The sequence below is a fragment of the Rhizobium aureum genome (assembly GCF_030182495.1).
GTDB classification, from domain to species: domain Bacteria; phylum Pseudomonadota; class Alphaproteobacteria; order Rhizobiales; family Rhizobiaceae; genus Rhizobium; species Rhizobium tropici_C.
Window position 1 is genome coordinate 461,374 of record NZ_JAQJCI010000001.1, and the last position, 114,596, is coordinate 575,969.

At 59.9% G+C, this 114,596-nt stretch carries 112 protein-coding genes and 4 pseudogenes (2 of these 116 only partly in view); 63 read left to right on the forward strand and 53 right to left on the reverse strand.

Annotated features, from left to right (window positions below):
• A protein-coding gene (locus tag PH552_RS02185) for an MFS transporter (RefSeq protein WP_285165434.1) crosses the window boundary here: on the forward strand, positions 1-55 show its final stretch. It extends 1,259 nt beyond the left edge of the window; 55 of the gene's 1,314 nt are visible here — the last part of the coding sequence; the start codon falls outside the window, past its left edge; it ends in the stop codon at positions 53-55.
• Between the two features lie 153 nt (positions 56-208).
• Positions 209-700 (forward strand): MarR family winged helix-turn-helix transcriptional regulator, encoded by a 492-nt coding sequence (locus PH552_RS02190; protein ID WP_183764596.1) that lies wholly within the window; start codon positions 209-211, stop codon positions 698-700.
• Between the two features lie 102 nt (positions 701-802).
• Here PH552_RS02190 and PH552_RS02195 read toward each other — a convergent pair whose 3' ends face one another.
• A complete protein-coding gene (locus PH552_RS02195; protein WP_285165435.1) occupies positions 803-1,879 on the reverse strand; it encodes an ABC transporter substrate-binding protein in 1,077 nt (358 codons plus the stop codon).
• Between the two features lie 592 nt (positions 1,880-2,471).
• On the opposite strand from PH552_RS02195, the gene PH552_RS02200 reads away from it, so the two are divergent.
• The 5 genes from PH552_RS02200 to PH552_RS02220 are packed head-to-tail and all read left to right on the forward strand — an operon-like array spanning position 2,472 to position 6,307.
• Complete coding sequence (locus PH552_RS02200; protein ID WP_112342072.1) at positions 2,472-3,383, forward strand: ABC transporter permease; 912 nt, start codon at positions 2,472-2,474, stop codon at positions 3,381-3,383.
• Positions 3,384-3,391: 8 nt separating this feature from the next.
• Positions 3,392-4,171, forward strand: coding sequence for an ABC transporter permease (locus PH552_RS02205; RefSeq protein ID WP_112342071.1), 780 nt, complete (start codon positions 3,392-3,394; stop codon positions 4,169-4,171).
• Entirely contained in the window at positions 4,158-5,201 is a 1,044-nt protein-coding gene (locus PH552_RS02210) for an ABC transporter ATP-binding protein (protein ID WP_112342070.1), read from the forward strand. Before PH552_RS02205 ends, PH552_RS02210 begins: the two co-directional genes overlap by 14 nt.
• A 1-nt stretch (position 5,202) precedes the next feature.
• On the forward strand, positions 5,203-5,829 hold the full coding sequence (locus tag PH552_RS02215) for a cysteine hydrolase family protein (RefSeq protein ID WP_183764587.1): 627 nt from the start codon (positions 5,203-5,205) through the stop codon (positions 5,827-5,829).
• 4 nt (positions 5,830-5,833) lie between these two features.
• The gene (locus PH552_RS02220; RefSeq protein ID WP_183764584.1) at positions 5,834-6,307 is read left to right on the forward strand and encodes a MarR family winged helix-turn-helix transcriptional regulator; all 474 of its coding nucleotides are present in this window, start codon (positions 5,834-5,836) and stop codon (positions 6,305-6,307) included.
• Between the two features lie 41 nt (positions 6,308-6,348).
• Here PH552_RS02220 and PH552_RS02225 read toward each other — a convergent pair whose 3' ends face one another.
• On the reverse strand, positions 6,349-7,740 hold the full coding sequence (locus PH552_RS02225; RefSeq protein ID WP_285165436.1) for a GntP family permease: 1,392 nt from the start codon (positions 7,738-7,740) through the stop codon (positions 6,349-6,351).
• A 148-nt stretch (positions 7,741-7,888) separates the two neighbouring features.
• On the opposite strand from PH552_RS02225, the gene PH552_RS02230 reads away from it, so the two are divergent.
• The gene (locus tag PH552_RS02230) at positions 7,889-8,185 is read left to right on the forward strand and encodes a helix-turn-helix domain-containing protein (protein ID WP_183764579.1); all 297 of its coding nucleotides are present in this window, start codon (positions 7,889-7,891) and stop codon (positions 8,183-8,185) included.
• A 358-nt stretch (positions 8,186-8,543) separates the two neighbouring features.
• Here PH552_RS02230 and PH552_RS02235 read toward each other — a convergent pair whose 3' ends face one another.
• Together PH552_RS02235 and PH552_RS02240 are read right to left on the reverse strand one after the other, a co-directional pair.
• A complete protein-coding gene (locus tag PH552_RS02235; protein WP_183764576.1) occupies positions 8,544-9,461 on the reverse strand; it encodes an NADP-dependent oxidoreductase in 918 nt (305 codons plus the stop codon).
• 5 nt (positions 9,462-9,466) lie between these two features.
• Complete coding sequence (locus tag PH552_RS02240; protein WP_183764573.1) at positions 9,467-9,913, reverse strand: ester cyclase; 447 nt, start codon at positions 9,911-9,913, stop codon at positions 9,467-9,469.
• 89 nt (positions 9,914-10,002) lie between these two features.
• Here PH552_RS02240 and PH552_RS02245 point away from each other — a divergent pair, with 89 nt between their 5' ends.
• The 4 genes and pseudogenes from PH552_RS02245 to PH552_RS02260 all read left to right on the forward strand — a co-directional run.
• Positions 10,003-10,938, forward strand: a complete 936-nt coding sequence (locus tag PH552_RS02245) for a LysR family transcriptional regulator (protein WP_183764570.1) — start codon at positions 10,003-10,005, stop codon at positions 10,936-10,938.
• Between the two features lie 69 nt (positions 10,939-11,007).
• A complete protein-coding gene (locus PH552_RS02250; RefSeq protein WP_183764568.1) occupies positions 11,008-11,733 on the forward strand; it encodes an SDR family oxidoreductase in 726 nt (241 codons plus the stop codon).
• Between the two features lie 12 nt (positions 11,734-11,745).
• A complete protein-coding gene (locus tag PH552_RS02255; RefSeq protein WP_183764565.1) occupies positions 11,746-12,651 on the forward strand; it encodes an SDR family NAD(P)-dependent oxidoreductase in 906 nt (301 codons plus the stop codon).
• Between the two features lie 50 nt (positions 12,652-12,701).
• Positions 12,702-13,871 (forward strand): annotated as a pseudogene (locus PH552_RS02260) (copper amine oxidase); the annotation flags it as partial.
• Positions 13,872-14,082: 211 nt separating this feature from the next.
• Here PH552_RS02260 and PH552_RS02265 read toward each other — a convergent pair.
• The 17 genes and pseudogenes from PH552_RS02265 to PH552_RS02345 all read right to left on the reverse strand — a co-directional run bounded on the left by PH552_RS02265 (position 14,083) and on the right by PH552_RS02345 (position 28,797).
• Entirely contained in the window at positions 14,083-15,075 is a 993-nt protein-coding gene (locus PH552_RS02265; protein ID WP_183764563.1) for a dihydroxyacetone kinase subunit DhaK, read from the reverse strand.
• Between the two features lie 59 nt (positions 15,076-15,134).
• Positions 15,135-15,545 (reverse strand): hypothetical protein, encoded by a 411-nt coding sequence (locus PH552_RS02270; protein WP_112342046.1) that lies wholly within the window; start codon positions 15,543-15,545, stop codon positions 15,135-15,137.
• Position 15,546: 1 nt separating this feature from the next.
• Positions 15,547-17,127: a putative PEP-binding protein gene (locus PH552_RS02275; protein ID WP_113248651.1), complete on the reverse strand. Its 1,581-nt coding sequence runs from the start codon at positions 17,125-17,127 to the stop codon at positions 15,547-15,549.
• A complete protein-coding gene (locus tag PH552_RS02280) occupies positions 17,111-17,455 on the reverse strand; it encodes an HPr family phosphocarrier protein (RefSeq protein ID WP_112342044.1) in 345 nt (114 codons plus the stop codon). The genes PH552_RS02275 and PH552_RS02280 overlap by 17 nt, the downstream gene beginning before the upstream one ends.
• Positions 17,455-17,853, reverse strand: coding sequence for a dihydroxyacetone kinase phosphoryl donor subunit DhaM (gene dhaM, locus PH552_RS02285; protein WP_112342043.1), 399 nt, complete (start codon positions 17,851-17,853; stop codon positions 17,455-17,457). The genes PH552_RS02280 and dhaM overlap by 1 nt, the downstream gene beginning before the upstream one ends.
• Positions 17,850-18,464, reverse strand: a complete 615-nt coding sequence (dhaL, locus tag PH552_RS02290; RefSeq protein WP_113248652.1) for a dihydroxyacetone kinase subunit DhaL — start codon at positions 18,462-18,464, stop codon at positions 17,850-17,852. The genes dhaM and dhaL overlap by 4 nt, the downstream gene beginning before the upstream one ends.
• Before the next feature lie 22 nt (positions 18,465-18,486).
• Positions 18,487-20,127 carry a dihydroxyacetone kinase subunit DhaK gene (locus PH552_RS02295; protein WP_285165437.1) on the reverse strand — a complete coding sequence of 547 codons (1,641 nt, stop codon included), beginning with the start codon at positions 20,125-20,127 and terminating at the stop codon, positions 18,487-18,489.
• A gap of 30 nt (positions 20,128-20,157) precedes the next feature.
• Complete coding sequence (locus PH552_RS02300) at positions 20,158-21,183, reverse strand: ABC transporter ATP-binding protein (protein WP_285165438.1); 1,026 nt, start codon at positions 21,181-21,183, stop codon at positions 20,158-20,160.
• Complete coding sequence (locus tag PH552_RS02305) at positions 21,176-22,273, reverse strand: ABC transporter ATP-binding protein (RefSeq protein ID WP_113248654.1); 1,098 nt, start codon at positions 22,271-22,273, stop codon at positions 21,176-21,178. Before PH552_RS02305 ends, PH552_RS02300 begins: the two co-directional genes overlap by 8 nt.
• 3 nt (positions 22,274-22,276) lie before the next feature.
• Complete coding sequence (locus PH552_RS02310; RefSeq protein WP_112342038.1) at positions 22,277-22,489, reverse strand: hypothetical protein; 213 nt, start codon at positions 22,487-22,489, stop codon at positions 22,277-22,279.
• Positions 22,486-23,439, reverse strand: a complete 954-nt coding sequence (locus PH552_RS02315; RefSeq protein WP_112342037.1) for a carbohydrate ABC transporter permease — start codon at positions 23,437-23,439, stop codon at positions 22,486-22,488. The genes PH552_RS02310 and PH552_RS02315 overlap by 4 nt, the downstream gene beginning before the upstream one ends.
• Positions 23,436-24,404 (reverse strand): carbohydrate ABC transporter permease, encoded by a 969-nt coding sequence (locus PH552_RS02320; protein WP_285165439.1) that lies wholly within the window; start codon positions 24,402-24,404, stop codon positions 23,436-23,438. Before PH552_RS02320 ends, PH552_RS02315 begins: the two co-directional genes overlap by 4 nt.
• A gap of 101 nt (positions 24,405-24,505) precedes the next feature.
• A complete protein-coding gene (locus tag PH552_RS02325) occupies positions 24,506-25,831 on the reverse strand; it encodes an ABC transporter substrate-binding protein (protein WP_112342035.1) in 1,326 nt (441 codons plus the stop codon).
• A 365-nt stretch (positions 25,832-26,196) separates the two neighbouring features.
• The gene (locus PH552_RS02330; protein WP_285165440.1) at positions 26,197-27,027 is read right to left on the reverse strand and encodes a DMT family transporter; all 831 of its coding nucleotides are present in this window, start codon (positions 27,025-27,027) and stop codon (positions 26,197-26,199) included.
• Complete coding sequence (locus tag PH552_RS02335) at positions 27,024-27,608, reverse strand: TetR/AcrR family transcriptional regulator (protein WP_112342034.1); 585 nt, start codon at positions 27,606-27,608, stop codon at positions 27,024-27,026. Before PH552_RS02335 ends, PH552_RS02330 begins: the two co-directional genes overlap by 4 nt.
• A 265-nt stretch (positions 27,609-27,873) precedes the next feature.
• Positions 27,874-28,128, reverse strand: a pseudogene (locus PH552_RS02340) (PIN domain-containing protein); the annotation flags it as partial.
• Positions 28,129-28,146: 18 nt separating this feature from the next.
• Entirely contained in the window at positions 28,147-28,797 is a 651-nt protein-coding gene (locus PH552_RS02345) for a TetR/AcrR family transcriptional regulator (RefSeq protein WP_285165441.1), read from the reverse strand.
• Positions 28,798-28,990: 193 nt separating this feature from the next.
• On the opposite strand from PH552_RS02345, the gene PH552_RS02350 reads away from it, so the two are divergent.
• Complete coding sequence (locus tag PH552_RS02350) at positions 28,991-30,214, forward strand: multidrug effflux MFS transporter (protein WP_112342032.1); 1,224 nt, start codon at positions 28,991-28,993, stop codon at positions 30,212-30,214.
• Between the two features lie 119 nt (positions 30,215-30,333).
• On the opposite strand, the gene PH552_RS02355 is transcribed toward PH552_RS02350, so the two are convergent.
• The gene (locus PH552_RS02355; protein ID WP_113248658.1) at positions 30,334-31,287 is read right to left on the reverse strand and encodes an aldo/keto reductase; all 954 of its coding nucleotides are present in this window, start codon (positions 31,285-31,287) and stop codon (positions 30,334-30,336) included.
• A gap of 170 nt (positions 31,288-31,457) precedes the next feature.
• Here PH552_RS02355 and PH552_RS02360 point away from each other — a divergent pair, with 170 nt between their 5' ends.
• From PH552_RS02360 to PH552_RS02380, 5 genes are all read left to right on the forward strand, one after another.
• On the forward strand, positions 31,458-32,357 hold the full coding sequence (locus tag PH552_RS02360) for an AraC family transcriptional regulator (RefSeq protein WP_285165442.1): 900 nt from the start codon (positions 31,458-31,460) through the stop codon (positions 32,355-32,357).
• A gap of 585 nt (positions 32,358-32,942) precedes the next feature.
• Positions 32,943-33,749 carry an AraC family transcriptional regulator gene (locus PH552_RS02365; RefSeq protein WP_113248661.1) on the forward strand — a complete coding sequence of 269 codons (807 nt, stop codon included), beginning with the start codon at positions 32,943-32,945 and terminating at the stop codon, positions 33,747-33,749.
• A 45-nt stretch (positions 33,750-33,794) separates the two neighbouring features.
• Entirely contained in the window at positions 33,795-34,169 is a 375-nt protein-coding gene (locus PH552_RS02370) for a VOC family protein (protein WP_113248662.1), read from the forward strand.
• A 151-nt stretch (positions 34,170-34,320) separates the two neighbouring features.
• Entirely contained in the window at positions 34,321-35,076 is a 756-nt protein-coding gene (locus tag PH552_RS02375; protein ID WP_183764545.1) for a helix-turn-helix transcriptional regulator, read from the forward strand.
• 108 nt (positions 35,077-35,184) lie between these two features.
• Positions 35,185-35,934: a haloacid dehalogenase type II gene (locus tag PH552_RS02380; protein WP_183764542.1), complete on the forward strand. Its 750-nt coding sequence runs from the start codon at positions 35,185-35,187 to the stop codon at positions 35,932-35,934.
• A 38-nt stretch (positions 35,935-35,972) separates the two neighbouring features.
• Here PH552_RS02380 and PH552_RS02385 read toward each other — a convergent pair whose 3' ends face one another.
• From PH552_RS02385 to PH552_RS02445, 13 genes are all read right to left on the reverse strand, one after another.
• Positions 35,973-36,434 carry a MarR family winged helix-turn-helix transcriptional regulator gene (locus PH552_RS02385; protein ID WP_183764539.1) on the reverse strand — a complete coding sequence of 154 codons (462 nt, stop codon included), beginning with the start codon at positions 36,432-36,434 and terminating at the stop codon, positions 35,973-35,975.
• A gap of 109 nt (positions 36,435-36,543) precedes the next feature.
• Positions 36,544-37,260 carry an SDR family oxidoreductase gene (locus PH552_RS02390; protein WP_183764513.1) on the reverse strand — a complete coding sequence of 239 codons (717 nt, stop codon included), beginning with the start codon at positions 37,258-37,260 and terminating at the stop codon, positions 36,544-36,546.
• A gap of 68 nt (positions 37,261-37,328) precedes the next feature.
• Positions 37,329-37,703: a hypothetical protein gene (locus tag PH552_RS02395; protein ID WP_183764510.1), complete on the reverse strand. Its 375-nt coding sequence runs from the start codon at positions 37,701-37,703 to the stop codon at positions 37,329-37,331.
• Between the two features lie 27 nt (positions 37,704-37,730).
• Positions 37,731-38,612 carry an NmrA family NAD(P)-binding protein gene (locus PH552_RS02400; RefSeq protein WP_183764507.1) on the reverse strand — a complete coding sequence of 294 codons (882 nt, stop codon included), beginning with the start codon at positions 38,610-38,612 and terminating at the stop codon, positions 37,731-37,733.
• Between the two features lie 600 nt (positions 38,613-39,212).
• The gene (gene atzF / locus PH552_RS02405) at positions 39,213-41,012 is read right to left on the reverse strand and encodes an allophanate hydrolase (RefSeq protein ID WP_285165443.1); all 1,800 of its coding nucleotides are present in this window, start codon (positions 41,010-41,012) and stop codon (positions 39,213-39,215) included.
• Positions 41,009-41,362, reverse strand: coding sequence for a cupin domain-containing protein (locus tag PH552_RS02410; protein ID WP_113248669.1), 354 nt, complete (start codon positions 41,360-41,362; stop codon positions 41,009-41,011). The genes atzF and PH552_RS02410 overlap by 4 nt, the downstream gene beginning before the upstream one ends.
• A complete protein-coding gene (locus PH552_RS02415) occupies positions 41,355-42,023 on the reverse strand; it encodes a cysteine hydrolase family protein (protein ID WP_183764505.1) in 669 nt (222 codons plus the stop codon). Before PH552_RS02415 ends, PH552_RS02410 begins: the two co-directional genes overlap by 8 nt.
• Positions 42,020-43,573 (reverse strand): ABC transporter ATP-binding protein, encoded by a 1,554-nt coding sequence (locus tag PH552_RS02420; protein WP_183764502.1) that lies wholly within the window; start codon positions 43,571-43,573, stop codon positions 42,020-42,022. The genes PH552_RS02415 and PH552_RS02420 overlap by 4 nt, the downstream gene beginning before the upstream one ends.
• A gap of 1 nt (position 43,574) precedes the next feature.
• Positions 43,575-44,630, reverse strand: coding sequence for a cyanuric acid amidohydrolase (gene atzD, locus PH552_RS02425; RefSeq protein ID WP_113248672.1), 1,056 nt, complete (start codon positions 44,628-44,630; stop codon positions 43,575-43,577).
• Positions 44,630-45,343, reverse strand: coding sequence for a biuret amidohydrolase (gene biuH / locus PH552_RS02430; RefSeq protein ID WP_113248673.1), 714 nt, complete (start codon positions 45,341-45,343; stop codon positions 44,630-44,632). The genes atzD and biuH overlap by 1 nt, the downstream gene beginning before the upstream one ends.
• Before the next feature lie 11 nt (positions 45,344-45,354).
• The gene (locus tag PH552_RS02435; RefSeq protein WP_183764660.1) at positions 45,355-46,281 is read right to left on the reverse strand and encodes an ABC transporter permease; all 927 of its coding nucleotides are present in this window, start codon (positions 46,279-46,281) and stop codon (positions 45,355-45,357) included.
• A complete protein-coding gene (locus PH552_RS02440) occupies positions 46,281-47,411 on the reverse strand; it encodes an ABC transporter permease (protein WP_113248674.1) in 1,131 nt (376 codons plus the stop codon). The genes PH552_RS02435 and PH552_RS02440 overlap by 1 nt, the downstream gene beginning before the upstream one ends.
• Before the next feature lie 19 nt (positions 47,412-47,430).
• On the reverse strand, positions 47,431-48,558 hold the full coding sequence (locus PH552_RS02445) for a BMP family ABC transporter substrate-binding protein (protein WP_183764499.1): 1,128 nt from the start codon (positions 48,556-48,558) through the stop codon (positions 47,431-47,433).
• Positions 48,559-48,895: 337 nt separating this feature from the next.
• Between PH552_RS02445 and PH552_RS02450 the strand changes: the two genes are divergently transcribed.
• On the forward strand, positions 48,896-49,567 hold the full coding sequence (locus tag PH552_RS02450; RefSeq protein ID WP_183764480.1) for a GntR family transcriptional regulator: 672 nt from the start codon (positions 48,896-48,898) through the stop codon (positions 49,565-49,567).
• 171 nt (positions 49,568-49,738) lie between these two features.
• Here the strand turns inward: PH552_RS02450 and PH552_RS02455 are convergent, their stop codons facing one another.
• The gene (locus tag PH552_RS02455) at positions 49,739-52,843 is read right to left on the reverse strand and encodes an efflux RND transporter permease subunit (RefSeq protein WP_183764477.1); all 3,105 of its coding nucleotides are present in this window, start codon (positions 52,841-52,843) and stop codon (positions 49,739-49,741) included.
• Positions 52,844-52,846: 3 nt separating this feature from the next.
• A complete protein-coding gene (locus PH552_RS02460; RefSeq protein WP_183764474.1) occupies positions 52,847-54,049 on the reverse strand; it encodes an efflux RND transporter periplasmic adaptor subunit in 1,203 nt (400 codons plus the stop codon).
• 698 nt (positions 54,050-54,747) lie between these two features.
• On the opposite strand from PH552_RS02460, the gene PH552_RS02465 reads away from it, so the two are divergent.
• The 7 genes and pseudogenes from PH552_RS02465 to PH552_RS02495 form a co-directional block, all read left to right on the forward strand.
• Positions 54,748-55,551 (forward strand): MetQ/NlpA family ABC transporter substrate-binding protein, encoded by an 804-nt coding sequence (locus PH552_RS02465; protein WP_113248679.1) that lies wholly within the window; start codon positions 54,748-54,750, stop codon positions 55,549-55,551.
• Entirely contained in the window at positions 55,539-56,690 is a 1,152-nt protein-coding gene (locus tag PH552_RS02470) for a methionine ABC transporter ATP-binding protein (protein ID WP_285165444.1), read from the forward strand. The genes PH552_RS02465 and PH552_RS02470 overlap by 13 nt, the downstream gene beginning before the upstream one ends.
• Positions 56,671-57,324, forward strand: a complete 654-nt coding sequence (locus PH552_RS02475; protein WP_112342008.1) for a methionine ABC transporter permease — start codon at positions 56,671-56,673, stop codon at positions 57,322-57,324. Before PH552_RS02470 ends, PH552_RS02475 begins: the two co-directional genes overlap by 20 nt.
• A 19-nt stretch (positions 57,325-57,343) precedes the next feature.
• Positions 57,344-58,588, forward strand: a complete 1,245-nt coding sequence (locus PH552_RS02480; protein WP_285165445.1) for an SfnB family sulfur acquisition oxidoreductase — start codon at positions 57,344-57,346, stop codon at positions 58,586-58,588.
• A 7-nt stretch (positions 58,589-58,595) separates the two neighbouring features.
• The gene (locus PH552_RS02485; RefSeq protein ID WP_113248682.1) at positions 58,596-59,825 is read left to right on the forward strand and encodes an SfnB family sulfur acquisition oxidoreductase; all 1,230 of its coding nucleotides are present in this window, start codon (positions 58,596-58,598) and stop codon (positions 59,823-59,825) included.
• Positions 59,826-59,850: 25 nt separating this feature from the next.
• On the forward strand, positions 59,851-61,206 hold the full coding sequence (locus tag PH552_RS02490; RefSeq protein WP_285165446.1) for an LLM class flavin-dependent oxidoreductase: 1,356 nt from the start codon (positions 59,851-59,853) through the stop codon (positions 61,204-61,206).
• Between the two features lie 74 nt (positions 61,207-61,280).
• Positions 61,281-61,429: pseudogene (locus PH552_RS02495) on the forward strand (IS630 family transposase); the annotation flags it as partial.
• A 127-nt stretch (positions 61,430-61,556) separates the two neighbouring features.
• Here PH552_RS02495 and PH552_RS02500 read toward each other — a convergent pair.
• Positions 61,557-61,922, reverse strand: coding sequence for an ethanolamine utilization protein (locus PH552_RS02500; RefSeq protein WP_113248684.1), 366 nt, complete (start codon positions 61,920-61,922; stop codon positions 61,557-61,559).
• 175 nt (positions 61,923-62,097) lie between these two features.
• On the opposite strand from PH552_RS02500, the pseudogene PH552_RS02505 reads away from it, so the two are divergent.
• The 4 genes and pseudogenes from PH552_RS02505 to PH552_RS02520 form a co-directional block, all read left to right on the forward strand.
• A pseudogene (locus tag PH552_RS02505) lies at positions 62,098-62,338 on the forward strand (DDE-type integrase/transposase/recombinase); the annotation flags it as partial.
• 636 nt (positions 62,339-62,974) lie between these two features.
• Positions 62,975-64,288 carry an HlyD family secretion protein gene (locus PH552_RS02510; protein WP_285165447.1) on the forward strand — a complete coding sequence of 438 codons (1,314 nt, stop codon included), beginning with the start codon at positions 62,975-62,977 and terminating at the stop codon, positions 64,286-64,288.
• Positions 64,289-64,358: 70 nt separating this feature from the next.
• The gene (locus tag PH552_RS02515) at positions 64,359-66,323 is read left to right on the forward strand and encodes a glycosyltransferase family 2 protein (RefSeq protein WP_285165448.1); all 1,965 of its coding nucleotides are present in this window, start codon (positions 64,359-64,361) and stop codon (positions 66,321-66,323) included.
• A gap of 37 nt (positions 66,324-66,360) precedes the next feature.
• Positions 66,361-67,617, forward strand: a complete 1,257-nt coding sequence (locus tag PH552_RS02520) for a YyaL domain-containing protein (protein ID WP_183764451.1) — start codon at positions 66,361-66,363, stop codon at positions 67,615-67,617.
• 76 nt (positions 67,618-67,693) lie between these two features.
• Here PH552_RS02520 and PH552_RS02525 read toward each other — a convergent pair whose 3' ends face one another.
• The 8 genes from PH552_RS02525 to PH552_RS02560 form a co-directional block, all read right to left on the reverse strand.
• A complete protein-coding gene (locus PH552_RS02525; protein ID WP_113248687.1) occupies positions 67,694-67,912 on the reverse strand; it encodes a hypothetical protein in 219 nt (72 codons plus the stop codon).
• Positions 67,913-67,941: 29 nt separating this feature from the next.
• On the reverse strand, positions 67,942-69,876 hold the full coding sequence (locus PH552_RS02530; protein ID WP_113248688.1) for a tetratricopeptide repeat protein: 1,935 nt from the start codon (positions 69,874-69,876) through the stop codon (positions 67,942-67,944).
• A 305-nt stretch (positions 69,877-70,181) separates the two neighbouring features.
• A complete protein-coding gene (locus PH552_RS02535; protein ID WP_285165449.1) occupies positions 70,182-72,026 on the reverse strand; it encodes a bifunctional diguanylate cyclase/phosphodiesterase in 1,845 nt (614 codons plus the stop codon).
• Between the two features lie 338 nt (positions 72,027-72,364).
• A complete protein-coding gene (locus PH552_RS02540) occupies positions 72,365-73,879 on the reverse strand; it encodes an ABC transporter substrate-binding protein (RefSeq protein WP_285165450.1) in 1,515 nt (504 codons plus the stop codon).
• Positions 73,880-73,898: 19 nt separating this feature from the next.
• Positions 73,899-75,599, reverse strand: a complete 1,701-nt coding sequence (locus tag PH552_RS02545) for a dipeptide ABC transporter ATP-binding protein (protein WP_113248690.1) — start codon at positions 75,597-75,599, stop codon at positions 73,899-73,901.
• Positions 75,596-76,447: an ABC transporter permease gene (locus PH552_RS02550; RefSeq protein WP_113248691.1), complete on the reverse strand. Its 852-nt coding sequence runs from the start codon at positions 76,445-76,447 to the stop codon at positions 75,596-75,598. Before PH552_RS02550 ends, PH552_RS02545 begins: the two co-directional genes overlap by 4 nt.
• The gene (locus PH552_RS02555) at positions 76,444-77,382 is read right to left on the reverse strand and encodes an ABC transporter permease (RefSeq protein WP_183764443.1); all 939 of its coding nucleotides are present in this window, start codon (positions 77,380-77,382) and stop codon (positions 76,444-76,446) included. The genes PH552_RS02550 and PH552_RS02555 overlap by 4 nt, the downstream gene beginning before the upstream one ends.
• 51 nt (positions 77,383-77,433) lie before the next feature.
• Positions 77,434-78,324, reverse strand: a complete 891-nt coding sequence (locus PH552_RS02560; RefSeq protein ID WP_113248693.1) for a proline iminopeptidase-family hydrolase — start codon at positions 78,322-78,324, stop codon at positions 77,434-77,436.
• Between the two features lie 128 nt (positions 78,325-78,452).
• On the opposite strand from PH552_RS02560, the gene PH552_RS02565 reads away from it, so the two are divergent.
• The 4 genes from PH552_RS02565 (at position 78,453) to PH552_RS02580 (ending at position 80,973) form a co-directional block, all read left to right on the forward strand.
• A complete protein-coding gene (locus PH552_RS02565; protein WP_169645283.1) occupies positions 78,453-79,235 on the forward strand; it encodes a LuxR family transcriptional regulator in 783 nt (260 codons plus the stop codon).
• 54 nt (positions 79,236-79,289) lie between these two features.
• On the forward strand, positions 79,290-80,204 hold the full coding sequence (locus tag PH552_RS02570) for a proline iminopeptidase-family hydrolase (protein WP_183764440.1): 915 nt from the start codon (positions 79,290-79,292) through the stop codon (positions 80,202-80,204).
• 170 nt (positions 80,205-80,374) lie between these two features.
• Positions 80,375-80,683: a type II toxin-antitoxin system RelB/DinJ family antitoxin gene (locus PH552_RS02575; RefSeq protein WP_113248696.1), complete on the forward strand. Its 309-nt coding sequence runs from the start codon at positions 80,375-80,377 to the stop codon at positions 80,681-80,683.
• A complete protein-coding gene (locus PH552_RS02580) occupies positions 80,680-80,973 on the forward strand; it encodes a type II toxin-antitoxin system RelE/ParE family toxin (RefSeq protein WP_285165451.1) in 294 nt (97 codons plus the stop codon). Before PH552_RS02575 ends, PH552_RS02580 begins: the two co-directional genes overlap by 4 nt.
• Before the next feature lie 278 nt (positions 80,974-81,251).
• Here the strand turns inward: PH552_RS02580 and PH552_RS02585 are convergent, their stop codons facing one another.
• The 5 genes from PH552_RS02585 to PH552_RS02605 all read right to left on the reverse strand — a co-directional run bounded on the left by PH552_RS02585 (position 81,252) and on the right by PH552_RS02605 (position 86,211).
• Positions 81,252-82,205 (reverse strand): sulfonate ABC transporter substrate-binding protein, encoded by a 954-nt coding sequence (locus PH552_RS02585; protein WP_285165452.1) that lies wholly within the window; start codon positions 82,203-82,205, stop codon positions 81,252-81,254.
• A gap of 766 nt (positions 82,206-82,971) precedes the next feature.
• Complete coding sequence (locus tag PH552_RS02590) at positions 82,972-83,682, reverse strand: transporter substrate-binding domain-containing protein (protein WP_113248699.1); 711 nt, start codon at positions 83,680-83,682, stop codon at positions 82,972-82,974.
• 60 nt (positions 83,683-83,742) lie between these two features.
• Positions 83,743-84,507 carry a 4-hydroxy-2-oxoheptanedioate aldolase gene (hpaI, locus tag PH552_RS02595; protein ID WP_113248700.1) on the reverse strand — a complete coding sequence of 255 codons (765 nt, stop codon included), beginning with the start codon at positions 84,505-84,507 and terminating at the stop codon, positions 83,743-83,745.
• Between the two features lie 7 nt (positions 84,508-84,514).
• Positions 84,515-85,297: a 2-oxo-hept-4-ene-1,7-dioate hydratase gene (hpaH, locus tag PH552_RS02600; RefSeq protein WP_113248701.1), complete on the reverse strand. Its 783-nt coding sequence runs from the start codon at positions 85,295-85,297 to the stop codon at positions 84,515-84,517.
• A gap of 20 nt (positions 85,298-85,317) precedes the next feature.
• On the reverse strand, positions 85,318-86,211 hold the full coding sequence (locus tag PH552_RS02605; RefSeq protein ID WP_113248702.1) for a dioxygenase family protein: 894 nt from the start codon (positions 86,209-86,211) through the stop codon (positions 85,318-85,320).
• Between the two features lie 252 nt (positions 86,212-86,463).
• Between PH552_RS02605 and PH552_RS02610 the strand changes: the two genes are divergently transcribed.
• The 11 genes from PH552_RS02610 (at position 86,464) to PH552_RS02660 (ending at position 94,108) form a co-directional block, all read left to right on the forward strand.
• Complete coding sequence (locus PH552_RS02610; RefSeq protein WP_113248703.1) at positions 86,464-87,201, forward strand: GntR family transcriptional regulator; 738 nt, start codon at positions 86,464-86,466, stop codon at positions 87,199-87,201.
• Positions 87,201-88,022, forward strand: a complete 822-nt coding sequence (locus tag PH552_RS02615; RefSeq protein WP_113248704.1) for a sugar phosphate isomerase/epimerase family protein — start codon at positions 87,201-87,203, stop codon at positions 88,020-88,022. Before PH552_RS02610 ends, PH552_RS02615 begins: the two co-directional genes overlap by 1 nt.
• Before the next feature lie 49 nt (positions 88,023-88,071).
• A complete protein-coding gene (locus tag PH552_RS02620; protein WP_113248705.1) occupies positions 88,072-88,740 on the forward strand; it encodes an amino acid ABC transporter permease in 669 nt (222 codons plus the stop codon).
• 9 nt (positions 88,741-88,749) lie between these two features.
• Positions 88,750-89,400 (forward strand): amino acid ABC transporter permease, encoded by a 651-nt coding sequence (locus PH552_RS02625; RefSeq protein WP_069610596.1) that lies wholly within the window; start codon positions 88,750-88,752, stop codon positions 89,398-89,400.
• Between the two features lie 44 nt (positions 89,401-89,444).
• On the forward strand, positions 89,445-90,269 hold the full coding sequence (locus PH552_RS02630; RefSeq protein WP_113248706.1) for a transporter substrate-binding domain-containing protein: 825 nt from the start codon (positions 89,445-89,447) through the stop codon (positions 90,267-90,269).
• A 19-nt stretch (positions 90,270-90,288) separates the two neighbouring features.
• Entirely contained in the window at positions 90,289-91,050 is a 762-nt protein-coding gene (locus tag PH552_RS02635) for an amino acid ABC transporter ATP-binding protein (RefSeq protein ID WP_113248707.1), read from the forward strand.
• 12 nt (positions 91,051-91,062) lie between these two features.
• The gene (locus PH552_RS02640) at positions 91,063-91,923 is read left to right on the forward strand and encodes a shikimate dehydrogenase (RefSeq protein ID WP_113248708.1); all 861 of its coding nucleotides are present in this window, start codon (positions 91,063-91,065) and stop codon (positions 91,921-91,923) included.
• A 16-nt stretch (positions 91,924-91,939) separates the two neighbouring features.
• Positions 91,940-92,308: a 5-carboxymethyl-2-hydroxymuconate Delta-isomerase gene (locus tag PH552_RS02645; protein WP_069610592.1), complete on the forward strand. Its 369-nt coding sequence runs from the start codon at positions 91,940-91,942 to the stop codon at positions 92,306-92,308.
• Positions 92,309-92,338: 30 nt separating this feature from the next.
• Positions 92,339-92,788 (forward strand): type II 3-dehydroquinate dehydratase, encoded by a 450-nt coding sequence (aroQ, locus tag PH552_RS02650; protein ID WP_112341957.1) that lies wholly within the window; start codon positions 92,339-92,341, stop codon positions 92,786-92,788.
• A 5-nt stretch (positions 92,789-92,793) separates the two neighbouring features.
• Entirely contained in the window at positions 92,794-93,828 is a 1,035-nt protein-coding gene (locus PH552_RS02655) for a Gfo/Idh/MocA family protein (protein ID WP_113248709.1), read from the forward strand.
• An 88-nt stretch (positions 93,829-93,916) separates the two neighbouring features.
• The gene (locus PH552_RS02660) at positions 93,917-94,108 is read left to right on the forward strand and encodes a hypothetical protein (RefSeq protein ID WP_162736914.1); all 192 of its coding nucleotides are present in this window, start codon (positions 93,917-93,919) and stop codon (positions 94,106-94,108) included.
• A 242-nt stretch (positions 94,109-94,350) separates the two neighbouring features.
• Here the strand turns inward: PH552_RS02660 and PH552_RS02665 are convergent, their stop codons facing one another.
• A complete protein-coding gene (locus PH552_RS02665) occupies positions 94,351-95,976 on the reverse strand; it encodes a XylR N-terminal domain-containing protein (protein WP_162736915.1) in 1,626 nt (541 codons plus the stop codon).
• 328 nt (positions 95,977-96,304) lie between these two features.
• Between PH552_RS02665 and PH552_RS02670 the strand changes: the two genes are divergently transcribed.
• The 10 genes from PH552_RS02670 (at position 96,305) to PH552_RS02715 (ending at position 105,641) form a co-directional block, all read left to right on the forward strand.
• Entirely contained in the window at positions 96,305-97,123 is an 819-nt protein-coding gene (locus PH552_RS02670; RefSeq protein ID WP_112341950.1) for an SDR family NAD(P)-dependent oxidoreductase, read from the forward strand.
• Positions 97,124-97,191: 68 nt separating this feature from the next.
• Positions 97,192-98,493: an ABC transporter substrate-binding protein gene (locus PH552_RS02675; protein ID WP_285165453.1), complete on the forward strand. Its 1,302-nt coding sequence runs from the start codon at positions 97,192-97,194 to the stop codon at positions 98,491-98,493.
• A gap of 132 nt (positions 98,494-98,625) precedes the next feature.
• Positions 98,626-99,354, forward strand: coding sequence for an ABC transporter ATP-binding protein (locus tag PH552_RS02680; RefSeq protein WP_113248713.1), 729 nt, complete (start codon positions 98,626-98,628; stop codon positions 99,352-99,354).
• A complete protein-coding gene (locus tag PH552_RS02685) occupies positions 99,351-100,079 on the forward strand; it encodes an ABC transporter ATP-binding protein (protein WP_113248714.1) in 729 nt (242 codons plus the stop codon). The genes PH552_RS02680 and PH552_RS02685 overlap by 4 nt, the downstream gene beginning before the upstream one ends.
• The gene (locus PH552_RS02690) at positions 100,066-100,923 is read left to right on the forward strand and encodes a branched-chain amino acid ABC transporter permease (RefSeq protein ID WP_113248715.1); all 858 of its coding nucleotides are present in this window, start codon (positions 100,066-100,068) and stop codon (positions 100,921-100,923) included. Before PH552_RS02685 ends, PH552_RS02690 begins: the two co-directional genes overlap by 14 nt.
• A 4-nt stretch (positions 100,924-100,927) precedes the next feature.
• Positions 100,928-101,965, forward strand: a complete 1,038-nt coding sequence (locus PH552_RS02695; RefSeq protein WP_285165454.1) for a branched-chain amino acid ABC transporter permease — start codon at positions 100,928-100,930, stop codon at positions 101,963-101,965.
• Positions 101,962-102,975: a zinc-dependent alcohol dehydrogenase gene (locus tag PH552_RS02700; protein ID WP_113248716.1), complete on the forward strand. Its 1,014-nt coding sequence runs from the start codon at positions 101,962-101,964 to the stop codon at positions 102,973-102,975. Before PH552_RS02695 ends, PH552_RS02700 begins: the two co-directional genes overlap by 4 nt.
• Before the next feature lie 23 nt (positions 102,976-102,998).
• The gene (locus tag PH552_RS02705) at positions 102,999-103,778 is read left to right on the forward strand and encodes an alpha/beta fold hydrolase (protein WP_285165455.1); all 780 of its coding nucleotides are present in this window, start codon (positions 102,999-103,001) and stop codon (positions 103,776-103,778) included.
• 43 nt (positions 103,779-103,821) lie between these two features.
• The gene (locus tag PH552_RS02710; RefSeq protein WP_285165456.1) at positions 103,822-105,048 is read left to right on the forward strand and encodes an acyl-CoA dehydrogenase family protein; all 1,227 of its coding nucleotides are present in this window, start codon (positions 103,822-103,824) and stop codon (positions 105,046-105,048) included.
• Positions 105,048-105,641, forward strand: coding sequence for a flavin reductase family protein (locus tag PH552_RS02715; protein ID WP_113248719.1), 594 nt, complete (start codon positions 105,048-105,050; stop codon positions 105,639-105,641). Before PH552_RS02710 ends, PH552_RS02715 begins: the two co-directional genes overlap by 1 nt.
• A 16-nt stretch (positions 105,642-105,657) precedes the next feature.
• Here PH552_RS02715 and PH552_RS02720 read toward each other — a convergent pair whose 3' ends face one another.
• On the reverse strand, positions 105,658-106,608 hold the full coding sequence (locus PH552_RS02720; RefSeq protein WP_113248720.1) for a LysR family transcriptional regulator: 951 nt from the start codon (positions 106,606-106,608) through the stop codon (positions 105,658-105,660).
• A 79-nt stretch (positions 106,609-106,687) separates the two neighbouring features.
• Between PH552_RS02720 and PH552_RS02725 the strand changes: the two genes are divergently transcribed.
• The 8 genes from PH552_RS02725 to PH552_RS02760 all read left to right on the forward strand — a co-directional run.
• Positions 106,688-107,569 (forward strand): dioxygenase family protein, encoded by an 882-nt coding sequence (locus PH552_RS02725; protein ID WP_285165457.1) that lies wholly within the window; start codon positions 106,688-106,690, stop codon positions 107,567-107,569.
• Positions 107,566-108,627: a maleylacetate reductase gene (locus PH552_RS02730; RefSeq protein ID WP_145645273.1), complete on the forward strand. Its 1,062-nt coding sequence runs from the start codon at positions 107,566-107,568 to the stop codon at positions 108,625-108,627. The genes PH552_RS02725 and PH552_RS02730 overlap by 4 nt, the downstream gene beginning before the upstream one ends.
• Before the next feature lie 35 nt (positions 108,628-108,662).
• Positions 108,663-109,946: an ABC transporter substrate-binding protein gene (locus PH552_RS02735; RefSeq protein WP_145645270.1), complete on the forward strand. Its 1,284-nt coding sequence runs from the start codon at positions 108,663-108,665 to the stop codon at positions 109,944-109,946.
• Positions 109,947-110,025: 79 nt separating this feature from the next.
• Positions 110,026-110,745, forward strand: coding sequence for an ABC transporter ATP-binding protein (locus tag PH552_RS02740; RefSeq protein ID WP_145645268.1), 720 nt, complete (start codon positions 110,026-110,028; stop codon positions 110,743-110,745).
• Positions 110,745-111,455: an ABC transporter ATP-binding protein gene (locus PH552_RS02745; RefSeq protein ID WP_113396026.1), complete on the forward strand. Its 711-nt coding sequence runs from the start codon at positions 110,745-110,747 to the stop codon at positions 111,453-111,455. The genes PH552_RS02740 and PH552_RS02745 overlap by 1 nt, the downstream gene beginning before the upstream one ends.
• The gene (locus tag PH552_RS02750; protein ID WP_145645266.1) at positions 111,452-112,315 is read left to right on the forward strand and encodes a branched-chain amino acid ABC transporter permease; all 864 of its coding nucleotides are present in this window, start codon (positions 111,452-111,454) and stop codon (positions 112,313-112,315) included. Before PH552_RS02745 ends, PH552_RS02750 begins: the two co-directional genes overlap by 4 nt.
• Before the next feature lies 1 nt (position 112,316).
• Positions 112,317-113,435, forward strand: a complete 1,119-nt coding sequence (locus tag PH552_RS02755; RefSeq protein WP_145645264.1) for a branched-chain amino acid ABC transporter permease — start codon at positions 112,317-112,319, stop codon at positions 113,433-113,435.
• Positions 113,428-114,596, forward strand: the 5' portion of a protein-coding gene (locus PH552_RS02760) for an FAD-dependent oxidoreductase (protein ID WP_145645262.1). Its footprint extends 586 nt past the window's final position; 1,169 of the gene's 1,755 nt are visible here — the first part of the coding sequence; the start codon lies at positions 113,428-113,430; the stop codon falls past the right edge of the window. Before PH552_RS02755 ends, PH552_RS02760 begins: the two co-directional genes overlap by 8 nt.

Genomic DNA, 114,596 nt, shown 5'->3' on the forward strand with positions numbered 1-114,596 from the left:
CGCTGTCTGCGTGGCGTTCATCAATGCAGAATCCAGGAACATGGTTCTAGAATAGGAAAACAACCAACTGCGGCGGGCATCATGCCCGCCGCAATGCATTGCGCGGCAAGAATCGCCTGTCTGCCTCCATTATATTACAATCCATGCGGCTTGCGGTTGGCTGCATTTTGAAGGATTAGAAGCATCAATAGAAGCGAGCGCCAAGAGCATGGCAGACAATAACGACATCACGAAAACAGACACACAGGCTGGCTATCAGGTAACCGAGCAGGTGGGACATCTGCTGCGCAAGGCCTATCAGCGCCACTTGGCAATTTTCCAGGACAACGCCGTTGACCCTTCGCTGACCTCAGTCCAGTTTGTGACGCTCTGCGCGCTCCGCGACAACGGCCCGATTTCGCAGGGCGAACTCGTCAAGGCGACCGCCGTCGATCAGGCGACGATCCGTGGCATCATCGATCGCCTCAAATCGAAGAACATGATCGAGATCTCGCGGGATGCCCATGATGGGCGGAAGGTGATCGTTTCTCTCACGCCGGCGGGCGAGGCGATCCTCGAGCAAATGTATCCGCGCGCCCGTTCCATTACCGAGAAGACCATGGGGCCACTCAATCCGGCCGAGCAGGTTGCTTTGCTCTATCTGTTGCGAAAGATTGCCGATGTCGATCCGGAGACGGGGGAGGCTGCAGATCTCGGCTGAGCTGCCCGCGCTTGACGCGCATTGTGCTGGGCTTTGCCCGCTATTCCACGTCGCAATCAAACGAGCTACCCGGCGCCTGACGGTACCGGGTAGCTTCTTGCATTAGCTGGCGTAGAACGCCTTCACTTCCTGCCACAGATTGTTGAAGCTTTCGCGGCGGTCGTCCGGGAGGGCGGATTGGATCGCCATGGTCTTCAGGTATTCGGGCTTGTGGATCTGGCGGTTCAAGTCGTCGGTCGGCAGCTTTTCCATGGCGGCGCCATTGGCCGAGGCGGGAGCGCCGATCTTGGTTGCCCATTCGACATAGAAGTCCGGGTCGATCATGTAGTTGATGAAGGTTGCCGCGGCTTGTGGATCCGGAGCTGAAGCCGGGATGGAGAGGCTGTCAAGCCAGCCGATGCCGCCTTCCTTCGGAACAACGAAATCGACGGGGAGGTGGCTGTTGCGCTTCGAGCGGACCGTCGCACCGGACCAGTAGACAGACAGGTCGAATTCCTTCGCAGCGAAGGACTTGTTCCACTGGTCTTCGCTCGACCAGAGAAGCTTGACGTTCTGCTTGAAGGCCTTGAGCTTTTCGCCGACGGCGGCGAGATCGGTCGGGTTGTTGATGTCCTGGCCGGAGAGCAGCGCGCCGATGGCGACGGCCGTCACGGCGTCATCGAACAGAGCCACCTTACCCTTATGCTCGGGCGCGCCGAGTGCGGCATAGCTGTCCGGTTTCGGCGAGCCCTCGGCGATCGCGAGTGAGGTGATGCCCCAGACCCAGGCGACGCCGTTGGTCTTGCCGTCGAGCTGCAGGTTGGCATGGTTCCTCAGTTCCGGAGAAAGGCCGGCAGAATTCGGGATCTTCGAAAAATCGAGCGGCGTCAGCAGGCCTTCGCCTGCGGCCTGCTGCGAGCGGGCGCTGTTGATCAGCACCACGTCGTATGCGCCCGGATTGGTGCGCAGCTTCGTCAGCATTTCCGGCTCGGAGCTGAAGTAGTCGTGAACGACTTCAATCCCGGTCTTTTCCTTGAAGGCCTTCAGCGCCCAGGCTTCGTCCGTGCCGTAGCCCTGCCAGTTGAGAACGGTGATCTTGCCGGCGGCGTGCGCCGCGCGCGGCGAAAGTGACAGTCCGGTTGTGGCGGCAACCGCTGCAGTGCCCATTAGGCCGAGGGTTTGTCTGCGGGTGAAGTTCATTTCTGTTACCCCTTGTCGATAGTTTTTTGGATTTTTTGTCTGCGGCTGCGCAAGCGACTGCGGCGATGCCTCCCCGCATCCTTCGAACATCCGCAACGAACTATAACTCACGATATTTCCGCCGCAGCGGTCCTAGGGGCCTCTGCGAAAACGTTCGTGTACAAATAACGTGTTCCTAGTTTTGTTTCTTGTCAAGCGCCGCTTTCTGGCGCCTTCCGCGCTTTTTGCGTCGATATACCGACATCCTCGCATATTCAGCGTATTCAGCGACGAGAGGCTAGCCGCCTGCGCCGTGCTAACTTTGGCTATTTGGCAAGGAAAACAGTGTGTAAGCGCCACGCGAAAAAGTGCGCTTGACAACAAGCGGGACTGCTGAAATCATTTGTACACAAAACAAGAAAGAATAACTCGAGGGTGAGCATATGAAGCAAGCTGGGACAATAATGCGAGCAGCCGCTTAGCGGGTAATGCGTGCCTGTATTGGCGCGAAAGGCCTGTGCTGCGGCATGACGCGGCCGGCAAATGACCTTCAATTTGGATTTGACCGCTGCAGCGACGTAAAGGCCGCTGCGGATCGCGGAGGGACGGCTGGATGGCCACACTTAACGCTCAAGAACCCTCAGCGGCTGCGCTGAACACAACACAATCGCGACGGCTTCCGTCGTGGGTGACGACAGGTGCGCTGCTTTTGCCGACCTATGGCTGGCTGACGCTGGCGGTATTCATTCCGCTGCTGGCGATGTTCACTTTCTCCTTCATGACGGCGACGCCGCTCGGCAACAAGCCGATCATCTTTACGCTGAAGCAGTATCGCGCCTTCATCGATCAGCCCTATCTGGTCGGCGTCGGGATCAGCTCGCTACTGATCGGGTTCTGGACGACGTTCTTTTGCGCCGTGCTCGGCTTCTTTGCTGCTCTCGCACTTGCCCGCGCAACGATCGGCAGGACGAAGGAGGTGCTGCTGATCCTCATCCTTCTGCCGTTCTGGACGAACGGTCTGGTGCGCGTCTTCTCCTGGACCATGGTGCTGCGCGAAGGCGGGTTCCTCGACTACATATTGCACATGATCGCGCCGGAGGCCGGTTCGATCGGCTTCCTCTACACGCGCCCGGCGATCGTGGTCGGTCTGGTGCACGGCTATCTGCCCTATATGATCCTGACCTGTTACATTGCGCTTTCGACCATCGATGACGCGATCATCGAGGCAGCCTTCAGTCTCGGCGCCCGCTGGTGGGTCGTGCTCTACAAGATCCTTCTTCCGATGGCTGCGCCCGGCCTGATCTCCGGTGCCGTCCTCACTTTCGTTCCCGTCATCGGTTCGTTCATGGAGCCCCGCATTCTCGGCGGCCGCGTTGGGGTGACGATGGGAACGGTCATTGAGGACCAGTTCACGCAGGCATTCAACTGGCCGCTCGGAGCCTCACTTTCCTTCACGCTTCTGGCCGTGGTTCTGGCGATCTTCGCCACGTTCTCTGGCGTGTTGAAGCGTGGATCGGTCGCATAGGTGCTGGAATGAAAACACTCGGACGTTTCTATCTCTTTGCGATCCTGGCGTTTCTCTACACGCCGATCATCGTGATGATGGCGATGGGCTTCAATGAATCGCCGCTTTACCAACTGCCCTTCAGCTTCTCGACCCGCTGGTACGTGGCCCTGATGGGCAATACCGGCCTGCTGACCTCGGGCATGAACAGCATCATTATAGCCGTGATCACCGCGGTGGTCGCAACCACGCTCGGAACCGTGGCCTCGGTGGCCCTATCGCGCCGCACCTTTCGCGGACGCAGCCTGCTGCAACTGCTGCTCCTGCCGCCGATCGCCATTCCGTGGCTGATCACCGGCACGGCAATGCTCATCTTCTTCTACTGGAGTGGCATTGGCCGCGGCATGCATGCGCTGATTATCGGCCATGTGGCGCTCGCCATCCCCTATGTGGTGATAGTAGTCGGGACGGGCTTCAAGACCATCCGCGCAGATTTGGAAGAGGCCGCGATGAGCCTTGGATCGACTCCGATCCATGCTTTCTATTCGGTGACGCTGCCGCTGCTCTTCCCGAGCATTCTGGGCGCTGCGCTCTTCGCCTTCGCCGTCTCGCTCGATCAGTTCGTGATTTCGTACTTCCTGGCGACGCCGGGTTACACGACGCTGCCAGTGCAGATCTATTCGGCGATCCGCAAGGGCTTCACCCCGGAGATCAACGCGATCTCAACCATCCTGCTGCTCGGCTCCATGGCCGCAATCCTCATCTTTGCACGCTTCGCAAAACCCGGAGAAAATCGTGACCCACGTTAATGTAAAGTCGGTTGCCAAGAGCTATGGTGCGACGCCTGTCCTGTCCGATATTTCGACGGAATTCGCCGAAGGCTCCTTCACCAGTCTGCTCGGCCCCTCGGGCTCCGGCAAGACGACGCTGCTGCGCATTATCGCCGGCTTCATCACCGCCGATCAGGGCAGTGTGGTGATCGGCGATCGGGATGTCACCAATGTTCCGGTCTGGCACCGCAATATCGGCATGATGTTCCAGTCCTACGCGCTCTTCCCGCATATGACGATCGCGCAGAACGTCTCCTTCGGTCTGGAGCGCCGCGGCATCCGTGGCGAGGTCGCCCGCAAGGAAGTCGAGCGTGCGCTTGAAATGGTGCGTCTGCCGGGCTTCGGCGACCGCTATCCGAAGCAACTGTCCGGCGGGCAGCAGCAGCGCGTCGCTCTTGCTCGCGCCATCGTTATCAAGCCGAGCGTGCTTCTGCTGGACGAGCCGCTCTCCGCGCTCGACCGCAGGCTGCGCCAGGAAATGCAGGTCGAGCTCTTGCGCATCCAGCGCGAAAGCGGGCTGACGACGATCTTCGTTACGCATGATCAGGAGGAGGCGCTGACGCTCTCGGACAAGGTGGCGATCCTGGACAAAGGCAAGATCGTTCAGATCGGCGAACCCGCGACCGTCTACGAGCGGCCGCGCACACGGTTTGCGGCTGAGTTCCTTGGTGACTCGAACTTCCTCCCCGGCATCGTCGAAAATGGCGGCGTCCGCCTCGAAGACGGCGGCATGGTCGAGGTCGCCGGCACACTGCCCTCCGCCGGAAAGAAAGTGACGCTCGCGGTGCGTCCCGAAAAGATGTCGCCGTCGGGCGATGGCAAGAACCAGATCTCGGCGCAGATCAAGACGGTGATCTATGCCGGTCCGGTCCTCTCCTATCATTTGGTGACCAATCAGGGCCGAGAACTGAAGCTGTTCTCGCAGAATCGTGACGGCAATCTTCTGCGCGAGGGCGAGAACGTCACGCTGTCTTGGGCACCCGAACACACCGTCGCGCTGGTCGAATAGGATGGAGATCGAGACGATCCTGGATGGCTTCTGTCATGTGGTCATCGACATGCAGCGGCTCTTCGCCGAAACAACCGTGTGGCACGCGCCTGCGATGCAGGACATTCTTGGGAATGTCGTCGCACTCTGCCGGCGCATGCCGTCCGAGACGCTTTATGCCCGCTTCATCGTGCCGGCTTCGGCGGACGAGGCGCCGGGATGCTGGAAGCCTTATTACGAGCGCTGGTCTGTTCTGACGGGCGATCATCACGATCCGGCCCTGCATGAGTTGATGGAACCGCTGAAGGAGATTGCTCCGGCAACACAAGTCTTCGACAAGCCCGGCTATTCGATCTTCTCGAACGAGACGATTCATGCGCGGCTGCAGAGTAAGGGTGTTCGCACCCTGATCTTCTCTGGGGCAGAAACCGATGTCTGCGTCTATTCCAGCGTTCTGCATGCCATAGATCTCAATTATCGCGTCGTGATCGTTACCGATGCTGTGGGAAGCAGCGACAATGCCGCGCATCGTGCCGTGATCGAGCAGCTCGCTCCGCGCATGCCCGAGCAGATATTGTTGTTGTCGACCGAGGCGATCTTGAGTGCCCTGGATAGCGCCGCGGCGAGCGGCGCTCTTACCAAAGGATAATTTGATGCAGAACGGAGATCAGAAGCTGCCGGGTCAGCCGGAGCGCCAGGCGAGCAAAGCTGCTGAAGCGACCTATACCCTTGCCGAGCAGATCGGCTATCTTCTGCGGCAGGCGAACCAGCGGCACGTGGCGATCTTTACCAGTCGGATGAATGAGAAGCTGACCACCACGCAGTGGGCGGCGCTGGTGAAGCTGCGCGATTTGCAGCCCTGCTCGCAGGTCAATCTCGGGCGCGAGACAGCGATGGATGTGGCGACTATTAAGGGCGTTGTCGACCGGTTGGCGAAGCGCAACCTGATCCGCACAGCGCCGGATACGACCGACGCCAGACGCCTTGTCTTGACGCTGACGGAAGAAGGCGAGGCGGCCGTCGCCCGCAATCTTCCCGTTGCGCACGATATTTCGGAAGAGACGCTCTCGACACTGTCGCCAGCCGAACGCGCCATGCTGGCCGAGCTGCTGCGCAAGATTTCCTGAAGCGGGTTAATATCGCCGCCGACATTGCCCGCCTTCTTACCTCAGGAGAGGGCAGGAGCGAAGTTCATCAGAAGAACCATCAAAAGTCCCACGACTGAAACGATCGATTGGATGACCGAGATGGTCCACGTTGCTTCGCTCATGGACATGCCAAAGGACTCCTTGACGAGCCAGAACCCTGCATGATTGGCATAATTGAAGAACAGCGATCCGCATCCGATCGATAACGCCAGTAATGGAACGTTCAGGTTTCCGGCTCCTGCAAGCGGTGCCAAAAGACCGGACGCGCCGACAATCCCAACGGTTGCCGATCCGGTCGAGACTGACAACAGCATTGAAATTATCCAACCGAGAACCAAGGGCGACAGCGAAAATTGCTGACTAAGGTGCATGATTGCATCGCCAACCTTAGCGTCGGTCAGCACGCGCTGAAATGCTCCACCACCAGCGATGATTAGCAGCACGTTCGCGATGGCTTTTACGCTTGCGGACATCGCGTTTCGAAGTTTTTCGGTGTCGCCGCCGCGGGCAAAAATCAAAACGCCGGTGGCGAACAGGACGCCGATCAGCATGGCGATTGCTGGATCGCCAACGAATCCCGTGATCACCTCGAGCGTGGATCCCTTGGGGAAAATGAGCTCTGCGACGGCGTGCAGAAGCATCAGAATGGCGGGAAGCAACGCGGTCAGTAGGCTGATCCCGATGCTCGGAGGATCATCATGGGAGGTTGTCTGGCCTGCCGCAGTGGCCGCAAATTGGTCTATTAGCGCTTCGTCGGGGTGAACTTTGAGCTTCGACGTGATGAACGCGCCATAGACCGGGCCGCCAAGCACGATAGCGGCAATCGCCGCGATAAAGCCATAAAGCATTGTCGCACCGACATTGGTATGCAGCGCAGCTATGGCGGTCAGTGGGCCGGGGTGTGGCGGCACCATACCGTGCATGGCTGCGAGCGCGGCGATGACTGGCACGCCGATATAGACGTAAGGCGACCCCACGATGCTCTTCGAGCCGTCAAGTTTCCGGGCAACGCTGAAAATCAAAGGAAGCAAGATCACGAGGCCGACTTCGAAGAACATGGGTATGCCGATAACGAACGCGGCACCCGCCATCGCCCAAGGAAGATATTTGGTCGAGGTCCGGTTTATAATTATTTCGGCAATGCTATTCGTGATCCCTGAATCAGCGAGAATCTTCCCGAGCATCGCGCCGAGGGCAACGACTATACCTACTGCTCCCAAAGTGTTACCCGCGCCGGTTTCTATCGATTTGACTACCTTTTCGCCTCGCATCCCCGTGATCAGACCAACCGCAATCGACGTTATCATAAGTGCTAGCAGCGGATGAAAACGCAGTTTCGAGACAATAAGGGCGACAAGAAAGATGACGCCTCCGATTGCGGTAAGAAGTAACTGGATGTCGGCGGAACTCATGCTCGGCTCTCAATTTGGTTGTTTTGACGCAAACGATGGTCCGAATCGATCGGGTGCCATCACCCGTGGCATTGACTCTTCTTTCGGAGCCGTCGCCCCCGTCAAGAGATCGGGCTGAAAGATTGACGGGACCGGAAGTGAGGCAGGGATGTCGCGCACCGCCTTTGCGGTGACCTTCAAGGAAAGGGTTGGCCTGTCGCCGATGCACTATCTGACTCGCTGGCGCATAATGCAGGCGGCAGACAGGCTGACCTCGACGCGTCAGTCGCTTGCTGAGATCGGGTTGGCGCTTGGTTATGAGTCCGAAAAGTCCTTCGGCACGGCCTTCGAGCGGGCGATGAATTGTCGCCCAGTGAATATGGGCGCAGGCAAGGCGAGAAACGGATTTCGGCGCTTCGCACCGCTTCCGGCCGTGGTCGTCATCTTCTTCGCCCCCTTCAGATGAAGTGCCGGATCAGTTCGCTGCAGTTCGCGGCTTTACTCAGAGGCCGGACGGGCCGCTGGAACGCCTTCAGGAGCAGAAACGAGTTGCTGCACGTGGCGCCCAGCGCCAGTCCGACATGGCGGGTGAACGGTGAACGCGCTCGTTCTTGCCATCCGGTCCCGGAAGCTGCTGCTCATACAGCTCTGTTCGAACGACTGGATTCTTGATCGTCTTAAAATCCATCTCTCTTTGCTCCGGCTGATCTTGATGAAGGGCGGTCGCCTGGATGCGACTATGGATGCAACGCCATCGCAAATGCCGCTCACGAAACGGCGTCGCCGCCCGGCTCTGTTTTAGGAAGAGCCGGGCGACCTTCAGCTCAGGCGCGGACAATGATCTTGCCGCGGGCGCGGCCCGATGCCTGCCGGGCGAAGCCCGCCGTCGCATCGTTCAGATCGATCACCCGGTCGGTCAGAACCTGCACACCGCCGGCGACCTTATCGATGACGGTGGCAAGGCGGCCAGCATCCGAGGAATGGAAGACGAAGGCTGCCGACACGCCGTGCGCCTTGGCCAGCGCCTCGTCGGGCGGCGAAACCGTGGTGGCGAGGAACCCGCCCGGGCGCAGCACGTCGAACGAACGCGCCTGGGTGTCGCCGCCGATCGTGTCGATCACCACGTCGACGTCGGAAACATGGCGGGTGAAATCCTCGGTCGTGTAGTCGATCACCTGGTCAGCGCCCAGCCGCTCGGCAATGGCGATGCCGTCACCCGAGGCGGTGGTGATAACCCGCGCCCCAGCGGCCCGGGCGAACTGGATGGCGAAGCTGCCAACGCCGCCGGCGCCGGCATGGATGAGCACGGTCTGGCCAGACTTGAGTTTGGCGACTTCGAACAGCGCCTGCCAGGCGGTGCCCGCTGCGGTGGGAACGCCGGCCGCATCTTCGAACGACACGCCTGCGGGAATGCGGACGAGCTGATCGACTGGAACGATCGCATATTCGGCGATCGCGCCACCGGCAGTCGGCGCCGTGCGGGCCACGACCCGCTCACCGATTGTGAAACCGCCATTGCCTTCACCGAAGCTCTCCACCGTGCCGGCGAGGTCGGTGCCGATCGTGTAGGAGAAGCTCAGCGGGAAGAACGCGTCCATGTAGCCCTGCTGGAGCTTGTTATCGAGCGGGTTGATGCTCGCCGACACCACCTTGACCAGCGCTTCGCCGGCCTTAGGCTTGGGAGTGTCCACCGACACGAAAGCGGGGTCGGCACCGTAGCTGTTGATCCGAAACGCCTTCATCGACCTTACTCCTGTCCGGCGCCTATTGCGCCCATTTGGTGCAGCCAGCCGAACCAGTCTTCCATGTGCCAGGTCTTGGTGATACGGCCGTTCTCGACATGATGGAATTCGTGGATCGGCAGCACGAACGCCTTGCCGGTTGGCTTGACGCCAAACCACTCGCCCTTGTGCGTGCCAGTGATCTCGGCACGAACCGCGGCCTTGCCGGCAACGCCGATGAGCTCGTGAATGGTGATACGGGCATCGGGGAAGGCAGCATTGAAGGCGCGGATCATTGGCTTCATCGCCTCACGGCCCGGGTCCTGACCGGGAGCCAGCGGGATGTCCTGCCAATCCTCGGTAACAGCGTTGTCGAGTGCATCGGGGTTGTTGGAAAAAGCGCTGTAGAGCGTTTCGATCGCCTTGCGATCCTGCTCCGACAGCGTGCTTTGGGTGGCTGCTTGCTGGGTCATGGTAAACTCCGTCTCGTTGACGTGAATTCATCTACCCGGTCTGGCTCCATCATTGAAATCGATAATCTGTATGTGGTAGTATCCGTTCTATGGATTTGAATGGCACAGACCTTAATTTGCTCGTGGCCTTCGACGCGTTGATGGCCGAGCGCAGCGTGACGCGCGCTGGCAAGCGGATCGGTCGAACTCAGCCGGCCATGAGCGCGGCTCTCGCGCGCCTACGGGCGCTGTTTCAGGACGACCTCTTCGTCCGAAGCCCGGCGGGACTGCAGCCAACCCAGCGTGCAACCGAACTGGCGGAGCCACTCTCGCGCGCCTTGGCGGAGATCGGACGAGCGCTCGACTATACGCAGACCTTCGATCCCGTCAGCTCATCGCAATCCTTCACCCTCGCACTATCGGATCACCCGGCTTTTGTTCTGCTGCCCCAGCTTGTCGATGTGCTGCGAGAGCGGGCGCCGGGGATTACGCTTCGCATCAATGCCTTTACGCACCGCGACGATGCCATCTCCCTGCTTGACGCAGGCGAAGCTGATCTGACGATCGGCGTGCCGCCCCGTCAGACGCCAGGGGGCCGCATCATCAGTTGTCCTCTGTTCGAGGAACGCTTTGTCTGCGTTCTACGACGCTCGCACCCCATGGCAAGTCGCCCTCTCGACCTACGGACTTTTCTGAGCCTGTCCCATCTGCTGATCTCACCAGAAGGCGAGCGATTTGGACAGGTCGACGCGGCGCTGGCGGCAAGCGGGCAGCGTCGCCGCATCGCCGTGTCTCTCCCGCAGATGTACGCCGCACCGTTGATGGTCGCCCGGTCGGACCTGATTGCGACCATTATGGAAGGCGTGGTCACCCGCTCCGGCTTCAGGAACGAGCTTATGCTGCTGCCTCCGCCATTATCGTTGCCTCCGGTCTCGTTCGTCATGTCTTGGCACCGTCGGAATGAGGTTCACCCGGTGCAGCGCTGGATGCGCGATCTGCTCGTCGAGCTCGCTTCCTCCATTCACCAATCAGATGTATTGATATAACAAGTATCGATTGGGAATATATCGACCGATCCCCTAACTCTGCTTTCAAGCAAGTAAGTGGAGTTCATCATGCAAGTTGCTATTGTAACTGGCGGCTCTCGCGGCATCGGCCGCGCGGCGTCCGTCGCCCTGGCGCGCCGCGGCTTCGCGGTTGTCGTCAACTATGCCCGTTCGGCCGATGATGCGGCAGTGGTCTTATCACAGATTGAGACGATCGGCGGCGAGGCCATCGCCATCAAGGCGGATGTGGCATCAGCCGAGCAGGTCAAGGCGCTGTTCGACGGCGCGCAGCAGCAGTTTGGCGGGATCGATGTCCTGGTCGCCTGCGCGGGCGTGATGACGCCTTCGCCCTTGGCGAACGTGACGGATGAAGATTTCGATCGTCATTTCACCGTCAATGTGCGTGGGACCTTCAACGCCTTTCGCGAGGCCGCCAATCGGGTACGCGATAACGGCCGCCTGATCGGTTTCTCCAGCACGACGCTGGCGCTCAACGCGCCGGGCTACAGTATTTACAATGCCACCAAAGGCGCGGTGGAAGGCATGGTGCGCGTCGTCGCCAAAGAACTGGGCGGGCGGGGCATCACCGTCAACGCCGTTGCGCCGGGTCCTGTCGAGACGGAACTGTTCCTACGCGGCAAACCGCAGGAACTGGTCGACCGCATGGCGTCGATGGCTCCCCTGAACCGGCTCGGTCAGCCCGACGACATTGCGGAAGTGGTCGCTTTCCTCGCGTCGAGGGAAGCGGGATGGGTCAACGGCCAGGTGCTTCGCGCCAATGGCGGCATCGCGTAAGAGAGTGAAATCATGGATAGGCAGATCATTCTTGTCACGGGAGCCGGTTCGGGTATCGGCAACGCCATCGCCGTGGTCCTCGCGCGCGCCGGCCATTGTGTCTATGCGAGCCTGCGGCTCGCGCGTCCTGAAGGCGAGCAGCGCGCCGCTACCATCCGGGAACTTGCAAAGCGAGACGGCCTGGACCTTCATGTGGTCGATCTCGACGTGCTGTCGGAGGCAAGTTGCCGGGCGGCGGTTGACCTGGTGCTGGTCGAACAGGGCCGCATCGACGTGGTCGTCAACAACGCCGGGATGTTGATGACGGGCATAACCGAAGCGTTCGATCCCGATCAGTTGCAGCGGATTTTCGATACTTGCGCCACGTCTTGGTTGCGCATGAACCGTGCCGCCCTTCCTGTCATGCGCCGTCAGGGATACGGCACGCTGGCCTACACCGGCAGCACGACGGCCCATCTCGCCGAACCCTTCCTCGGTCCCTATGCCGCCGCCAAGGCAGCCGGTGAGGCGATCGCCGAAGTGATGGGAATGGAAGCGCGTCCGTTCGGGATCGACACCATCATCCTCGTGCCCGGGGCCTTCACCGCCGGAACCGAGCATTTCGCGCATGCCAACCAGCCCGCTTATCCGTCGATCCAGGCTCAATACGGTGATCTGCCGGCACGCGCCGCAACGCTCGGTGCCAAGCTGGAGGCGCTCGATGCGAAGCATGGCGGATCGCTCGATGTTTCCGCGGTCGGCGAAGCATTGCGCGACGCTCTGGCGATGCCGCACAATGAACGGCCCTATCGCGTCTATGTCGATGGCCAGCATAAGGGCGTCGAGCAGGTGCTGGCCGGGCAGGAGCGGCGTCAAGCCGATCTTCTCGACCAATTCGGCTTGTCCGAACTCATGCCTAAGATCCTGACGGCAGGGTAAGCAAGCCATTCGCGCGGGCGCGCTCAATCGATATTGATGCGGGCCTGCGGATGGAGGGCAGGCTGCGACCGGTCGTGTTCCGGGCCAGTGTTACCGAAATGGTCGTGCCCTATGCCGATCCGACCGCGAACCACTATTGGAAAAGCGCCTTCGATGCCGGGGAATATGGCCTGGGCCGGTTGGCCAATAGCCTTGAGCTCGGCTGCGACTGCCTTGGCCATATTCACTATTTCGACGTACCGGCGGCAGACGATCTCGGCCAGCCCTTCACCATGAAGAACGCCATCTGCATGCATGAGGAAGATTATGGCATTCTCTGGAAGCACTATGAGTTCCGCAACGGCATTTTTGAAGTGCGCCGGTCGCGCCGTCTGGTCATTTCGTTCTTCGCGACCGTCGGCAATTACGACTACGGCTTCTACTGGTATCTTTACCAGGACGGCACGATCCAGCTCGAGGCCAAGCTCACGGGTATCATCCAGACGGCGGCGGTGGCGACCGGCGAGACCTATCCCTGGGGTGGCATGGTCGATGATAATCTCGGCGGCCCGACCCACCAGCATTTCTTCAATGCGCGCCTGCACATGGATATCGATGGCGGCGGCAATACTGTGACGGAGCATGATTTCGTGCCCCGTCCCTGGGGCGAAGACAATCCCTATGGCAATGTGTTCGACACCAGGACGCGTGTGCTGAAGCGTGAACTGGATTCACCCGCGCTCGCCAATGGTGAGACCGGTCGCTATTGGAAAGTTTCCAACCCCAATATTCAAAACAGCGTCGGCAAGGCACCGGGCTACAAGATTGTCGTCATGCCGTCGCCGGTCATGCTTGCCCAGCCGGAGTCCACCGTTGCCCAGCGCGGCGGCTTTGCCAAGAAACACATCTGGGTCACCGCCTTCGATGCCAGGGAGAAATATGCGAGCGGCGATTATCCGAACGTGCATGCCGGCGGCGACGGTCTGCCGAGCTATGTCAAGCAGAACCGCGAAATCGACAATGCGGATGTCGTGCTCTGGCATTCCTTCGGTCATACCCACGTCTGCAAGCCCGAAGATTTTCCGATCATGCCGGTGGAATATGCCGGCTTCACGCTGAAACCGAACGGTTTCTTCGCCTCCAACATAGCCATGGACCTGCCGCCGGAGGCAAACGGGCACAGTGTCGACAATCGGCTGTCGCCCGACAAAATCAAAGACAGTTCCTGCTGCCATACGTGAAGTGTAGCAGCAGACCGTCGGAAGACATGCGGGCCGTTGACTGTGGGATGGCCCGCCCTTCCGAGGTCATCGAATATCATGATCCTTCACTGAAGGAAGAGGAGTCGATCCATCACGATTTCAATTTCGAGCATCGGCATTGGCCGATCCGATTTTTCCAGAAACATGCGGGCCTTGCACACACAGGATACCTCTGCAGTCGTGTAGGCACTTAGCAGCCCCAGCGCAACGCAGCGGTTGAAACGGGCGAATCCCACAGAGAAAACTCGTCGTCGCTCAGGAAAGCGAGCGTGACGGAAAGGCCCTGCATGTCGAGCGACGTGGCATAAGTGCCGACAAGCGAGCGCTCGATCCGCAGGCCGTGCTCGACCATGAAGTTGTGAGCAATATTGTAGGCGAGATAGAGTTCGGCTGGTGGAGTGCCGCCAAGTCCGTTGACGAGCAACAGTCCTTTGTCCGTGGCTTGCCTGATGTCGTCGACGATTGCCTCGCATAGACGTCTGACGATGGCGTCGGCCTTGGCAAAGGGCTGCCTTGAATGGCCCGGCTCCCCGTGAATCCCGACGCCCATTTCTATCTCGTTCGATCCGAGCGTGAACGTCTTGCGCTGCGTGTGCGGCACGGTCACACCGGTCAGGGCAACGCCCATCGACCGAATGCGCGGCGAGAGGCTGTCGCCGATGGCTTTCAGCTGTGCGAGCGATGCACCCTGCTCAGCCGCGGCACCAAGAAGCCTTTCTGTGATAACCGTGCCGGCAACGCCGCGCCGTCCACGGCCGTCGCCGGCTCTCACCGTTTCGATGTCGTCGCAGGCAAGAACCATTTCGATGCTGTGCCGGCCGGCCGCCATCTCTGCCGCCATCTCAAAGTTCATCACGTCGCCGTCATAGTTTTTCACGACCAGCAGGCAACCGGCGCCAGTGTCCGTTTCCTCGATCGCGCTGATGATCTGGCTCGGCGTCGGAGATGTGAAAACATGCCCGACACAGGCGGCATCGAGCATTCCGCGACCGACAAAGCCGATGTGCATTGGCTCGTGGCCCGCCCCGCCGCCGGAGATGATTGCGACCTTGCCGGGAACCAAGCGGCGACGGCGTATGAATTTGCGGTCGGCGCCAAACGCAACGAATTCTTCATGGGCACGCACGAAGCCTTCGATGCTTTCAGCGACCATGGACTCCGCCGTGTTCATGAATTTCTTCATCGAGCCCCTCCCAAGGCGATGATCATCTCAGTCTCTTTGCCCCATGCGCAATCCCCTGTTCACTCGGGCGGTCCGGAAAGCGCGGCGATCTTCAGCACCAGATCTGCGATTGCCTCCTCCAGCAGCCGATTGCGTCGCTCGTCGCCGAAATCAGGGACCATCAGCGAAAGATGCCGCAGCTTTTCCGAGGCGCTAAGCTCCGGCAGTTTGCCAGGATGGGCGGCCTGGTAAGCGTGCAGAAAACGCTCCTGTTCGGCGCCGCTGAAATGGCATACCCGGAAGATCGTCGCGAGATGCCGGGCAGGAAGTGGTGTCGCGTAGGCCGGGCTTGTGATCTGCGTGACGAAGCTTCGATGTTTTCCCAGTTCCGTGGCCAGCCGCTGGCGTGTTCCGGATGGTCGGTTGTCGATGATTTGCGCCAGAATGGACTTGTAGGCGATAATGGCGTCTTCGGTATCTTCGCGCGCCATCTTATTCTCCGGCTGCCTTTGTCCCATCGGCATTCAGACCGACGATTGCCGATCTTATCGCGGGAAGTCGAGTGGGCGCCACGGAAAAATGATATATGCCTGCGGCAAGAAGATCTGCAGTCCGGGATGGATCGCCGGCCATGTCGCCGCAGATGCTGACTGGTTTGGCCCTGGCAAGCTTCACGGCCTGCGACAGCACGCGCAGCACCGCCGGCACGGCGCGGTCTTGATAGACAGCGAAGTCGGCATCCTCGCGTGCCGAAGCGACGAGGTATTGCGCAAGGTCGTTCGTACCGAACGAAAAGAAGTCTGCGCTTTCGAACCGGTCGAGCATGAGCGCCGCAGCCGGAACCTCCACCATCATCCCGATCGGCGGGATCCTGTGCGGCACGCCCCTGCGCGCGAGCTCATTAGATTCTTCGCGAAAGATTTGTCTGATATCGTCGACATCGGACGGAAAAGTCACCATCGGCAGCATGACGCGTAAATTGCCGAAGACGGCTGCGCGCAGGAGCGCGCGGGCTTGAACGCTCGCAATTTCCGGCCGGGCAAGGAGAAGGCGGACGCCTCGCAACGAAGACGCTTTGGTGAGGCCGGCGAGCGGCTTGTCGCCGCCGATATCCAACATGCGGATCGTTACCGCTCGGCCATCCGCCCAATCGAGGAGCCGGCGGTAGATCGCGAATTGTTTTTCTTCGTTTGCAGCGTCACCAAGTGACGTCACTGTGAATTCCGAGCGCATCAACCCGATGCCGGCAGTTGTAGCGGCAAGGATCGAGTCGACTTCATCGGGAGCGTTGACGTTGACGGACAATAGTACCTGCGAACCGTCTGCCGTGCGCAGACTGCCGTTGTCGGTTGGCGATGGCGTGCTCGTCACGGGATGGTTGACCTGAGCCGGCGTTGCGTTTTCCTGAGCTGCCTGAAGCACGACGACACCTGAATCACCGTCAACCCCGATATGCTGTCCCCCTTCTGTCGTGAATTGGCCGGCGCCGATTACCATTGGAATAGACCGGGATCTGGCAAGCAGGGCGACATGGCCGACGGCGCTGCCGGCATAAAGAGCGATACCGCCACCTGCCGACCAGTCATGGGCGAGAAAGCGGCTGGGTTCCATGTCCCTTCCGACATAGATGGATCCGGCTGGAAAGTCGTCGAGCTGCGTTCCCGTGAGGACCGACAGGACGCGGTTCTTGATGTCGACGATGTCGACGGCGCGCGCCCGCATTTGTTCCTCTTCCGAGCATTCCAGTTCACGGATGTATCCGTCGAGTGTCCCGACCCATGCGAATGCGACGTTCTCGCCCGCATCGATCCGCGCACCGGCCATCTCCGTCAACGTCGGGTCCTGAAGGACCTCGACCTGAAACTCGATGATATCGCTGCTCTGGGGATCTGTTCCGGCAGCAAGGTTCTGCAGCTCGCGGATAGCCGTCTTGATCGCATCGCCGAGTTCAGCATGTCCGGAAAGGCTTGACGGCGGCGACGCGGCGGCGGCCAGCGGCTCAGCGATATAGGCTGGCCCGGTGGCAACGCCTGGCGAAGCGCTGGTGGCTTTCAATCTAAACGGTGCGGCCATGCCTCTTTTCCTCATCGAAGTTGCGCTCGACGAGCTCCTTCAATGCACGGATCGCTTCTTCAGCGAGGATTCCATCGGCGCGGATCTTGAGGAGCGAACCCTTGCGGATCCTTGCACCCATGATCTTGATGATGCTCTTGCCGTTCAGCCAGATGTCGCTGCCATTGACCGCGACTTCGATCGAGCAAGGGAACGATTTTGCCAGGCGCGTGAACGTGACTGAAGGCCGAGCGTGCAATCCCACACCATGCTTCACCTCGACCTCAGTCTGACAACTGGTCTGCACCTGCCCGGCCTCCCGGCTTCCTATGCGCAATCCGCCACTCATCAAGCCGAAAGCTCCTCTGCCGTTGCAACCACCCTGCTGAGCGGTGCGCCACCAGAGGCCTCGGCCGCTGCGATGACGGCCCCCTCCACAACGGGGGCGTTGCAGATCGATACCTTTTCCGATCGTGGCAGACCGAGCATCTCGATAGCCATCTCGCTGTTCGTCTCGGCCCCACCCAGGTCGACGAAGACGGCGACGCCCGCTTCCGACCAGGCTTCCTCGATGGCCTTGAGAATGCCGCCGGCATCCGTGCCGAGCTCGCCATCACGGTTGCCGCCGGACCAGGCAAGCGGCACGCTATCGCCGACCATCTGCCGCACCATGTCGGCGGTCCCGCGCGCGACAAGCGGCGAGTGGGAAACGATCACAATCCCAACGTTAGGTGTTTTCCCATTCATGCCGGACGGTACTCCTCAAGGTAACGGCAGATCGCGACGGTCAGAAGCGCACAACTCGAAGCACCTGGATCGACATGGCCGATTGACCTGTCTCCAAGATAGGAGGCGCGTCCGCGCATGGCCTTCATTGCAGCAGTCAGTTCGGCGGAAAGTGCGGCCTGCCGCGCAATATCCGTCAAAGGCACGCGGCGTGCGAGTGCATCCTGGACCGGATACAGGACATCGAGAAGGGTCTTGTCCCCAGCATGCGAGCGCCCGCGACGCGCGACTGCGTCAATCGCCTGCTTCAGCACCGAGGGGAAATCCTGTTTGTCGTCGAGTGCGCGGAGCTCGCGGCCTATCTCCATCAGCAGCGTTCCGTAAAGAGGACCTGCCGCTCCTCCTATGTTCATTACGAGCGTCAGGCCAATTTTTTCAAGCGCGTCCGGCAAGGGAAGACGCGATACGGAGGCTTCTTCCGCGCTCACCGCCTCGCAGCCGCGCCGCATGTTCGTCCCGTGATCGCCATCACCGATCGCACGATCGAGCCCGCAGAGATGGTCGCTGTTTGCCGCGATCGTCGCGCGGCAAGCTTCGATCAATCCCATGAGAACAGCCGGTTCTGCCTGCACCCAATATCCTCCCTGCGCGCGCTCATGCCAGCGATGCCACCATTTCGAATACACCTGCCACCGCCACGGCACCTGGATCAGGCACTCCCTCCAGATCCTTCTCGCCGACATAGGAAGCCCGTCCGGCTTTTGCCTTCCGCATCGCCTTTGTCGCCTCCGCACCTGCTGCGGCTGCCCTTGCCGCGGCCGCGAGATCTCCCGATGTCAGAGCGGCCAAAGCCGGAGCCAGCGCGTCGACCATTGTGCGATCGCCGACGCCAGCTCCTCCATAGAACGTCATCCGATTTAGTCCCGCAAGCAGGGCAGCAGCGATATCTTTCTTTTCGGCCATAGCCTTGGATGCGGCGGTGAAGAAGATCGATAGCAGCACGCCGCTGGAGCCGCCCATGCTCGTGCTCAGGATCTCGCCGATCGAGGCCATCGTGGCGGCGGGATCCTTCAGCGGCAGCTTGTCCATGCGGGAAAGAATGCTGCGGGCACCCTGCGCGACCGTAGAGCCGGTATCACCGTCACCGACGCGGCCATCCAGGCGATTGAGCTCTTCCTCGAGGGAAATCAGATGTTCGCAAAGCGTCGTCAGGAGAAGACGGCTCTGCCTGTCATCGCTGGCCACCCTCGCTTCGTTCTGCGCAAGCGCCCTTTGAGGGGCAGGAATGATAGCGATCTCATGCCGTTCGGTCGCGGGCGGCCAGGCGTGCGGAGCGACGGCGGCCTTCAGGGCGGCTTCACGGGTAGCGTCCAGCCGGATCAGCGACAGCGAAAAGCCATTCATGTTGAGCGCGGTCATCATTGGCGCGGGCCCGATGATAAGCCGCACGCAGCGCCTTAGGGGAGACGACAATACGGCATTGGCTATCACGCCCATCTCAAGCGGCGGCACGGCGCCGAGGTTGTTGACCAGCAATGCATGATTCTGCGAACTGTCCAGCTCGGCGGCCAGCCGCTCGGCCATCGTGGCGACAAGGTCGGCAACCGGCTGCAGGGCGATGCGCTCGACCCCTGGCTCGCCGTGGATTCCGAGGCCGAGTTCTCCCTCGTTAGCGCCAAGCCGGTCCTCATGCGTCTGACCCGGTGCACTGCAGGTCGACAGGGACATGCCAAGCGAGACGATGTCGCCCGCTGCGGCGGTTGCCTGCTCCGCCACCGTTTTGAGATCAGCGCCCGCCTCGGCGTGGTAGCCTGCGATCTTGTGCACGAACAGCGTACCGGCAACGCCACGCGGCTGGTTGATGCCAGGGATTGCAATATCGTCGGCGACAATCACCATCTCGACGTCGAAGCCTTCGGCACGCGCCTTCTCGGCGGCAAGGCCGAAGTTCAGGCGGTCACCTGTGTAGTTTTTGACGATGAGCAGCGTACCCTTTGGACCCGTTACGGCACGGATTGCAGTCAGCACCGCATCGACACTCGGCGAGGCAAAGATTTCGCCCGATACCGCTGCTGTGAGCATGCCCCTGCCGACGAAGCCTGCATGCGAGGGCTCGTGCCCGGCGCCGCCGCCGGAGATGATAGCAACCCTGGATCTATCCCAGTCCGCGCGGAGAATCACCTTGATCTCGGGAAAGGTGTCCAGACGGGCCAGACGGGCAGGGTCGCTCGTCAAGAGCAAGCCATCCAGGGCTTCGGTGACGATGGTTTCCCGGCGATTGAAGAAATGTTTCATGGAGTGAGATCCGTCGTTTATGCCACTATGTCAGTTTCGTTCTGCTGTCCATCCAAGCCGCTGGCCGCTGGCATCGAAATAGAGCGGATCGCGCAGCGACAGGCTAATTCGATCACCCGGCCGGATCGCAAGATATGGATCGGCAAGCGTGACGAGCTTGTGGTCGCCCACCCTGATATGCAGGTGGTTCTGATCGCCCAGATGCTCGATCCAGTCTATTTCGGCATTGGCGTTCTGATCGGGGATGATATCGAGATGCTCGGTTCGCGCGCCGATCGTCTTGGTTCCAGGCGGAGGATTGGCGCCACCGAGAAGACCAGGTGGCAAGAGGTTGATGTGCGGTTGGCCGAGACGTGCCGCGACATGAAGACTGGCCGGATTGCCATAAATTTCACGCGGCGTTCCGACCTGCAGCAGCCGTCCTTGTGCAACGATGCCGATCCGATCCGCCATCGTCATGGCTTCGACCTGGTCATGGGTTACATAGAGGAGGGTCGAGCCAAGCTCTTTCTGGATGCGCTTCAGTTCCAGACGAAGCTCCGCACGCAGCTTTGCGTCGAGCGAAGAAAGCGGCTCGTCCATGAGATAGATCGCGGGACGACGCACCAGCGCCCTGCCGATCGCAACACGCTGCATTTCGCCACCCGACAGACGGGTCGAACGGTTCTCGAGCTTGTGGTCGATCCTGACCATGCGCGCAATTTCCCGGACCCGGCGGTCGACCTCTTCGCTTGAAAGCTTGCGCGCCGGCGCTCGCAGCGGAAAGGCGAGATTGTCGTAGACCGTCATGTGCGGATAGAGCGAATATTGCTGGAAGACGAACGCGACGTCCCTGTCGGCGGGAGCTTCGCCCGCGACGTTGCGGCCGCCGATTTCGATGCGTCCGCTGTCAGGGCGCTCCAGGCCGGCAATAAGGCGCAGGGTGGTCGTCTTCCCGGCGCCCGTTGGCCCAAGCAGAACGACGAATTCACCGTCACGGATCGAGAGGTCCAAATCAACCAGAGCCTGTGTATCGCCGAAACGCTTGTTAAGATCCTTGAGAACAACGTCAGCCATGTTCAACCTCCGAGTAGAGTGCCGAAGCAACTGCGCGGCCCGATTTGCAGTCGAACAGCGCGAGCTTGGCCGGGTTGAACTCAAGACCAACCGTCTCGCCGATGCGAAAGTTGCGGTTCGCAGGAACGCGCGCTTTGATGACGCCGCTCGATGTCTCGATTGCCACGACCTGATTGGTTCCGAGATATTCGCTGCCGTAGACCGCTCCGCGCAAAGGAGAGGCATCGCTGAAGCGGATATGTTCCGGCCTGACGCCCAGCGCCAATTCGGCTTCGGCCAAGTCCTGGTACACTTCGGGAATGCTGACATCGACGCCGTTAACTGAGACCGATCTCGCCCCGCTATGAAGGCCGGAGGTGAAGCGCATAAAATTCATCGGCGGCGAGCCGATGAAGTCAGCGACATACATCGTGGCTGGCTTGCTGTAGATTTCCTGCGGCGTGCCGAATTGCTCGATGACACCATGGTTCATGACCGCGATCTTGTCGGCCATTGCCATGGCTTCGTGCTGATCATGCGTTACGTAGACCGTCGTTGCATGGATGCGGTTATGGAGTTCACGCAGCTCATGGACCATCACTTCGCGGAATTCCGCGTCGAGCGTGCCAAGCGGTTCATCCATCAGGAAGCACTTCGGACGGCGTACGATCGCACGACCGAGAGCCACGCGCTGCCGATCGCCGCCGGCAAGTCCGGAGACGGAGCGGTTCAGGATATGATCGATCTGCAGCAGCCGCGCGGTTTCCTCGACGCGCTTTCGGATCTCGGCCTTCGGCATGCCCTGCGAAAGCAGCGGAAAGCCGATATTCTTGCGCACGTTCATATGCGGATAGAGCGCAAAAAGCTGGAAGACGAAGGCAATATCGCGGGCGCTGGCACGATTGAAAGTGACGTCCTCGCCATCAAGGTAGATCTTGCCGCTGGTCGGCAGTTCAAGTCCGGCGATCATGCGAAGCGTCGTCGTCTTGCCACAGCCGGACGGGCCGAGCAGTGCCAGGAATTCTCCGTCGTGGATGGTGAAGCTTGAATCCTGGACCGCGACGAAGCCGCCGAATTGCTTACGCAGATTTTCTATTCTGATCTCTGCCATGGCTCACTCCGGAAACTTCGAGACGATGATGAACATGGCCGTGCCGGCAAGCAGGGTCACCAGCGAGTAGCTGTAGAGTACCAGCAGGAAGGGTTGGAATAGCATGAGGAAGCCGATCGCGATCAGCGTGGTCGCGATGTTCTCCATCGGGCCGCGGCGCAGAAAGAGGGGACGCTTCCGCCTGGATGGCGGCGGTGTTTCGATGAGATGCGTCATTTGCGGACCGCTCCAAAGGTGATGCCACGCAAGAGCTGCTTGCGCAGGAGAATCGTGAAGAGGAGGATCGGGATCAGGAAGATCGTCGTTCCTGCCGCGACAGCAGGCCAGTCCTGGCCACCTTCGCCGATGATGGTCGGAATGAATGGCGGTGCCGTCTGGGCCTCGCCCGAGGTCAACAATGCCGCGAAGGCATATTCATTCCAGGCAAAGATCAGGCAGAAGATCGCCGTGGCGGCAATGCCTGTGGTTGCCTGCGGCAAGACGACTTTCCAGAAGGCCTGCAGGCGAGTGTAGCCGTCGATCATTGCGGCTTCCTCATATTCCCGTGGGATCTCGTCGATGAAACCCTTGAGCAGCCAGACCGCGAGCGAGACGTTGACCGCGGTATAAAGCAAGATCATGCCGACTGCCGTGTCGGAAAGACCGAGCTCGCGGTACATCAGATAAATTGGAATTGCGACCGCGATAGGCGGCATCATGCGCGTTGACAGGATGAAGAACAGAAGGTCGTCGGCAAGCGGAACCCTGAAGCGCGAGAAGCCGTAGGCGGCCAACGTTCCCAGCGAAACGGCGAGGAACGTCGAGCCGAAGGCAATCACCAGCGAATTGCCAAAGCGCGGCAGAAAATTCGAGGGCCCTGCAATCACCATGTTCCGCTTGCGGGTGACCTCGTCGCAGGTGCCGGTTGGTGCGGGCAGTGCGGAGATATATTCCGGCGTTTGCCGCGTTCTCGTCGTCAGGAGGTTGCAATAACCCTCCAGCGTCGGAGAGAAGACGATCTTTGGCGGATAGCTGATGGAATCAGGCGGTGATTTGATGCTGGTCAGAAAGATCCAGACCAGGGGTATCATGGTGATCAGGGCATAGAGGATCACGATGGCGCCGGCGATGCGCTTACTGGTCGGGCTCGGCTCGACGACCGAATGGGCTGAGGTGACAGAACTCATCGCTGCTTCACCTTGTTCAGTGCCTTGACGTAAATGTTGGCGAGGCCGAAAACGGCGACGAAGAGGACGATGGCGAAAGCCGATGCCCTTCCCGTCGCCCAGCTCTCGAAGGCGGCGCGTTTCAATGTGATGGAGGCAACCTCCGTCGTCGAACCCGGACCGCCTCCCGTCAACAGCGTGACCATGTCGAACATCTTGAAATTTTCGATGCCGCGGAAAAGCACGGCAAGCATGATGAAGGGCAGCGCCATCGGCACGGTGATCGACCAGAATTGCCGCCACGCGGAGGCGCGGTCGACCTCGGCAGCCTCGTAGATGTAGTCGGGGATGGAACGCAGGCCTGCCAAGCAGATCAGCATGACGTAAGGCGTCCACATCCAGGTATCGACGATGATGATTGCCCAGGGAGCAAGCGAGACGCTACCGAGCATCTGGATATTGGCCGTCGGGATGCCGGTGACGAGGGAAACGGCGTAGGCGAAGAGACCGATCTGCGGTTCATAGAGGAAGCGCCAGAAATTGCCGACGACGGCCGGAGACAGCATCATCGGGATCAGGATCAGCGTCGTCCAGAACGCGTGACCACGAAACTTGCGGTCGATGAGATAAGCGAGCGTAAAGCCGATCACCGTCTGCAGTAGGATCGTCCAGAACACGAAGTGCGCTGTCGTCTGCATAGCCTGCCAGATATCAGGATCGGTCAGGACGCGCTCGTAATTGCTCAATCCGACATTCTGGACCGGCGCATTGGGACGGTTGGCGCGATAATTCGTGAATGAGAGATAGATTGCCCAGATGAGCGGGAAGATGTCGATGGCAAGAAGAAGGATGATGGTTGGGGCGATAAACACCCAGGCAATCGCTCGATCGGATAGGCCGCGGACACGGCGAGCGACCGATGTGGGCGTCGCCCTTGCCGTTGCGTCCGCTGCCTTTTCGACCATGGAGGAAGAGGAAATATTCAAGGTATCACCTGGTCCTTGCGTAAGTGAGACACGTGACGGCCCGGCAGTCTTGGCGATCCGGGCCGCCATTCGGGTAAGGATGCTGTGCGTCCAGGCGGACACTAGATCTTGCCGTCGTCCTTGAAGACCTCGCTCCAATCCTTCACGAGGCCATCGAGCGCCTCTTTAGCGGTGCCGTTGCCGGCCACGACATAGTTATGGACACGCTTCTGCATGTCCTGGAGAAGGGTTGCGTAGCTCGGCTCGGCCCAGAAATCCTTCACGATTGCCATCGAGTCGAGGAACGCCTGGGCATAGGGCTGGCTGGACGCGAAGTCCGGGGCGTTCACGACCGATTTCAGGCAGGAGTAGCCGCCGAGTTTCCACCATTTGGCCTGGACGTCAGGCTGGGCGAACCACTTGATGTATTGCAGAGCGGCGTCCCTCTTGTTGGAATAGGAGACAACCGAGATGCCCTGTCCGCCAAGCTGTGCGAAATGCTTCTTTTCAGCTGGATTGGGGAAGAAACCGATCCTGTCGCCGCCGACCTTTTCGTCCTTGTAGAGACCCGGCCAGGTGAAGGCGAAGTTCATCTGCATCGCGACTTGGCCGGATTTGAAGGCATCGGCGGACTCCACCATATAAACGTTGGAGCTGCCGGGCGGCGTGCAGCAATCATAGAGCGACTTGTAAAATTCCAGGCCTTTTACCGCATCCGGAGAATTCACGAAGCCATTCATTTCATAGGGTTTGTCCGGGTTGTCGTATTGGAAGCCCCAGTCATAGAGCACGTTGGTCACGCCCATCGTGATGCCTTCAGAGCCGCGCTCGGTGTAGATCGAAGCGCCGTAGACGGTCTTGCCGTCGATCTGACGCTTTTGGAAGAATTCGGCGATCTGCTTCAGCTCATCGTAAGTCTTCGGGGCTGCGAGATCCCGACCATACTTCTCCTTGAATTCCTTCTGCAGTTCCGGCCGCTCGAACCAGTCTTTGCGGTAAGTCCAGCCAACCACGTCCCCCATGGCAGGCAACGCCCAGTAGTTCGGGGTGTTCTTCGGCCATTCCGAGTAACCGACGACCGTCGCCGGCACGAAGTCATCCATCTTGATGCCTTCCTTGTCGAAGAAGTCGTTGAGTTTGACGTAGTGGCCGTTTTCCGCCGATCCGCCGATCCACTGGCTGTCGCCGATGATCAGATCGCAGAGCTTTCCATGCGAATTCAATTCGTTGAGGAAACGATCCGCATAGCTCGTCCATGGGACAAACTCGAATTTCATTTCCGTTCCGGTCTTGGCGGTGAAGTCTTTCGACAGCTCGACGAGTGCGTTTGCAGGATCCCAGGCGGCCCAGCACAGCGTCAATTGATCGGCTTTTGCAATATTGGGCAGCGCCAGCGACATGGCAAACGCCGAGCCCAGCCCGAGAAGGGCTTTCAATGTCTTCTGCATGAGTTCCTCCCAGAACCAAAGGCCGGCTCCCCGCCGACCACGCAAGTCCACCAATGTCAGAGAATGCCTACATGAATTCCTCAATCCTCATGTTTAGCAATATGTTTAGTGAAATACATTTTTATAAACATTGCAAGTGGCAATCGTTGCTATGTCGCACATATGGAAAGGACAGTTCGCGAAGTTACGGCAACTAACGATTTCGGTGGCCGGGGAGGGGCATTTCTGCAGGGCAGCAACGGCAAGTGCTGAGGAGGACCTGTCCGACAGCGTAGCGCCCAAACAGGATAACTCGAAGAGCCGGTTCGCCACTCCCAAATCCAATCGGTATTTTTGGACGGTGTGGGGGAATCTCGCGACGGGATTCAACGCCCAAGCAGGATTGCGCCGGCAGCAACAATGATGCAGGCGAGAGTACGCCGAGCGGTCAGGGCTTCACCGAGAAACATCCAGCCAATCAGAACAGCAAATACAACACTCGTTTCCCGCAGCGCCGTGATTGGGCCGGCCGGCCCGAGGCCAAAGGCCGCAACCACGACGCCATAGGCGACCATCGCGACCAGCCCGCCCCCAAGCGCCTTCCATGTGTCGGCTGCACGAAAATCGACCACGAGCCGCCGACGCAGGAAGATAAACGCCATCGGCAGAAATGCTCCATAGAGGACAAGCACCCAAGCCGTGTAGGCCCCGCTTCGTCCGGTTTGCCGCACTCCGATGGAATCGACGGTCGCATAGGCGGCGATGATCGCACCCGTCGCCAGCGCGAATAAAATGGACGAGGTAGAGGCTCGCCCTTTCCCTAGCGCCAAGCTCATAATTCCCGCGGCCACAAGGACGACGCCGGCAATCTGGTAGAGATTGAGCTCGTCGCCAGTGATGATGAAGCCGCCTGATGTCACCAGCAATGGCACGGTTCCTCGCACGATCGGATAGACCTGTCCCAACTCGCCGTTACGATAGGCCGCAACGAGGAAAACGCTGTATCCAACCTGAAGAACCGCCGAAAGAACGATGTAAAGCCAGGCGCCCGGCGCCGGTATAGGGTAGATGAATAGGAACGGGAGCGCGAAAATCGTGCTGGCGAAGCTCATGACTGTCACGGTCCACAGCCGATCGCCGCCGTTGCGCAAGAAGGCGTTCCATGCCGCGTGCAGGATCGCGGCGAACAGGGCAAGGCCGATGATAACCGCGCTCATTGAGCCAGTCCCGCTGACGCTAGAACATCGGCCGCAGCCCTTCGGGCGCTGACGATCGCGGCTTTGCCTTGCCCCATATGGGCGAGCACCGTTGCACCTTCGATCAGCATGAACAGCGTTGTTGCAACGTGCTCGGCGCGATCAGGCGGTAGAGATTGCGCCAGAATGTCTCGGAGCCGCTGTCGCAGATCGTGCTTTTGTCGCGTGACCGCTTCGAACACGGCATGGGCTGGCTCCCCGAACTCGGCAAGGGCGTGCTGGAACAGACAACCGTGAAAATTGGAACTATCGAACCAGCGTTCGTGCCAGTCAAAAACCGCTGTGATCTTTTCGTGCGGCGTCATCGCCGCTTCCGACAGCCGGTCGAGCTGCCGCTTGAACCGTTCCGCGCGCCAGTCCAGAACCTCGACGATCAGCCCGTCCTTGCTCGGAAAGTGCCGATACATGGTCATCTTGGCGACCTCGGCCTCGGCGATGATCTTGTCTATGCCGGTGGCATGGAAGCCGTCGCGTTTGAAAAGGCGGTAGGCGGTTTCAACGATGTGTTGGCGCTTTTCGGCAGCGTCGGCTCGGAGCGGCATGGCGAAGCTCTATGTGATACAGACCTGTCTCACTCATATACGGCTTGCCGGGTTTGGTCAACGGAGATTGCAAGCGCAAATATCGCGGAAGTTCTGACACCCACTACATCACGTTGACGGAATGAGTTTTGCCAGATTCGGGGATCTGCATCGAAATTAACGCTCGGACCTAGCGGCGCCCCTTGGCTGACTCGCTGCCGGCTGATCTGCAACATCGCGATGCTTGCCAGCACGAAGTCTAATCCCATCCCCATTGATAGAGCTGCTAAAGAGCTGGGCGCACGTCAGTCCGCACGAAATCCTCGCCAACATAAAGCAGCGGACAATCATGCTCTTTTGCGACTTCATAGGAAAAGCAATCGCCATGGTTCAGCGCAGCTGGATGAAAGCCTTTGCCGCATCGACGATAAGCGTCGGCGACCCGGCGAGCGGAGGCTGCTGTCACAGACACGATCTCGAAGCCGAGACCTGAAATCAGCGCGCCGACTTCTTCTCCGACATTGCGCTGCGATGCCACGATACTGCGGCCGCGATGCCGTCAGCGCTTGCCGAATGCGCGCAGGAAGGTCTTCGTTGCCTCCCTTGCCATACGGTCGACTTCTTCCTCTGGCGTCGGGCGGCCGATCTGCTGGTTGATCCGCAGATCTGTTGCGAGCAGCGCCATATACTGACGCGCGGCAAGTGCCGGATCCTCTATGTCCAGATGACCTGCCAGTGCGAGCTGCGCCAGGCGAGCCGCGATGGCGGGATATTTCTTGCCGGGTCCGTATTCCTTCCAGGTCTCAAACAGTTCGGGAAATCTGCTGCCCTCGGTTTCGACGAGCTTGCGCAGCCAGCGGCCATTCGGATCGCAAACCGCTTTGCGCAGGAGAAGCGCTGAAAATTCAGCCAGTTCCTTTTCGAGATCGACAGGTGCGACAGGAAATGTGTCCAACACCCGAAAGAAACCTGCGCTCGATTTCTCGGTGATCTCCGCAACCACAACCTTGAACAGATTATCCTTGTCGCCGAGTTGATTGTACACCGTCTGACGCGACACGCCGGCTCTTGCCGCGATGGCATCGATGCTCGCGGCCGCAAACCCGTCCTCGGCAAAAACGTCGGCGGCCGCGTTGAGGATTGCCTGACGTTTGCTGGTGGCGGGCGGACTCTCTGTCTCGGAAGAAGCCACTGCGGGCGAAGTTTTCATGACACCACCATATAGGACTTGACCAATTGGACAATACTGTCCAAAATATTTTACAGGAATGACGAGCTATGCGTTGGAACCATCTCCGTCTTTCCGCCGTCCCATCTATAATCGCCCACTCAATCCCCGTCACATGCTTTTTGTATGAGACTTTGCTTCGTCCGGGGAATGGTGTGCGGGAAAGGTTTTTTCCGTGCAAAGCAAGGATTCCGTTTCATCCCCTGGAGCCGGCGGCTCCCACCACGCCATCGTCCTTGGCCTTCTTTCAGCCGTGGGTCTCTTTGCCCTCGACATGTATCTACCTGCGTTGCCGACGATCAGTCTGGATCTTCACGCTGACAGCCATGCAGTTCAAGCGAGCCTGATTTCCTTCTTCGCCGCCATGGCCGTGTCGCAGATTGTCTATGGGCCACTGTCGGACATGTTTGGCCGCAAGCGTCCTCTGTATGTCGGCCTGGCGCTCTACATCCTCGGCGCGATCGGCTGCGCGCTCTCCAGCGATATCAGCTGGCTGGTCGCCTTCCGTTTCATCCAAGGCACCGGCGCCTGTGCCGGCGTCGTGATTGCCCGCGCCATCGTGCGCGACCTGCATACGGGGGCCGCCGCCGCGCAACTGATGTCGCGGCTTATGCTGGTCTTCAGTATCTCACCCATCCTGGCGCCGCTCGCGGGCAGCATCGTGACAGTGTTCGGGAACTGGCGGCTGATCTTTTGGGTCATGGTCTTCGCCGGCGCTGTCGGCTTCGTCGCGGGTCGCTTTTTCCTTGAGGAGACCCGTCCGGTTGCGGCGCGCAGTGAAAGCAGCCTCGGCGGGGCATTGAAAGCCTATGGAACACTCCTTAGGGACCCGTATTATCTCGGTCTGGTGCTGATGGCCTCCTTCGGCATGTCGAGCTACATGATCTATGTCGCCAACTCCTCCTTCGTGCTCATCGGCCATTACGGGCTCTCTCCGAGCTTTTACAGCGTGGTCTTTTCGGTGAACGCCATTGGCTTCATCGGCATGTCGCAGATGAACGGCTGGCTTGCCCGCCGGATTGGTTTGCGCAAGGTAATCCGCGGCGCGGTTTCTGGTTATGCGCTGACGATGGTGGCGCTGGCTGTCCTGATGGCCGGTGGAGTCGATCACCTCGACATCATGGCGGCCTTCCTGTTTGCGGGCTACGCTTTCCTTGGAATGATCGTGCCGAATGCGGCGGTACTGGCGCTTGAACATCATGGTCGCATCGCTGGCACGGCCTCGGCGATGATGGGGACCGTCCAGTTCATGACATCGGCGCTGGTGGTCGGCGTCAGTGGCATGTTCATGGACGGTACGGCGAGACCGATGGTGGTCGTCATCGCTATCTGCGCGGCCATCGTGTTCCTCCTTTCGGTGGCAGTGCTGAAGAGCAGGCACGTGGTGGCGGCTGAATAGATCATGCTGCCACCGATCGCAGCACCTTGTGCAGGCCGCTCGCACTGAGGCCTCTTCAGCGCGAGCGACGTGCGCCTTTCGGAGCGGCTCCGAAATCTTCGGACAGCGGAGCCGCGGACCTACATCTCCTGTTCCCAGAAGCCGCGCGTATTCACGTTAGCGGCGTCAGCAAGGGTTTCCAGTTCTGCAATGTCGTCGCCGGTGAGGGTGATGCCGCTGGCTCGGACCAGGCCATCGACATGATGGGGTTTGGTGACGCCGATGATCGGCGTCGTGCCCTTGGCGATGGCCCATGCCGTCGCGATATCGGGCGCTGCCGCACGCTGCTTCTCTCCGATCGAGGCGAGCTTGTCCGTCAGGGGCTTCAGCTGAGCCAGCATGCCGTTGTAGATCTTCGCGCGGCTACTGCCTTCCGGCAGCGGGGTCTCCAGGCTGTACTTGCCGGTCAGGGCGCCCTGTTCGAGCACCATATAGGCGAAGAACGGGATGCCCTGGTCGCGGCAGTAGTCCAGGATGCCAGTATGCTCACAGCTGCGGTAGAGGAGGCTATAGTGGTTCTGGATGGCTTCGACCCGGAATCCGGCTTCGCCCAGGATCTGGTCGGCGAGCTTGATTTCGCGCAGATTGTGATTCGAGACGCCGACATGTTTGACTTTCCCGCTTTTCAGCAATGGAATCAGATGCGGAGTCCACCGCGGCACATCGGCTGGATTGTGAATCCAGTAGAGGTCGATGTAGTCGGTGCCGAGGTTGGCCAGGCTTCGCTCCAGCATGTCCGCTACGGGATCGTCGCCGGTTGCCGCGATCCGCGGGTTGAATTTCGTGGAGAGCTGATAGCCGCTGCGGGCGTAGCGCTTCAGTACCTCCCCGAGCACGGTTTCTGAACGGCCCATGCCGTACACGATGGCGGTGTCCCATAGGGTGAACCCGGCCGCATGTGCCCTGTCCGCGACCTCTTCCAGGCCAGCCTGGGTGAGGCTGCTGCCGAAGTAGCCGTTGCCGGTCTCGCCGCTGTCGCCCCAGGCCCAGGTGCCGAGTGCGACGGTTGGGGTCTTCAGATTATCGATTGTCATGTTTGCTCCATACTTGTTCCGCGGCCAGGTATGCTGTGACCCAGACGCCCTGACATTGTGATGCGCGGTGGCGCGGAAACGTTAGCCTGATGCCCCGGAATTACTGCCCAATCCTCCAGAAGCCGCGGTTCGCATTGCCGTCCCGCTGCGCGCGTGCGATGGTCCCATCCATGGAAATACTGACCGAAATCTCGACTATAATTGCCCGACACATCTCGAGGGATGGCTTTCGCGCTACCCCCATCGAACGCGTGACACTTGTTCGATCCTCCACGGTGACGATGCCGATGCCGAATGTTTACCGGCCGCAACTGTGCCTCGTCGCGCAGGGATACAAGGAGGTCACGCTGGGCGACCACGTGTTCCAATATGCACCGGGACGCTATGGAATCGTGACCTACGACCTGCCGGTGATAGGGCATGTGGTCGAGGCGACGCCCGACAACCCCTATCTCTGCCTGTATCTCGATTTCGATCCGGTCATGCTGGGCGAGTTGGCGTCGCGCGTACCGCCGCCGCCGGGAGTGCCATCCCCGCCTATGGGCAAGACGGTGTCCGAAGCTGGCACCGATCTGCTCGACGCGGTCCTACGCCTGCTGCGCCTGCTCGATGATCCGGCCGCGCTGCCTGTGCTCGCGCCGCTTGCCGAGCAGGAAATTCTCTATCGTCTGCTCGCCGGCCCGGACGGCGCCAGGATGCGCAACATCACCTCCAGCCAGGGTCGGGTGGCCCAGGTCGGCCGCGCTATTGCCTGGATCGGGCAGAACTTCCGGGAACGGTTCAGCATCGAGCGGCTTGCCACGGAAGTAGGCATGAGCCCGTCGAGCCTGCACGAGCATTTTCGCGCCGTGACGGCGATGACGCCGCTGCAATTCCAGAAGCAGCTCAGGCTGCAGGACGCGCGCAGCCTGATGCTGGTCCAGGGCATCGACGCCACGACCGCCGCCTTCCGCGTAGGTTACGAAAGTCCGTCGCAGTTCACTCGCGAATATCGCCGCCACTTTGGAGAGCCGCCGGCGCGCGACATAGCCCGCTTGCGCGCTTCCCCGGGCTTGGCAGTGGTCGCTTGAGTTCAGCTTATCGGCGAGCGTCGAGGTGCAAGGCACTTCTCCCTTTGTCACCGGCGTCAACGAAACCCGCTGCTTTCAGGCAAGCATGGCCGCCAGAAATGTCTTCAATGAAAAGATCAGGTTTTCGGCGGTGACAGCCGATCGAGCGCTCTCACATCATCTCCCGGGTGAGAATCGACCTGGGCGATGCCCCGTTCATCATCGGAGGCAGTCAGTCCGTAGATGGAAGGCGGGACGTAGCAAAAGAACGGAGCCACAATGCAGGCATGCATATAGGCTTCAAGCGGATCTGCACACGAAACTGCGGCAGCGGCCGGTGACGAGCGGCAAAGTAACCCGCGGACCTTCACAAGGAAGGCTTTCATGGCCTTTCGCGCATTGACTATGCGGCCGGATCCGACACGCGCACATTGTCGAGGCAAGATGGAAGGCCTGCCATAGCGCTTCCAAAGGCGTCGAATTCCACTCGGTAAAACATCAAGCCACCAGTGAGGGTCGCGCTCTTGAACTGCCATCGTCATTCTCCGAACTCTTTCGGATGACTCTATCGACAAAGCCGTTCGATGAATTTAGATATACTCTCACATGATCGCTAAATCCCACCAGGCGCGGTTATCCCTTTCTGAAGCCCTCGCCGACCAGGATCTCGAGAAGTCGACCGCGCGAGCGCACGCCGTGAGGATCGACGTGTCGCAGAACGAACGCGAGGCACCCGAGCATCACCATCGAAAGGGGCAGCTCGTCATGGCGTCGCGGGGAGGAGTGACATGTCGTGTTCCGAGCGGGATGTGGATGGTGCCGCCGCATTGCGGCGTCTGGGTTCCGGCAGGGATGCTGCACAGCAACGTGGCGACCGCCAATGCGCGTCTGTTCTTTCTGTTCATCGAGCCAGGCGCCGCCGATCTGCCGGACCGATGCTGCACGCTTTCGCTTTCTCCGCTTGTCAGAGAGCTCATCATCGAGATGGCTGACGGATCCCCAATCGCGACGGCTAATGCCGATACAATCACGACGCTGCTTCTATCGGCTTTGTCACAGATGCCGGTGGAACATCTGCACTTACCACTGACAGATGAACCTCGCCTCGACCGCATCGCATCGGCGTTGGTCGATAGCCCGTCTGACCGAAGTACGATGGCACAATGGGCAAAGCGAGTGGCAATGAGCGAGAATTCCCTCGCTCGTCTTGTTCAGCGGGAGACTGGCTTGACCTTCGGCCGGTGGCGACAGCAGTTGCAATTGATCATCGCAATCCGAAGCCTTGCAGCCGGGGCGACGGTGCAGCGGGTTTCGGGTGACCTCGGGTATGAATCCGTGTCTGCGTTCATTACTATGTTCAAGAAAGCGCTCGGCGCATCGCCGGCCCAATATTTGAAGAACTTCGAGCGTTAAACCTCAGGGAATGTCCTTACAAAAAACCCCCACAGGAGATGAAGCATGTTCACGCACGTCATGATCGGCAGCAACGACTTGGAGCGCGCCAGACGTTTCTACGACGCCACCTTCGTTGCATTGGGGGGCAAGCCCGGTGAAATGGACGCGAGAGGCCGGCTGATCTACGAGCACGAGGGGGGCCGGCTGATGATCACGACACCGATCGACGGTAAGCCGGCGACCGCTGCCAACGGCGGGACGATCGGGATAGCCGCCGCGACCCCCGACCATGTTCGCGCGTGGCATGCCGCCGGTACTGAGCATGGCGGCACGGCGATCGAGAGCCCGCCTACGGAGCGTCCGAACGGAGCATTCGTTGCGTATCTTCGCGACCCTGACGGAAACAAGCTGACGGCACGAACTCCCCCGACGAAATGAGATAGGCGTGCGTACTGCCATGGGCCTCGTGCCATGATAGCGACGGATAATGCGTCTCCGGAGGTGGAGAAAGAACATTGGGCCTATTCGTTTGCCTTACCGCTAGTTTGACTATTTCCTCCGCGGTAACGGCAGAGTCATGGAGAGAGTCTTGAACATTAATCTCGAGGTCAGGCGTTATCATGGTCGCGGCTGCCATTATCACGACCACGTGCAAGTCCTCGTCCCTCTGCAGGGGGTGATGAAGGTCGCAATGGAGGGGGCATCGGGCATCGTCACAGGGCGGACAGTCGCCGTCATCCCTAAGGGATATTCCCACGATTTCGTACCAAGCGGTGATTGCAACCTGTTAGTCGCTGATGTCGAACTTCGGGAAGACGAAGGGCAAGACGCGCCGGCTCTGCTGAGAGGAGATGGCCCCTTCGTCTCACACGTGCAGCCCTGGCTTTGGCGCATCTTCCGTCAGATCGGTGCTGAAATCGATGCGGATGGGCGTTGTGCGTATGATGCCGCAATGTTGGCATTAAGCGGCTTGCATCTTATCCGTCCGACGCCGGTTCCGAAACCGCAATCGAAGGCGTCGAGCAGGATCGAGTGCATTGCGGCCAATCTCGGTACTCGCAACGGCAAGGCAGTCGTCGGTGCCATGGCGCGCGAGGCAGGCCTTAGCCAGAGCCATTTTCATGCGTTGTTCAAGGCGGCGACCGGTCGTTCTCCCAGACAGTATGAAATAGACCAACGGCTTGATGCAGCGGTGGAGCGGCTGATCTTCACGCGCGATAGCATCTCTGAAATTGCCTATGCCGCCGGTTATGAGAATGTCTCAGCGTTCAGCCGTCTATTCAAGGGACGTTTTGGTATGTCGCCAGGCGCATTCCGCGTCGCCAGCAGTGCGGAGCGTTCCTGATGTGAAAATCAGAGTTTTGGCGTGATCTTTCAGAGTCCCGGCACATCTCTTCTCCGGCATCCATCGCTATCGTAGCGCTACGAAGACCCGCGCGAGAGGATGAACAATATGGATTTGACCCGTTTTAAGGCCCTGTCCTTCGATGTCTATGGAACGCTGATTGACTGGGAGACAGGCATCTGGAACGCCCTGCAGCCATTGTTGAGCACCGGAGGCCGTGAAATCGGGCGCAAGGAGGCACTGGAAACTTATGGGGAGATTGAGACGGCACAGGAAGCCGAGACACCATCCCTAAACTACGCCACGCTCTTGGCGGTGGTTCATGCAAGGCTCGCTCGGCATTGGGGTTTAACTGTACACTCCGATTTGCACGAACGATTCGGCGCCTCGGTGCCAGATTGGCCGGCGTTCCCAGATTCAGCGAAAGCGCTCGCCTATCTAAAACAACACTACTATCTGATTGTGCTTTCCAATGTGGATCTCCAAGGCTTCAGCGCCTCGAGACGTAAGCTCGGTGTTTCCTTTGACGCCGTCTACACGGCCGAAGATATTGGCAGTTACAAGCCGGATCCGAAGAACTTCCGGTTTCTTTTCTCGCGGCTGCAGCAAGATCTAGGTGTTGAAAAAGCCGAGCTCCTGCATGTAGCGCAAAGTTTATACCACGACCATGTACCGGCCACGCAAATGGGCCTGAACAGCGTGTGGATTGATCGGCGATTTGGGATGGAAGGCCAAGGAGCGACTAAACAGGCTGATAATCCTCCGAAAGTTGCCGGTCACTTCCGTTCGCTGTCGGAGTTCGCTGCAGCGCATCGAGCCGCGATGGATAGCGCAGAGGCTCCTGCCCCTCCGACATAATGGCGCCTGATGAAAGGTGGCGGGTCTCTTCCGAAGGCTCAGTCTCCGGATGAGACAGCCGGCAAGTCACCGACGACGATCTCTTTCAGGCTGTGCCGGAGCGTTGCAACCTTGGTGGTACCATTTAGTCGCTCGAATTCTCGCTGCGCATCCTGCCAAAGAGGAGCCGCTCTCTCATGCAAGCGTCGGCCTTCGTCCGTGAGTTCAATGATACGAACTCGACCGTCTGCGGGTGATGGCTTGATCATGACGAAACCGTCGCGCTCCAGGAAGCCAACCATCTTTCCCATCGCCGTCCGCTCGATATCGAGCCGTTCCGCGAGCGCGTTGACAGCGGCACCGCCAGCTTCGTCGAGAGCAGCCAGGGTCAGGAACTGCGTGATACGCAGCCCGACCGGCTCAAGATGGGCATCATAGAACCGCGTGATCTGTCGGCTCGCCTTTCTCATTGCGGAGCAATTGCATTGATCGATTCCAAGCGGTTGGTTCGCCGACAACATGTCGCTTTCCTTTCGAATCCTAACTGTCGTCCGCGGGCCGTATGGCGTAAAGTCCAAGGTCTTCGCATCACATAGCTCGCGGCTTGGCGTTTCTCCACCATCTCAGCGCTTAGAACAATCCTGGCGGCGGCATGATATAGCCGGGTACCTCGGCAGCGAGTGTGCTCTTCAGCAGTACTGTTCCCTGGTCAGCCATGACCTCGCTCTTGCCGGCGGCGAGCGCTTCATAGGTTTGGTGCACCACATCCCCCGGGCTCGCTTTTGGCACATCGATGCCATTGGTCAGGTCGGTATCCACGAAACCCACATGCAGACCGAGAACCTGGATGTTACGATCTTGAAGGTGAAAGCGAAGCTGGTTCGTGAAGCTCCATGCCGCCGCCTTTGATGCAGCATAGGGTGTCAAAACGGGCCGCGGGAGCCACACGATGTCGGATAGCACGTTGATGATGGCAGCACGCGGCTTGGCCGACAGGATCGGCTCGAAAGCCTGCGTGACGCGGACGACGCCATAATAGTTGGTATCAAATAGACGCTGCGACTGCTCTTCGATATCGTTTGCCAGAGGCCCGTCGATAAGGGTAGCGATGCCCGCGTTATTGATCAGCAGATCGGTATCCGTCGCCAGTTCCGCTGCTGCGGCGACCGATGCCTTATCCGTGACATCGATCCGGACGGGGATGATGCTTGGTTCGCCGAAGCCGTTCGTATTGCGCATGCCGGCATAGACCTTCTTTGCTCCGCGACGACGGGCTTCGCGTGCGAAGGCGAGGCCCAGGCCGCGATTAGCTCCGGTGATGAAGACGGTGGCGTTGGTGACATCCATGACAAATTACCTCTCTAAAGCCACGGGTCAGGGCATCCGGTATCGATACCCGCCTGCGGGCGTCTGGTTTAAAGAAAAAGGTCTTCCGGCAACTGGCCGGACAGTGCCTCGCGAAGATTGGCGGCAAGAGACAACACAGCACCAAGCGGGCTCATCCGCACACTGACGCGTGGCACCGAACCATCCGAGTTGCGATCGACGACGACGGTGGCGTTCAGCCTCTCCCCGCTTGTCAGAACCGCCTCGTATTCAAGAAAAAGGCGCGCGCCGACGGTCTCGAGGAACGTGGGGTCCTGCGAAGCGTAGAAGGTCCCGACCGCGTTGACGGCCAGCTTGATCTCGTCGCGTCCGACGACGGGACCTCGCAGCACGGAACTGGTCAGCTCCGCGTCCGCAGTCAGGTCGTCCAGAAACGGATGACGCTCGCCCTGAATATTCGACATTGTTCAAACTCCTTACCTCGACGTTGCTCACGCAAAGGCGGCACGATTGTTGGCGATGAATTGCTGGACCGAGAGTGCTGGCGTTCCGGTGATTTTCTCAACGGCATCGTTCGTGCCCGCAAAGATGCCATCGCGATAGTTCTGGGCGACTTCGACCAGGTGCTGCACGAGGAAAGGCGGAAACTTGTAGAGATTTTCCATCTTGTCCTTGAACACATCGATCGACGTCGGCGCATAGTCGATCTTTGCGCCAAGCACTTCGCTCATGGCGGCGGCGATCTCGGTATGGTTCATCTCGATCGGTCCATGGAGGGGATAAATCTTGCCTTCATGCCCCTGCGGATTTGCCAAAAGATGCGCGATCACCCGCCCTTGGTCATCGGTCGCGATCGGTGCATGGCGCCCATCGGCAAACGGAAACTCGATCTTTTTCCTGGCCCATATCTCCTTTGCAAAATGCGGATAGACGAGCCAGTCGGCAAAGAAGGTCGGGCGGAGATGCGTCGTCGGAACACCGGACCAGTCGAAGACCCGCTCGGAAATCCAATGGTCCTGCGCCGCATGGCTCGTCGATTCACGACGCGCCGAAATCTGCGACATGTTGACGATTCCAGTCACGCCGGCCTCTTTTGCTGCTTGTGCAAAGTAGGCGGCAGCGCCAAGGATGCCCGGTGAGATGGGATGAAGGAAATAGGCTGATCGGACACCTTCCATGGCGGCACGGATGTTGTCTATATGAGTGAAGTCGCCGATGGCGATATCAACCCCCCGCTGCCTAAGGGCCGTCGCCCGCTCATCGTCCGAACGCACATAGGCGCGCACCGACTTGCCCATCTTAAGTAATTCATTGATCGCGGCACCGCCGGTCCGTCCGGTTGCTCCGCTTACAAGTACCTCAGCCTCACTCATAATCTCGCTCCTTCGCTAATGAGAGCATATGCTCTTATATGCATGAAAATAGGAGCATATACTCCTATCGTCAATAGGAAGCGTTTGCATTTTTGAGGGGTTCGTTTTTGGAGCGACCGCGAACCGTCATTGAAGGCGTCGAATGACCCGGTGGTCGCGGGTTCCATTCCGGTCAAGGCCACCGCTTACAGGAGAATTCGGCCCAGGAACAGGTACCGTGAATTGGCATGGCCTTCCGCCATGCCTAGGCAAGCCGCCGTCTCCGGAAGCTCTCCCAGCAATGTCCATCCCAGTGCAACGCCGACGAGCGGTACATAAGCGAAGGTGAAGAAAATTTAGAAGACAGGGCTGGCGGCACGATGACGAAACCCAGTAGGGATGGCAACGAGCGTATCGGGCGGCTCGTTGTCACACCGTATCTTTGCATAAATGGGGTTCTGCGTAAGCCACTGGTCTATCTTGGTCTTTATCTGAAAAATGGATCTGCAGAAAAAGATCGTGCATGCGCTGAACCCGCTTGATCGATTTTGGTTGTGATCCGCTCACGGTAAAGATTTCTTTAGATGCGCAGCGGCGCACTATCAGCGCTTCTTCGAAGCCTTACACCGTCGCAGCGACATAAGCGCGCCATCCGCCATAATGCGTGATATCCGCCGCGTCGGCGACGGCGGCGGCTTCGACCAGAAATCCCTTGGTCGACGTACCATCCGATAAAAAAAGCGTACCGATGCTGAGGGGTGAGGGGATGGCCTCAACGAATTGGCCGAACGCGGCCGGCGTCATTTGCCAGATTTCGACATCGATTTGACCGCCTGTCGCCTGTGGAACACGGATAAGCCCCGGCTTTGCCGGCATCTGCCCCGGCAAGACATAAAGCCGATAGCAATCCGATGTTCGTGCTTTCCGCAGAAAGCGGCTGTCGAGAGCAAGGAGTTGTGCGTTCAGCGGCATGCCGGAGAGATGGGCACCGACGACCGCGATGTCGATCAGCCCGGCTTCGTCAACGCTGATCGTATCGTTCGGCTTCGGCTGCAGCCATCCGGTTGCGCCGAGCGTCAAGCCGCTGCTTGCGTGAATGTCACGGGCAAGCGAAGCCGTGAGGCCGTCGCGTCCTGAAGTTGTCAGCAGGGTCACGCTGGCTGGACGACCATCGCTGCGTATGCCCGCCGGCACGGCGATGCCGCACATGTCGAGCAGATTGACGAAGTTGGTGTAAGTGCCGAGACGCGAATTTTCGCGGATCGGTTCGGCCTCGAGGTCGGCACGTGTGTAATGTGTCGGCGCGGTCGGTACGCAGAAGAGATCAACCGATGCGATCAGTGGAGCAACCTTCTGTTTCAGGGCCTGCAGCGCATAGAGGCCCTTGAAGGCATCCGCGGCCGAAAGCTGTTTGGCGCCGCCATAAATCCCGCGCGTGACGGGATGGAAACTTACCTCCCTGGCGTCGAAGAAATCCTTGACCGCCGCATAGCGCTCCGCCACCCAGGCGCCTTCATAAAGCAGGTTTGCCACCTTGTAGAAATCGCCAAACGGTACTTCCACCAGGCGATGCCCCAGTTTCGTCAACATGCGCAAGGCATCGTCATAGGCCGCTTCCATGACGGCGTCACCGAAGAACAGCCGGTCGGCTTTGGCGGGCACGCCGATGGTCAGGACCGGCGGCGCTTGCCCAAAACCATTGGCCGGAATGGTTTTCGAATAGGCATCCTCGGCATCGTGACATGCGGCAACCTCGAACACCCGCCAGGCGTCGTCGACCGTCAGCGCGAAGATTGAAACGCAATCCAGCGTGCGGCAGGCGGGAATGACACCGCTTGTCGACAATGCGCCGAGGCTGGGTTTCATGCCGACGATATTGTTGAGGCCGGCTGGAATACGACCGGATCCGGCAGTATCCGTGCCGAGCGCGAAGCTGACGATGCCCTGCGCCGTTGCCACGGCTGAACCGGAGCTCGATCCGCCTGGCACCAAATCGGCATCCATGGCATTGCGCGGAACCGGATACGGAGTGCGGACACCGACGAGGCCAGTTGCGAATTGATCGAGATTAGTCTTGCCGATTACCAGAGCGCCGGCCTCTTTTAATAGGCGAACAACGGTGGCATCGGTATCAGGCATATAGGCGTAGTCGGGGCACGAAGCGGTCGTCGGCATGCCGGCCACGTCGATATTGTCCTTTACGGCAAAGGGAATGCCCCAGAGCGGTTTTGTCGTGGGGTCAAAAGTTCCGAGAGCCGCCGCTTGTTCAAACAGGCTCTTTCTGTCGGCAAGGTGCAGGAAGATGCCGGGATCGTCGACGTCGACAATGCGAGCAAAAACGGCCTCTACGATCGCAGCAACGGTGCCGCCGCCTGCGTAGAAGGCATGTAGGGACGAAATGTCGAAGGCGGGACTGATCACGCAGTTTCCTCTTCCAATATTCTGACCGGCCGGTCCCATTGGATGAGCACGACGCAACCGGTGTCACTCCAGACTGAATGTTCGGTGCCGGCAGCATTCACCACATAGCTGCCCCTGCCGTAGTCGCCGGCCTCGTCGGATTGGGTGCCCTCGAGCACCAGGATGGTTTCGAGCCCTTCGTGGCGATGGCGCGGCACCGAAGCTCCGGGCTCGTATTTCAGCAGTGCCACGCCCGGCTGGTCGCCTTCGAAGGGACGGATCCAGTGGATCGTCACGTCAGGTCGGAAGGGGCCGAATTCCAGTTCTTTCCAGCCACCGGCCGTCAACAGTTCGCGCGTCGTTTCAGGCATGGTTGATGGCCTCCAGAATGTCATCGATATGCGTTGTCCAGCCGACGATAGCGCCCTGTGCTCGGATCATCGCGATCGCGGCAGACTTGAATTCGGGGAAATAGCTTTCGGTTGCTTCTTCGGCGAGCAGGCATTCATAGCCGCGGTCGTTGGCCTCGCGCATGGTGGTCTGGACGCAAACCTCCGTGGTGACGCCGGCGAAGACGAGCTGTTTGATGCCTTTGCTCTTCAGGATATCGCCGAGTTCGGTGGCATAAAAGGCGCCCTTGCCAGGCTTTTCGATGACGATCTCGCCATCGATGGGTGTAAGCTCGGGAAGGATCGCGGTACCAGGCTCGCCGGCAATCAGGATGCGGCCCATCGGTCCGAGATCGCCGATCCTGAGCGAGGGATTGCCGCGATCGCGCTTGGCAGGCGGCAGGTCGGAAAGGTCAGGTCTGTGGCATTCCATCGTATGGATCACTGGCAGGCCTGCTGAACGGAAACCGGCAATCAGCCGCTTGACGTCGGGGATGATCTTCGTGATGCGGCTGACATCATTGCCGAGGCTGGCGCCGAAGCCACCGGGCTCGGCAAAATCGCGCTGCATGTCGATGACGATCAATGCCACGACCTCGCGTTGCAGCGGAAAGGGGAACGGTTGAGCCTTGATATCCGTCATCCGTGATGTCCTGCCATATGTGCGCCAATCACCGAGATATCGGCGGTCTGCGCCGGTGTTTCGTAGACGAGCCTGCCTTCGGAGATCACCATGATGCGATCCGACATTTCCAGAAGTTCGTCGAGATCCTCCGAAAAAAGCAGCACAGCCGCCCCGGCGTTACGGGCACGCATGATACGGGCACGGATTTCGGCGACGGCGGAAAAATCGAGGCCGAAGCAGGGATTGGAGACGATCAACAGATCAACGTAACCCGTCAGCTCCCGCGCCAGCACGGCACGCTGAACATTGCCGCCGGAAAGGGCCGCGATCGGCGAGGACGATGATGCCGTCTTCACCTTGAAGTCGGAAATCAGCGATGTCGCGCGCTTCTTCATCCGGCCTTTGTTTAGCCAGATCGCCTCAGTGCCGGTCTCCGTCAGGTCGAAGGTGCGGAAGGCGAGATTCTCACTGACGGTCATGCGTGGCGCACAGGCATTCTGCAGCGGCTCTTCCGGAATGAAGCGGACGTTGTTCTTTCGTGTCTCGGGCCGCGTCGCACCGTAGATCTCGCCGTTGACGCTGATTGCTCCAGCCTCGGTAGGCCGCTGCCCGGCGAGAATTTCCGTGAGTTCTTTCTGGCCATTGCCGGAAATGCCCGCGATGCCGACAATCTCGCCGGAACGCACCGTCAGCTTGTCGATCTCGATCGTCTTCAGGCCGGAGCGGTCGGGCGCCCTGACCTGGTCCACCTGCAATACCGGCTTGGCCGTATCAGTGACAGGAACGCGCGTGTCGAGTTCGGCAAGCTTGATGTCGCCGATCATCATCGCCGCCATATCCGCCGTTGAGAGTTCGCCGACCTTGCCGCCACCGACAAGCTTGCCACGTCGCAGGATCGAGACCGCATCGGCGAATTTCGTCACCTCATGGAATTTGTGGCTGATCATCAAAACGGTTAGCTCGCCGCGTTCGGTCATGCCCCTCACCAGGCCGAGCATCTCATCTGCCTCCGCCGGCGTCAGCACGGAGGTTGGTTCGTCAAGCACGAGGAAGCTGCGGCCAAGATAAAGCTGCTTGACGATTTCGAGCTTCTGCTTTTCGCCGGCGGCAAGCTCGCTGACCCGCCGGTCGAGCGGGATCTTGAAGGGCATCCGCTCCATGAAGGCGGCGAGCGCCTTACGCTCTCTTGCCCAGTTGATAATAGCGGGTACTTCGGCACGGCTGATGACGAGATTTTCCGCACCTGTCAGCGACGGCACCAACGTGAAATGCTGGTAAACCATGCCGAGACCATAAGTAGCTGCATCCTTCGGGGAGGCGACCGCCACCTCGTGGCCGTCCACAGACAGGGAACCTGAGGTCTGGTGATAGAAACCCATGATGCATTTGACGAGCGTCGATTTCCCCGCGCCGTTTTCGCCGAGCAGCGCGTGGAAGCTACCTGCAGGAATACTCACGGATACCTGGTCCAGTGCTGTGAAGCTACCGAAACGCATGGTCATGTCGTGCGTCTCGATGCCGACCGCCTTGCCGGCTTTGGGAAGAGGGGTATCGCGAATTATGCTCACCTCAATGCTCCTTTTCGACAATGATGGCGACGGGACCACCGCCGGGAGGCCCTTGATGTTCGGCGCCGCCGGAGACGTAGAGATCCGTGATGCCGAAGAGGCCGGCGAGCACGCCGCCAACGAAGGCGCGCGCATGGCGCGTGCCTGAGATATCGGAGTCGTCCAGCATCGTGTGGCGCTTGCCACGAATCTTTCCGGTGGGATCCGGTTCGGCCTTGGCGAGAACGGCAGCGAGGCGGCTGTTGGCAGGCAGGCGCTCATATGCCTCGCGCACGGCCGCTACATCGACGGCATCACGCATCACCGCGTGGTCGATCGCCAGCGGCCCCGACCATCGATCGCTCATGCCGAGCACGATGATTTCGTGATCCGTCAATTCAACGCCGGCCGAGGCGGAGGCGCGGCGCGAGAAGAGTTCATGGCTGTGACAGATGTCGGTGTCGCGGAGCACTCCTTCGTCAACCTCGCCCAGCGCGACCGCCACGCCGAGCGCCGATGCGCCGCGCGACAGGCTCATCGATTTCAATGTATCGCGGGTGGCGAGTGTCTTTCCCTCGGCTTCAGCCGCGCTGATGCGGCTGAGCGTGAGGAGCGGGCATTTTATCTGGACGAAATGGACGTCGCTTGGGTCGTCGATGCCTGCATCGCGCATCGCTACGCGCACAGCTTCGGCCACAAGCAGAACCTGTTCGCGCCGCCCGAGATGTTGGGATGGCAGCGAAGGCGTGCGCGCAACCCCGATCGCCAGTGCGCGTTCGGCCGGCGCATCGACCACTTGTCGCGCGAACACCGTCCAGTGCGGCGAGAGCGCCCCCTCCGTCCCCCCGGACATGACGAACGAGACGTCATCGGCACCGTGCTGTCGAAAGAGTGTTTCGAAGCTGCGGGTAGCATAGCCGCGGCTGAAATCGTTAACGCAGCCATTGCCCTCGGTCTTGCCGAGTATAGCCACGACATTCTTGGCCGCCAGACCGTCGGCAAGAAGCGCTTCGACGCCGGAGGTATCGTCCGGTCCTTGCGCGGCGACGCGATAGACGTGGGCGCGTAGTGAAGGCATCAGGGCAATGCCTCGATCAAGGCCTTGGAATTGGAGACCGAGCCGAAAACGCCGCCCTGCATCTTCACCATCTTGATGGCGGCAAGGTGATTGCCGTAATCGGTCGCGCCGCAGCAATCCTCCAGCAGCAGGCATTCGAAGCCCCGGTCATTCGCCTCGCGCATGGTGGTGGAGACGCAGACGTCGGTCGTAATCCCGGTCAGGATGATGTTTTCGATGCGCTTTTGGTTGAGAATCAGCTCAAGGTCGGTCGCGCAGAAAGAGCCTTTGCCCGGCTTGTCGATGATTGCCTCGCCTTCGATCGGATAAAGCTCGGGAATGATGTCCCAGCCGGGTTCTCCACGCACGAGGATACGGCCGCAGGGGCCGCTGTCGCCGATGCCGGCGCCGATGCGTTGCGAGCGCCATCGCTTGTTGGCCGGCAAGTCGGCGAGGTCAGGTCGATGACCCTCTCGCGTGTGGATGATGTGATAGCCCTTTGTACGCATGGCAGACAGGACGGCCTTGATCGGCTCGATCGGCGCCTGGACCAGCGAAAGGTCGTAGCCCATGTGATCGACATAGCCGCCGGGCCCGCAGAAATCCGTCTGCATGTCGATGATGATGAGCGCTGTGTTGTCCGGTCTGAGGGCGCCGTTATAGGGCCAGGGATAGGGATCGGCGTCGATATAAGTCAGTTTCTGCCCGATGGCTGCGGCTGCGAGACTGTTCATGGCTGATCTTCCTATTTGGTAAGCGAAAGCGCGCCGGGAGCGCCGCTAAGCGCACGGGTGGGCGAGGAGGTGATGATCATGATGACGAGCGTCAACACGTACGGAGCGGCGTAGAAAAGATAATATCCCTGCGTCACGCCGACGGATTGCAAAGCTGGGCCAAGCGCGCCGGCGCCGCCGAAGAGAAGTGCGGCGACAAAGCAGCCGATCGGGTTCCAGCGCGCAAAGATCACCAATGCCACGGCCATCAGGCCCTGTCCGGAGGAGATGCGCTCGTTCCAGGAACCTGGATAGTAGAGCGATAGATAGGCGCCGCCGATCGCAGCCAGCGAACCGCCGAGCGCGGTTGCCAGCAGCCGGACACGATCAGGGTCAATGCCCATGGCGCGTGCCGCGTCCGTGCTGTCGCCCACGACGCGCAGCATGAGGCCGATCCTGGTGTTCCTGAATGCCCACCAGAGGACGAGGGCGAGAGCTGCACCGAGAATAAAAAGGATATTGATGTTCAAGGCTGCCTGTACCGGCTGCAGGTTTGACCAGAAACCGAAGGGGATCGCCGGCAGGTGTGGCGCGACAGGCTGGATGAAAGACTTGCCGAGAAAGAAGGCGAGACCGAGGCCGAACTGCATCATGGCGATGCCGATGGCAATGTCGTTGACCTTCGGCCATTTGCAGATCCAGCCGTGCACAGCGCCGAAGATCGCCCCGGTTGCCATCGCGGCGAGCACGCCGAGCCAGGGGGAGCCGCTCATGACGGCGAAGGCATAGGCGGTCATGGCTCCGAAAACGAGCGTACCTTCAAGGCCGAGATTGATGCGGCCGGAACGTTCGGTGATCGTCTCGCCGAGGCTGACGAAGATGAAGGGTGTCGAGACGCGGATCGCGCCGGCGAGGATGGCGAGCGGCACGCCCCAGAGACCGATTGCGGTATCGTCCATCATGCGCTCCTTTTCCAGAGGTCGGGATTGAAGATCTTGAAGCGGCCATAGAAGGTTTCGCCAAAGAGGATGACGATGAAGAGCGTACCCTGCAGAACGAGGACGGTTGCGTCGGGCAGGTCCATGCGGCGCTGGATCAGGCCGCCGGACGCATCGATGCCGCCGAGAAGGATGGCGACCGGGATGATCGCAAGCGGATTGTGACGCGCCAGAAAAGCGACAAGGATGCCGGTGTAACCATACCCGGCGGCAAGCGAAGCATTGGCGCTGCCCTGGACCGCGGCGACCTCGATCATGCCGGCAAGGCCGGCGAAGCTGCCGGCAATTGCCGTGAAACCGGCAATCAGCCGCCCCACGGGCAAGCCCTGGATCTGCGCGGCGCGAACATTGCCGCCAGCGATGCGAGCGGCGAAACCGTAGCTGGTCATCTCGAGCAATATCCACGAGACAACACAGGCGATAATGCCGATGACGAGGCCCCAATGCACGTCCATGCCTGGAATATTGCCGAGCATGTAGTCGTGTGGCAGTGGCTTGGTGGAGGGCTTGTTGAGGCTTGCCGGATCGCGCAGCGGCCCTTCGACGAACTGGTTCATCAAGGCGATGGCTATATAGGCGAGCAGCAGTGAGGAGATGGTTTCGTTGACGCCGCGATAGTGGCGAAGGAAGCCGGCAAGACCGATCCAGATGCCGCCGATTGTCATGGCAGCAAACGCCATGAGGACAAGAACGATGATCGGCGACAACAGGCCGACGACCGGCAGTGCGATTGCCGCGGCCGCCACGCCGCCGAGGACGACGGCGCCTTCACCACCGATGATGACGAGGCCAAGCCTTGCCGGCAGCGCAACGCAAAGCGCCGTGAGTAGCAAGGGGGAGGCGCGGCTCAAGCTGTTCTGGATGGAAAACCAGCTGCCGAAGCCGCCGGCATACATGAAGCGAAAGAGGTCGGCCGGCGATTTGCCGACCGCCAGGATGAAGAGGGAGAACAGTGCGAGGCCGACCAGGATTGCGCCAAGCGTGATCACCACAGGCTCGGCTCGTCGCGCCAGCCATTCGAGGGCCGGGCGTAGCTGCGCCCGCCTCAGCTGAGCGATGGACAATGCGGGCTCGTTGACTTCAACCGTCATGACGGTTCTCCCTCGATAATCAGGCCGTGGAACCGACAACGCCTTCGACGAGATAGTTCATGCTTTCGAGTTCGATTGCGTCCTCGGCGAAGCTCTTGTCCGCGGTGATGACGACATTGCCCTTATTGTCCTTGATCGGGCCTTTGAAGACCGAGAATTTTCCCGCCATCATCTCGGCAAGCGTCGCCTCGAATTTCTTGCGGGGTTCATCGGACACACCAGGGCCGAGCGGGCTCATCTTGACGAAGCCATCCTTCAGGCCGCCGCGAACGAAATTGCCGAGCTTTCCGCCGGCCTGTGCCTTCTTGACGAAGTCGGAGTACACATTCCCCCAGGCCCACTCCGCGCCAGTCAGATACTTCGCCGGAGCAAGGGGGCTCTGGTTGGCGTGATAGCCGCAGACGAAGGCACCGCGGCCGGCGGCGGTTTCGACGACGACCTTCGGGCTGTCAACATGGCAGGTGATGACATCCGCCCCCTGGTCGATCAGCGCGTTGGTGGCCTCGGCCTCCTTGACGGCCAGTGACCATTCGCCCGTGAAGATCACCTGGCAGGTGATGGCCGGATCGACGGAGCGCGCACCGAGCAGAAAGGCGTTGATGTTTTGCAGAACCTGCGGGATCGGCTTGGCTGCAACAAAGCCGATCTTCTTGCTCTTCGTGGTATAACCGGCAGTCACGCCGTTCAGATACTGGCCCTGGAAAATGTAACCGAAATAGGAACCGGTATTGTCCGGGTTCTTACCGGCCTGCCAGAGGCCGCCGCAATGGCGGAACTGGATGTTGGGATATTTCGCGGCCATGGCCAGCATATGCGGATCGAAATAGCCGAATGACGTCGGGAAGATCAGCGTGGCGCCGTCAAGATTGATCATCGATTCCATCGTTTTTTGAACGTCGACGGTCTCGGGGACGTTTTCTTCTTCGACTACCGTGACGCCAGGGAGCGCCTTGACGACGGCAGCGCCTTCGGCATGGGCCTGGTTGTAGCCATAATCATCTTTTGGGCCGACATAGATGAAGCCGACGGTGAGGGCGGTCTGGGCGTAGGCGCGAGATGACAGAAGGCCCGGCGCGACACTGGTGAGTGCGCCTGCAGCCGAAGCCCGGAGAAAGTTGCGGCGATTCATGTGAAGGAGTCTGGTCATGGGAATGCTCCTTGGGGCTGGAGCCCGGTTCGTAGAAAGGATCACATGAAAGTGTATGCAATCACCATGCCAGATGTTAAGCTAATGATATTATTGCGCTAAAATCCAATGGAGATCTCGAGAGCAAAAAGTGTATGCAGATTTTCTTGAAATAATGCCCTAAAATGAGCAATGCACTTTTTTTAGTCTTTAAATTGAAAGGCACGCCGCGACGAGTGATATGATTGAGGTTTTCTGTTGAAAAATATCATTGAAAAACAACAGATTAAATTGACGATTGACTTTGGGTCGTTCGCGCATACATCTGTATGCACGAACTGAGGATTCGCCTATTTCTGTGAAGCAGATCAAGCGTAAGGAAGTTGTGAGGCCAGGAACGACCGTCGAACAGATGGTGCGGGCGATGGCCGATATGATCGTAACGGGAGCGCTCTTGCCTGGCGAGAAGCTTGACGAAATTACACTCGCGGCCCGCTTCGAGGTATCACGAACCCCGGTTCGCGAAGCGTTACGCGAACTTGGCGCGATGGGTCTCGTTGGCCGTGAACCGAACCGTAGCGCTGTTGTGACGAACGTTAGTGGTGCCTATCTGCATTCGATGTTTGAGGCAATGGCGGAGCTCGAAGCCATTTGCGCGCGCTTATCGGCGGAACGAATGACCGTCGATGAACGTCGCACCCTCGAGCGCCAACATCACGCTTCCGCCCGGCTGGTGCGTGCCGGCGCCGAGGAAGATTATGCCACATACAATGTCGAATTTCACAACCAGCTCTATCGCGGCGCGCATAACGACCATATTCTCGAGCTGGTGACGCAAACGCGCGCCCGGCTTGCCCCCTTCCGTCGCGCACAATTCCGCCTTCCCGGACGTCTCGCCAAGTCCTTCGATGAGCACGACATCATCGTCACAGCAATCATGCGCGCAAACGCTCAGGCGGCCAGGCAGGCAGCCTATTCGCATGTCGCCATCGTCAGCGATGCCAGCGTTGCTTTTGTCGAACATCGTTAGCGATTTGGGGTCCAGGTGACCGCCAGCCCATAGGGGTCACAGGACATGACGGCGAAGCCGAAAGTGATGTCGCCCGGCTTCGTGTCTCGACGACACCATGCTCAACGCAGATATCGACGGGCGCAATACAACGCGCCCGCCGGCGATTACCGCAAGATGCCGTCCCTCGACTCAGTGGGATTGAGCGGCTTCTGCAGCTCGATCTTTCGCACTGACCATCCTGCTTAGTCGTTCGAGGTAGAGGTAAACGACCGGTGTCGTGTATAGCGTCATGATCTGGCTGATCACGAGACCGCCTACAATCGAGTATCCCAGCGGTTGACGAAGCTCGGAGCCGGTTCCATGGCCGAGCATCAAGGGAATACCGGCAAGCAAGGCGGCGCTCGTCGTCATAATGATGGGACGGAAGCGCAGAAGACAAGCTTTCCGGATCGCTTCTTCGGGTGATGAGTCGTTGTTTCTTTGGTCTTCCACCGCGAAATCGACGATCATGATGCCGTTCTTCTTCACGATACCGATCAGAAGGATAACCCCGATAAGGGCAATTACGGTGAATCCGAAACCGAAAATCCACAGCATCAACAATGCACCCAAGCCGGCAGACGGCAACGTCGACAGGATGGTAAGAGGGTGGAAGTAGCTCTCGTACAGGACGCCAAGGATAAGATAGATTACGGCGATCGCTGCAAGCACGAGCAACGGCTCGGACGCCAGGGACGACTGGAACGCCTGGGCGTTGCCTTGAAACGAGCCAATCAATGTGGCAGGCGTTCCCATTTGCTTCTCTGCAGCTTGGATGGCAGAGACGGCCTGGCTGAGAGCGATCCCACTCGACAGATTGAACGACAAGGTCACGGATGGAAACTGACTTTGATGGTTGACTGCCAGGACTGCGGTCGGCTCGGTCGTTTGCTTTACAAGGGCATTCAGGGGGACCTGCTCACCAGTCAATGGCGATTTGACATATAGGTCATCAATCGATGATGGCGAGCCACCAAGAGCGGGAGCAATCTCCAAGATGACATGATAGCTGTTCAAATCGGTGAAGTACTGGGTGACTTGTCGCTGTCCGAAAGCGTCATAGAGGATGTTGTCGATAAGCTGCGGAGCGATCCCATAGCGGGAGGCCTTATCGCGATCGATCGCGAGGGTAACCGTCGTGCCGGCGTTCTGCTGGTCTGTGGCGACGTCTGTGATTTCGGGTAGCGACCGGAACTTTGCGAGAAGCTTGCCGGCCCACTCATTGAGTTCGGCGGGATCACCGTCCTGCAGCGTGTATTGAAACTGTGTCGCAGAACTTCTGCCGCCAATATTGATGTCCTGCGCGGACTGCAGGAAGAGCTGAGCGCCCTCAAGTTCTTGCAACCGGGGCCGAAGCCTGTCGATCACCTGCGACGCGGAAGCATCTCGCTGATCGAGAGGCTTCAGGGTGATGAACATCCGGCTCATGTTGACCGTGGAGCCAGAACCTCCACCGACCTGCATGCTGGTGCTCGCGACGGCAGGATCGCTTTGGACGATCTTTCCAGCCTCTACTTGGAGCGCGGACATTTTCGCGAACGAAATGTCCTGTGAGGCTTCAAGCACCCCGGTGATCAGACCCGTGTCCTGGATTGGAAAGAACCCCTTTGGTATCTCTACGAAGACATAGCCTGTCGCGGCAAGGGACAGGAGGAAAAAAGCAAACGTCACACGATGATGACGCAATGCCTTATCGAGCGTGTATTCGTAGCCGGACAGCATACGGTCGAATGCGTCCTCGAAAAGCAGATAGAGCCGCCCATGGCCGTCAGCCTTGTCTGCTTTCAGGAACCGGGAACTCATCATTGGGGTAATTGTCAATGAAACGACTGCCGAGACGGCAATGGTCATTGTTACAGTGATTGCGAATTCACGGAACAGTTCGCCGACGATACCGCCCATCAATAGAAGCGGGATGAACACGGCGACGAGAGAAAGGCTGATGGAAATGATTGTGAAACCAATCTCGGCCGAGCCGTCTAGTGCCGCCTGAAAAGGGCTTTTTCCCATCTCCATGTGCCGGTGAATATTCTCGACCATGACGATTGCGTCGTCGACGACAAAACCGACAGCAATACTCAGTCCCATAAGCGACAGATTGTCGAGACTGAACCCGGCGACGTACATCAGCGCGAGCGTTGCCATCAGCGCGAGGGGAACGGTAACACTGGGTATGACAGTTCCCCAGAAGTTGCGAAGAAAAACAAAGATGACGACAACAACCAGCACAATCGTAATCAGAAGTGTTTTTTCGACATCCAAGACAGACGCGCGAATGGTAACAGTCCGGTCGCTGAGGATCGACACATTCAGCGCCGCCGGAGCGATCGCCTGCAACTGGGGTAGGATTTCCTTGATATGATCGACAGTGTCGATAACGTTCGCGCCGGGCAGTTTGAAAATCGGCAGGATGATCGCCGGTTTTCCGTTGGCCCATGCCGCAAGCTGATTGTTCTCAGCGCCATCGACCGCTTCGCCGATGTCGCGAACTCGTATCGGCCCGCCATTCTTGTAGGCGATGATCGCGTCATTCCAGGGCGCTGCGTCCAATAGCTGGTCGTTGTCGTAGATGGTGTAAGTCCGGTCCGCACCTTGGATGCTACCTTTCGGAGCGTCGGTTGTGATAGTGCTCACCGCGCTTCGGACATCTTCCATGGAGATCCCCAAGGAAGCGATCTTTCCAGGATCGACCTGTATTCGCACCGCCGGCTTTTGCTGACCGAAGACAAGGACCTGCGAGACCCCATTTAGTTGGCTGATGTGCTGGGCAAGCACGTTCTCGGCGAAATCGTCGACCTTGGTGAGCGGAAGCGTGTCTGAGGTAAGGGCCAGAATCATAATCGGCGGATCAGCCGGGTTTACCTTGCGGTAGGTCGGCGGGGAGGGGAGCCCGGATGGGAGTTGTCCCGATGCGGCATTGATCGCTGTCTGAACATCCTGGGCGGCGCTATCGATGTTTCTCGATAGGTCGAACTGAAGCGTTATCGCGCTGCTGCCCAGCGTGCTGCTGGACGTCATCTGGGCGACACCAGGTATCTGCCCGAACTGGCGTTCGAGCGGCTGTGTCACGGACGACGCGATGGTTTTGGGGTCGGCTCCCGGAAGCTGGGTCGATACCTGGATCGTCGGGAAGTCGACTTGCGGAAGCGGGGCGATCGGCAGCAATGGATATGCCACGACCCCCAGGGTAAACAGGCCAACCATCAGCAATGAGGTTGCAATCGGTTTCTTTATGAACCAGGAAGAAATCGACATCGATCAGTTCCCCTTGCCGACGTTGTTTGATAGCTGCGTTGTCACGGCTGCCGAGACAAGAGAGCCGTTCTTCACCCTGTACTGGCCGTCGCTGATGACCCGCTCGGTGCCTGCGAGGCCGGAGACGACGACCGCGCGCCCACCGTTGATGGGCCCCGGTTGCACCTTGCGTTCCTCAGCCTTGTTATCCGCGCCGACAACGTAAACGTAAAAGCCATCAGGGCCGCGTTGCAGCGCAGACGATGGGATGGTGGTTGCGTTCTTAAGGGTATTCTGGAGAACGCGCAGGATGACAAACTGGCCGGGCCACAGCGTTCCGTTGACGTTGGGGAACGTCGACTTGAGCTTCACCGTGCCGTTGTCAGCATCAATCTGATTGTCGATGAGGGCTAGCACTCCGTTATCGAGCACCATCGAGCTGTCGCTCGGGAGTGCGGATACCTGAACGGCGCCCTGGCTCATTGCCGTCAGAACTCCAGGCAAGTCCTGCTCTCGGAGCGTCGAGACAACGGAAATGGGCTGGGTCTGGGTTACCGTGACAATCCCAGTCGCGTCCGAGGCGTGAACCTGATTGCCGGCATCGATGAGCCGGATCCCCGTTCTCCCCGTGATGGGCGAGCGAATTTCCGTGTAGGAAAGGGAGACGTCAGCAGCCTCCTTTGCCGCCTTGTCCTGGGCGAGCTGCGCAAGAAGCTGGTTTACTTGGCTTTGTTGGGTCTCGACCGTTTCGTCGGTTGATACGCCTTGCTTGATGAGCTTTTGGTCTTTGGCGAGCAGATACTGAGCGTTCTCGATATCAGCTTCATCCTGTTGGATTTTCGCGGCGGCTTGGTCCACAGCCGCTTGGAAGGGTCTGGGATCGATCAGAGCGAGGAGATCGCCCTCTTTGACAGTCTGGCCCTCCGTGAAAAAGACCTTCTGCAATTGGCCGTCGATGCGGGTCTTCACCGCGACGGTGTTGAAGGGCTGGACCGTTCCCAGTCCGCTGAGATAAACGGGAAAGTCTTCGATCGTGACCTTCGCAAGTTCGACCGGGACCGCTGAGGTGGAAGACGACGGTTGGTCCGCGGCGTCTGAGATACTGGTGAAAAGCGTGTCCGCGAGAAATGCCCCGGCGACGATGAATGCTGCCAACGCCGCCCCGGCTCTTGCTTGCCGGACCAACCCTGTGAATGCGCCGCGCTTGTCATGTCTTTCGTTTTCCATATTCCTCGTTCTCCGGCTTGATGAGACGCAGCCGTGGGTCTCCCGACATTGGTGCCGGAAGGCCGATCGGCGTTGGTCGACAATCGAAGGCTCAGCTAGTTCATTCGGCCTGGATCGATGCGTCAGCTGGTTCCATATTTGCTCCGGTCCACTGAAACGGGAGCGATGCGACTTGGTAGGCAAACGGTAATGTGAAAGATGTCGTCACGCATCTATACAGTTTGGTAGGTTGGTGTTGATTGCCGCTGGGAACACATGGGCGCGCAAGGACAGGCTCGCGACAAGAATCACACTTACCCTGAGTTGAATCCGCAAATGGGCCGGCTTAGGCAGTGGAAGGTTACGTCGCCGCCCCGCGCATGATGCAAAATGCGAACCGGGATCAAGATAGGTGACGCCAAGCTCAGCCGAAAGTTCTTTCGACCGCTATCAATAACGAGGCGCCGACAGGTATTTCAGCGTAAACGCGCAGCTCCAGCAGATTGCCCCAAGCGCGCGGTTCATCACGGAACAGCTTGGATTAAGGTTTTGGCTGACAATCGCGGGAAGGCTCGCATAAGCGAACCTGGCCGCTTTGTCGTCTGGTTCTGTTGCTGTGCTGAAAAATTATTCCCAGACTGCGTTCCCTGTCGGTAAAATCTGCTTTGTCTACTGCTTTCATGGACAATAGCTTCGGGCCAAATCAACTGAGGACATCCATGAGAAAGTATATTGCAGGAATCGTCGCGCTCGCGGCATTGACTTTGGCGGGCAGCGTTAGCGCCGAAACGATCAAGGTGGGCGTCGTCCCAGGGGTTTATGCCGACTCCATCGAGGCACTGGTCCCCGAGGCGAAGGCGAAGGGGCTCGACATCCAGGTCGTCGAATTCACCGACTGGACCACGCCGAACATCGCCCTGCAGTCAGGCGACATCGACGTGAACTATTTCCAGCATCAGCCATTCCTGAACAATGCCATCAAGGAACGAGGATATGATTTCAAGAGCGCCGGCATCGGTGTGCTTGCAAATATCGGCCTCTATTCCCTCAAGCATAAGAGCTTCGACGAGATCCCGGACAAAGGTACCGTCGCGATCGCCAACGATCCCGTGAACCAGGGACGTGGACTTCTTCTCCTGCAGAAGGCGGGCCTCCTTAAGCTCAAGGATGGCGTCGGATTCAAGGGGACGCTTGACGACATCACCGACAATCCGAAGCACCTCACGTTCAAAGAGGTCGAAGGGCCGCAGCTCTCCCGCGTGACCGCAGACGTCGATCTCGCGCAGGGCTACCCGCACTTCATCGTCGCGTCGAAGGCGTTCAATCCGAGCTCGGGATTGCTCTATTCCGGCGTTGACGACAAGCAGTTCGCAATCGTCTTCGCAGTGCAGTCGGCGAAGGTCGATGATGCTGGCATCAAGGAACTGGTTGATCTCTATCAGAAATCGGACGCCGTGAAGGGTGCCATCGACAAGGCGTTCGCCTCGGACCCCAAGCTCTATACACTGCCATGGGTACATTGAACGCAACGGCACGACGCTTTTCAGAAGCGGAAGGCGACAAGCCGGAGGCTCCGGCAATCGCAACAGTCCCGGCGGAGCGAGCTCTTCCGGGACAAAATGTCGGCACCGTCTCGTTTGCTGATGTCGAGAAGCGCTACAAGTCGTCGGCAGGCGAGGTGCACGCGCTTCGCGGCATTTCCATCGACGTGCCTGCCGGATCGATCTACGGCATCATCGGTCGGAGCGGCGCAGGCAAATCGAGCCTTCTTCGCACGATCAACCGTCTGGAACGGCCGACCGGCGGACGCGTGACGGTGGATGGCGTCGATGTCTCGTCGCTCGACGAAAACGGGCTTGTTGGGCTTCGCCGCAGGATCGGAATGATCTTCCAGCACTTCAATCTCCTGTCGTCGAAGTCCGTCTGGGGCAATGTCGCGTTCCCGCTGGTCGTTGCGGGCGTTCCGAAGCGCCAAATCGAGGAGAGGGTCGCGGAGGTTCTGTCGCTCGTCGGGCTTGAGGGCAAGGAAAAGACCTACCCGTCACGGCTGTCGGGCGGACAGAAGCAGCGCGTTGGCATCGCGAGGGCACTGGTTCACCGGCCGGAGATCCTGCTCTGCGACGAGGCCACGTCCGCACTCGATCCGGAAACGACTCTTTCGATACTTGCGCTTCTCAAGGACATCAACCGCCGGCTCAATCTGACGATCATTCTCATCACGCATGAGATGAGCGTCATCCGTGAGATCTGTGACCAGGTTCTGGTTCTCGACGAGGGAAGCGTTGCCGAAGCCGGCCCTGTCTGGCAAGTCTTCGGAAATCCGACCCATCCGGCAACGCGGGCATTGCTTCAACCATTGAACCGCGACATCCCCGAAGATGTCCAAAGTCGACTCCGCGCTCAGCCGGATCGGGAGACGCGGCGGACGATCATGGAACTGTCTTATACCGGACAGGGCGGCTTGGAGCCAGATGTCGCAGCGATCGCCGATGCTCTCGGTGCATCGACGCGGGTCCTGCAGAGTGCGCTCGACCGCATTCAGGGACATGTGAATGGTCGCCTGCTCATTTCCGTCAAGGGGGCGACAACGACGGTGCCGAGGGGTCTGGAAAATCTCGCTCATCAAGTCAGGATATTAGGTTATGTCGGCGATGATGTATGAACGCCTGTGGCAGGCGTTGCTCGACACGATTGTGATGGTCGGTGTCTCCTCGCTGATCGCCTTTGCGGCAGGCATTCCACTTGCCGTGTTTCTGGTGCTTGCCCAGCCCGGCGGGCTGATCGAGGCTCCGAAAACGCAGCGCGTGCTGGCAGCGATCATCAACGGCTTTCGCGCCACGCCGTTCATCGTACTGCTCGTCGCGCTGCTGCCGCTCACCCGGCTGATCACGGGGACGACCATCGGGGTCTGGGCGGCTGCGGTGCCCTTGTCCATCAGTGCCACCCCATTCTTCGCCAGAATTGCCGAGGTCAGTCTTCGCGAAGTCGATCCCGGCCTCATCGAAGCGGCGCAGGCGATCGGGTGCCGGCGGTGGCACATCGTCCGGCATGTGCTGATTCCTGAAGCGCTGCCCAGCATCATCGGCGGTTTTACGATCACGCTCGTCAGCGTCATTGGCGCTTCTGCCATGGCGGGCGCGGTCGGTGCGGGTGGTTTGGGGGACATGGCCATCCGTTATGGCTACCAACGCTTCGATACGACCGTCATGGCGGCCGTGATCGTCGTCCTGATCGCGTTGGTCTGCCTGGTGCAATTTGCCGGTGACAGCGCTGTCCGCTATCTGCGCGCCCGATGATGTGGAAGTTCGATACGATATGACTGACCAGCGTTCGCATGCTCCCGACATAGTCGGACGTCGTCCATCGCCGCCCGCGCGGCCGCATCTCATCAGGGACGATCAGGAGGCCTTGGACGTCGCCGCGCGTTTGGCGGAGCGCTTCGTGGTCGGCGCCTCCGAGCGTGATGCCAAGAGGCTTCTGCCTTGGGCCGAGATCGACGAGTACACGGCGAGCGGCTTGGGTGGGATCACCATCCCGAAGGCGTTCGGCGGGGCCGACGTGTCGAACGTCACACTGGCGAAGGTGTTCGAGATCCTCTGTCGCGCTGATCCTGCCCTCGGCCAGATCCCGCAGAACCAGTTCGGCGTGCTCGCACTGCTGAAGGACGTGGGCTCCGACGCCCAGAAGGCTCGAATCTTTGGCGACGTCCTCAACAAGGGATTCCGCATCGGAAACGCGGGGCCGGAGAAGAAGACGAAGTCGGTCGCCGTCAGCACGACATTGTTGCGGTCGACGCCAGACGGCCTTCGACTGACCGGCCGTCGCTTTTATTCGACAGGGGCGATCTTCGCTCACTGGATACCAACGAGGGCGGTCGACGAAGAAGGACGAGCCGTCCAGGTCTGGGCCTCCTACGATGCGCCCGGAGTGGCCGTCATCGATGACTGGTCGTCGTTCGGGCAGCGCACGACGGCCAGTGGCTCCGTCGAATTCGCCGATGTCCCGATCGACCCGGAACTCGTCTTCCCCGTCTGGTCCTATGCCGATCGTCCTGGGCTTGCCGGACCGATCTCACAGCTCGTACAGGCTTCCATCGATTCGGGAATCGCAGCGGCGGCCGTCGGCGATGCCGTTGCCTTCGTGCGTGATCGCGCAAGACCATGGGTCGACTCCGGCGTCTCCTCGGCGATCGACGATCCGACCATCATTCACGCGGTCGGCAGTCTCTACACGGACCTCCACGCGGCGCAGGCGGTGCTTTACGATGCTGCTGAGAAGATCGACCGTATTGCAAGAGACAAAGTCACGGACGCCTCGAGCGCTATGGCGTCCGTCGCGGTCGCCGAGGCCAAGATCCTCACCACAGAGATCGCGCTCGCCGCGACCGAGCAGCTTTTCGACCTCGCGGGTTCGTCCGCGACGCGGGAGGCGCATAATCTTGGTCGTCACTGGCGAAACGCCCGTGTCCATACGCTCCACGATCCCGTCCGATGGAAATACCACCTTATCGGCAAGTACGAGCTGACCGGCGCTTACCCCGCCAGACACCAGTGGAATTGAGGCGCCGATGACGAACGCAGCATCTGTATCTTCCGTAGCACCCAGCCCACGACGCCCTGCGTCCATTGCCGGCGATGAAGAGGCAATCGAAGTGGCAACCCTGCTTGCTGACGAGTTCGCGGTCGGCGCGTCGGATCGCGACCGCGACCGGTTGCTGCCATGGAACGAGCTGGAGGCGTTCACCGTCAGCGGTCTCTGGGGCATCACCGTGCCCCGGGCTTATGGCGGGCCGGGTGTCAGCAACCGAACCCTCGCACAGGTCATCGCCATCATCGGCGCGGCCGACGGCTCGCTCTCGCAGATCCCGCAGAACCATTACTACGCGCTCGAGGTGCTTCGGGTCGGCGGCAGCGAGGAGCAGAAGCGCTTCTTCTATGACCGTGTTCTTGCGGGAGACCGGTTCGGCAACGCTCTTGCGGAAGTCGGACAGCGTGACTTCACGCGCCGTACAAGGCTGGTAGGTGACGGCAGAGGCGCCGTCGTCGAGGGACACAAGTTCTACTGCACAGGTGCGCTCTATGCGCACTGGATTCCGACTCTGGCCGTTGCGGATGAAGACGGAAAGCGGACGAGTTATCTGGTCTTCATTCCTCGGAACGCCCCCGGCGTCACCATCACCGACGATTGGGACGGCTTCGGCCAGCGCGTCACTGGCAGTGGTTCGGTGGAATTCGAGCATGTGCAGGTCGAACCTGAGTGGATCGTCCCGTTCCAGGCGTCGTTCGACCGACCGACGACGATCGGTCCGCAGGCACAGCTCATGCATGCCGCGATCGATCTTGGGATCGGGCAAGGCGCCTATCGCGAGATGCTCCGGTTCATCAAGGAGCGGTCGCGGCCGTGGATCGACGCCAAGGTCGAGCGTGCCGTCGACGACCCCCTGACGCTCTACGGCGCCGGCGAAGTCAAGTTGCGGCTTCGTGCTGCTGAGGCCCTGCTTGGGCGGGCTGCAGCACTCGTCGACGCCGCACAACGCGATATGACGGAGGAGACTGTCGCAGCAGCATCGATTGCGGTCGCGGAGGCGAAGATCCTGTCGACGAAGGCGGGACTGCTGGCCGGGACCAAGCTGTTCGAACTCTCGGGCACGTCATCTACCCTCTCGGAAGACAACCTCGATCGCTACTGGCGCAACGTGCGAACCCACACCCTGCATGATCCGGTTCGCTGGAAGTATCAGGCGATCGGAAGCTACTATCTGGGCGGAAAGCTACCGCCGCGCCACGGCGCAATCTGAAAACAGACTGAGGCGGAGAGACACCTTGCCTGGGAAAAAGCAAATCCTGCTGAATGCATTCAACATGAACTCCGTCGGCCACATCAATCACGGCCTGTGGGCTCATCCACGCGATCAGTCGCACCGCTACAAGACGCTCGACTACTGGACGTCGCTTGCCCAGACACTGGAACGCGGGCTGTTCGACGGCGTTTTTCTCGCCGATATCATCGGCGTCTACGACATATACCAGGGTTCGACCGATCTGACGGTAAGGGAGTCGATCCAGCTACCGGTGAACGATCCTCTCTTGCTGGTCTCGGCCATGGCCGCCGCGACGAAAAATCTGGGCTTTGGCGTCACCGTAAACGTCAACTCCGACGCGCCCTATCTCTTCGCCAGGCGCATGTCGACGCTCGACCATCTGACGGACGGCAGGGTTGGATGGAACATCGTGACCGGCTATCTCGACAGTGCGGCAAGAGCGCTCGGCCAAGACGCACAGGCCGAGCACGACAGTCGCTACGACAGGGCCGACGAGTATCTGGAGGTGCTCTACAAGCTTTGGGAGGGCAGTTGGGACGACAATGCGGTGTTACTCGACAAAGACAACCGCATATTCGCGGATCCCGGCAAGATCCGGCCGATAGCGCATGACGGCGCATTTTATCGATCGCATGGCTACCACCTGAGCGAGCCGTCTCGGCAGAGGACGCCGGTTCTCTACCAGGCAGGCACATCGGGCAGGGGACGCCAGTTCGCAGCCCGACACGCCGAGTGCGTCTTCATCACGGCAACGGACAAGGCTGCCGCCCGAACCGCCGCCAGGGCACTTCGTCAAGAAGCCGTCGACGTCGGGCGACGCCCCGACGATATCAAGATCTTCGTCGGGGCGACTGTCGTTACGGGTGCGACGCAGAGGGAAGCCGAAGACAGGCACGCCGGATATCTTCGGTATGCGAATCCGGAGGCTGGCCTTGCCCATTTCTCGGCGAGCACGGGGATCGACTTTTCCAAATACGATCTCGACGAGCAGATCGTCTACGGGACGTCCAACGCCATTCAGTCGGCGACCCAGCTTGCCAAGCAGCGCGGCTGGACGAAACGTCAGCTTCTCGCCGAACTCGCCATCGGTGGCCGCTATCCGGCGATCGTCGGCGACGGTTCGAAAATCGCCGACGAGCTGGGAGCTTGGATCGAGGAAGGGGAGATCGATGGGTTCAATCTGACCCGGACAGTCGTTCCTGAGAGTTATGAAGACTTTGTCGAACATGTGGTGCCTGCCTTGCAGGATCGAGGCCTCTATAAGACCCATTATGCTGACGGCTCTTTACGACAAAAAATCTTCGGCGAAGGCGACAGGCTACCAAGCCGCCATCCCGCTAACATCTATCGCGCATAACCGTAGCGGCCGATCGGCTTCCTGATGGTGAGACGAAGAGGCCATCGATCCAGCGAATCGATGGCCCGCCGGACGGACTGAGCACGAAAATATCTCGGCTGCGCGGCCGGTCTCTGTGCGGAGAACGTTGCCATCAGCGATTGCGCACCGGCATTGGAAGACCGCAACCTTCACCGGCTCGCTCAGGCTTTCCGGTATAGCTGTTCCACCGGCTAACCAAGGCGTTTGCCGTCAGCGAACGGATGTCGTCAGACGCTCAGTGACAAAACGGACGACCTCTGCCGCCGGCTCCATATCTTCCGGGGACCCCGAAAACCCTCCATGCGGCATCGCCCGGCCGGTCGGCCAAGTCATGTTGGGCTCGATGTGGGTTCCGGCTGCTGCCAATGAGGATATGTCACATAGGCGGTTACGGCACCGCTCTCATGCGAGCGAATGGTCACCTTGTCGCCTTTCTGCATTGCAATGATCTCGCCTGGCCCAGCTGTCAGCGATCGATGCGTGTCTGACACAGTTATACTTCCTTCCAGGACAATCATCGTGTCATGTACGGCCATGGTTTCTTCGAGAACTTGATTTGGCCCGTAGCGCCCGAACCCGACGGTGATTGGACCGCCGTGGCGCTGGTCGAGCAGGTTGCCTGTGAAAATGTCACCTTCCTGTCCCGGCGAGCGTTCAAACACCGCATCGGCAATTGCGAATTTGTAAATGGTCATGGATTGTCTCCTGAAGATTGGAACCGGGCGCGAGATGGGTCGATAAAGATTCTTCGAGCTTTGCACATAGGCGTCAAAACGAACTCAGCCGTCATTTGTTCGCTATCGCGCGGTCGCGAAGGGCGCTGGGGGTTGATGCCGTGAACAGCGTGTTCCACTTGCCGCGACACAGCGTGTCAGACTGCTGAAGAAGCAAGACTCGTCGCCGACGGCCTCGTCATCGACAACCTGCGCTCATCCAGAGCGGCAAGGCGGGACTTGATGCCTACCGTCGAACGCTGATCACACAAGGGCCCGAATAATCGTGCGGAAATTCCCATCTGCCGCTGAGAAAACGACAGCGGGTGATGCAGGGATTCCGATCGGTTGGCAGCCTGCAACGTTGCATCTCTGTTTTTCAGCTATCCGAATCTCTTGGTCCGGAGCTTACCGATCCGATCATCCTTTTGGAGTAATGCCGGAAGCGGAAGGCGTAGAGGAATCCGCGCCGGCGCTGCGTTTCATCTACCTCTTTATGATGAGTTTCGAAGCTGCAGATCATACGATGGTAGCATTTAGCGAAATAAATGATCGCATAACTTGCGAATGGCCGGTTTCGCCGAGGTCCGAGAGCCAAAGATGCACAAATAATGCCACATATTTCACGTGTATGCGACGGGCTTCGATTCTTGCCGCAGTAGGTATAACGGCTGCTATTATAGTGGGATGGAGGCAGAGGCTGATCCCAATTCGGAGATGGCCCCTTCGGATCGCTGGTCAATTATTGGGCACCTGCGGACCACCCCCGTAGCACAATCTTAGCGATATTGCGGCGCACAAAAAACCGTGCAACGATCCATGCATTCTTTCGGGAGGAAGAATATAGCGCATTCATCAAAGGATCGGTGGCTATGTTTTCCTTTCGAAAAAGCAAAGATAGCGGAAATAATGATGCATCGGTAAGATTGGCTTCTTACGCTGTACTTGGTGTCATGGGGACAGTATTTGCCTCATCCGCATTCCCTCCACTCTTCACGTCGACTTCTACTCGCGCTGTGATCAACGCGCCGCTCGTGCCGCTGACAACGCCGATCAGTGGAAAGGTGACCTCGCTCGGCGCGGCCGGCGAAATAACGGTCGAGAACGATCGCGTCGACAATTCGACCTTGATCGGCCTGAAGGTTCAGCTGGCCGCACTGCGCAACGAGATGGAACAGAAGAATTCGATCGTCAGCGACTATGCCCAGCGTATCGGCGATCTTGAAAGCGACCTTTCAGGCCAGCAGGCGGCACTCCTCGTCAGGATCACTGCGGATCTCAAGGCCGCCGAGGCGGCTCTGGAGATGGTGACCTACTCGTCCCGCATCGCGAAAGCCGAGGCGGCGCGCAAGCTCAGGCTCATGGCTCGGGGGATTGCCGCCGGCAGCGAAGCCGAGGTCGCCGATATGGTTCGTCTGGAAGACACCAAGCTCGAAGCCGCCAAGCTCGCCGTCGCCAAGCTTGCCTCGGAACTCGATTTTGCCCGCCAGGGTGTCTATGTCGGCGCCGACCTGCAGTCGCTGCAAAATCTGCAGCAGGAAATCCGTACGCGCAAGGCCGACCTCCTGCAGCTCAAGTTACAGATTGCGACGATGCGCACGAAGGAGACCGAGCTTGGCTCGCTGGTGGCGACGGAGGCGTTGCGGGTCGACAGACTGGCGCGGGCCGATTTGCACGTTCCCTCGACGAGCCAGCTTTACAAGCCGGTGGCTGCTTCCGGACGCGAGGTCACGGCCGGCGACACGCTCGCGGAAACGCTCGATTGCCGCGACGCTTTTGTCGTCGCAATCTTTTCCGAGCGGCAGGCGCAAGCCCTCGCCGTGGGATCGAGGGTTGATGTCAATGCCGAAGGCTGGGCGCAAGCGGCAAGCGGCGTCGTAGAGCGGCTGGTTCCTCGTACGACCGACAGGGTGGATCTCGATTATGCCGTTCCTTTCCCGCCGACGGAGCGTCGCGAACTCTATGCATACATCCGGCTGACAGAGACCGGCACGGCAGACTTGCGAGGCGGCCGGTTCTGCTCCGTGGGCACGTGGGTCGACGTCACGATGCCCCAGGAATGGCTTCAGAAAACGCAGCATTATATACGCGAGGCATCGACCTCGCTCATCGGCATAGCCCGGGCATCCGCCGCGCAATGGCCCTCCGCCGCCGAAACGGATCTAACCGGGCTCGTCCGGCGGTCGGCCGAACGCTTCGGTGCGCTGAATCCGGAGGGGCGCGTTACAAAGGGCCCTCGGGACGTGCGCGTCAGCTGGGGAATTCTCTATCCCCAGCCTCGGCGTGCCGATGCGCATGCCGTCGAGCTCCTCAACGAGCGAATGAGAGCTGCGCCTGTGAAAAGCTGACGCAAGCCGCCGCGGCGCCCGGTAGCCCGTGACGGATCGCATCCAGGCTGAGGTCAGGGAGAAACGGATCGTGTTCTTTAGTTCCGACGACGATTTATTCAGCGTTCTGATCTTCGATCTCGTCATCGCCGCTTGCGCGATGCTGTTCGCAATGCTCGCGAACCCGAAGAGACCGTTCGAGCGGGCGGCATTCAGTCTACTCATGCTCTTGTCGCTCGGGCTTTACCTCTCGTGGCGCGCCCTGGACACGCTTCCGCCCTTCGAGCTTTCTGCCGAAGTGCTCTGGAACTATGTTTACTTCCTCTTCGAGGCGGTGTCGGTGCTTTACGCCATCGGTTCGATCCTGATCCTTCTGAGAACGACCGACTGGACGAAGGAGGCCGATCGCGGTGAAAAGGAACTGGCGGCCACGGCGGACATCCCTTCCGTCGACGTGTTCATCTGCACCTATAACGAGCCGCTGAATGTCCTGGAAAAATCGGTCATATCCGCTCAGGCGATGAGCTACCGCAGGCTTCGGGTTTTCGTCTGCGACGACACCCGTCGCCCGGAAGTGCGCGACTATTGCGCACGCGTCGGTGTGAATTACCTGACGCGCCCGGATAACAAGCATGCCAAGGCCGGCAATCTGAACAATGCCTTGAACCATACGAACGCACTCGCCGAGATTTCCGATTTCATCATGGTTCTCGATGCGGATTTCGCCCCTCAGGCAAATTTCCTGAATCGCGTCATCGGTCTTTTCAGGGACGGGAAGGTCGCCGTCGTGCAGACGCCGCAATTTTATTTCAACAGCGATCCGATCCAGCACAATCTCGGCATCCGGCGCTCCTTCGTCGATGACCAGCGCGTCTTCTTCGACACCTTCCAGCCGGCCAAGGATGCCGTGGGATGCGCGTTCTGCGTCGGTACCAGCTTCGTCGTGCGCCGTGCCGCCGTCAACGAGATCGGCGGCTTTCCGCATGATGCGTTGTCCGAGGACATGCTGCTCACCTACCGGCTGCTGGAGCGGGGCTATGTGACGCGCTGGCTGAACGAGAAGTTGAGCGTCGGCCTGTCGGCCGAAGGCATTCCCGAATACATTACGCAAAGGACCCGCTGGTGCCTCGGCACAATCCAGATCGGCCTGCTGCGCAACGGGCCGCTCTGGCGCGGCAATTTCACGCTTGTGCAGCGTCTGCATTATCTGCACGGGCTGTTCTGCTGGCTGTCGAAGCCTTTCATCCTCTGCCTTTTGCTGGCGCCGTCCGTCTATTGGCTGACCGGCGTTTCTGCGCTGCAGGCCGATGAACTGCTTTTCATGAAATACGGCCTCAGCTCGCTCTTCCTGGTCTGGACCTATTCGACGTGGATTTCCGAAAGGCGCACGCTGCCGCTCTTCACCGAGGTCACCCATGCCCTGACGGCCGTGCCGATCACGATCACCCTGTTCCAGGCGATCCGCAAACCGTTTGGCCGCCCTTTCAAAGTGACGGAGAAGGGAGGGGACAGGTCCGCGATCCGCGTTCACCGCCCAACGGCGCTGTTTTTCGGCTTCGTAGCGGCCATGTCGGCGCTGTCTGTCGTTAGGGTCGTCTATGGTTGGGATGCGCCCGTCGAATTTTCCGCACGCGAGTGCCTCAATCTCGTCTGGTCGTCAGTGGCGATGATCATTGCGTTCACGAGCCTGCTTTGCTGCATCGAGCTGCCGCGTTTCGGCCAGGAAGAGCCGATCGAAGTCAGGATTGGCGGGAGGCACCGGGCCAACGGACAGATCGGTGACGTGACGATAATGGCCCTGTCCACAGAAGGCGCGACGTTGGCTGAGCATGGCCCGGCCGGTGCAAAGGACGAGGCGGTATTCATCCCGGAAATCGGCTGGATTCCCTCCGCAGCCAGAGCGACGCCATCGTCGACGGCCTTCTGCCTTATGCCGACGCCGGAGCAGCACAATGCCATCCTGCGACTGCTTTTCAGGAGCGCGCCTGACAACGTCGCGGAACGGGGCGACTTGCGCAAATCGATGCAGATGCTCTTGTCGCGCGCCTTCTCTTGAGGGTGCGCAGGGCAATTCGAGAGACCCGGGGTGATATATGCGAATCTCTATCAGGGCCTTTCTGACCGCCGCCGTCCTCGCATACTGGATACACGCGGCCTGGGCCGGCGAGGAACGGCATGTTCAACTCGCCGCCAGGCTTTGCGCCGGTCTCGTTGCGCATATGAGCGGCGAGCCGGCGCAACCTTTCGTCTTCCGCAGCTACGAACCGCCGGACAATGCTTCGCCGCTCCATCCTGCGCTTGAAAATGCCGGCTTCACCTATGACAACGCACTGGCGGTGATGGCGCTATATGCCTGCGGCCGAAAACCGGAAGCGGGCCGCGTCGCCGATGCCCTGGTGCTCGCTCTGAAGGCGGATCGATTTTATCACGATGGACGGCTGCGAAACGCCTATCGCGCCGGCCCGGTTCAGGATAACGGCAGCATGCTGCTTCCGGGCTATTGGAGCTCCGTCAGCAAGTCCTGGATTGAAGACGACTACCAGGTCGGCAGCGCGACGGGCAGCACGGCCTGGGGCGCGCTGGCACTGCTGACCGCCTACGAGCAGACCGGCCGAGCGCCCTACCTGAATGCCGCCCGAACGATCATGAACTGGATCCATCGCAGCACCGCAGATCCGCAGGCGCCTGGCTATTTCGGGGGCTTCTTCGGCCAGGAGCCCTCAGAACGCATAGGCTGGAAATCCACGGAACATAATCTCGATGTCTATGCGGCGGATCGCTGGCTTGCCGCGCTCGATCCCATGGGCGGCTGGACGCGTCACGCCGAGAAAGCGCACGCGTTTCTGGAGGCCATGTGGGATTTCGACGACGGCCGCTTTTTCGTCGGTAGTCTGCCCTACAGCGACGCGCCGAATACGTCAATGTCGGGTCTCGACGCAGAACTGTGGCCGCTCATCGCCGTGCCGGCCTACGCATTCAGGCGCGCGCGGGTCCTGGAATGGACGAAACGCAATCATGGCGTTGATGGTGGTTTCGACTTCAACAATGACCGCGATGGCATCTGGCTTGAGGGCACTGCCCAGGCCGCCCTCGTGTTTCGTCTGAGCGGCAGGGCGGAAGAGGCCGAACCTTTGTTCGAAACGATTTCCAGGCAAATTGCCCCCGACGGGCTGCTCTATGCCACGGTCAACGCTGAGCTGTCGACCGGCCTGAAGGTTGGACCGGACTCCGCATCCGTTGATTTCAAGTATTTCCGCCTTCCCCATGTCGGAGCGACGGCATGGGCCGTGCTTGCCGCGCTGAAGCGCAATCCTTTCATAAGTGCGGCCGGTCAGTCGGCAAGCCCTTAGAGTTTCCCGGAAAACACAGCCAGCAAATTGATTGTCGATGGCGCGAACCACGCCGCCATCGACATGTTGGTAGCGGCTAGCCCTCGAGGAAACCGCCGGCAACAGCTTTGGTGCTGCTCACGCCGACTGCGAGACTGACATTCTTCACGATCACTGCGCCGCCAGCGCGGAGGTCGTCTGCTTCCTTGAGCGCGCCGGAGACAGGTGTCTGCAACGGGGTAATCGTTCCCGCATCGATGTCAGCCACCCATAAACCCTTTTCGTCTGGAAGTCCGATAATAACAATTCGTGCCATAAGTCTGTCTTCCTTTTTGCTTTGGTGTTTCAAAATCCTGCCTTGCGCAGCCCTTCGCGGTACAGGTCTTTCTGCCACTGTTCCTTCAGCACGATCATGGATAGCCATTTGTCCACATCGAAATCGGGAATGGTCGCTCTTACATTGCGAACAAAGGATCGTGCTTTTTTCATATCGCCGAGCATTGCCCAGCAGGCGGCCGACAGCCGATCGGCCAGGCCGCTATCACGCATCATGGCGATATAGGATAATGCCGTCTCGAATTGGTAGAGACAATAGTTGGCGCCGGCGGCCGTCCAGAGATAGGTATCGGGAGCCAATGGATTGAGATCAATTGCATTGGCGATCTTTTTCAGCGCATCGGCCGGCCGTGAGGCATGCACCAGCGTATCGGCATAATCCGCGATGATGTCAGCGTAATGAGGGCTCAGAGTTTCGGCAAGATTCAGCGCGTTGACACTCTCATCGATATCGCCTTGCGCCAACTTTACGATCCCCAGTTCACGGTAGCCGCCCGCAAGGTCCTCACCGGCGGAAATCGCCTTGGTGGAAAACTCCGCAGCCGAGGCCAACAGCTGCTCGTCACCTCGCATCGTCAGCAGCCATTCCTTGGTATAGGTGCGCGCTAAGCCGCTGAGCGCCGGCGCGAAGTGTGGGTTCTTCTGTAACGCGGCGCGGAACTCCCGCCGCGCCCTGCGCAAATTGGGCAGGGTCAGTTCCTTCAGATGGCGCTGTCCCACAAGATAGCGGTGATAGGCATCGGGGCTTGCTTCGTAATAGGCGCGCGACAGACTATCGCGCTCGATGTGAGAGGCAACGATCAACGCAATTCGCTTCGAGAGTTCGCGCCTATGTAGCGTAAGATTCGACGAATCAAGGCTGAAGCGTTCGGCCCAGATGATTTCGTCATTGGCAAAGAAGATCAGCTGCGCGAAGAGCGATACCTCCTGGCCGTAGCTGATGCGGGTATCCAGTATGTAGGAGATACCATGCCGCTCGAAGACCGCCGCCTTGTTTGGATCGCGGGAAAACTGTCCGGCGGTGTGCGGGGCAATCACCCGAACGCTCTTCAGGCTGCAAAAGCCGATGGTGATATCCTCGATCAATGAAGCAGCGACAAGCGTTGCGACGATACTCTCGCTGTCGTTCTGCGGCGGCAGCAATGCCAACCGCGGCGCATCCAGTTTTCGCTCGCCATAGGGCGGGACGACGGGCGGAGGACGTGCCAGAAGCGAATCGCGGGCTTGCGCAAACTGCTTGTTGAACATGCGACTGGCGAGTTGCAGGGAGAGCGATTCCGTCTCGGTATCCGAACGGACAGCACGTGCGTTGGCGGCAAAGGGCAGAGCCGATCCATCCTGTGGGCCATCGTGGACACCCGACTCGAGAAGAAACGCCTGCACCTCCTCGTCGTGCGGATGTAGCCGGAAGACCTGCAGGGCCAGCTTGCGGATCGTCATGTCCGCATCCGCCGCGGATATCGGCGCCAATGCCCGCTTGAAGACGCGCAGAAACTGATGGGAAATGGCTTCGCGCTTCTGTTCCACCCAGACATCGAGCAGCGTATTGACCGGCTCGAAACCTTCTAAAAAGTCGCCCTTCACGGTCTCGGCCAAGCGATACAGTGTCTGCACGGGCTCATTGTTCTCCGCGATGTCGAACAATGACAGATCTGAGGTCAGGGTTTCGACCTCAACGCGGACGGTTGTTGGTGTAAAGGTCAGAAAGTCGACGCCAAGTTCGCGCTGACGGCTTTTGATGCGGGCGATGGTTTGACGCATATTGGCCAGCAGTCCGGCGCGGTCTTCACCGCTCCATAGCAAGGTCGCAATATCGGTTCGGCTGGCCTCGAACTGTTTGGTATCGAGCAGATAGCATATCGCCAACAAGCCTTTGTCTGGAAACGACAGATCGCCAAGATCGTTCGTGAGGTGAAGGCGACCAAATGTGTGAAGATTGAACAAGGATTCCCGTTCCGCCTGTGCATGATGAAAAATGACCCAGGGTCCCACATTGCAACCTGCGCGATCCCAAGTTTGCACAGATTGATATCATGGATGAATCTCATCAAGAGCAAATCGTTCGCTGCTGTCGCAGAAAATTCATCCATTCACCGGGATGATGAGCGGCCAGGGGATGATTTGCTCGAAACGATCAGCGGGCAGGAAACACGGCTTGCAGATAGCCAGCCGAGATCATCGCCCGCATCGTGCGGCTCTATTTCCGTTCTCTTTGAGCCTGCGGAAGTCGAAGACTTGCTGGCGGTCTTTCAGCTGCCGAGCGCGCGTTGGTCGGTGATGTACCTTGCTCGCTTCGCCATCCCAGCCCGTAATCGCTCCGTGGTTTTATGACGGTCGGCGGCGCGACCGAACAAATACCCTTGTGCAAATGAACATCCCAAACGCGCGAGATTGCGTGCTTGTTTTGTAGTCTCTACACCTTCCGCGACTATCCGTACGCCGAGCCCGGTCGCCATATCAAGCAGAGCCTTGATTATGGTTTCGCCACGGTCATCCAATATTCGGTCTACAAAACTTTTATCGATCTTGATCACGTCCACGGGGAACTCGAGGAGGTGGGTCAGAGACGCGTAGCCCGTTCCGAAGTCATCCAAAGCTACAAGTAATCCTGCAGTGCGCAGTTCCTCGATTGCCTGAGCGACGTAGCGGTTCCTTTCATCCATGTAGACCGGTTCAGTAACCTCGATCACGATAGATTTAAGGGGGACGTTGTGACGAGAAAATATGCCTTTGACGCGCGCGCATAGATTTCTTTGGTCGAAATCCGCCATGGAGACATTCACGCTGACAAATTGAGGCAGAATTGCCTCATCGAGCCAATATCTCACGTCACCGGCAACCTGCTCCAGCATCCGCTCCGTCAACAGATATCCCATGGAAATATCCTGCAGCGCGTCCATGAACATACCACCCGAGATAATGTCTCCCTCTCTTGTGCGAACGCGGCAAAGAGCTTCCAGGCCTACGATTTCTCGCGTATCCAGTCTGACGATCGGCTGATAGTGCGCCTCAATCCGATTTTCAGCCAATGCGCTTCTCACGGATTGCAGGGTCCGAAACCGCTGCATAAGGGCTGCGGCGAGGTCGTCTGTGTACAGACTGAAGCTTCCGCGCCCCGTCTGCTTGGCATGTTGCAGCGCCAGATTTGCCTGTTGCAGAAAGGTTGGTACGTCGAAGGGGCGGGATGGATCCGATACCGCACCGCCACAGCTTATAGAGATCGGAGTGTCATGCTCCCCGGCCCAGTCTGATCGCTGCTCCATCGAGCGCAAAATTTCCCCGGAAATCCTCGAGAGCTCTGCATCCGGGTTTTCTTTAATGACGATCGCGAACTCATCCGCATCCACTCTGAAGACGGCCTCGGGCCCACAGATCGCTGCGATCATACGGGCGACCTTAATGATCAACTTGTCTCCAGCCGCATGGCCAAAGGCGTCGTTCAGCCGACCGAGATGATCGATATCCACCAACAGGATTGCTATGGGTCCGGCGGAACGATCCGCCACAGTCTCAAGCGTTCTCAGGAAGTTGGCGCGATTGCCAAGTCCGGTGAGCGGATCGAAATAGGCCAGACGTTGATTTTCGGCCTTTATATGCTCGCGCTCCAATACCAGCGAACAAAGATCGACGCATTCAGCGACAATCATTTGTTCCTCCTGGCTGGGTCCTCGATTCTGCTTATAGTAAAATCCAAAGGCTCCGAGCACGCGGCCATCGCTCTGGAGGATGGGGCTCGACCAACAAGCTCTGACGTCGTGCTCGCTTGCAAGAATATCGGCAAGCGCTCGATAGGGAACCCAAAGCGGATCGGAAAAAATATCCTTGACTGCAATCGGGCGACGCACAAAAGCAGCCGTGCCGCACGAGCCGACGCCTGGTCCGATTTTTATTCCATCGAGAGCGTCGCAGTAGTTCTTGGATATGCTGTTCCCGGCAAGCGGATGCAAAAAGCCGTGGTGGTCAACGGTGACAATCGAACAAAGCACACCGGGAGCGAGTCGTTCGGCATGAGCGCAGATGTAGTTTCCGGCCTCCACGACCGAGGCTCCACGCGCCAACATATCCAAAATCTCCCTCTGAAGCTTTCCCGGCATCGTGGTTCCCGTCGATTTATCATCCTCTCCAAAAATCAGCTTTGTGAATGAAATTCAAATAGATCGATGCCTATGGGATCTCTTTCGAGAACTACGGTTTACCAATGCTTCCCAAAGCAGAGCGATGCAGGCCGAGTGTGTGCTATTGCCATTGTGGTGTGACACGGCAACGCTGCTGCGCCTGTAGCCAAGATGCTTTTCTGCGCGACTTTGTTGGAATTAAAAGTCGAGGATCACCAGGTGAAACATGTATTTGGCACCCCGAAGCAACACCAATCGCGCACAAAAAGTGCTCCGCTGCCTTTCGACAGCGGAGCTTGGGATTCGACGTTGAGATGTCAATTCTTGACGGTGTCCTCCAGGAAGAAGCGGCCGAGCGGATTCTGATGGAAGTTATCGATGTTCTTGCGCGCGACGTTGATATAAGGGCTGTAGTAGAGATCGATCCAGTTGACGTCGTCCTTCGCCATCTTCTGCAAGTCGATATACATCTGCTCGCGCTTCTTCGGGTCCAGCTCCTGCCGCGCTTTGGCGACGAGATCCTTTACCGCATCATTCTTATAGTTGGTCATATAGTTGTTGTTGGAATCGTGACCGAGGACGAAGGTCGTCTTCTGGTCTGGGTCGAGGATATCGTTGGTCCAGTAGTTGACCGAGATGTCATAGTCGCCAGCAACGGTCATGTCCCATTCCTGGCTGGGATCCACCTTCTGCAACTTGGCTGTAATGCCGGCCTTGGCGAGCTGCTGCTGCACCAGGACCGCCGTCTGCTCATCCACTTCATCGCCAGCGCGGATGAGGTAATTCAGCGTCAGGTCGGAAACGCCGGCTGCCGAAAGCATCTGCTTGGCCTTTTCCGGATCGTAGGGGCGTAGCGGATTATCCGCATAGTAATACAAGGCGCCCTTTGGAATGTAGGAATTGGCGACCGTACCCTGATGGAAGGTAACGGCATCGACGATCGCCTTCTTGTCGATTGCCATGTCGAGGGCTTGGCGGACTTCCTTCTTGCCGAGGTCGCCATGGGCATGGTTGATCAGCAGATGATCCTCACGCGTGGAAGGATCGATCAGCACGCTGAGGTTTGGATCCTTTTTCAGCTCTTCGACGCGCGAGAACGGTACGAAAATGGCGGCGTCCAGCTGGCCGGCCTGCACGTTCAGCATGCGGGTATTGTCGTCCGGTACCGAGATCCATTCGACGCCGTCGAGCTTGACGCGGTCGGCCTGCCAGAAATTCGGGTTCTTCTTCAGGATGATGCGATCGCCGCGGCGCCACTCCTCGACGGAGAAGGCGCCCGAGCCGATCGGCTTTTCCGCATAGGCATCCGGCCCCATCGATTCCATCCCGGCCTTCGAGATGACCGATGCGTTCGGCAACGCCAGCGTCGACAGGAAAGGCGCCGATGCATGCTTGAGCTTGATCGTCAGCGTGTGCGGATCAGTCGCGACGGCGGTATCGATCACCTTGTATGAGTCGCTCCAGAGCGATGCCTTGTCGTCGCGGATACGCAGCAGGCTGAAAGCTGCATCATCAGCCGTCAGCGGCGAGCCATCGGAAAATTTCGCGTCGCGAATCTTGAAGACATAGGTCAAGCCGTCATCCGAGGTCGTCCAGCTCTCCGCAAGACCCGGCTCCAGCTTCGTGCCCGTCTTGTCGACGCGCACCAGCACGTCGTAAACGTTGGAGAACACCCAGTTGTCGATATTCTGCGCCGTCTTGATCGGATCGAACGTCGTCGAATCCTCACGGCGGCCGATGGTCAGCACGCCGGCGGCTTCGGCATAGCTCGCACTCAGCGTCAGGCCGGCCAGGATGGCGGCAAGCCCGATTGTCTTCCATTTGTTGATCATGAATTCGTTCCCTTCGTTGTTATCGCATGCGTTTGGCTGATTGGGTCTGCCCTGCGGCTGCCGCATCGCGTTCGCCGTGCAAGGGCTTGTCCGGATCGATATCGGGAATGGCTGCAATGAGCGCTGCGGTATAGGCATGCTTCGGGCGAGAGAAGATCTCCTGCGAGCGGCCTTCCTCGACGATCTCGCCGCGATACATAACCACGGTCCGCTCACAGAGATCGCGGACGATCGCGAGGTCATGAGCGATGAAGATCAAGGTCAGGTTCATCCGGCGCGTCAGTTCACGGAAGAGATCGATGATCTGCGCCTGGATGGTGACATCGAGCGCTGCGACGCATTCGTCAGCGATGATGAGCTTCGGATTGACTGCAAGCGCCCTTGCAATGCCGGCGCGCTGGCATTGGCCACCGCTCATGCTGCGCGGCTTTCGATCGGCGAATTCGCGTTCAAGCCCGACGAGATCGAGCAACTCGCCGATGCGTGCGGGAATGTCTGCCTTCGCGACCTTGCCATGGACTTTCAGCACTTCGGCAAGCGTCTGGCCGATCGTCAGCCGAGGGTTCAGCGCGTTGAACGGGTCCTGGAAGACCATGGCGGTTTCGCGCCGGAGCTTTGCGAGGCCAGCGCTCTTCTGCTGAGTGAGGTCGACACCGTCGAAGGTGACATGGCCGGAGGAGATCGGGGTGAGGCCGAGAACGGCGCGGGCAAGCGTGCTCTTGCCGCTGCCGGATTCGCCGACAATGCCGATGGTTTCGCCAGGCTTAACCTGCAGGCTGACGCCGGAAACAGCGCTGACCGTCTTTGCGCCGCTGCCCCTATAGAAACCGCCGCCGACCCTGAAGTCGACACACAGGTCATCGATTTCGAGCAGCGGCTTGGCTGACGTTTTCGGCCTGGCTGGCTCCGATTGCGTTGCAGCTTCGTCGGGCAGGGAAGGATGGCTGTTGATCAGATCGATCGTATAGGGATTTTCAGGCCGGCTGAGGATCGTCCTTTTGGGACCCTGTTCGAGCAACCGGCCGCTGCGCATGACGGCGATCCTGTCGCACGTCTGGGCGACGATGCCGAGATCATGGGTAATGAGGATGATCGAAAGCCCGCGCTTGTCGCGAATGTCGATCAGGAGCCGCAGGATCTGCGCCTGGATGGTGACATCGAGCGCCGTCGTCGGCTCGTCGGCGATCAGGATATTAGGGCTGCAGGAGAGTGCGACACCGATCATGGCACGCTGGCGCATCCCGCCGGAAAACTCGTGCGGATAGCTGTCATACTGTCTTTTGGGATCAGGAAAGCCGACCTGCTCAAGGATCTCGGTCGCGGCTGTGCGCACCTCGCGTGCCTTGAGACCTTGATGGTAGCGGATGCCTTCGGCGATCTGGTCGCCGATGCGCATGACGGGATCGAGATGGCTTGTCGGATTCTGGAAGATCATGCCGATCTCGCCGCCACGCACCCCAAGCATCTCGGCATCGCTGATTTCCGTGAGTTCCCGTCCTTCGAGACGGATGGAACCGCTGTCGATTTTCAGAAGCGATGAGGGCAGCAGCCGCACCAGCGAACGGCACAGGAGGCTCTTGCCCGAGCCGCTCTCGCCGACAAGGCCAAGTATCTCGCCCCTGCCAAGATCGAGCGAGACGCCGTCGATCAGCGTGCGGGCGCCGTTGTCGAGACGGGCCTTGACCACGAGGTCGCGGACGGAGAGGACGGGCTCGCTCATTCATGCACTCCGAGCAGTTCGCCGAGCGCATCGCCCAGCATACTGAAGCCGAAGGCGAGGCACACGATGGAAAGGCCGGGAAACAGCGTGATCCACCAGGCCGTGGTGATGAAGCTTTGGCCTTCCGCCACCATGACGCCCCATTCGGCAAGCGGTGGCTGAACGCCGAGGCCGAGATAGCTGACGGCTGCACCGCTCAGCAGCACCAGCACGGCATCCGACATGGAAAAGACGATCGAGCCTGCAATGGCGTTCGGCAGCAGGTGGCGGAACATGATCCTGGGCCGGCTGAAGCCGAGGCTAACGGCGGCGACGGCATAATCGCTGCCTTTCAGCACCAGCATCTGCGCGCGGATCAGGCGCGCGTAGGAGACCCAGCCGACCAAGGCCATGGCTATATAGAAGCTGCTCAGCCCCGGCCCCAGAATGGCGATGATCGACAGCATCAGCACCAGGAACGGGAAGGCGAGGATGATATCGACGATGCGCATGAAGAGCGCGTCGACAATGCCGCCGAAGAAGCCGGCGATGGTGCCGACCGTAGTGCCGATCAGAAACGGGAAGAGCACGCCGATGACGGCGATCTGCAGATCGATGCGCGTACCCCAGATGACGCGCGAAAGAATGTCTCGTCCGAAATTATCCGTGCCGAACAGATGCAGGAACGACGGCGCCTGCAGGCGCATGTCGGCATTCTGGAAGATCGGGTCATAGGGCGCGACAAGTGGCGCCAAGATTGCCAGAAGAAGGAAAAACAGAAGGATGCCGCCGCCGAGCGTCAGCGTCAGGTGCTTCCCCAAAAACCTGTTCCAGCCAGGGGAGGCCGTCGCTGTCGTGTCGATGCTCATAGCTTCACCCGCGGATCGACGGCGACCGTGACGATATCGGCGAGGAAGTTGACCAGCACCGTGGCGCAGGCAAATACCATCGCAACACCCTCGACGACCATGTAATCGCGCGAGAAGATGGCGCGCACCAGCAATTGGCCCATGCCGGGCAAGGCAAAGACGCTCTCGACGACGACCGTGCCGCCGATCAGCCAGCCGATATTGACGGCGAGCAGGTTGATCGTCGGCACCAGCGAGTTCGGCACGACATGCCGCCAGAAGACGATGCCTTCCGGCATGCCGCGGGCACGGGCCGCCGTCGCCACATCCGATTTCAGCGCTTCGATCATTGCTGCCCGCAGGCTGCGGGTGAGCACGGTCGAAAGCGACAGCGCAACCGTCAGGGCCGGCAGGATGAGATGGGCGATCTTCTCGCCGATGGTGGAGCCATAGCCCGAGACCGGCAGCATCCCGAGTTGGACGCTGAACAGGATGATTAGCATCAGCCCCAGCCAGAAGGGCGGAAAGCCGATGCCGAAAGTCGAGACGACGCGCACGATGTGATCCGGTGCGCGGCCGACATTGCGCGCGGCAATCGCCGACATCGGCACGGCAATCAGGATCGACAGGATGACGCTCGAGACGACCAGCGCGACGGTCGGCTCGATCCGGGTCGAAATCAGCGGCAGCACGTCGATCTTGTAGAGGATCGATTTGCCCATCTCGCCATTGCCGAGATTCTTGATGAAATAGAAATATTGCAGCCACATCGGCTGATCGAGGCCGTATTGCGCGCGAATGCTGGCAAGTGCGACCGGGGTGGCGCGCGTGCCGAGGATATTGCGCGCGGGATCGCCGGGAATGAGGCGGACCAGAACGAAGGTGATGACGCTGATGCCGAAAAGGACAGGCAGGAACTGCAGCGGTCGCGTCAATACGAATTTATAGCGATGCATAGCGGCGATCGCCCCCTTGTCGTCGATGGGATTGGATCACCTTAACTTGCATCAGCTTGCCCTATGCCGCGACAGGAAGTCGAGAAGTGCCGGATAGTAGTCCTGCGGGTTCTCATAGAAAGGCATGTGGCTGGCGTTGGCGAAGACCTTGAGTTCGGCATCCTTCAAGGCAAGTTTCATCCTGAGCGCACAGGCCGGCGTCAACTCGTCATGTTCGCCCGCGGTGATCAGCACCGGCATCGTAAGCTGCGGAAGGTCCGGAATGCGGTTCCAATCCTTGAGATTGCCGATATAGAGAAATTCGTTCGGCCCTTGCATGGTCTCATAGGGACCCATGTTCCAATCGTCGAGCGAACGGCGGACAGGTGCCGGCCATTCCGGCAGGCGGCAGACATGGCGGTAGTTGAGGATGGTGACGGCGGCGAGATATTCGGGGTGATTATAGGTGCCCTGTGCCTCGTGCTTTTGCATCATGGCGACCGTTTCCGGCCCGAGTGCCGCGCGCAGCCGCTCCAGTTCGGAAATCAGATGCGGCATGTCGGCGACGGTATCTTCGAGGATCAGCGTCTTGAGGTTCTCGGGATAGGTCAGCGCGTAGTCGATTGCCAGCCAGCCGCCCCAGGAGTGACCGAGCATGTGGACTTTACCGAGACCGAGTGCCTTGCGGACGGTTTCAGTCTCCTCCACGTAACGGCCGATGGTCCATAAACCCTTGTCGGCCGGGCGGTCTGAGGCGCCGGTGCCGAGCTGGTCGAAGGCAACGACCCTGTATCCCCTATCGATCAGGCAGGAGTGTGCCTCGCGCAGATAGTCGCAGGGCAGGCCAGGGCCGCCGTTCAGGCAGAAGACCGTTTCCGGTCCGCTGCCAAAGCTGTAGGCGACCACCTTGTAGCCATCGACCTCGACGACATGCCGCGCCTCGGGCTCAATTTCACGCCACATTGACAACTCCGGCGAAAGATTCTGCTTGCTCAATATTTGAGCATGGCTAAATTTTTACCTTAAACCGCGCTCGGCACCAGCTATAAGAAGTGATAGGTTGGGGCGCAGGCACAGACGGGAACCGCTGCATGTTCGATCAAATCGGAACCATCAGGCGCCAATTCACGGCGCATCAGACGCTGGACGGCCGCATCGACCATATCTTCGAGGGCATGAAGGCAATCGGGTTCGAGGCCTTGATCTACGACTATTCGCCGGTGCCCTATGACCTCGACGGCAAGATCATGATCCCTTCGCTTCTGAAGCTCAGGAACATCTCCGACGACATGTATGAATACTGGTTCGATCGCGGCTATTTCCGCATTGATCCCGTGCAGCAGGTGGCGCTACGCACTTCGGCGCCGTTCTTCTGGAATTATGATCCCGATGCCGATACGCTGATCAAGCGTTTCATGAGCGAGGATACGGTTCCCGTTGCGCGCTACCTGAGCGAGCGCGACATGTCGACAGGCGTCACCGTGCCGGTGCACATGCCGCGCGGCGACTATGCGACCGTCACCGGAATTCGCTTCGGTGCCAACAAGGAGTTCGAGCGCGATGCCCTGCGCTACATTGCCGATTTCAACCTGCTGGCGCATGTCTTTCACGAGACGGCCTATTCGCTCTTCGATACCGCAGCGCTGAGCGTCGGCAAGATCCGGCTGACGGAGCGCGAGAGGGAGTGCTTGCGCTATTCCGCCGAGGGCTATTCCGCCAAGGAGATTTCCCGCATCATCGATCGCTCGGTGCCGACGGTCGTCATGCATTTGAACGCCGCGGCAAAGAAGCTGGGCGCCAAGAACCGCACGCAGGCGGTCGTCCGCGCCACGCATTATCGGCTGCTGGAAGCGCAACCATCCTATAACTTCTGATAGCTGCCGCACCCGTTTCGGTCGCGTTATGGTCTGCTCCGTCGAAGCCTGGAGATGGAGAGACACGTGGCCGCAACCCCGACGCAGGAAGCCTTTCTGCCCTTTCGCGAATACCGGACATGGTACCGCATCACCGGATCGCTCGATTCCGGCAGGCTGCCGCTCGTCGTCGCCCATGGCGGACCGGGCTGCACTCATGACTATGTCGACAGCTTCAAAGGCATTGCCGAAATCGATGGCCGCGCCGTCGTCCACTATGATCAACTCGGCAACGGCAAGTCCACGCGCCTGCTCGACAAGGGTCCCGACTTCTGGACGCCGGCGCTTTTCCTGGATGAGCTGGATACACTGCTGAAGCATCTCGGCATTCAGGATCGCTACGCCTTTCTCGGTCAGTCCTGGGGCGGCATGCTGGGTGCCGAACATGCGGTGCGTCGACCGAAGGGGCTGAAGGCGCTGGTGATCGCCAATTCGCCGGCCAACATGCACACCTGGGTCGCGGAAGCGAACCGTCTTCGCGAGGAGCTGCCGCAGGAGGTGCAGGACACGCTGCTAAGGCACGAACGGGCCGGCACGATCACCGATCCGGAATATATCGCCGCCTCCCGCGTCTTCTACGATCGCCATGTCTGTCGCGTCGTGCCCTGGCCGGAGGAGGTTGCCCGCACATTCGCCACCATGGACGAAGACAATACCGTTTACCGCAACATGAACGGCCCGACGGAGTTTCACGTCATCGGCACGATGAAGGATTGGACGATCGAAGACAGGCTTGCCCTCATCGAGGCGCCGACCTTGCTGATCTCGGGCAAATATGACGAGGCGACGCCGCTGGTGGTCAAGCCCTATGTCGATGGCGTAAGGGGTTGCGAGTGGGTGCTCTTTGAAAATTCAAGCCATATGCCGCATGTCGAAGAGAAGGATCTTTGCCTGAAGACGGTTTCAAGTTTCCTGGAGCGGCATGATTGACGATCCAATCTTCACGGCGGCTCGGACGAATAAGAGCTGCCCATCCCCTGCAACTATCGCGCCAAGCGTTTAGGCCGCAGACAACGTAACAACGCCCCGTGAGGGTCCAAACCTCGCTATGGATTTTGTCATTCAAATGCATTACATTTTTGTTGAATGTGGAGATAACCATGGCTGCAAACGCACTTGTCCAAACACGCATCGATGCTGACGTTCGGGATCGAGCCTCCGCCGTCCTTGAGAGCATGGGGCTAACGGTATCGGACGCGGTGCGCATCCTACTCACCCGGACGGCTAATGAAGGTGCGTTGCCACTTGAACTCTTTTCGGGCAGCGAAGCTCACGACAGTTGGTTTCGCACAAAGGTGCTGGAAGCGCTGAACGACACTCGTCGTGACATTTCGGATGATGAGGTCGAGGCACATTTCGCTGAGCGCCGATCGACCGCGCGTCTCAAAGTGGACGCCCGCAAATCGTGAAGCTGACGCGGTCTGCGTTCGCTCTATTGGATCGCGACGCCATATTCACATATATAGAGGCAGATAATCCTTCAGCCGCTGTCATGATCGACGAAAGGATGATGGCTGCCACTCGCCGCTTGATCGACTTTCCCGCAAGCGGCCGGATTGGAAGAATTGCAGAGACGCGCGAACTGGTGATCAACGGAACGCCCTATATCGCGGCATATGTCATTACGGAGACTGCAGTTCGTGCCCTTCGCGTCCTTCATGGCTCGCAGGAATGGCCGGAGACTTTGCCCAGTGGCTGAGTTTAGACCGAGGCTTGCTGACCTCTACGTCCTCAGCGGATTGCCGGCTTCATCCCAAACTACAACAGTTGGCGCCATCAATGAGATTGCGGCGGGTAAAAGGATTCCACGAAATTAAAAGGATCCGTATGAATTGGTGCGAAACGCGCAATCGGTCCTTTTCAGATGGAAATCAACACAGCGTAATGCCGCAGAGCGAGAGATGGCTTGCTTGAACGTCAAGCGAGACGGCGACCAACCTTCTCGCTTGAACGACTATCGGGGCCTTGAAGACGGCGCTATGCCTTGTTCCTGCGTACAGCGTCTGCGACCGTCACCTTCTTGGGGATGAGCTTGAGTTCGAAAAAGGCGTCAGCGATGGCTTGCTGTTGTGCCACGACGGACTCGTCGAGGCTGCTGATGCCATAGGATTGACGCTCCAGCGCTTTCACGAGGACAGGTTGCGGGATGCCGACCGACGGGGATAGTTCCGCGGCAGCCGCCGCGGTGTCGGACTTGGTCCATGCGTCAATCTCGGAAATAGCCTCGATCAGGACGTCAACGGCCCCGGCGTGATTGTCGACCAGCGCGTTGGTGCCGAGATAGAACTGGTGATTGGGAACGATGCCCTCACCGTTTCTAAGCTCTCGCGCCTCAAGCGCCACTTCCGCCGCTGCTTGAAAGGGATCCCATATGACCCATGCATCGACTGCGCCCCTTTCGAAGGCCGCGCGGCCGTCTGCTGGTGCGAGAAAGGATGGCTCCACGTCCTTATAGGTCAAGCCAGCTTCTTCAAGGGCTTTCACGAGCAGATAGTGCACGTTCGATCCTTTGTTGAGGGCGACTTTCTTACCCTTCAAGTCTGCAACGGACTTTATGGGGCTATCTTTCTGGACAAGAATGGCTTCGCCTCGCGGGGCAGGCGGCTCATGCGCAATGTAGACGAGCGGAGCGTTCGCGGCCTGGGCGAAAATCGGCGGAGTTTCGCCGGTCGATCCGAAATCGACAGCACCCGCATTCAGCGCTTCAAGGAGCTGGGGACCGCCAGGAAACTCTGCCCATTCAACCTTGTAGTTGATCGCTCCGAGTTTCTTTTCCAGCGTTCCTTTGCCCTTGAGAAGCACCAGTGTTCCATATCTTTGATAGCCGATACGCAGGACCTTGTCAGCCGCGTTCGCCATTCGAATATCCACCAGCGGTGCCGCGATTGCACCGGCCACGACCGCAGTGAAAGCTCGTCTTGTGATCTTCATCATGCTCTCCGAAACAAGGTTACGCCAAACTAGAGTATCCTTATCTTTTTTCTAGAAAGTGTGTGCTCCGGCGTGCGCTTCTCTGGGATTCACTTTTCTATTCCGTCGCGATGGTAGGCAAAAGAAATGCGTCTCATGCCGTGCTTGATGATCGCCGGTGGGGCCACTCTCTGTCGCGCAATGCCTAGGGAGTATCGGGACGGCGCTATCTCTTACCAACGGACGCGGTCATCCAAATGCCGGAGAACTTGCGTGGCCAGGCGACGGGAGCCTTCCGTCAGGCGGTCCGAACAGCCCCTAGTTTTCGCCCGATGTGAAATCGCATAACATCTCTCTTCGTTACAGATGGTCAAAGGGAGCATTAGGGATGTCCATGCCGCCGATCTATTATGGGTTCACGAGGGCGGTTGCCTTAGGTGTTATGATTATTGTTCCCGCCGTTTTCTGTGCTTCCTGCTCGACGATCGGCGGAACCGGCGGGCAATCCGGTCGTGCGGCCTTGAGCAAGTCGGCAGATCCCGCCAAAGACAAGGCGGCCGACCGTCGGCGATGGGCAGAGAGAGTCCAGCGGGACAACCAGTTAGCACCAAGCGGGTCGGCAACGGGTTCCTATGGCTCTTCCCGTCCTCTCCTTACCTGGTAAGTGATAGACTGGCGAACTGCTCTGCCTCAGGCCTTATGGAAGGGATTCGGCTTAAGCCGGCTCGGATAGGTGCCTTCTTTCCTTAGGACGAGCGAAATTGGCGTTACGCATCTACGGCAGGCCTCAGGGAAGTCCTTCACTGATGCTGCCTTTTTCTCCCCCGATATCCGCGCCGCCGAGCCGCCGCACGAAGTCAGCGAAGAAGTGCGAGGCACTAGTGGCCCGTTTGCGCACCGCGATTGTCTGGGGAATTCGCGAAAATACCCCATCTACCACCCGGAAGCCTTTCGTCCGCTCCGAGGCATTGAAGAGGAATTCGGTCAGTCCGGCCGCCGCGTCGCATTCTCGGTTGGCGAGAAAATCGAGGGCGGCCGCGGGGCTGTCGACATGCAGTACCGTGGCTCGCTTGAGTATTCGCTCAAGCTGCTTTGTATAGGCTGCGCTACGCGCGGAAGCGATGCGAATTCCCTTGGAATCGAGCTCGTCCGCCGTTCGGCAGGGTGACGCCACTGGAACCAGATAGGTGGCCTCGACCGAGATGTAGGGAGGCGAGAAGCTGAAGCGATCGGTTCTCGATGGGTCAGACGCGATGAAGGCGATGTCCCACTCGTCGCCGTCCGCGGCGGAAAGAATATCTGCGGCCGATCCGTATGGTATCAGCGAAAGCTCGCGATCAAGTTCGTGGGCGATCCTACCCGCAATTTCCGCACTAGGGCCTACTAAGGCGCCTGCGTTTTCATCCCAGCGAATCAAAGCTGCGTTCGACATATTAACCGCAGCTCTAATGGTTCCAGTCGGCGCTATCTCCGACCGAACCTGTTCCAAAGCGAACATGCTATGTCTCCCTAGAGCGTGATGCCGAAAGTGTAGGCGGTTTTCGCACGACATCCGGCTCTAGCGCGAAAACCTGGACGCAAGTGCTTCCGATCCTCTGGCAAGGAGGGCAACATCGACGCCGACTGCCGTGAACAGCGTTCCCTGCGAAATGCAGCGAGCCGCAAACTTCTCGTCAGGCGTCAGGATGCCCGACGGCTTACCGACGGCTTTCAAGCGCTCGATCGCATTCTCGATTGCCGAAACTACCTCGGGATGTCCCGGTTGGCCGGGATAGCCGAGGCTGGCGGCGAGGTCCGCCGGACCGATGAAGATCCCGTCTACTCCGTCGACCCCTGCAATGGCTTCAAGCTGATCGAGCGCCTCTCGTGTCTCGATCTGCAGCAAGAGGCAGATCTCCTGTTCGGCGGTCTGCGCGTAGTTCGGCACGCGCCCGAAACGGGTGGCGCGGGTGAGGGCGGAGACGCCGCGAATGCCTCGCGGTGCGTAGCGCGCGGCGGCCACGGCCGCCTTCGCCTCCTGTTCATTCTGCACATAGGGAATGAGAAGCGTCTGGGCACCGATATCCAGAAAGCGCTTGATCAATACGGGGTCGTTGAAGGCCGGGCGCACCACCGGGGCGACGTCGTATGGCGCGACCGCCTGCAGCTGTGGAAGCACAGTGAGGACATCGCTGGGAGAATGCTCGGTATCGAAAAGCAACCAGTCGAAACCGGATGGTGCGACGATTTCCGCTGCATAGCTGCCCGGGAGGCCACACCACAATCCGATCTGACTTTGACCGGCCAGGAGTTTTCGCTTGAACCTGTTGACGGGGAGTTCCATTAGATCCTCACACGAACGAGACGCCGATTGAGCCGACGGGGCCGTAGTCGGCCTGGATCACGTCGCCTCGGGCTATATCCACCGGGCGGGTGAAGGAGCCGGCCAGCACGATCTGCCCCTTTTTCAAACCGGCGCCCACCGCATGGAGCTTGTTTACCAACCACGCGATCCCGGCTGCCGGATGGCCCATGATCGCTGCAGAAACACCGGATTCCTCGATGATGCCGTTCTTCGAGAGGGTGGCTCCCACCCAGCGGATGTCGATGTCCATCGGTCGAATGATGCGACCTCCTACAATGATCGCCCCAAAAGCGGCATTGTCGGCGATCGTGTCGGTGATCGCCCTCGGAACCTCGGTGCGATAGTCGATGATCTCGAGAGCCGGGACGACGAATTCAGTCGCCCTCATCACGTCGTAGATCCGCGTACCGGGGCCTTCGAGATCCTCGCCCATCACAAAAGCGAGCTCGACTTCGAGGCGGGGCTTGATAAAGAGGTCCGCCTTGATCTGCGCTCCGTCGTTGTAGAGGGCGTCGTCGAGGATGACGCCATAGTCGGGCTCGGTCATCTTGGATGCCATCTGCATCGCGCGCGACGTAAGGCCGATCTTGTGACCGACGACCCGAGCACCCCTAGCAGTCCGAGCCTCCGCCCAGAGCGCTTGAATTTTATAGGCATCTTCAAGCTCCAGACCGGGGTAGGTCTTGCTCGGTTGAACGATTGGCTTGCGCTCGGTTTCCGCCTTCAGAAGGGCGTTGGCCGCCTCTCGGCGTTCCTGTTCTGTGATCATCGGTTCGGCTCTGTCGTTGGTCATTTGATGGGTGGACGCGGCAGCACGGCTTCGCCGGGCTCCATGACGTAAGTGTAGTCGAGTGAGAACCAGGGGCCGTAGACGCCCGGCTCGGACGGATGCGGTTCGTCATGGCGGACGAAGTCGCCAGTCAGGGCTGCCGTCACTCCAAACTGAACGTCGGAATCGATGTGCGGATCGCTTGGATCGAAGACCTGGGAAATCAGCGTCTTGTATCCCTGCTTGAAGATCAGGGCGTGAAGATGCGCTGGTCGGTACGGGTGACGTCCCTGCGCCTTTAGCAATCGGCCGACGACGCCGTCGACCGGGATCGGGTATCCGACCATCTTCACGGTGCTGAACCAGAAGCGGCCGTCGGCATCCGTGGTGAACTTGCCCCGAAGATTCATCTCAGCCTGATCGGGATCCTGATTTTCATAGAGCCCAACGGGAGAAGCATGCCAGACGTCGACCTCCGCACCCGCGATCGGCCTGCCGTCCCGGTCTATTACCCTGGCGCGGACATAGAGTGGCGTGCCCGGCGTGTCGGAGCGGATGATCGTACCGCCGTTTTCGACACGGGGAGAGTTCAGGCGCCAGAACGGGCCGAGAAGAGACTGCGACGTCTCCGTCTGGCCACCGTCGCCGTTGTTCAAAAGGCAAACCAGCGAGGATACGCCGAGAGATCCGGCCATGAGAACAAACTCGTTGTGGCTGTCCGTCTGCAGTTGTCCGATCTCGTTGAGTATCGCCGTAGCTTCGCGGAACTCGACTTCGGACAATCTTACCTCCCGCACGAATGCATGGAGATGCTTTACCATTGCGACGAGGATTTCTCGCAGACGTGGATCCTCGGTTTTGTTCATCGCCGCGAGGACGGCAGGCGTCAACTCGCTTTCGGTTTTTATGGCCATAGGGCTACCTCCCAATGGCTCTGACTATTTAGAATAATCGATTATCTGTCAATGAATGTTACGACGGCTTTTCCCTTCGAATGAGGAGGAATTGGCTGGACATGATATTAAATATCTGAAAATACTTACTTAAATTCACTAAATATACGGATCGCAGCTGCCATAACGGCCCTGATTACGTTTTTCGTTGACACAAATAATCGTTTATCATATCGATCATCGACAGTTGATCGAAATTGCCAGGGAGCAGGGATGAGCTCGAGCGACGACAGCGCCTCTGTGCCACTGACAGACGAGGAGACGGGGTCCGCGGGTTTTGCCGATGATGGCAAGAACACCATCGGAAGCCAGTTGGCGTCGCGGCTGCGCGAGGCGATCATCTCTGGCGAGCTGGAGGCCGGCAGCAAGATCAATCTCGACAAGGCGCGCCGTACGTTCAATGTCAGTTTAAGCCCTCTGAGGGAGGGGCTTGCACGCCTGATTTCCGACGGCCTGGTGGAGTTTCAGGACAACCGTGGCTATCGCGTAGCGCCGATCTCGCTGGCGAATCTGGAAGAAATCACGACGCTGCGCGAAGAGCTCGAAGTCTTCGCGCTGCGGGAATCCATGCGCATCGGCGATGTCGAGTGGGAGGGCAATATAATGCGCTCGCTCCATCGCCTGAACCGCACGGAACGAGATGCCTCACGGCCGGAGACGCTAGAGCAATGGGAAACGCTTCACCGGGAATTCCATCTCACGCTCATTTCCGGTTGCGGCAAGCCGCTTCTGTTGCATTTCTGCGGCCTCTTGCTCAACCTGAACGACCGATATCGCCGGGTCTTCCTCATCAGGACTTCCGGCGACCGGAACGTCGGACAGGAGCACAGCGAGATCGCGCAAGGAGCGGTCGCGCGGGATATGGAATACGCCTGCGAGAAACTGCGACAGCACATCCACCGCACGGGGACGAACCTTCGAAACCACCTCGCGACGAAAGGGATCGTGTGATGGTGGCGTCTGGATCAAGATCGGAACAGAAGATTGGCGTTGCGCACTTCTCCGCCATCTCCCTGATGCCGAGCGATTTTGCGAAGGCCGCGGCGGCGGCGGGCTTCTCCAGGATTGGACTGAGGCTGAATCCCGCGTTTCCTGGAGCGCCCTACTACGAGCTGCCGGTCGGCGGTCGCGCTGCGGAAGAGTTGAAAGCGGTATTGCGCGGTGAAGCGCTCGAGGTCTTCGATATCGAGTTCTTTGTCATCGATCCCTCGTTCAACGCCTCGTCTCTGGAACCCATAGTGGCTGTGGCTGCCAACATCGGAGCCAAGCGTCTGAGCGTGTGTGGCGACGATCCGGAACAGAGCAGGCTGCAGTCGAACTTCACCGAATTCTGCGGCCTTGCAAGCGGCTATGGATTGGCTGTTGATATCGAGAACATGGGTTGGCGGACGGTCCGAAGCTTCGCTGACAGCGTCAATCTCCTGAAATCGAGCGGCGCGCCCAATGCCGGCGCACTCGTTGATGGAGTGCATTTCTTCAGGAACGGCGGAACGTTGACGTCGCTGCGCGCCGAGATCGACAGGGTCAAGCACGTCCAGTTGTGCGACGTCGCCGGACCCGCTCCGAGCACCCCCGAGGCCATGATCGCGGAGGCCCGAGGCAAGCGCCTTGCTCCCGGCGAGGGCGAATTGCCGTTGGGTGAACTGGTTGAAATAGCCGACGGGGCCGCATCGATCTCGGTCGAAGTACCTCTTTCAGGCTCGGCAGACGCGGAGGAGCATTTGAAACGCCTGTTCGAAGGAGCCTTACGAGTATTTAAGCCGGATCAGTGATCCCGGCGCCGGCGAGGCGAAAGCCGCGCCGAGTGGAGGAGGCCAATATATGGGTTACAAGTTTGATTTTGGCGCGGTCTTCGACCGCGCCCCGGAATTGTTTTGGGGTTCGCTTGGAACGCTGGGTCTCGCCTTCGCGGGGATGCTGCTCGCTCTCGTGATCGGAATCTTGGGCGTTGCAGCAAGAACCTCGAAGGACGCGTGGGTTCGTGCTCCCGTGATCGCGTTCGTCGAAGTCGTCCGCAACACGCCGTTCCTTGTGCAGATCTTCTTTATCTACTTCGCCCTTCCGCTGATGGGCATCCGCCTGAACCCGACGGTCACCGCGATCATCGCGCTGGGGATCAACGGAGGCGCCTACGCCATCGAGATCATCCGCGGCGGCGTTGAGAGCATCAACAAGGGACAGATCGAAGCTGGTTTTGCGCTCGGGCTGCACAAGGCCGACGTCTTCCGGCTCATCGTTCTCAAGCCGGCACTGCGAGCAATCTACCCGTCTTTGACGAGCCAATTCGTGATGCTGACCTTGACCACGTCGGTGTGCACCTCGATCGCCGCATATGAGCTGACATCCGCGGCGCAACGCATCGAGTCAGATACGTTCCGAAGCTTCGAAGTCTACTTCACCGTGACCGGAATGTACCTGGTGATCTCGAGCCTGATGATGGGAATCTTCGCCCTGATCTCCCGTTCCTATTTCAATTATCCGACTCGATAGGAGGCGCTTATGGGTCCCATCGGCGAAAACGAGCTGTTCTTCATGCTGCAGGGTCTGAAGTGGACCGTATTGCTGGCAATTATCGGTTTCATTGGCGGCGGCGTGTTCGGCATTTTGATTGCGCTTGTGCGCACGTCGAAGCATCGGTTCGCCCGGCTTGCATCATCTGGCTACATCGCGCTCTTCCAAGGCACGCCGCTCCTGATGCAGCTCTTTGTCGTCTATTACGGCGTCGCCCTTCTCGGCATCGACGTCAACGCCTGGGTCGCTGTCGCGATCGCGTTCACTCTTCACGCGAGCGCCTTCCTCGGCGAGATATGGCGTGGCTCGATTGAAGCCGTTCCCAAAGGGCAGACCGAAGCCGCTAACGCTCTTGGCCTGCATTACGTCTCCCGAATGAAGGACGTGGTTCTGCCTCAGGCCTTGAAGATCTCGATGCCTGCGACCATCGGCTTTCTTGTGCAGCTCATCAAGGGGACGTCGCTCGCAGCGATCGTGGGCTTCATCGAGCTGACCCGGGCTGGCCAGATCATATCGAACCAGACCTACCGCCCGCTGCTCGTCTTCGGGATCGTCGGGATAATCTACTTCGTAATTTGCTGGCCTCTTTCCCATGTCGGAAGCGGCCTTGAGAAACGGATGGCAAAAGCCGCCCGCTAAGCCTGCTTCGGGAGAAGTAAACAGCACAAGAGGAGGAAAGTGCAATGAATACCAATCGTAGGAAATTTCTCGGTCTAGCGCTGGCGACCGCTACCTTCGCCGTCGTCGGCGCTGCGACAGCGACCGCGGCATCTGTCGAGGAGATCAAGTCGAAGGGAACGCTGGTCGTCGGCATCCAGGGCGACAACGCGCCTTGGGGCTTTGTGAACTCGAGCGGCAAACAGGACGGCTTTGACGCCGACGTGGCAACGCTGTTTGCCAAGGAACTCGGCGTGAAAGTCCAGTTCCAACCGCTCGCGGTAGCGAACCGTATTCCCGCGCTGACGACCGGCAAGGTCGATATTCTCTTCGCCACGATGGCGATGACGGAAGAGCGCGCCAAGTCGATCCAGTACAGCAAACCTTATGCGGCCAACACGATTTCGCTTTATGCCGCCAAAGCCGACACCGTGAAATCGCCGGCCGACCTGGCTGGTTGGGAAATAGGCGTACCGAAGTCCAGCTCGCAGGACAAGGCCGTAACCGACGCGGTCGGATCGACGGCCACCATTCGCCGCTTCGACGATGACGCGGCCACCATCCAGGCCCTGATCTCCGGACAGGTAAAGGCAGTGGGCGGCAATCAGTTCTATGGGCAGAGGCTCGATGCGGCCAGTGCCGGCACGTATGAACGAAAGATCGACTTCCTGACGACTTACAACGGCGTGGGAACGCGACTCGGCGAGAAGGACTGGAACGAGACCGTCAATGCCTTCCTCGACAAGATCAAAGGCAACGGCGAACTCGCGGCCATCACCAAGAAGTGGATGGCAATCGATCTTCCCAAGTTCCCTGAATCCATCCCCAACATCCCGTTTACGGTCAAGTAAAGCATAAATGGAGGGCGCCGTGCTCAATTCCCCCAACGACCAGTCGACCTTGATATCCCTTGATAAAGTGGAGAAATGGTACGGCGCCTTCCACGCCCTGAAGAACATCAATCTGTCGGTTTGCAAGGGAGAGAAGATCGTCCTTTGCGGACCGTCCGGTTCCGGCAAGTCCACCTTGATCCGTTGCATCAACGCGCTTGAATTGATTCAGGGCGGCAAGATCGTGGTGGAAGGTCAACTGCTGGACGGCACCACCAAGGCGGTCGACGCCATTCGACGCGAAGTCGGAATGGTTTTCCAGAACTTCAATCTCTTCCCGCACATGACCGTGCTGCAAAACTGCGCGCTTGCGCCCATGAGAGTGCGGGGCGCAAGCCGGGCCGACGCAGAGAAGTTGGCGCGAAAGTATCTCGAGCGCGTCCGCATCCTCGATCAGGCGGAAAAATATCCGGCGCAACTCAGCGGCGGACAGCAGCAGCGCGTCGCCATCGCGCGTGCCCTATGCATGGAGCCGAAGGCGATGCTTTTCGACGAGCCCACCTCCGCCTTGGATCCCGAAATGGTCAAGGAGGTTCTCGACACCATGATCGGCCTCGCAAGAGACGGCATGACGATGATCTGCGTGACCCATGAAATGGGCTTCGCCCGGCAAGTCGCTGACAGGGTCATCTTCATGGCTTCCGGAGAGATCATCGAGGAGGCGGAGCCCGAAACCTTCTTCAAGAACCCCAAGCATGACCGGACAAGGGCATTTCTCGGCGAAATCCTTGCGCATCACTGATCGGGCAAAGACATGGACAACAGCAAATTCCTGGTCGGCCTCATCGGCGCCGACATCCAGATGTCAAAGTCGCCGGCGCTCCATGAAACGGAAGGCCGCCACCTGGGGCTTGATTATGAGTACGAACTCGTGGACTTGGCAGTGCGCGGATTGCCTCCTTCCGCGCTGCCGGATCTCCTGAACGAGCTGGAAAGCCGCGGCTTTGCGGGAACCAACATCACCCATCCGTGCAAACAGACCGTGCTGCCTCACCTGACGCGCCTGTCCGAAGATGCCGAGATGCTTGGAGCCGTGAACACGGTCGTGCTTCAGAATGGCGAGCGGATCGGACACAACACCGACTGGTATGGCTTTTACAAGAATTTCGAGCGCGGCTTGCCCGACGTCGCGAAGGCTCATGCTGTTCTGCTTGGCGCCGGTGGCGCTGGGGTGGCCGTCGCGCACGCTGCCGTGAAACTCGGCATAGAAAGCCTCTCGATTTTTGATCAAGACGAGCGCCGGGCCTCTACTCTCGCCGATCAGCTCAACAAGAGGTTTTCAGGAGAGGTCGCAAGGCCGATCAGAGACGTGCGCGCCGCCCTCGCCACCGCAGATGGCCTGATCCACGCCACGCCGACTGGTATGCCAAGCCATCCTGGGCTTCCGATAGATCCAGATTGGATAGGGCATCGTCACTGGGTGGCCGATATCGTCTATATGCCGTTGGTGACCGAGCTCCTTGCGTTGGCAAAGCAGAAGGGGTGCCGGACGCTTCCAGGCGGCGGAATGACCGTGTTTCAAGCGGCCGCAGCTTTCGAGCTTTTCACAGGCCTGTCACCCGACACGGAACGAATGTCGCGCCATTTCGATGAGCTGTGCCGAGTGACAGCGTGATCGGGGGGATTACTCCATGCCGCATATCATCATCGACTACAGCCGAGGCGCAGCGGAACGCGTCGCCATCGACGAACTGACCCGCGCGGTTCATCGCCGGGTCCGCGACGGAGGGCTGGTCAAGCCAACCGTGGTCCGCACCTTCGCCAGAGAAGCCACCATCTCCTGCGTCGGCGACGAGCATCCCGATAACCACTTTGTGCAGATAATCGTACGCATGGCCCCAGGCCGCCCTCCGGAGGTCAAGCGAGAACTGCTGAAATCGGTGCTCGAAGCTGCGCGCGACGTCGCGGCTTCCGCACTGGAAGCCGGCCGGCTTGGCCTTCGCGCAGATCTCTACGAATCCGATCCAAACTTCGCGTTTCAGGACATAGCGTTCGCCTGATCCCGGCAACGCTCAACAAGGACAAATGCAATGAGCCTCATCTACGTTCTCAACGGACCAAACCTCAACCTCCTCGGCAAGCGCCAGCCACATATCTACGGGCACGAGACATTGGCTGACGTCGAGGCGGACTGCCGAAAGTTGGCGTCGGAGCTGGGACACGAGATCCGTTTCCATCAAAGCAACCGCGAATACGAGATCATCGACTGGATTCACCAGGCGCGCGAGGACGGCGCTGGCATTGTCATCAACCCGGCCGCGTTCACTCACACTTCGCTCGCTATCCTCGACGCACTGAATACCTTTGAAGGTCCCGTCATCGAGATCCATATCTCCAACGTCCACAAGCGTGAGAGTTTTCGCCATCATTCCTTCGTGTCTCATCGGGCCGACGGCGTCATCGCTGGTCTCGGCACCGAAGGCTATCAACTCGGCATCCGCAGAGTTGCGACCATGCTCAAGGCTGAGAAAAAGGACTGATAGCGATGGCGAACCGGGTCAAGCTGGCAGTTCTTGGGGCGGGGCTGATCGGCAAGCGTCACATCAAGCACGTGCTGGAAGAGCCGGCTGCAGAGCTGACGGCAGTTGTGGATCCCACGCCAGTCGGCCAAGCGATCGCCGGTGAGGCTGGTGTCAGATGGTTCCCCAGTTTTGCCGACATGATGAATTCCGAGCGTCCCGACGGAGTCATCGTCGCGACGCCGAACCAGGTGCATGTTCAAAATGGGTTGGAAGCCGTGGAGGCGGGCGTCCCGGCGCTGATCGAAAAGCCCATCGCGGACGATATCGCGGCAGGCGAGAAGCTTGTGCGAATGGCTGAAGCAAAAGGTGTGGCGCTCCTGACGGGACATCACCGCCGGCATAATCCGATGATGCAGAAAGCAAAAGAGATCATCGACAGCGGGACGCTCGGTCGGATCCTGATCGTGAATGCGATGTTCTGGCTGTTCAAGCCGGACGAGTACTTTGACATTCCCTGGCGGCGAGAGCGCGGGGCAGGGCCGGTCTTCCTTAACCTAATTCACGACATCGACAATCTCCGTTTCCTTTGCGGCGATATACACGCCGTGCAGGCCCGTGAATCCAACGCAGCGCGAAGCAATGCCGTCGAGGAAACCGCTGTTATCCTCATCGAATTCAAAAGTGGTGTTCTCGGTACTGCTTCCGTGTCCGATTCCGTTGTGGCGCCGTGGAGTTGGGAGATGACGACAGGAGAAAATCCCGCCTACCCGAAAACTCAGGAGATTTGCTACATGATCGGCGGAACACACGGATCTCTGGCCGTGCCGTCGCTGGACATATGGAGCAATGCCGAAAAGCGAAGCTGGACGGAGGCATTTGAGCGCGATAGAGCCGCATTCGAAAACGAAGATCCGCTTGTCATGCAGATCCGTCAGTTCTGCAGCGTCATTCGGGGCGAGGAAGCTCCTTTAGTCAGCGGCCGCGAAGGCTTGGAGACATTGAAAGTCATTGAGGCCGTCAAACGGTCGGCCGCGATGGGAGGACGCGTCGTCCTCTAGCCAGATTTCAAGGCAAGCGGCAAGGGCGATCATCCTCTTCGCCGTCATTCTCGGAGGTATCGGCGCGCTCGAAGGCCCGATCATTGGCGTGGCGATCTATTTCTTGCTTCGCGAGACCATGGGCAATATCGGCTCGCTCTATTTCATTATCCTCGGCCTGCTCGCCATCGGGTCGTGCTATTGGCGCCGGGCGGAAGCCGAGGGCTTGCTGGAGTCCGTGATCAGGATCGACTTGCTGCCGATCCGCCGGCACCATGAGGGGGTGGGCCACAGGGCGTAAGCCGGATAAGGCTGGAAGGAAGGCGTAGAAGGAAATCGATGGCCGTTGGCCGCCGATGATACGCTTGCCTAAGCGCCCTGTATCGAAGGACGAATCCATTCTCCGGATCGATCCAGTTGCCGATTCGTAATTCCCATCGGGTTCTAGGTTGAAGAACAGAAATGCGAGTCCAGATCTTGTATAAGGGCCTCGGTCCGAAATGTTCGATACCTTGTGTTTCAGGCGATCGGGCCGGTATCCTATCAGCTCTTCCTCCCCTGTGGTTTTCGTTGCAGCCCATTTTCTACGCGGTATGCAAGCTGGGCTCGGGTCAGTCCAAGCATGCGAGCGGCGGCAGAAAGATTTCCCTGCGCCCGTTCCATAGCCGCCGTGTATAGCGCCTGTTCAAGAGTACTGAGAGAAAATCCTTCGGATTCTAACAATTGATGGGGATCGGTCGGCGTTCCCCCGTGTTCGCGGCTGTCGCTCTCCGAACTGACTGGAAAGCGTGTCAGCTGAGCTTCGATCAGCGCAGCGGAAATCGTTGTGTTGGTGGTCTTTGTGTCGAGCGCGGCGACAAGTACGTTACGCATCTGGCGCAGGTTTCCTGGCCAGCGTTCTGCCTCGATCAATTCCTCCGCCGCCGCTTCGAAGCGGAGAGGCTCGATGTTCATTCGAGCCGCAAGCACCGGCAACATCGATCGCGCCAGCGCCACTCGCTCGCCTTCTCTTTCGCTCAATGTCGGCATGCGAACGGTTATCGGCGAGAGAACCGAAAAAAGTTCTTTTAGAGAGCCTTGCTCCTTCGTCGCAAAGCGCTGGTCAGCGACCGCGACGATGCGAGGCCCGCCTGTCGCGATGCCTTCCTCGATTGCGCGGGCGAAGTGGCGCTGGACGTCGTGAGGTATAGTTTCGACAGCGTCGATGACGATCATCTCGCAATGGGATGTCCGGCGGCTTGCCTTAATCGGCCGTGCGACCTCGGCGCAAAGCGCAAGGTCGACTTGCATCCCAACTAGGCGCCGTAGATCTGCCGTGGGGACTGCAGACCTTCGATGCAGATAGCGCGCGGCACTACCGCGTCCCGTTCCCGGCGCACCAGTTATCAGCACGGGCAGGGTCGTGGCCGCCAAGCGATCGAGCCTGTCGCGGACCGGCAGCAGGATGAGGTTGTCGAGGCTGGAGAAGGACGTGTCGGTCGCGCGCGCGGCGTTGCCGCGCGAGGCGGGAGCGCGGCTGATGTCATCGGCAACATCGATACGCTCGCGGAAAAGCATCACCTCTGGATCGTTGCGGCCCCAGCCATCGGCTGGCTTTCCGACCACCCGGCAATGGCTGTGGCCCTGCGCCGCGCATTCGATCTCCTTGTACACGATCAGCGTATCAAAGAACTCGCTGGCATAACCCGAGGCGTAACCAAGCTGCGTCCAGCAGACGGGTTCGGATGCCAGTCGCGTCTTACTGAACTCCGCGGCTTCGACGCTGTCGCGCCAAAGGAACTCGGCAGAAAATCGCTTCTTGCGGAAGTCGTAGGAGTTGAAGACGGTTTCGACACGCACCACGCCGCTGAAGGTGTGCAGCCGCGTTCCGGCCGTGAAGGCGTCACCTATGTCAAGATTTGGCCAGCCGGCGCGTACGAAGCGTGCGTCCGAGCGGCCGGACATGAAGCCCAGGCGCAAAAGGAAGATGCGTGCCTCCTTCTCGCCGAGCAAGCCCACCAGCTCCCGCCTCAGATCGGAAAGGGCGGACGCGCGCTGCATGACGATGCGCGCGCCATTCAGCTGGATCGTTCCGTCATTCGGATTGAAGACCAGGCTGGAGAGAAGCTGCCGGACGGTCGGATTGCCGCCTCGATCCAGCATCTTAGAAGATTCGATCAATCCCTGCATCAAGACCTCTTCCGCGCAGCACGCGGTTCGGCAATCCTTCACGGATGGCCGTTTGATGATTTCATAAAGCAATTTCATTATTTCAGCAAACTATCGCCCTGGTGGGTCCGCAAGCTGGGGGCGGGCTCCTTAAAAAATATGGTTCTGTTTCAATCTGTTGGAGTTTGCCCGCAGAACTTCTTCTGATTGCCCGCCGGCGGTGTTTGACAGGCAGTCGGGATTTCTCGTCCTAATGAACCAAATCTGCTGCGTCGGGGAGGGCAAGGCAGAATGGAGGAAGTTCGGGCCGAGGCTCGGGCATACCATCCTCGACGGCACGGGAGGAAAAATGACGAGCTTGCAGGATATGTTCGACGTTCGCGGCAAATCGGTCATCGTGACCGGCGGTGCGAGCGGCATAGGGCGCGCCTATGCGGAAGTGATGGCGGATAACGGTGCTCGTGTCTGCATTTTCGACATGGATGGCGAAAATCTCGACCGTGTCGTGGCGGAAATCGCCCGACATGGAGCTGACGTTTGCGGTCTGGAGATCGATGTTTCGGATCGGCCGGCCATGGCGGCGGCTTTCGACGCAGTAGCAGAGCGTCAGGGACGGATCGACATCGTCTTTGCAAATGCGGGCATCGATGCTGGGCCTGGCTTCCTGTCGACGACAGGTGAGCGGCTCCAAGGCGGCGCCATCGATGTTCTCGACGATCATCACTGGGATCGAGTGATCGAGGTCAATCTCTCTTCGGTCTACACAACCGTCAAGCATGCGGCCCGGCACATGAAAGCGACAGGAGGCGGTCGTATCATCGTCACCTCGTCGATCGCTGCCCAGATCAATGAGGCGATCGTCGGCACGCCCTACATGCCAGCCAAGGCCGGCGTAGACCATTTCGTACGCCAGATGGCGATGGAATTGGGCCAATTCGGCATTCTCATCAATTGCATCTCGCCTGGTCCCTTCATGACCAACATCGCCGGCGGCAGGCTGCGGATACCGGCGGATCGCAAGGCCTTCGAACAGCAATCGCTGATCGGGCGGATTGGCGATCCCGAGGACATCAAGGGGCTTGCTCTCTATCTCGCGTCGCCTTGCTCGTCCTACGTCACGGGCAGCCAGATTGTCATCGACGGAGGTTCGATGCACCGCATCAAATAAATGAACTTCGCCGGATGCGGGAGGAGGAATCGCAGCCGGCGAATGAGCTTCAGAGGGAGGATAAAAGAATGGAATCGAAAAGCAGTTTGTCGATGCCTTCTCGCCGCACGGTGCTGAAGGGAATAGGCGCCGGCCTTGCCGCCTCGGCACTCGGTGCGCCGACGATTGCCCGCGCGCAATCGGCTGGAACGATCAAGGTCGGCTTCATCACGCCGGCGACCGGGCCTCTTGCCCTTTTCGGTGAGACCGACGGCTGGGCTCTGGAAAAGGTCAAGGCGCAGCTCAAGAATGGTCTGGAGACGGCGGCCGGCCACTACGATGTCGAATTCCTGATCCGCGACAGCCAGTCGGACCCCAACAAGTCGGCGGAAGTCGCCGGCGATCTCATTCTCAATGAGGGCGTTCACCTGCTGCTGCCGGCGTCGACGACCGATACGGTAAGCCCTGCTGCCGACCAGGCCGAACTCAACGAATGCCCCTGCATTTCGACGGGCGCGCCTTGGCAGGCGGTCATCTTCCCGCGTGGAGGCAAGGACAAGCCGTTCAAATGGACCTATCACTTCTTCTGGGGCCTGGACGAAGCGCTGAACACCTATGTCGGCCTCTGGAACACGCTGGACAGCAACCGCAAGGTCGGCATGCTATTTCCGCAGAACGCCGATGGTGAAACATGGGGCAACATGGATTATGGCCTGCCTGCCCCCACCAAGAAAGCCGGCTTCGAGATCGTCGTTCCCGGCTTCTTCCAGCCGCGCACCAACGATTTTTCGGCGCAGATCACGGCTTTCAAGCAAGCCGACTGCGATATCATCGGCGGTATTGCCTATCCGGCCGATCTGAAGACCTTCGTCAACCAGTGCGCCCAGCAGGGCTATAAGCCAAAGGCGATCACGGTCGCGGCTGCATTGCTCTTCGCCTCGGGCGTGGAAGCCATGGGCTCGCTCGGCGAGGGCATGTCTTCGGAAGTCTGGTGGACCCCCGCCTTTCCCTTCAAGTCGACGCTGACCGGTCAGGTGAGCCGCGATCTTGCCGACCAGTGGGAAGCGGAAAAGAAGAAGCAGTGGACGCAGCCGCTCGGCTACAGCCATGCCATCCTCGAAGTGGCGATCGACGTTCTCAAGCGCTCCAAGAACCCGCTCGACCGCATCGCCAATCTCGAGGCGGTTGTCGCCACCAACATGCAAACGTTGATCGGCCCAGTCAATTTCGCCAAGGGACCGCATCAGAACGTGGCGACCTCGCCGATTTTCGGCGGGCAATGGGTCAAGGGCGACAAATGGCCGTATGATCTGAAGATCGTCGACAATACCGTCAACAAGCTCTTCCAGCCGGAGCGCAAGATCGTGCCGCTGCCCTGGCGGACTGCCTGAACAAGGCGTGAAGCCAAGGCAAAGCGAGATACCGCCCCTGCTTGATGCGATCGGGCCGGGGCGGATCGGACGGAGGATCGAAGGGCGCGCTCAAAACGCGCCGCCGGCATTAAAAGGCCGGGGTGGAGGAGCATGGAAAACGACGTACTACTCGAGGCACGCGACCTCAGCAAATCGTTCGGGGCTCTCAAGGTCCTGCACGAGGTGAGTTTTACGGTCGGCGCTGGCGAGGTTCTGGGCATTGTCGGCCCGAATGGTGCCGGCAAGACAACCCTATTCAACCTGATCAGCGGCGACATGCGTGTCGATCGCGGTGAGTTGGTCTTTGACGGCCAGAAACTCGTTGGGCAGCCGCCCTATCGCCGCTGCAAAATCGGCATCGGCCGGACCTACCAGATCCCGCGTCCCTATGTCGGTATGACGACCTTCGAAAACCTCCTCGTCGCCGCCTTTTTCGGCAGCGGCACCAAGGATGCCGAGAGCTATCAGCGCTGCGCAGAGATCCTCAAGGCCTGCGAGTTGTCCGACAAGGCGAACCGTTCGGCCGGCTCGCTGACGCTGCTCGACCGTAAGCGGCTGGAACTGGCGCGTGCTCTTGCCTCATCGCCAAAGCTCCTGTTGCTCGATGAGATTGCCGGCGGGCTCACCGACGACGAGGGCAGGGCGCTCGTCTCGCTTATTCGCCGCATCCGCGACAGTGGGATCACCATCGTCTGGATCGAACATGTGCTGCACGCGCTGCTCGCCGTCGCCGACCGCATGCTGGTGCTCAATTTCGGGGAAAAGATCGCAGAAGGTGTGCCGGCCGAAGTCATCCAAAGTCCGGAGGTGCGAAGGGTCTATATGGGGGTCGAGGCATGAGCGCAGCACTGCTTTCCACACACGGACTGGTCGCCCGCTACGGCGATTTTCAGGCTCTTTACGGTATCGACTTCGAGATTGCCGCGGGCGAGGTCGTCGCCCTGATCGGGGCAAACGGTGCCGGCAAGTCGACGCTTCTGAAATCGATCATGGGCCTTCTGAGCGTTGCGCCGGGCATGGTGCAGCTCGAGGGACGGCCGGTCGGCGGCGCCAAGCCGCACCGGATGGTGGCCGATGGCGTGGCGATCGTGCCCGAGGGCCGTCGCCTCTTTGTCGGCATGTCTGTCATCGACAATCTGCGCGTCGCTATCGACCATGCCGGCAAATCCGCCGCCAATGGCTGGACGCTGGAGCGCCTGTTCGCGCTCTTTCCGGTCCTGAAGGAAAAGCAGGCCGTGCCTGTGCAGTCCCTGTCCGGTGGGCAGCAGCAGATGGTGGCGATCGGCAGGGCGCTGCTCAGCCAGCCGCGCGTACTTCTTTGCGACGAAATCAGCCTGGGTCTCGCGCCGAAGGTGGTGAAGGAAATCTACCAGGCGCTGCCGTCGATCTGTGAAACAGGTACGGCGATCGTGTTGGTGGAGCAGGACGTCGGGCTCGCCCGCTCCTCGTCGAACCGGCTCTACTGCATGCTCGAAGGCCGCGTCAGCCTTACCGGCCGATCAACTGATATCTCGCGCGAAGCGATTGGCGAAGCGTATTTCGGAGGGGCCCATGCTGTGGCTTGACGGCTTTGTCCAGGGCATTCTTCTCGGCGGTCTTTATGCCCAATACGCGCTCGGCATGGCGCTGATGTTCGGCGTCATGCGCGTCGTCAACATCACCCATGGCGACCTGGTGATCCTCCTGGCGCTGATCGGCATCAGCCTGGCTACCACATTCTCGCTCGGCCCGTGGTCGGTGCTGGTGATCCTCGTGGTGCTTGGGGCCATCATCGGCGTCATCCTGCAGCGACTCATCCTCAACCGCGTCGTCGGCGCCGATCCGCTTCCCTCGCTGATCGCCACCTTCGGGCTCTCAATCGCCCTGCAGAACGCCATGCTGCAGATATGGTCGGCCGACACCCGCTCGCTAGGCGGCGGCGACATCGTGCATGCCTCCTTCCAACTCGGGCCGCTCTTCGTCGGCGTCTTGCCAGTGATCGTGCTTCTGACGGCGACCGTGCTGACCGGCGGCCTCGATGTCGCGTTGCGCTCGACACGCTTTGGCCGTGCCCTGCGCGCAGCTTCGGCCGATGTGGAAGCCGCGGCGCTGACAGGTGTCAACCCGAAGACGGTCTATACCGGGGCAACGGCAATCGCTGTCGCGATCCTCGGATTTGCCGCGGTCTTCCAGTCGTTGCGTTCGACCGTGGCGCCTGCCGACGGGGCCTTCCAGCTGATCTACGCCTTCGAGGCTGTCATCATCGGCGGCATGGGCTCGATCTGGGGCGCCTTCCTCGGAGCGATGGCGCTCGGGGTCAGCCAGTCGGTGGGATTCCGCATCGACCCCGGCTTCGGCATCCTCGCCGGCCACCTCGTTTTTCTGATCATCCTCGCCCTACGTCCCCAGGGCTTCCTAGGAAGGGGTTGAAGCCGTGACCAATGCCTTCGCCGCCCGTTTGACCGATGCCGTCCCTCGGCCCGCCGTGCGCGTACAGCGCCAGACGCGCTCGAGCCTGATTGCACTCGTTATCAGCGTCGCGCTGCTCGCGGCTGTCGCTTCGATGCCGCTCTGGGCAAGCCAAGGTCTCATCCGCGATGTCGTTGAACTGTGCTGCTACATCACCGTCGCGCAGATGTGGAACCTGCTCGCTGGTTATGGTGGCCTCGTCTCCGTCGGCCAGCAGGCCTTCGTCGGTACGGCCGCCTATGCAATGTTCATCATGGCGCAGCTTTGGGGCTTAAGCCCCTTCCTCGCCGTGCCTTTGTCGGTCATCGCACCGGCGATACTGGCGGCACTCACCTATGGCCTGCTGCATCGGCTCGATGGCCCATATTTCGCCATCGGCACCTGGGTGGTGGCGGAAGTCATGCGCCTTGCCACGTCGGTCTTCAGCTATGTCAATGCCGGCGCCGGCATGAGCCTGCGTGTCATGTCCAGCTATACGCCCACTGAACGCGCAATCGGCATTTCGGTACTGGCGGCGCTGATGCTGCTTGTCGCCGTCGGTGGCAGCTATCTGCTGTTGCGTTCGCGCTATGGCTTGGCGCTGGTCGCCGTCCGAGACAATCCGATTGCCGCGGCAAGCCAGGGCGTCAATGTGGGCCTCCTGAAATTCCTGATCTGGGTTGCCGCCGCCGTCGGCACTGGCCTTGCCGGTGCCATCTACTTCATGGCGCAACTGCGCATAACGCCACCGGCCGCCTATAGCCCGACCTGGGCGAATGTGGCGATCTTCATCGTCATGGTGGGCGGGCTCGGCTCGCTCGAAGGGGTGCTGATCGGCGCGCTTGTCTATTTTGTCGCCGACCGCCTGTTCGGACAGTACGGCGCCACCTATCTCGTCGTCCTCGGGCTACTCACCCTCATCATGGCGCTTTTTGCCCGCGGCGGCCTCTGGGGATTGATCCAGAAGGCCACAAACGCCTCCTGGTTCCCGACAAGGCGCACGCTTTTGGAGGGCCCGCGATGAGGGCGGCACTGTTCGAGGCGGTCGGACGACCGCTCGATGTCAAAACGATCGAAACGCCGCAGCCCGGCGTCGATGAGATATTGCTCCGCGTTGCCGCCTGCGGCATTTGCGGCTCCGACCTGCACATGACGGAAGATCCCGAAACCTTCGCGCTCGAAAGAGGCGGCGTCCTCGGCCATGAAATTTCCGGCGAAGTGGTGACCGGTGGCGCTGAGGTCGCGAATTTCAAAACCGGCGACCGGGTTGCCGTCGCACCGATGCGCGGCTGCGGCCACTGCGACAGCTGCTCGCGCGGCGAACCCGCGTGGTGCGCCGAGATGCGGCTGATCGGCGGCGGCTATGCCGAATTCGTCACCGTCGCTGCCCGTCAGTGCCGCCGCTTGCCGGACGATTTGCCGACCGAGGAGGGGGCTCTGGCCGAACCGGTCGCAGTCGGCCTGCATGCGGTCATGCGTTCGGGGCTGAAGCCGGGCAACCGCGTGCTGATTCTCGGTGCAGGCCCCATCGGTCTTCTCGTCGCCTTCTGGGCCAGGCGGCTGGGAGCTGCCCATGTCGTCATCGCCGATCTGAACCGCCACCAGGCAGAGCGTGCCGCCGAAATCGGCGCCACGGGCTTCGCACTCTCCGGGGAGGGTCTGGCGGAGGAGTTTCGCGCATTGACCGGTGGCGCACCGGACATCGTCTTTGAATGCGTCGGCAAACGCGGATTGATCGATGCCGCCTGCCGGCTGGTACGCGTGCATGGCACGGTGGTCGCGGTTGGCCTCTGCGTCGGCGGCGACACATGGGACCCGTTCGCGGCGATTTCCAAGGAAATACAGGTGATCTTCGCCGTGTTCTTCACCATGGCGGAGTTCGACATGGCGCTGCAGGCGCTCGGCCCTGGCCGCCATCGGCCGCAGGCGCTGGTGACTGGTCGGATCGGTCTTGCCGCCGTGCCAGCGGCATTTGAGACGCTCAGGCGACGCACCACGCAATGCAAGGTGCTGATTACGCCCGCGGTCGGCTGAAACGGCATAGGAGGAGGATTGGAATGAATTTCGAAACAGTGCATTACGACATCGAAGGTGTTGCGACCGCTGTACGCGTCATCGGCAGGGGCCCCGCCGCGCTCGCGCTGCACGGCGCCGCCACCATCGAAGGCACGGAATGGGCGCGGGGCCTCGCCGATCGCTTCCGCGTCTACTTGCCCCACCATCCCGGCTTTGGCGACAGCGGCGAGGCGCCGCATATCGCCGGCATGCAGGACATCGTCGTTCACAACCTGCGCCTCGTCGCCGCCCTTGGCCTCGATCGGCCGCATCTCGTCGGCCATTCCATGGGCGGCTGGATGGCTGCCGAAATGGCCGTCGTCGCAGGCGAGCGTTTCGGCAAGCTGGTGCTGAATGCGCCGGCTGGCCTCAACGATCCAGATCATCCTGGCGCCGACCTGTCGGCCATCGCGCCCGAGGCGCTACCCGGCTATCTCGCGCATAATATCGACGTTGCCTTGCGCTATTTTCCGGGCGGAGCCGAATGCCCGCCGCTCGACGCCTTCCTTGCCGCTCGCGAAAAGGAGGCGCGGGCGCTTGGCAACATCGTCAAGGCCCACGGCATGGGCCATCCCAATCTCGGCCGCTGGCTTTCCCGCATCCCGAACGAGACACTGATCGTCTGGGGCGAGAAGGACCGAATGCTGCCCGCGTCGCAGGCGCCGCTCTGGGAAAAACGCATTCCGAACGCCCGCACCCTAATAGTGCCGGAGGTCGGCCATTTCGCCATGCAGGAGGACCCGCGCGTGGTGACCGCCATCGGCGATTTCCTCGCTGGCTGAGACAGCTTGCCGCGAGAACACACCAGATTGTCAGGAGGAACAGATGAACGCACTTTTGAAACATGGCGCCGCATATTGGGGCACCAAAACGAACTTCGCCCACCTTCTCGAGCATATCAGCAAGATCGGGCCCGTGCTTGAAGAAAATGCTGTCGCCACCGAAAAGCTCGGCAAGCTGAACGAACCTACTTTCGAGGCGCTGAAGCCGCTGCGTATGTCGCATATCTTCGCGACTGAAGAACTCGGCGGCGCACAGCTGTCGCCGACGCAGGGCCTGCAGTTGATCGAGGCCATCACCTACCACAGCGGCGCTGCCGGCTGGGTGTCGATGGTGCATGCCTGCATCGGGGCGATGTCAGCCGCCTTCCTGCCCGATACCGCGATCTCGCGCCTTTTCGGCGGTGGCACCGACAACCGCTTTTCGGGCCAGGGCACGCCGACCGGCATGCTGAAGAAGGTCGATGGCGGCTATCTGTTGAACGGCAAATGGTCCTATGCAAGCGGTATTCACCACGCCACATTCACCCATACCGCCGCCCTGCTCGACGACGGCAACGGTCATCCGGCTAAGGATGAGAATGGTAACGTCGTGGTGCTCTGCGCCCATGCGCCGGTCGGCGAGCATGGACTGCTCGGCAATTGGAACGTGCTCGGCCTGCAGGGAACCGGCAGCATCGACTACGACGCCAAGGATGTCTTCATCGCCGACGACATGGTTTTCCCGATCATGACCGCCGAGCCGCAGCGCCAGAAGGAATTCTTCAGCCTCGGCGTCGTCGGGCTGGCTGCCATCGGCCATTCGGGCTGGGCGATCGGCGCATCCCGCCGCATGCTCGATGAAATGGCCAAGTTCGCCGTGACCAAAACCGGTCGCGCCGGCATGCTCGGCGAGAGCGATAAATTCTGGTTCGATTATGGCCGTGCGGAAGCTCGCGCGCGCGCCGCCCGCGCCTTTTTGTTTGAGGTCTGGCGCGACGTGGAGGCCTCGATCGAGGCGGGGAACCGGGTATCTACGCGGCAGATCACCCTCGTGCATCTCGCCAAGTCGGAAGTGCACGAGGCGGGCGTCGATGCCTGCCACTTCGTCTACCGCGCTGCCGGTGGTGCGTCGCTGCGCGACGGCGTGATGCAGCGCACCTACCGCGAGATGCTGGTGGCGGCCAACCATTTCACGATCAACACCAACATTATCGGTGCCGCCGGCCGCGAGATCGGCGGGCTGTGGAGCGATCGCGTCTGGCAGTTCTACGACCTGGTGGAGAAGAAATGATGGCGCAGTCCGGAAAGCAGGAGCGTGAAGCTCCGGCGACGGTCGCTGCCGGCGTGACGGAGGCTTTCACGATGGCCTTCCGCCACCATCCGGCGGGCGTTGCCATCATCACCGCCGATCCGGGTGACGGGCCGGTGGCCCTGACGGTAAGCTCGTTGATCTCGATCAGCGCCTCGCCGCCGATGGTGGCTTTCTCCCTGTCGGATAATTCCTCCAGTGCGCACGCCGTGCGTCGGGCGCAGACGGTGGTCGTGCATTTCGTGCGCCGCAGCGACAAGGAGCTTGCCCGGCTCTGCGCCACCAGCGGCAGGGATCGTTTCGGGCCTGACGTGCGCTGGGCGCGGTTCGAAAGCGGCGAACCTTATTATCCGGATGTCGGCCTCTGGTTCCGGGCAGCGGTTCGCGGACTGTTTCCGCTCCCCGGCGCCTGTCTGGTCTCAGCCGAACTCCTTGAGGCCTCTCCCGGGGCGCATGAGGAGCGCCGGGACGACGCCTTGGTCTATGCTAACCGCGCCTGGCACGGACTGCGCCCGATGGCCGATGCCGGCTTGGCGCCGTTGTTCCTATGGCCGGACGATTCTGCAACATTTTGAAGAACGTCATGAGCCGTCACAGGCTCCAGATCACCGCCTGCTCATGGCGCTTGATCAGGTGCCTGAGGTCTTCGAAGCTCTTGCGAATATGGGCGCAGAAGGCCTCGACTGCCGGGACACGGATTTCCTCGGTGCGCCGTAGGAGACCGAGCGCGCGCTCGGGATGAGGAATATTGACCGGCAGTGCCGTGATCGACTTGTCATTGCGATAGGCGAAAACGACGCTGTGCGGCAGGATGGTGAGCGCATCGCTCGCCTTCAGATAGTTGATTGCGCTCACCAGCGAGCCGCCGGAATAACGGATCTTCGCCTCGGTGGCGCCGAGCGAGAGGACGAGACTGTGCAGATCGGCAAACAGCGGGCTGCCGGTGGGCGGTGCAATCCAGGGATAGTCGAGGAGTTCCGCAGGCGCGAGCTTGCGTCTCAGGAGAAGGGGGTGCGTTACACGGCAGGCGACGACGTTGCGGCCAGGAAGCAGTTCCTGGAAGCGCATGCCGGAGCCCTCGTCCAGCACGTCGATCGGGCAAATGGCGAGGTCGATGCGATCGGCGTCGATCGCCGCCCGCAGATCCGGCAGGTAGCCGTAGCTCTGCTCGATGCGCACGTCCGGTGTGGCATTCTGGAACTCGGCGATCATGCCAGAGATCAGCGCATCCATGAAGAAGGGCGTGCCGCCGACGCGCACCACGCCCGTCCGTCCGTGTCGGAAGCCGTCGACAAGCGACGAGGCCTTGCGCGCAGCCACCAGCATGGCTTGACCGTGGTCGGCGAGCGCCCTGCCGAGTGGGGTCGGCTGCAACGGCCGGCGGCCCTTGACGAACAACGGTTCGCCGAGCCGCTTTTCCAGCATGCCAAGGGTACGCGACACCGCCGGCTGGGTGAGCCCCAGCAGGGCCGCTCCCTCCGTCACTCCACCGGCCTGCACGACGGCGGCAAGCTGTATCAGGTGTCGTTCATCCATCTTCATAGCAATAAGGTATATTAAACTGCAGAAAAATCATCAACTGCTACGTTTGGAGCTGATAACGTACGGTTGAGGAGGTGCCATGGTGATCATGTCTTTTACAGAAGCGGATTCGGCTGCGCTTGTGGCAGAGCGACTGGCGCAGTGCGCCGGCCCGCTGCCGGCCTTCCTCACCGCGCTGGTCGGACATATCCATCAGGCCATCAAGGAAACACGGCCGACCCATGCGGATTGGCGACACGCCATCGAATTTCTGACCGAAGTCGGTCACGTAAGTGACCAGAAACGGCAGGAATGGGTGCTGCTCTCCGATCTTCTGGGTGTGACGGCGCTGGTGGAGGAGATCAACACCCGCCGCCCGAAGGGCGCTACGCCCAACACCGTGCGCGGCCCGTTCTATCGAGCCGATGCCCCGCGGCTTGTGTCGGGCGCGGATATATCGCTCGACGGCATTGGCGAGCCGTTGCAGGTCAATGCCCGCGTGACCGATCTCGACGGAAATCCCGTCGTCGGCGCGAAGGTCGAGACATGGCAGGCCAATGCGGAAGGGTTTTACGAGAACCAGCAGCCGGATCTCCAGCCGGAGTTCAATCTGCGTGGTGTTTTCAGCACTGATATAGATGGCGGCTTTTCCTATAGGACGGTTCGACCGGGTGGTTATGCCGTGCCCTGCGACGGACCGGTCGGACGGACGCTGCATGCGATCGGCTATCCGCTGCGCCGCCCTGCGCATCTCCATTTTACTATCACGGCACCCGGCTTCGAGACGATCAGTACCCACGTCTATGATGGGCACGATCCGCATCTGTCACAGGACGCATTGTTCGGCGTCAAACAGGAACTGGTCGGCACCTTCCTGCCGGTTGGCGGCATTGAAGGCCCGACGCCGATCAAAGGCAATTGCTGGTCGCTCGATTTCACCTTCGTAATGGTGCGGGCGCGAGAGGAGCGCAGGTCAGCATGACACTCGATTTTTCCTATCAACCGCATTCGACACGCGTCGTCTTTGCTTCCGGAGCGAGCGCCGGCGTCGCCCAATGGATCGAGACGCTAGGCTGCCGCCGCGCGCTGGTGCTGACGACGCCGCAGCAGGCGGCCGACGGCGAGGCGCTGGCCGCTCGTCTCGGCGCGCTTGCCGTGGGCACGTTCGCGGGCGCGACGATGCACACCCCGGTCGACGTCACCGAGCAGGCCCTGGCGCGCGCGGCCGCGGTTCAGGCCGATTGCGTCGTGTCGCTTGGCGGCGGCTCGACCACCGGTCTTGGCAAGGCGATGGCCTACCGTACCGACATTCATCAGATCGTCGTGCCGACCACCTATGCCGGTTCGGAAGTAACGCCGATCCTCGGTCAGACGGAAGGCGGCATCAAGACGACGGTTCGCAGCCCGAAGATCGTGCCGGAGGTGGTCATCTATGACCCCGAACTGACGCTTGGCCTGCCTGTTACCATGAGCGTCACCAGCGGCCTCAACGCCATCGCACATGCCGCCGAAGGTCTTTATGCCGATGATCGCAACCCCATCACCACCATGATGGCGATCGAGGGCATGCGCGCATTTGCCGAGGCATTACCGGTGATCGTCAAGACGCCGCGGGATGCCGAGGCGCGGGAAAAGGCACTCTACGGCGCTTGGCTCTGCGGCACCGTGCTTGGACAGATTTCCATGTCGCTGCATCACAAGATCTGCCACACGCTGGGCGGCAGTTTCGACACGCCGCATGCAGAGACGCATGCGATCATGCTGCCGCACACGATCGGCTTCAATGCCGCCGCAGTGCCGGAGCTGCTTGCGCCGATCGGGAGCATTTTCGGCGGCACGCCGGGCCAGGGGCTCTACGATTTCGCCAGATCCGTCGGCTCGCCGCTGGCGCTGAAGGATTTCGGCCTCACCGAGAGCGATCTCGACCGCGCCGCCGAAATCGCCACGCGCAACCCTTATGCCAATCCGCGGCCGATCGACCGAGCCTCGATCCGCACGCTGCTTCAGGACGCCTGGGCGGGAGAACGCCCACCACTCTAAAACGCTTGTGTTTACTTTGGGAGGAGGAAACCAAAATGTTTACGAGACGTGACCTGCTGAAAACCGCGGCGGCGACCGGCGCGCTTGCGGCGACATCCAGCCTTGCCATGCCCGCGATCGCCAAGGGAGCGGCGATCAAGCTCGGTTATGTCAGCCCGCAGACCGGGCCGCTTGCCGCTTTCGCCGAGGCCGACAAGTTCATCCTTGACGGCTTCCTGGCCAAGACGAAGGCCGCCGGGCTCAACTACGAAATTGTAGTCAAGGACAGCCAGTCCAACCCGAACCGCGCCGCCGAAGTCGCCAAGGAGCTGATCGTCAAGGACGAGGTCAATCTCGTGCTCGTCGCATCGACGCCGGAAACCACCAATCCGGTCGCCACCACCTGCGAAGCGGAAGAGATGCCCTGCATCTCGACGGCCGCGCCCTGGCAGCCCTGGTTCATCGGTCAGCAGGCCAATCCAGGCGACCCCTCATCATGGAAGCCCTTCAGCAGCACTTTTCATTTCTTCTGGGGCCTGGAGGATGTGATCGCTGTCTACACCAACATGTGGCAGCAGCTGGAAACCAACAAGAAGGTGGGCGGCCTCTTCCCGAACGACGGGGACGGCAATGCCTGGGGCGATAAAGTGGTCGGTTTCCCGCCGGTTCTCGAAAAAGGCGGCTACACCCTTGCCGATCCCGGTCGCTACCAGAACCTGACCGATGATTTTTCCGCGCAGATCAATGCCTTCAAGTCCGGCAACTGCGAGGTCATCACAGGCGTCATGATCCCGCCTGATTTCACCACCTTCTGGAACCAGGCCAAGCAGCAGGGTTTCCATCCGAAGATCGCCTCCATCGGCAAGGCCATCCTGTTCCCGCAAGCTCTTGAGGCTTTGGGCAAGAGTGGTCACAACCTGTCCTGCGAGGTCTGGTGGTCGGCCAGCCATCCGTTCAAATCTTCGCTGACGGGAGAGAGCGCTGCGGAACTTGCCGCAGGCTTCACCAAAGCCACAGGCCGGCCCTGGACGCAGCCGATCGGCTTCGTTCACGCGCTTTTCGAATTGGCGGTCGATGTCATGAAGCGGGCGGACCCGACGGACAGCGCGGCTGTAGTCAAAGCGATCGCAGCGACCAAGCTGGACACGATCGTTGGCCCGGTCGCCTGGGACGGTGCCAATGTCCCGCCTTTTGCCGCGAAGAACGTGGCCAAGACACCGCTCGTTGGCGGCCAGTGGAGATTGAAGGACGGCGGCGGCTACGATCTTGTCATCACCGACAACAGGACTGCTCCCAATATTCCGACAGGCGGCAAGATGGAGCCGATCGCCTCGGCGTGATGCCTTGACCGGGTTCGGCCCGGAGGCGGTCATGCGCCGGATTCGGCGAAGGACGAAACGGGCACCAATCAGGAAGACGATGGTCATACTTGCCCTCGAAAACGTTTCGAAGAGCTTCGGCGCCCTGAAGGTCGCGGATGGAGTGTCGTTTGCGCTGGAGAGCGGAGAGGCGCTCGGCATCATCGGGCCGAACGGTGCGGGAAAATCCTCCCTGTTCAATCTCATCAGCGGCAATCTGCGCGTCGATGAGGGGCGGATTATCTATCGCGACGAAGACGTGACGCGCCAGCCGCCGATGGCGCGGTGCCTGGCAGGGATCGGCCGCACATTCCAGATCCCGCAGCCCTTCCAGCAGCTGACCGTTTTCGAAAACCTTCTGGTCTCTGCCGCCTACGGATCGCTAAAGACCGAGCGGGAGGTGTCGGAGCGCTGCGCGGACATTCTGGTGAACACCGGCCTGATCGCGCGCGCCAACCACGCCGCCGGGAGTCTCGGCCTCCTCCAGCGCAAACGCCTCGAACTTGCGCGGGCGTTGGCGACGGAGCCCAAGGTGCTGCTGCTGGACGAGATCGCCGGCGGCCTCACGGAGGGCGAATGTGGCGAGCTGGTGGAGACGATCCGGACGATCCACGGAGCCGGTGTCGCCATCATCTGGGTCGAGCACGTGCTGCATGCCCTCAACTCCGTGGTGAGCCGTCTTCTCGTCCTGAGTTTCGGCAAGGTGGTCGGCCTCGGCAGGCCGGCCGAAATCATGGAATCGCAGGCGGTCCGCCAGATCTATCTCGGGATTGACGTCTGATGGCTCTTCTTGAAACACGGGGCCTCACGGCTTTCTACGGCGACTTTCAGGCGCTCTTCGGGGTCGACATCACGCTTGATGCCGGTGAGACTTTGGCGATCATCGGCGCAAACGGCGCTGGCAAATCCACGCTGATGCGCTCGATTTCGGGCATGCTCGCCAACGAGCCCGACCAGATCAGTTTCGATGGCAGGCCGATCGGCGCACTGCCGGCCCCCGAGGTCATGGCGCTCGGTGTCGCCATGGTGCCGGAAGGTCGCAGGCTCTTCCCGTCGCTGACGGTGGAGGAAAATCTGCTGATCGGCAAATATGGGCGCAGCGTCAAAGGGGCGTGGACGCTTGAGACAATATACGAGCTCTTTCCGGTCTTGAAGGAGAGGCGCGGCAATTCCGGCACCGCGCTATCGGGCGGCCAGCAGCAGATGGTTGCGATCGGCCGGGCGCTGATGTCCAATCCGAGGGTGTTGCTCTGCGACGAAATCAGCCTGGGCCTGGCACCGGTGGTGATCCGCGATATCTACGCAGCCTTTCCCAAAATCCGCGCCGAGGGCGCAGCCATCGTGATCGTCGAGCAGGATATCGGCCAGGCACTCAAGGTGGCAGACCGTCTCTATTGCATGATGGAGGGACGCGTGACGCTGACCGGAACACCGGACGCAATTAGCCGCACCGACATCCATTCTGCCTATTTCGGAGTGCATACGGGATGAACTGGCTCGACACGATCATACAAGGCATTCTGCTTGGCGGTCTGTACGCGCTGTTTGCGGCCGGCCTGAGCCTCGTTTTCGGCATCATGCGGCTGGTCAATCTCGCGCATGGCGATCTTATCGTCCTGGCCGCCTTCCTGCTTCTGGTGCTGGTCAGCGCGCTCGGGCTCAATCCCTTCGTTGCGGCGCTCGTCGCCGTTCCGGTGATGTATGCGGTCGGCTGGGCCCTGCAGTTCCTCGTGCTCAATCGCACCATCGGAGACGACATACTGCCGCCGCTGCTTGTCACCTTCGGCCTTTCGGTCGTTATCCAGAACGCGCTGTTGGAAGGCTTTTCCGCCGATAGCCGCCGCGTTTCGGTGGGCGCGCTGGAAACGGCGTCTCTCAAATTCGGGCCGGTAAGTGTCGGCACTATGCCGCTTCTGACTTTCCTGGCGGCAGTTGCCGTCATCGTTGGGCTCAACCTCGTCTTCTACAAGACGAGCCTCGGTCGCGCCTTCCGGGCCACCTCCGACGATCGCGCCACGGCGGGCCTGATGGGCATCCGCTCCGACCGCATCTTCGCGACCGCGACGGGCCTTGCGATGGTTGTGGTAACGATTGCGGCCCTCTTTCTCGGCACACGCGCCAATTTCGACCCAACGATGGGCCCGGCGCGGCTGATCTACGCCTTCGAGGCGGTCATCATCGGCGGGCTCGGCTCCTTTTGGGGTACGCTCGCCGGCGGCGTGATCATCGGCGTCGCGCAAACGATGGGCGCAGCCGTCAATCCCGAGTGGCAGATCCTTGCGGGCCATGTGGCATTTCTTCTTGTGCTGTTGGTCCGCCCGCGCGGGCTTTTTCCAAGGGCGGTGGACTGAGATGGTGCATGACAGGCTTTCCTCCGATTCCGCTTCGCCCGCGCCGCCGCCCAGCTGGACCGTATCGACGCGCAACCGCGCCTCGTCGTTTGCGGTGATTCTCATCGTTGCAATGGTTGCAGCAGGCGTTGCCGCTCCCTTTTTCGTGCCACGCGCCGCACTTCAGGACCTGTTCTTCATCCTGACGATGTTGACGCTCGCGCAATGCTGGAACCTGCTTGCCGGCTATGCCGGGCTCGTTTCGGTCGGCCAGCAGGCCTTCGTCGGCTTCGGGGCCTACGTCATGTCCGCTGCCGTCATCCTCAGCGGGCTCAATCCTGTTGTCGCGATCGTGCTCGGCGGGCTTGCCGCCATGATGCTTTCCGTGCCGACGGCCTTTTTCGTCTTCCGGTTACACGGTGCCTATTTCGCGATCGGTACCTGGGTGATCGCCGAGGTAACGCGGCTGTCCCTGGCGCAGTGGAAGGCGCTCGGCGGCGGCACGGGAACATCGCTGCCTTCCGGTATCACGCGCGATCTGCCGGGTACCCGCTTTGCTGCCGAATGGTTCGGTGTGCGGCCTGCCCAGGCCGCGGATATGGTGTGCTATTGGCTGGCGCTTTTGCTGGCGTTTGCCGCCATCGGCTTTGCCTATCGGCTATTGCGTTCCAAGCAGGGATTGGGGCTTGCCGCCGTGCGTGACAACCGCGAGGCGGCAAGATCGGTCGGTATCGATCCAAACCGCATTAAATTTGCCGTCTATCTCGCCGCCGCCTTCGTCACGGGCCTGACCGGCGCGCTCATCTACCTGCAAAAAGCGCGCATCTCGCCAGATGCCGCCTTCTCGGTCACCGATTGGACCGCCTATGTGATCTTCATCGTCGTCATTGGCGGCATCGGCACGATCGAGGGACCGATCGTCGGCGTCATCGTTTTCTTCATTCTGCAGAAGCTTTTTGCCGATTACGGCTCTTGGTATCTGCTCGTTCTCGGCCTTCTCGGCATTGCCGTCATGCTGTTTGCCCCGCGGGGACTGTGGGGCCTATTTGCCGAGCGCACCGGACTTCAACTTTTTCCCGTTCGCCGCATCCTTGCCGGTGGACCATTGACCAGGACTATCAAGGGAGGGCCGCATGGCTGACATCAATACCGACGTTTTGATCATAGGGACAGGCCCTGCCGGCTCGGCCTCAGCGGCACTGCTTGCCAGCTACGGCGTCGAGACTATGGTCATCAACCGCTACCGCTGGCTGGCCAACACGCCGCGCGCGCATATCACCAACCAGCGCACGATGGAGGTTTTGCGCGATCTTGGAAGGGATGTCGAGGACGAGGCCTATCTCTTTGCCACCGGGCAGGATTTGATGGGTCAGAACGTCTTTTGCACCTCGCTTGCTGGCGAAGAGATCGGGCGTATGCGCAGTTGGGGAACGCATCCGGTGAGCCGGGCCGAGCATCAGCTGTCGTCCCCCTCGCACATGAACGATCTGCCCCAGACCTTCATGGAGCCGTTGCTCTTCAAGACGGCATGTTCGCGCGGCGCGCAGGCGCGGATGTCGACCGAATATATTCGCCACGAACAGGACGCCGACGGCGTAACGACGACCTGCCGCGACAGGCTCACAGGCGCGGAGCTCACGGTCCGGTCCAAATACCTGATTGGCGCCGATGGCGGCAACTCCAAGGTGGCGGAAGATGCAGGGCTCAGCTTCGAGGGCCGTATGGGCGTCGGCGGATCGATGAACATTCTCTTTAAAGCCGATCTTTCGAAATACGTCGCCCATCGCCCCTCGGTGCTCTACTGGGTCGTCCAGCCGGGCGCCGACGTCGGCGGCATCGGCATGGGCTTGGTGCGCATGGTTCGGCCATGGAATGAATGGCTGATCGTCTGGGGATACGACATCAACCAGCCGGCACCGGATGTAGACACGGCCTTCGCCACCAAGGTGGTGCGCGACCTCGTCGGGGACCACGAGCTGGCGGTGGAAATCCAGTCGGTTTCGACCTGGACCGTCAATAATCTCTATGCAACGACGATGCAGAACGGCCGGGTCTTCTGCATGGGTGATGCCACCCATCGGCATCCGCCATCGAACGGACTGGGCTCCAATACGTCGATCCAGGATGCTTTCAATCTCGCGTGGAAACTCAGTTATGTGTTGAAAGGCAAGGCTGGTCCCGCTTTGCTCGACAGCTACCAGCATGAGCGCGCCCCGATCGCCAAGCAGATCGTGACCAGAGCCAACAAGTCGATCGAGGAGTTCGGGCCGATCTTCAAGGCGCTTGGCCTGCTCGATTCCAT

Coding starts and splice junctions, on each gene's coding strand:
- PH552_RS02190 (WP_183764596.1), top strand. CDS start 209: ATGGCAGACAATAACGACATCACGAAAACAGACACACAGGCTGGCTAT.
- PH552_RS02195 (WP_285165435.1), bottom strand. CDS start 1,879: ATGAACTTCACCCGCAGACAAACCCTCGGCCTAATGGGCACTGCAGCG.
- PH552_RS02200 (WP_112342072.1), top strand. CDS start 2,472: ATGGCCACACTTAACGCTCAAGAACCCTCAGCGGCTGCGCTGAACACA.
- PH552_RS02205 (WP_112342071.1), top strand. CDS start 3,392: ATGAAAACACTCGGACGTTTCTATCTCTTTGCGATCCTGGCGTTTCTC.
- PH552_RS02215 (WP_183764587.1), top strand. CDS start 5,203: ATGGAGATCGAGACGATCCTGGATGGCTTCTGTCATGTGGTCATCGAC.
- PH552_RS02220 (WP_183764584.1), top strand. CDS start 5,834: ATGCAGAACGGAGATCAGAAGCTGCCGGGTCAGCCGGAGCGCCAGGCG.
- PH552_RS02225 (WP_285165436.1), bottom strand. CDS start 7,740: ATGAGTTCCGCCGACATCCAGTTACTTCTTACCGCAATCGGAGGCGTC.
- PH552_RS02230 (WP_183764579.1), top strand. CDS start 7,889: ATGTCGCGCACCGCCTTTGCGGTGACCTTCAAGGAAAGGGTTGGCCTG.
- PH552_RS02235 (WP_183764576.1), bottom strand. CDS start 9,461: ATGAAGGCGTTTCGGATCAACAGCTACGGTGCCGACCCCGCTTTCGTG.
- PH552_RS02240 (WP_183764573.1), bottom strand. CDS start 9,913: ATGACCCAGCAAGCAGCCACCCAAAGCACGCTGTCGGAGCAGGATCGC.
- PH552_RS02245 (WP_183764570.1), top strand. CDS start 10,003: ATGGATTTGAATGGCACAGACCTTAATTTGCTCGTGGCCTTCGACGCG.
- PH552_RS02250 (WP_183764568.1), top strand. CDS start 11,008: ATGCAAGTTGCTATTGTAACTGGCGGCTCTCGCGGCATCGGCCGCGCG.
- PH552_RS02255 (WP_183764565.1), top strand. CDS start 11,746: ATGGATAGGCAGATCATTCTTGTCACGGGAGCCGGTTCGGGTATCGGC.
- PH552_RS02265 (WP_183764563.1), bottom strand. CDS start 15,075: ATGAAGAAATTCATGAACACGGCGGAGTCCATGGTCGCTGAAAGCATC.
- PH552_RS02270 (WP_112342046.1), bottom strand. CDS start 15,545: ATGGCGCGCGAAGATACCGAAGACGCCATTATCGCCTACAAGTCCATT.
- PH552_RS02275 (WP_113248651.1), bottom strand. CDS start 17,127: ATGGCCGCACCGTTTAGATTGAAAGCCACCAGCGCTTCGCCAGGCGTT.
- PH552_RS02280 (WP_112342044.1), bottom strand. CDS start 17,455: ATGAGTGGCGGATTGCGCATAGGAAGCCGGGAGGCCGGGCAGGTGCAG.
- dhaM (WP_112342043.1), bottom strand. CDS start 17,853: ATGAATGGGAAAACACCTAACGTTGGGATTGTGATCGTTTCCCACTCG.
- PH552_RS02295 (WP_285165437.1), bottom strand. CDS start 20,127: ATGAAACATTTCTTCAATCGCCGGGAAACCATCGTCACCGAAGCCCTG.
- PH552_RS02300 (WP_285165438.1), bottom strand. CDS start 21,183: ATGGCTGACGTTGTTCTCAAGGATCTTAACAAGCGTTTCGGCGATACA.
- PH552_RS02305 (WP_113248654.1), bottom strand. CDS start 22,273: ATGGCAGAGATCAGAATAGAAAATCTGCGTAAGCAATTCGGCGGCTTC.
- PH552_RS02310 (WP_112342038.1), bottom strand. CDS start 22,489: ATGACGCATCTCATCGAAACACCGCCGCCATCCAGGCGGAAGCGTCCC.
- PH552_RS02315 (WP_112342037.1), bottom strand. CDS start 23,439: ATGAGTTCTGTCACCTCAGCCCATTCGGTCGTCGAGCCGAGCCCGACC.
- PH552_RS02325 (WP_112342035.1), bottom strand. CDS start 25,831: ATGCAGAAGACATTGAAAGCCCTTCTCGGGCTGGGCTCGGCGTTTGCC.
- PH552_RS02330 (WP_285165440.1), bottom strand. CDS start 27,027: ATGAGCGCGGTTATCATCGGCCTTGCCCTGTTCGCCGCGATCCTGCAC.
- PH552_RS02335 (WP_112342034.1), bottom strand. CDS start 27,608: ATGCCGCTCCGAGCCGACGCTGCCGAAAAGCGCCAACACATCGTTGAA.
- PH552_RS02345 (WP_285165441.1), bottom strand. CDS start 28,797: ATGAAAACTTCGCCCGCAGTGGCTTCTTCCGAGACAGAGAGTCCGCCC.
- PH552_RS02355 (WP_113248658.1), bottom strand. CDS start 31,287: ATGACAATCGATAATCTGAAGACCCCAACCGTCGCACTCGGCACCTGG.
- PH552_RS02360 (WP_285165442.1), top strand. CDS start 31,458: ATGGAAATACTGACCGAAATCTCGACTATAATTGCCCGACACATCTCG.
- PH552_RS02365 (WP_113248661.1), top strand. CDS start 32,943: ATGATCGCTAAATCCCACCAGGCGCGGTTATCCCTTTCTGAAGCCCTC.
- PH552_RS02370 (WP_113248662.1), top strand. CDS start 33,795: ATGTTCACGCACGTCATGATCGGCAGCAACGACTTGGAGCGCGCCAGA.
- PH552_RS02380 (WP_183764542.1), top strand. CDS start 35,185: ATGGATTTGACCCGTTTTAAGGCCCTGTCCTTCGATGTCTATGGAACG.
- PH552_RS02385 (WP_183764539.1), bottom strand. CDS start 36,434: ATGTTGTCGGCGAACCAACCGCTTGGAATCGATCAATGCAATTGCTCC.
- PH552_RS02390 (WP_183764513.1), bottom strand. CDS start 37,260: ATGGATGTCACCAACGCCACCGTCTTCATCACCGGAGCTAATCGCGGC.
- PH552_RS02395 (WP_183764510.1), bottom strand. CDS start 37,703: ATGTCGAATATTCAGGGCGAGCGTCATCCGTTTCTGGACGACCTGACT.
- PH552_RS02400 (WP_183764507.1), bottom strand. CDS start 38,612: ATGAGTGAGGCTGAGGTACTTGTAAGCGGAGCAACCGGACGGACCGGC.
- PH552_RS02410 (WP_113248669.1), bottom strand. CDS start 41,362: ATGCCTGAAACGACGCGCGAACTGTTGACGGCCGGTGGCTGGAAAGAA.
- PH552_RS02415 (WP_183764505.1), bottom strand. CDS start 42,023: ATGACGGATATCAAGGCTCAACCGTTCCCCTTTCCGCTGCAACGCGAG.
- atzD (WP_113248672.1), bottom strand. CDS start 44,630: ATGCCTTCACTACGCGCCCACGTCTATCGCGTCGCCGCGCAAGGACCG.
- biuH (WP_113248673.1), bottom strand. CDS start 45,343: ATGAACAGTCTCGCAGCCGCAGCCATCGGGCAGAAACTGACTTATATC.
- PH552_RS02435 (WP_183764660.1), bottom strand. CDS start 46,281: ATGGACGATACCGCAATCGGTCTCTGGGGCGTGCCGCTCGCCATCCTC.
- PH552_RS02440 (WP_113248674.1), bottom strand. CDS start 47,411: ATGACGGTTGAAGTCAACGAGCCCGCATTGTCCATCGCTCAGCTGAGG.
- PH552_RS02445 (WP_183764499.1), bottom strand. CDS start 48,558: ATGACCAGACTCCTTCACATGAATCGCCGCAACTTTCTCCGGGCTTCG.
- PH552_RS02455 (WP_183764477.1), bottom strand. CDS start 52,843: ATGTCGATTTCTTCCTGGTTCATAAAGAAACCGATTGCAACCTCATTG.
- PH552_RS02460 (WP_183764474.1), bottom strand. CDS start 54,049: ATGGAAAACGAAAGACATGACAAGCGCGGCGCATTCACAGGGTTGGTC.
- PH552_RS02465 (WP_113248679.1), top strand. CDS start 54,748: ATGAGAAAGTATATTGCAGGAATCGTCGCGCTCGCGGCATTGACTTTG.
- PH552_RS02470 (WP_285165444.1), top strand. CDS start 55,539: ATGGGTACATTGAACGCAACGGCACGACGCTTTTCAGAAGCGGAAGGC.
- PH552_RS02475 (WP_112342008.1), top strand. CDS start 56,671: ATGTCGGCGATGATGTATGAACGCCTGTGGCAGGCGTTGCTCGACACG.
- PH552_RS02480 (WP_285165445.1), top strand. CDS start 57,344: ATGACTGACCAGCGTTCGCATGCTCCCGACATAGTCGGACGTCGTCCA.
- PH552_RS02485 (WP_113248682.1), top strand. CDS start 58,596: ATGACGAACGCAGCATCTGTATCTTCCGTAGCACCCAGCCCACGACGC.
- PH552_RS02500 (WP_113248684.1), bottom strand. CDS start 61,922: ATGACCATTTACAAATTCGCAATTGCCGATGCGGTGTTTGAACGCTCG.
- PH552_RS02520 (WP_183764451.1), top strand. CDS start 66,361: ATGCGAATCTCTATCAGGGCCTTTCTGACCGCCGCCGTCCTCGCATAC.
- PH552_RS02525 (WP_113248687.1), bottom strand. CDS start 67,912: ATGGCACGAATTGTTATTATCGGACTTCCAGACGAAAAGGGTTTATGG.
- PH552_RS02535 (WP_285165449.1), bottom strand. CDS start 72,026: ATGCCGGGAAAGCTTCAGAGGGAGATTTTGGATATGTTGGCGCGTGGA.
- PH552_RS02540 (WP_285165450.1), bottom strand. CDS start 73,879: ATGATCAACAAATGGAAGACAATCGGGCTTGCCGCCATCCTGGCCGGC.
- PH552_RS02545 (WP_113248690.1), bottom strand. CDS start 75,599: ATGAGCGAGCCCGTCCTCTCCGTCCGCGACCTCGTGGTCAAGGCCCGT.
- PH552_RS02550 (WP_113248691.1), bottom strand. CDS start 76,447: ATGAGCATCGACACGACAGCGACGGCCTCCCCTGGCTGGAACAGGTTT.
- PH552_RS02555 (WP_183764443.1), bottom strand. CDS start 77,382: ATGCATCGCTATAAATTCGTATTGACGCGACCGCTGCAGTTCCTGCCT.
- PH552_RS02560 (WP_113248693.1), bottom strand. CDS start 78,324: ATGTGGCGTGAAATTGAGCCCGAGGCGCGGCATGTCGTCGAGGTCGAT.
- PH552_RS02565 (WP_169645283.1), top strand. CDS start 78,453: ATGTTCGATCAAATCGGAACCATCAGGCGCCAATTCACGGCGCATCAG.
- PH552_RS02570 (WP_183764440.1), top strand. CDS start 79,290: ATGGAGAGACACGTGGCCGCAACCCCGACGCAGGAAGCCTTTCTGCCC.
- PH552_RS02575 (WP_113248696.1), top strand. CDS start 80,375: ATGGCTGCAAACGCACTTGTCCAAACACGCATCGATGCTGACGTTCGG.
- PH552_RS02585 (WP_285165452.1), bottom strand. CDS start 82,205: ATGAAGATCACAAGACGAGCTTTCACTGCGGTCGTGGCCGGTGCAATC.
- PH552_RS02590 (WP_113248699.1), bottom strand. CDS start 83,682: ATGTTCGCTTTGGAACAGGTTCGGTCGGAGATAGCGCCGACTGGAACC.
- hpaI (WP_113248700.1), bottom strand. CDS start 84,507: ATGGAACTCCCCGTCAACAGGTTCAAGCGAAAACTCCTGGCCGGTCAA.
- hpaH (WP_113248701.1), bottom strand. CDS start 85,297: ATGATCACAGAACAGGAACGCCGAGAGGCGGCCAACGCCCTTCTGAAG.
- PH552_RS02605 (WP_113248702.1), bottom strand. CDS start 86,211: ATGGCCATAAAAACCGAAAGCGAGTTGACGCCTGCCGTCCTCGCGGCG.
- PH552_RS02610 (WP_113248703.1), top strand. CDS start 86,464: ATGAGCTCGAGCGACGACAGCGCCTCTGTGCCACTGACAGACGAGGAG.
- PH552_RS02615 (WP_113248704.1), top strand. CDS start 87,201: ATGGTGGCGTCTGGATCAAGATCGGAACAGAAGATTGGCGTTGCGCAC.
- PH552_RS02620 (WP_113248705.1), top strand. CDS start 88,072: ATGGGTTACAAGTTTGATTTTGGCGCGGTCTTCGACCGCGCCCCGGAA.
- PH552_RS02625 (WP_069610596.1), top strand. CDS start 88,750: ATGGGTCCCATCGGCGAAAACGAGCTGTTCTTCATGCTGCAGGGTCTG.
- PH552_RS02630 (WP_113248706.1), top strand. CDS start 89,445: ATGAATACCAATCGTAGGAAATTTCTCGGTCTAGCGCTGGCGACCGCT.
- PH552_RS02640 (WP_113248708.1), top strand. CDS start 91,063: ATGGACAACAGCAAATTCCTGGTCGGCCTCATCGGCGCCGACATCCAG.
- PH552_RS02645 (WP_069610592.1), top strand. CDS start 91,940: ATGCCGCATATCATCATCGACTACAGCCGAGGCGCAGCGGAACGCGTC.
- aroQ (WP_112341957.1), top strand. CDS start 92,339: ATGAGCCTCATCTACGTTCTCAACGGACCAAACCTCAACCTCCTCGGC.
- PH552_RS02655 (WP_113248709.1), top strand. CDS start 92,794: ATGGCGAACCGGGTCAAGCTGGCAGTTCTTGGGGCGGGGCTGATCGGC.
- PH552_RS02665 (WP_162736915.1), bottom strand. CDS start 95,976: ATGCAGGGATTGATCGAATCTTCTAAGATGCTGGATCGAGGCGGCAAT.
- PH552_RS02670 (WP_112341950.1), top strand. CDS start 96,305: ATGACGAGCTTGCAGGATATGTTCGACGTTCGCGGCAAATCGGTCATC.
- PH552_RS02675 (WP_285165453.1), top strand. CDS start 97,192: ATGGAATCGAAAAGCAGTTTGTCGATGCCTTCTCGCCGCACGGTGCTG.
- PH552_RS02680 (WP_113248713.1), top strand. CDS start 98,626: ATGGAAAACGACGTACTACTCGAGGCACGCGACCTCAGCAAATCGTTC.
- PH552_RS02685 (WP_113248714.1), top strand. CDS start 99,351: ATGAGCGCAGCACTGCTTTCCACACACGGACTGGTCGCCCGCTACGGC.
- PH552_RS02690 (WP_113248715.1), top strand. CDS start 100,066: ATGCTGTGGCTTGACGGCTTTGTCCAGGGCATTCTTCTCGGCGGTCTT.
- PH552_RS02700 (WP_113248716.1), top strand. CDS start 101,962: ATGAGGGCGGCACTGTTCGAGGCGGTCGGACGACCGCTCGATGTCAAA.
- PH552_RS02705 (WP_285165455.1), top strand. CDS start 102,999: ATGAATTTCGAAACAGTGCATTACGACATCGAAGGTGTTGCGACCGCT.
- PH552_RS02710 (WP_285165456.1), top strand. CDS start 103,822: ATGAACGCACTTTTGAAACATGGCGCCGCATATTGGGGCACCAAAACG.
- PH552_RS02715 (WP_113248719.1), top strand. CDS start 105,048: ATGGCGCAGTCCGGAAAGCAGGAGCGTGAAGCTCCGGCGACGGTCGCT.
- PH552_RS02720 (WP_113248720.1), bottom strand. CDS start 106,608: ATGAAGATGGATGAACGACACCTGATACAGCTTGCCGCCGTCGTGCAG.
- PH552_RS02725 (WP_285165457.1), top strand. CDS start 106,688: ATGGTGATCATGTCTTTTACAGAAGCGGATTCGGCTGCGCTTGTGGCA.
- PH552_RS02730 (WP_145645273.1), top strand. CDS start 107,566: ATGACACTCGATTTTTCCTATCAACCGCATTCGACACGCGTCGTCTTT.
- PH552_RS02735 (WP_145645270.1), top strand. CDS start 108,663: ATGTTTACGAGACGTGACCTGCTGAAAACCGCGGCGGCGACCGGCGCG.
- PH552_RS02740 (WP_145645268.1), top strand. CDS start 110,026: ATGGTCATACTTGCCCTCGAAAACGTTTCGAAGAGCTTCGGCGCCCTG.
- PH552_RS02745 (WP_113396026.1), top strand. CDS start 110,745: ATGGCTCTTCTTGAAACACGGGGCCTCACGGCTTTCTACGGCGACTTT.
- PH552_RS02750 (WP_145645266.1), top strand. CDS start 111,452: ATGAACTGGCTCGACACGATCATACAAGGCATTCTGCTTGGCGGTCTG.
- PH552_RS02755 (WP_145645264.1), top strand. CDS start 112,317: ATGGTGCATGACAGGCTTTCCTCCGATTCCGCTTCGCCCGCGCCGCCG.